The organism is Paenibacillus sp. BIHB 4019, from assembly GCF_002741035.1.
Classification (GTDB): domain Bacteria; phylum Bacillota; class Bacilli; order Paenibacillales; family Paenibacillaceae; genus Pristimantibacillus.
On the sequence record NZ_CP016808.1, the window covers coordinates 2,235,012 to 2,350,354 of the forward strand.

Genomic DNA, 115,343 nt, shown 5'->3' on the forward strand with positions numbered 1-115,343 from the left:
GTTATCACAAAAGCGTTCTTTTGTGATAACTGCTTTTTATCGTATAGCCAGTAAAGCTGGTTGACCCAATTTATGCAGACCCGTTTTCACAATCTACCTTGGCGGACTGAGCTTCCGCTATTCTAGCTCTTAATCCCATTTCAGGTCGTAAGCGGACAGGAGATTCGCTATTGCCCTCACATTCCGCTCAAAATGAAGATAGGCAGCACATTAGCGGCTCCTGTGTCCGAAACCTGTACCGAAACTAGTGATTCGGTTGAAATAGCGGATGCTGTGTCCTCCAAGTTATGCCATAAGCGGCTATTATGAGCACTATACGCAAATTTATTAAAAATACATATAAAAAAGGGCTGCTGGAAAACCTCCAGTAGCCCTCTCCTCCCGAAATCCCTCAAAACGAGCTTAAAATCATTTTAGGCTTGCTTCGCCTTGTAGCTGTTCAGCCACTTGTAAGCGGCAACGGCCAGCACCGAGCCGGCAAGCGGGGCAATAAGGAATACCCACACTTGAGATAAAGCCTGCCCGCCAAGCAGCAATGCGGGTCCCAAGCTTCTCGCAGGATTCACGGAAGTCCCCGTTAAGGCGATCCCAAGAATATGGACAAAAGCGAGTGTCAGCCCGATAACGAGGCCCGTTACATTTCCATTGCCCTCAGTTGAGGTCACACCCAATATCGTATAAATAAATACGAAGGTTAAGATGATTTCCACAATGAATGCCATCAGTGCTGAAATTCCGATCCCATAGCCAGCGCCAAAACCGTTCTGGCCGAGCCCTGTCGTAGGCAGGCCTGCGGAGACAATGATGGCGTACAAAACAGCGGAGCCTGCAATAGCGCCAGCGATTTGCGAAACCACGTATCCGATGAAATCCGCTCCCGATAGCTTCCGGCTAATGAGCATGGCGAGTGAAACTGCCGGATTGATTTGACACCCCGAAATCGGTCCGATGACGTAGGCCATCGCCACAATAGACAGCCCGAATGCCAATGCAATGCCCAAATAGCCAAGCTCAGCTCCCGCTGTAGCCGCACTGCCGCAGCCGAATAGAACAAGGACGAAGGTTCCAATAAATTCGGCTGCACATTTTTTGAATGACGCGTTCATAACTTACCTCCCAAGGATTAAAAATCTTTTTGATTATAAGGGAGGCTCATCTACAAAAACTGAACATGGTGCGGAGAAGCGCTCAACTAGAGGTTAAATACAACCAAAGACGGTGCCCTATTTCATCCATGCGATGGATTTAGAAGGATCGGCAGTGAAGTAAGATGGAGTTATCAGCTGAAATGATAGGGAATGGAAAGGAACACATGAGATGAAAATTGTTTTAAAACCAGCTTTAATGATTAGCACCATCCTGATTGCACTAATCCTGCTAGCGCTTTTCTTCCCGACATGGACGCCCCGTATAAAAGGCGAGAATAGTATAAGTGTGCTGGAACACGTGGAGCTGAACGGTACCAAACAAGAGATTATGATTCGGGGCAACGATCGGAATAATCCGGTTATTTTAAATGTGCATGGAGGGCCAGGGGCTTCGGAAATTCCCTTTGCAAAAAAAATGCAGGATCTACTGGAAACGAAGTTCACCATCGTTAACTACGATCAAAGGGCGAGCGGCAAATCCTATCATTTTTCCGAGGACTATTCTAACCTCTCCTCTGATTTGCTGGTGAAGGATTTGCTCGCGGTAACGGATTACATAACGGAACGGCTTGAAAAAGAGAAGATTATTCTGATCGGGCATTCCTACGGCACCTATCTTGCTACGCAAGCTGCTTCAAGAGCTCCTGAAAAGTACGAAGCCTATATCGGAATCGGTCAAATGGGGGATACGGTAGAAAGCGAGATCGACGCTCTGCATTACGTTTTAGAACAGGCCGGGCAAGAAGGAAATGCGGAAGATGCAGCTCAACTGCAGCAATTGCAGGAAGCTATTGAGAATGGTGGCGCCCTGACTCCTCGCGGCTATGTCAATAAATACGGCGGGGCTTCCAGACTAACCAAAATTCCAGACGCTACTTTGGTGAATCTGACGTTCACTAGCGAATACAACTTGCTCGATGCCATCCGTTACAACAAAGGAATGAATCAATCCCAAGGGATATTGATTGAGGAGGTGTTTAAGCATCCGTTGCCAACCTTGGTCAACAAGCTGGATCTGCCCGTTTATTTTGTAATGGGGGATTATGACTTTATGACTTCATCCCAAGCAGCCCGGCATTATTTTGACAGTATTGAAGCTGAACACAAGGAATTCCTGCCTTATGCGGAATCGGCGCATTACCCGCAATACGAAGAAAAGGAACGTTTTGTGAGGTGGATGTCGGATACCTTTCTAGATTAGAAAAATAACGAATAGGCTCCCCCTATAGCAGACAAGTTTGTGATAAAACCTGTGCTGTAGGGAGAGCCTATTCACCTTCTCATATTGAAAGCAAAGTATAGCTGGCTGGCCTTGTCGGCGTTGCTATAACGTTTAGCCTTTGACTGCACCAGCGGTCAAGCCTTTCATGAACGTTTTCGAACCAAGAATAAACAGAATCAGGACGGGAATCGTCGTCATCGTAAGGGCAGTCATTCGCGCTGCGTAATCTGTCCGGTGTACGATACCCAAATTCGAGATAAAGATCGGAAGCGTGTACCACTCGGACTTGTTAATCGTGACGAGCGGCAGCAAATAGTTGTTCCATGACCATAGAAACACCAGCGTTGCCAGCGTCGCCAAGCCCGGTTTCATTATCGGCAGTACAATGCGCAATAAGATGCCCGGCTCGGAGCAGCCGTCGATACGCGCGCACTCCAGTAAATCGGTTGGAATCGAATCGCGCATGAACTGGATCATAAAAAAGGCACCGAACGGAAATGCCGCCCAGACGAGAATGACCGGCCACAGCGTATTGCCGACACCGAGATGTCTCATTTCAATAATATAACCGATTAATCCGACCTGGGTCGGTACCATCATCGTAATAATAACGAAGGTCTGAAGCAGCTTGCGACCGCGGAATTCAAACTTCGCCACGGCATAGCCGATGAGCGTGCTGGTGAGTGTCGCCAGCAAGACAGAGGCAACGGATACGATCAAGCTGTTTCCGTATACTTTTAGAAAATCGGCCTGCAGGACGGTCTTCAGGTTTTCTCCCAAATAGTTGCCCGGAAGTATCGGAATTCCCTTGAATAAATCCTCGCTGTAATGCGTTCCCATCACGATCATAATATAGAACGGAAAGAGCGAGAGCAGGGAGATGACAATTAGACAAAACCACATGCTGGCTGTTTTCATCGTTTGTCCTCCTTAGGTGCTGTGAGTTTATAGCTAAGAATGGAGAATAATACGATTAGCAGGAACAGCGAGTAGGCAATGGCTGAAGCATAGCCGAAACGTGTATTGGAACCGAATGACTCATCCACAAATTTCCAAATAATAGTGAGAGCTGTGTTATCAGGACCGCCTACCTGTGCGGAGCCCGACCATCCGCCGTAAAGCAGCTTTGGCTCATCAAACAATTGCAATCCGTTAATAACGGAGGTAACGACGAGAAATACGATAATATTTCGCAGCAAGGGCATCGTAATTTTGCGGAAGGTATGAAGTCCCGTAGAGCCGTCCATCTTGGCCGCTTCGTATACGTCTTGCGGAATGACGGTCATGCCGGCCATGAAAATAATCATAAAATACCCGAGATTGCGCCAAATGACCATTAGAGCAATAATGGCCCGGGAGCCCCATGGGTCTTGAAGCCAGTAAAAACCTTCTTCCAATAGGTTGAATTTCGTAAGGAGCAGGTTCACAAGACCGGTCTGCCAGTCAAACATGTAGGAAAAAATAAAGCCGATGGCTACCGGAGTCGTAATATATGGCAGTACATTAATGGTCTGAAATAATCTCTTGCCGCGCGTTAAATGGAAAGTCCAATACGCCAGCGTGAGCCCTAAAATCAAGGTTATTGGAATAAACATCGCCATCATAATCAGGGTGTTCCACAAGGACTTAATGAACAAAGGGTCATTCGTCCAAAGCTGCACATAGTTTTTTAAGCCGATAAACGTCTTGTCGCCTATGCCGTTCCAGTCATGCAGACTGAGCACAAATGAGTAAAGGACTGGATACAATTGAAACGCCGCATACGTCAGCACGAAAGGCAGGGCGAAAAGATAGGGCCACATGCGTGGCCCCCATCTGCGTTTGCTGGATGCGGCGGAAGTCTTAATTATGCGTTCCGCATTCACGGTCATCCCTCGTTTTCCCAAAATTTACTTAATGGTCGCGTCGGACGCTTTGTTTTTCGTTTCTTGGATGAACTTTTGCAGCGCGGAGTCGGCAGTGACCGATCCATCCTTCATCCATAGCGGGTACAGCGCGTTAAACACAGAGTCTACGACGGAATCGTATTTGGACTGTGCTTCGCCCTTCATATCCGGAACGATATTTTCGACGAAGTATTTCGCAAGATTTTGGCCGCCGAAAAATTCATCATAAGGCCCCGGCGCGTCGATGAGCGCTTTTTGGGTTTCATAGAACGACTTGGAGCTGGTCATGTTGCCGAATGTCTTAAAGTTGAAGGCTGAGCCTTCATCGGACAAATAAGCGTATTGGATAAATGCCCAAGCAGCATCCTTGACTTTGCTGTCCTTGTAAATGCCGATCGCGGTTCCGCCGCGGGTAAATCCGCCTTCTGGCGCTTTGAGAAGACCCCAGCGTCCCGATCCGTCCGGATCGTTCGCGGATATATGCCATTTGGCTCCCCATGGCGCCATTGGATAGAACATGAACTCGCCTTTCGCCATGGAAGCAGACCAAGCTGGCGTCCACAGTTCATTTTTGCCGATAATGCCTGCGTCACGCATCTCAAACAAGCGGTTCAAAGGCTTTTGCAGCTTGCTCGTCAAATCGATTTCTGTGCCGTTTACGTAGGAAGCAAAATTCTGCCCTTTCAAAACGAGAAAGGCGTCGCCCAGACCAGGGAACATGAGCACCTTGTCAGCACTTTTCTCTTTAAGCTCCTTGCCGGCAGCGATGAAATCATCCCAAGTGGAAATCTTTTTCTCTAGCTCAGCTGGATCATCTGTGCCCCAGTATTGTTTCGCCAAATCTCTCCGGTAAGCGAAGCCGGCAGGCGTTAGCGTTTGATCGACGGCAATGACTTCGCCCTTGGAATTAGAGACGTAAGGCACAATGTAATCTAAAATGGTGCTTTTATCGAAGTTATAAGGTGCCGCTTCCAAATTGTCGAGCACACCAAGGTCAAACAGCTTGCCGCGGTAGGCCGACTCCCCAAGAATGACGTCCGGAACGTCAGAGCCGGAAGCGATACCGCTTTGCAGCTTCTGCAAGTAATCGTTCGGATTAACGACCGTTACTTCGACTTTGATGTTCGGATATTTTTTATTGAATTCTACGATCATGCCCTTCTGAAACGCTTCATCCCAATCCCAGACTTTAACGGTGCCGCTAATCTGTGTTGGATCAGTGCTGGCTGCAGTTGACGCCGCAGGAGCAGCCGTGCCTCCGTTGTTGCCAGTACCGTTGTCACCAGTGGTGTTGTTGCCGCCGCAGGCTGCGAGCAGCCCAGTCAGCATCAGCACAGATACGAAACCGCCCACCCATTTGGCCTTCTTTTTGATGTTCATGTTGGTGAGTCCCCCTAAAGTAATTTTGTAAGTGCTTACACTGCTATCGTAACTCAGGACCCTGTTAGGCGGTAATCAGCCAAAACGGTGATTTCGTATAAAATCCGGTGATCAAGTCGATTTCTCCGCGAAACGAAAGCTTTGCCGCCAGAGGCTGGCTTCAGCCGTTTACGCTTGAAATATAGGAAAGCATATGATTTATCCATCCTTTCTCTATATTTCTCCGCGAAACGGTAACTTTGCCGCCAGAGGCTGGCTTCAGCCGTTTACGCTTGTTCCATCCAAGGAAGCTTAATTCGTATCAGGGTGCCCTCTCCCTGTCCACTAAATACTTCCAGGCGCGCCGAAGCGCCAAAATGGGTTTGCAGCCGCTCCTGAATGTTGGACAGACCGATTCCCCTCGTACGCTCGGGCTCTGGTCCTCCCTGTCCCATTTGCATCCTCCAGCCTTCCTCGGGCACCGTCATGCCTTGCCCGTTGTCCTCCACTTCCAAAACAAGCTGTTCCCCGTCCCGGTAAGCCCGCACAATAATCGTGCCCTCTTCCAGATCCGACGGAATGATGCCGTGCACGATAGCGTTCTCCACGAGCGGCTGAAGCGCCAGCCGGGGAACCGAACGGTCAAGCAGCGTTTCATCCACCTCCCAGACGAGCCGGAATTGGCCAGGGTAACGCGTCTGCTGGATGACCGTATATTTGTCGATAATCCGCTTTTCTTCCGACAACGGCGCGCGCACAGCTCCCTCCCCCGTCTTGATCGTGTTTTGCAAAATAGAGATGAGCGCCTGCGTCACTTCGGCCGCTTCTGCTCCGCGATTGGCATGCGACAAGTAAATGACGGTGTTCAAGGAGTTGTATAGAAAATGCGGATTGATCTGGGCCATCAATAAATCAATTTGCATTTGCCGTTTCACCGTTTCGTTCTGTACGGCAGTGTCCATCAGGCTTTTCAAATCTCTAACCATTCGATTGAAGCCTGTGCCCAAAATTTCCAGCTCGTCCCCGCTGCGGATTTGGACGCTTGTCCCGAGATCGCCGACCGCTACGCGCTTCATCGCATTTGTCAGCCGAATCAATGGTCTCATCAGATTGACGATAATAGGAAGCATGACGACGAGCGTTACGATAATGGCGGTAATAATGATGATGATATAGAAAAAGAAAACACGATTAATTTTCATAAATAATTTGCTCTTGGACAGCAAAGCCGCCTGTTTCCATCCCTGGCTCATCGCATCGTCGGTCAACACGATGGTGCGGGCGTCCTCCGCGAACGGCTGGCCGGAATGCAAGGCGCTCGCCATAAACGCCCGATCTGCATCCGGCAGCTTCTCATTCGCCTCCAGCAGCAAAGCCCCTGAGCCGGTGAACAGCTCGATTTGCTCGAAATCCTGCGCGCTTTGCAAGAAGACGTTGGATAGTTCGGAATAGGCAATATCGATGACAAGATAGCTATCCGCCTCTAAGTCCTGCCCGATTGGACGGTATTTCAGCACGTAACTAAATACTTGGCGGTTCCCGCTAATAAAGAAGAAGGAGTGCGGCTCGCTATAGGCAGCGCGTGTATCTTTCATTTTCACAAACCAGTCCTGCTTCAAGTACTCGGAGAAATATTCCTCATATCCGCTATAGTTCGAATAGGTTTCCTCGTTCGGTGCAACGATCACGACATTCAAGATGAAGTTGCTGAGCGCCACGAACCGCCCGAGCTTCTCCTGTACGGCCTGCTTGCGAAAATAATTCACTTCAATATCCTCGCTAGCTGGCGCGTTAATAAGAGCGGTTATTTCCTCGTCGGATACGATGTACTCCGCTGTCTTGACGACCTGCTCTTGAATTTTCTTCAATTGGAACGAAATTTGCGCGAGCTTCGTCCGGCTGTCCTTAATCGATTGCTCGCGAATAATGTCCTTGGCGTAGTCATAGATGAAGAAGCCGCTAAGAATAAGCGAAATGGAGACGACTAGAACGGTGCTGGCGATAATTTTGGTGCGTATTCTCATGCGCATTGCAAGTTCACCTGCGTTTCTCCATATATTCGAGCGGGGTCATGCCCGTCATCTTGCGAAATACTTGGCTGAAATACTGCCCATTGCGGAAGCCGACCCGGTCAGCGATTTCATACACCTTGAGATTCCCCTCGTCCAGCAGCAGCTTGGCCTTCTCCATCCGGATTTCTGTGAGTCGGTCGAGTGCCGTCTGGCCCGTCTCCAGCTTGAACAAGTGGCGGAAGTGGTCGCGCGAAATGCCGAGCTGCCTTGCAATCGCATCTGCATCGAGCTCGGGATCGCTGTAATGCCGTTCCATCTGCTCGAGTGCTTGGCGCACTTTGCGGGACACCGCGGGCAGCCCGGATGTCGCTTCTGCAAGCGCATTCAACTCCGTTAAAAACCAATCGCGAATTCCCATAAGCGAGGTCCAGTCGGCTGTTGTGCCGGGGCCAGCTGCCCAAGCTTCTGCTAGAGAAGGCAGTCCGCAAGTGGAGCGATAGCGATTTAATACGGCGACCAGCTGCCGGCACAGATCGGCGAATCCCACCGCATCCTTTGCCGCCAATGCTCGCGCGAACAAAGCAGAAATCTCCCGTGCTGCTGCTTCATATTGGTGGCCCGGAAGCAGTTCTTTCGTCTTCGCCAGGCCTTCTTCCCAATCCAAATGTACGGAGGCGTTCTCTTCTGCACGCCGCAGCTCGTTCAGCCGGAACAGGTGGCTAGGGGCATAGAACATTGCCTGCGACAGCCATTTCAAAGCTTCAGCCAGCTTTGCGGGAACGTCTGCCCGGTTTGGCAAGCCATAGGCCATCGCCATTGCTGCCGGGCGGCCCGTCAATTGTTCTATCGTCCGGCGAGCTTCGACCGCCTTCTCCTCCAGCAGCTCTCGCATCTTGCCCTCCCCCCTGCTGCTCTTATCCCCGTAAATAAGAACAAAGCAGCTTTCTAAAAAGGGGATCGCTGCTAGCAGGCTGGAATCTCCTGCATCGGGCCAGTCCGTCGGCCATTCGGGCTTACCTATAGCCGTGCCGGGCAGCAGCGGCATAATTCGGGCAGGCTCAAGCACCAGCAGATGAAGCCGGTCGAACGCTGCGCCCACCTCAGCCGTCGCCGTCCTCCACTGTGCGTCCGACAGAGGTCTCCCGCCGAGCCAATCAATGAGCAATCGGCCGCGGTCATTTTTCCGGAGCCGCTTATCGCTCTCGATCTCTTCCCTTAAGCCGCCAAGCTCCCGCTTGACCGCTTCCGCATCCATCTCATGCTTAATCCAATAATTCGAGACGCCGAGCTTTAGCGCTTCCTTGGCGTACTCGAATTCCTTATAGGAGGTGAGCAGCACGATTTTCAGCACCAGCCCCTCCGCCAGCAGCTCCCTGCTAAGCGCGAGCCCATCCTTTCCGGGCATGACGATATCCATAATGATCAGGTCCGGGCGGTGCTCCCGCGCCAGTTTTACGACCTGCGACGGCTTGTTCGCCGTGCAGACGATTTCATATCCGAGCTGCTGCCACGATATCAGATTTTTCATATGTTCTATCGCCAGCACTTCATCATCCACGAGCATCACTTTAACCCAGTTCATGCGTTTCCCGTCCCCTATCCTCTATGCTCGAATAACTTGGGTCAAGTATACGACGAAAATCTGCAAAATTGTATCTTTAGTGTATGGCTTGGCCGTGCGCGGAGCAGGTTGAAACGGCGTATTTGATTGGGATGTGCTATCATAAAAAGGGATATTATGAAAATAAGTCATGTGCAGTCGAGCAAGCTGGCATGCAATCACTTTTAGAAGGCAGGATTCGTTTAAATGACTGTTAATCATACACAACGCTATCGTTTTAGTGAAGCGCCGATATGGCATATACAAAGGGAATATTTTGAAGAAGAAGGCATGAAGGCTTGGAACAATGATCAAGTCCCTCAATATATAACGAGTAATCCTATGATTGCGGCGGCCTATGCCGAAATGATCTTTGGGCTGCTTCAGGATCGGGCAAATAAGGGAAGCGGCTCAGAGCCTGTGTTGATTGTGGAGCTTGGAGCAGGAGCAGGCCGTCTCGCTTATCATGTGCTCCATGAGCTATGCCAGCTGAGAGACTATGCGGGGATAGCCCTGCCCCCTTTCCGCTATATTATGACCGATTTGGCTATGAAAAATGTTCTAGCCTGGCAGGAGCATCCTGCCCTGCAAGCTTTTATCGCCGAAGGCTTGCTTGATTTTGCGCGATTTGATGCGGTTCATGATACGGAAATAAGTCTCGCCGTGTCAGGCACAACTATTAGAGAACAGGACTTGGAGCAACCCTTAGTCATTGTCGCCAACTATTTTTTTGACAGCATTCCGCAAGAATTAATTTATATAGGCGATGGGCAAATTTTTGAAGCGGATGTTTTTGTCGAATATCCTGAAAATCGGGACGCCCTTAAACCAGCCGAACTATTAGATCAAATCGCTTTGCATTATGAGCACAGGCGGGCACCCGAGTATGAGCAAGCCGACTATCCTTACCGTGATGTCATTGCCGTATATCAGGAACAGCTGGAGGATTCGCATATTTTATTTCCTGCCGCGGGTTTAACCTGCTTGGAGCGCTTGAACCGGTTGTCCCAGGCAGGCTTTCTATTAATAACTGCTGACAAGGGCGACCACCTGCTCGATAACTGGAAATTTGCCGAGCCGCCGGAGCTGTTTCTGCATGGCAGCTTCTCCTTAACCGCCAACTACCATGCGATTCAGCATGTGTTTGAGCAAAGAGGAGCCCAGGCGCTATTTCCTCCGCATCATTATAAAAATATAAATGTCGGCTGCATTCTCCATATGGATCAACCGATGGCCTACTCAAATACCAGATTAGCCTACCGCCGATTTGTCGAGCGCTTTGGCCCAGACGAGTTTTTCAGCATGAAAATGTGGGTTGACCGCCATCTCGCCACCATGGAGCTGCAACCATTATTGAGCTTTTGGCGTTTGGGTGGATATGATGCGGAGTTTTTCATCCAGAGCACGAAGCAAATAGCCAGCCTGCTGCCGGATGCCAATGATGAAGAAATGCAGGACCTGCTAAGAGGCATTCAGCTGATGTGGTCGTCGTATTACGTCATGGAGCAGCGCTATGACTTGGCACTTGATGCTGGCTTGCTGCTGTTTGAGATGGAAATGTACGAGGAGTCCAAGCATTTTCTAGAAATATCGGTGCAGCAGGAACAAGATGAGGTCGTTTCAACCGTGTTTTATTGTCTGGCTATTAGCTGCTTTGAGCTGGAGTTGGACGAGCAGGCATTGAGCTATATTCAGCAATTTTTGGAGCTGGAGCCGGGCCATGAAGAGGCATTGGCATTGTTAGGCCGATTTGAGTAGAAAGCGTAGGGCTTCACTTGTTGTTCATTACTTTTAGGCATGACAGTTAGGGGTGACGGAGCTTTGAGGCGTATTACGATTTTGGTCGCAGACGATGAGGTGGAGATCGCGGATCTGGTCGCCTTGCACCTGCAAAAAGAAGGTTATTACATTATAAAAGCAGCCGACGGGAAGGCAGCCATGCAAGCTGTGCAATCGCAAACGATCGATTTGGCTATTTTGGATATTATGATGCCGGAAATGGACGGGTACGAGGTCACTCGTAAAATTCGGGAGCAGTACCATCTGCCGATTATTTTCCTAAGCGCCAAAACCTCTGACCTGGATAAAATCACCGGGCTTGTTATGGGGGCGGACGATTACATGACCAAGCCCTTCAATCCAATGGAGCTGGTGGCACGTGTCAATTCGCAGCTTCGCCGGTCGCTGCAATTCAATCAGCCAGCCGTCATGAATAAAGCGGTGCTGGAGCTAGGCGGACTTGTGATTTCACCCGATCAGCATAAAATCACCTTATACGGCGAGGACGTCGAATTAACGCCGAAGGAGTTCGACATTCTTTATTTGCTGGCGAGCCACCCGAAGCAGGTGTTTAGCGCGGAAAGTATTTTTAAACAGGTATGGGGCGAAGCCTACTATGAGAGCGGCAATACGGTGATGGTCCATATCCGTACACTGCGCAAAAAACTGGGAGAAGATACGACCAAGCGCAAATTCATCAAGACGATCTGGGGCGTGGGGTACACGTTCAATGATTAAAAGCAGACGAAGCTTTCGGACCACGATGATTATGCTGCTGGGCTTAAGCATGCTATTGTCCGGTGCGATTACGTATGGCATTTATAAAATGCTGCAGCTCTACTACGCCGACGTTCGCGAAGGCGATCGATTGGCTCTGTACCGGAGAATGATGAGGGAGGTTGGGGACATTTATGTGTTCCTCATTCTTTTTATCCCGCTGGCTATTGTGTTTTTCTTCTGGTTTACGAAGCGCTATGGGACGTATTTCAATGAAATTTCCAAGGGCATCCGCCATTTGGCTAATGGGGAATTTGACAATCGGGTACATATTTCCTCAAACGATGAGTTTAACAGCATTGCAGAGGATTTGAATTTGGCCAGCGAAAAGCTGCAAGCGGCGGTCGAAAAAGGGGATTTTGCCGAAAACAGCAAGGATCAGTTGGTTGTGAATTTGGCCCATGATCTGCGAACGCCGCTTACCTCGATATTGGGGTATTTGGATTTGATCGTGAAGGATAATCAGCTAACCGATGAGCAGATCAAGCATTACACTACGATTGCCTTCAACAAGTCGCAGCGCCTGGAGAAGCTGATTGATGGACTATTCGATATTACCCGCATGAACTACGGCAAGCTGCCGGTTCAGAAAGAGCATATTGATCTCAGCGAGCTGCTCAGGCAGCTGAACGAGGAGCTATATCCTGTTTTTGAGAAAAACCGTTTAATTTCCCGTATTGATGTCGCGCCCGAGCTTTATATTTATGGTGACGGGGAGCTGCTGGCCCGTGTATTCGAGAACTTGCTGACGAATGCGGCCAGGCATGGCAAAGAAGGCTTGTATGTAGATATAAATGGGCATATCGATACCGGGCACGTGGTCATTCAAGTTGTTAACTATGGAGGGGAGATTCCGCCAGAGGATTTGCCGCATATTTTCGAAATGTATTATACCGGAGACCGCTCACGGGCGCATCAAGAGGGCGGCACAGGCTTAGGCCTGTTCATTGCCAGAAATATAGTAGAGCAGCATGAGGGAACGCTTAAGGCCGAGAGCAATGTGGTGCGGACGGTATTTGAAGTGCGATTGCCTGTGCGCTCATAATTTAAGAAAAACTTTAAATTTGCCCCACTTTTTTTTAACTAGTTTTCTCTATCCTAGAAGTATAAGGCAAGAGGAGGACGCGTTAATGACGAGGTGGGGCATTTTTATATGCTTGGTTCTGCTGGGCTATGCAGCGACGGACAGAGAGCTTTATAAATAGAACGGCGAGATGGTGACGGTGAAGGAGGATGCCATTTGGAACAGACGGCAAATAAGACAAATAAGTGGGAACTTTTTATAGGAGCGGCGTTTATCGTATATCTGTTTTTATTATTTAAAATCATTTTGCTCAAATGGAACCTCATTAGTCTCGATGCTTTATGGCATCATTTCAAAACGTTTCTGCACCACCCGTATCTCATTTACGAGCGCCAAGCGAACTTCAAGCTATTCGATGAGATTTCAAGAGATATAGAAGATATAAATGGATTATCAATTTCAGGCTCTATTATATTTACGAATCTAATTGGCAATACGCTGGCCTTTATACCGCTTGGTATTTTTATGGCGGAGCTCCTCCCATCTAAAAGGGCATTATGGATAAAAGTAGTACTGCTTTCCTTTCTGCTAAGCTTATTTTTCGAATCCACTCAATTTTTTCTAGGCATCGGCATCTTTGATGTGGACGACTTGCTGTTAAACACGGTTGGCGGCATGATGGGGTACATTGCTTGGAAAATAGTCACGGTTGGCGTGAAAGTGCTCCAGCCCACAACGGCGAGAGGAATAAAGAGAACTTCTCATACATGAGTTTGAAGGCCGGGAACCTAGTGTGGGTTACCGGCCTTCTTCGTGTCTAATTTAGATTAAATAAGGACTGTGATTCTACGAGCTGTCTGCAATTGATTTAAACGGTGCCATAAGCAAAAGCTGCTTGGCAAGGTAGGCAGGCGTATAGGGCATATCGTTGCGCAGCCATATAACGATCGTGCCAAGAAAGGCAGAGGAGCCATACCAGGCTGCAATATCATTCGGAATTTGGGGCGTGATGGTTTTGGATGAGGCATTATGATTGCCAATTTTACTTTTAATAAAATCCATCATAAGAACAGAAAGGCGCTCCGTAAATATGGGCAGACGCCTGGAGCCAAGCATGATTTTGTAAGACGCTGAATGATCGGCAAAATGCTGAATAAGCTTGACCAGCTCAGGCCATTCATCCTTAGCCGAGCTGGAATGATCGGCCACATCTTCTAGCAGATTTCGAATGTGCGTGGTCATGTTATCCGCCATCTGATTCAACATATCCGGGATATCCCGGTAATGAAGATAGAAGGTAACCCGATTGATGGTTGCCCGCTCAGCGAGTCGATTCACTGTGATTTTCTCTAAATCATACTCCTGAATCAACTGGAGAAAGGCTTCCCGAATCAGCTGGCGTGTGCGTATAACGCGCGGATCCATTTTTGAAGATTTTGTTGTCATACGAATACCGGTCCTTTCTACTTTCAGAATAATCGTCTATACGACAGTTTGGAATGAATTTGTAGATTATTACGAAGTAAAACTACATATCGTACATATTTGTAAACTATTAAACAGTATTGAAAAAGGTGTTGCTTGTAATCATAAAACGAGACGCCTATAATCTTTTACATTAAGTAAATTATACTACAGACTGTCAATTAGTTGAAGTCGAAAGGATTGAGTAAGATTAGTACAAACACTGTTTTTGACAGCAGCTCAATTAAGAAGGGTCCCTTGTTGTTTGTTTTAATCGTAGGGGCATTTGTCGCGGTATTGAATCAGACGATTATGAGTGTCGCGCTTCCCCATCTAATGGTCGAATTTTCGATTGAGGCTGCGGTAGCTCAATGGCTCACCACCGGGTATATGCTCGTAAATGGCGTTCTCATTCCGATTACAGCCTATCTCATGCAGCGTTTTACGACACGCGAGCTGTTTCAATCGGCCATGGTTATTTTTCTCGGCGGAACCATACTGGCGGCGATGGCGAATTCATTTGAAATTTTGCTCGCTGGGCGTTTGATCCAAGCGGCTGGCGCCGGTATTATTATGCCGTTATTGATGAATGTAATTCTTACCATCTTCCCTCCAGACAAACGCGGGGTTGCCATGGGAGTCGTTGGTTTAGCAATTGTTTTTGCACCTGCTGTCGGCCCTGCTATCACGGGTTATGTCATGGAGGAATACAGCTGGCGCACGATGTTCCAGGCGATTATTCCTGTTGCGGCTTTAGTCATTATTCTTGCTCACTTTTATTTGAAAAATGTAGCTGAACGATTGTTTCCTAAGCTCGATGTATGGGGAATGATTTTCTCAACTATCGGTTTCGGGATGGTTATTTATGGATTCAGCAAGGCGGGCAGCCTGGGCTGGTCCAACACGGAAGTAGTGGTTTCACTTACAGTGGGTATCGTTTCCTTGGTGGTGTTTACGTGGCAGCAGCTGCGCGCCAAAAGTCCGCTGCTTGACCTCAGGGCGTTCAAATATAATATGTTTTCTTTAACGACTATTATTAATATCGCCGTCACGATGGTCATGTATGCTGATATGATGCTGCTTCCTCTTTATTTGCAAAATGCACGCGGATATACAGCTTTGGAATCGGGCATGCTTATGCTGCCGGGCGCTCTGCTTATGGCTCTTATGATGCCAGTATCCGGAAAGCTGTTTGACCGCTTTGGTGCAAAGTGGTTGTCGATCGTAGGCATGATTATTACAATCGGGACTACGATTGGATTTGTGAATTTGACGGATTCCACCAGCTATAACTACTTGCTGCTGATGTCTACAGGACGACGGATCGGTATGGCGCTCTTCCTAATGCCAATTACTACTGCGGGTCTGAATCAGCTTCCAGCGAGACTGAATGCGCACGGAACAGCTATCTCTAATACGATTAAGCAAGTGGCTGGCGCGATTGGTACCTCCTTGCTCGTAACCGTTATGACGTCGAGCACCAAAACCCATCTGACGGATACGATGGTCACTAGCGGCACACAGACAGCCTCCAAGGAAATGCTGGTGCACGCGAACATTCAAGGCATAAATGATGCGTATCTTGTTATTGTTGGAATTGGCGTTATTGGACTTGTGCTTTCTTTCTTTATTAAAAGTGTCAAGCAAAGTGAAGAGGAAGGCGTTCAAAAGCCTGCAAGCAATAAAGTGCCTGCTGGAATCGGGCATGCTAAAGAATTAAAAAACACCTAATAGGAGAGATGCTCTTCCCATTGGTGAGACGCATGTCATGCAAAAAAAAAGGCCGGGACCCCATTGAGGGGCTCCCGGCCTTTCTGCATACATCTTGGTTCTATTAAATCTAAACTCCTGTAGGCTGGTCAGGAGCTGGTGTTGCTGGTGTCGCTGGTGGTGCAGCTGGCGTTGGAAACTGAACAGCTGCCGAAGGATCGGACAACGCATTCGCACCGCTTTTGGCTACCGAAAGCACATACACCCGATAATTGGTGTCGTAAGCGAGTGGCTGCCCACTAGCATCCGATGTGCTTTTGTTTATTGTTAGTATGGCTTCAGCTGGCGATGCGGTATACATGTTAGATGCACTTGCCGCAGCCAGGTTAAAGCTGCCAGCATCAGCTTCTTTAACGATAAACACACGGTATTGCGAAATATTTCGCTCATCAGCCGGTTTCGTGAAGGACACTTGAATATCCTGGCCGCTCGCGAGCAGGGTTGCATTAACCGCTGCAGCTGCCGCTGCTGGAGGCAGCGGTACAGGAAGCGTAATAGGCGCAGAGGCGGAAGACAGTGCATTGGTGCCTGCCGAGCCGCCGCCGCCAACGGACAATACAAACACTTGATAGCTGACGCCGGCTTGGATGAACTCTCCGCCTGTGTCGCGTGTATTGCGAGTAAGCACTTTGCTCGGTGTATCGGTTTTATTGACTGCCGTGAAATAATCAGGCAAAGTAATCCGGTTTGCCGCATTCAGGTCAAAACCGCTAGCGTTCGCACTTTTGACGATGAAAATACGGTAATGGTCAATATTGCTCTCGTCCGTAGCTTTTGTGAAATCGACTTTGATATCTTGACCGCCATTGTATTCAGCTGCAACAACATTGGCTGCCGCAGATACACCTTTAGCTTGCAGCGTAATAGCTGCTGAACCGAGGGACAGTGCATTGGTGCCTGCCGAGCTGCCGGCGCCAACGGACAATACGAATACTTGATAGCTGATGCCATTTTGAATCAGGTCGCCGTTAACGTCCCGCGCAGTTGCAGCAAGCACTTGGCTAATATTACCGCCCGTCTTAGCCACTGTTGTGTAGTTATTGGCGTTGCTCACAGCGTTAGCTGCTGCTAGATTAAAGCTGCCCGCATTAGCAGTCTTAACGACGAAAATACGGTAGTGGTTCAGGTTGGCCTCATCGGCTGCTTTGGTAAAAGCAACGAGCAAGTCTTGACCGTTGTTAAGCTCGTTTACGTCACTGACTGCAACATTTGCTGCTGCTGTTACAGCGCTAGCTGACAGGATAATCGGAATCGAGCTGCCAGACAGAGCATTGTTGCTAGTCGAGCTTCCGTTGCCGACGGACAAGACGAATACCTGATAGCTGACTCCGTTCTGGATGAGCACGCCATTAACGTCGCGTGCTGTCGCAGGCAATACTTGATTAATATTACCGCCTGTTTTGGCGACGGTCGTATAATAGCTGGAATTTGTAATATTGTTTGCTGCAGCCAGATTGAAGCTGCTTGCATTTGCCGTCCTAACGACGAAGATGCGGTAATGGTTCAAGCTGCTCTCGTCGCCAGCTCTAGTGAAGGAAACGCGCAAATCCTGTCCATTGTTATAGTCGCTTACGTCGCTTACGCCTACATTGGTTACACTGCTGACTCCTGTGCTATAAAGCGCAATACTGGAGGAAGCGGTGGACAAGGTGCTGGAATAGGAGGAGCTGTTATTCGTAACACCCATTACAAACACACGGTAGGCAACGCCATTCATAATGGAGTTCCCCTTCACATCTCTTGCGCTGGAAGAGAGAATTTGGCTGTAGCTGCTGCTTCCCGTTCTAGAAACATCGGTATATCTTCCCGACGCTACGTTATTCGCCTCTGTTAAATTAAAGTTTCCGTAATCAGCCTCTCTTACTACGAAAATCCGGTAATAGCTAATCCGGGATTCATCCGATGCCCGATTAAAATTAACCCGCAAATCGCGGCCATCTCCATAGTTGCTGACATCGGCTACGCTCGTAATCGTCGGATTAAATCCGGAAGAAGAGCCAAGCGTCACAGACGAAGAAGCCGAGGACAAGGTATTAGCAGTAGTACCTACGCTGCTGCTCATGGAAAGGACATAAGCGGTATAGGCAACGCCATTTTTAATATATTCGCCCGAAGTGTCCCTTGCCGAGGAGCTGAAGCCTGTACTCATCGTACTGCTGCCCGTTTTGGAAACCGTCGTGTAATAGGAGCTATTCAGCGAGTTGGCTGCTGCCAAATCGAATTTGGACGCATTGGCGGTCTTCACAATGATCACCCGGTAGCTGGATATGTTGCTTTCATTGGAAGCCCGTGTAAAGCTGACCGAGAGGTCACGGCCGTCGCCGAAGTCGCTAACATCGCTAATACGTACATTCGAAGCAGCGTCTACTGTCGATTTGACGCTCAGCGTAATGGAGGCAGAAGGGCTGGATAGCGCGTAACGATCGTTATTGCCAACAGTCAAAATAAAAACTTTATAAGGCAGATTAGAGCGAAGCAACGCCCCGTCTGTATCTCTTGTTTGAGCTGTCAGTACATTGTTTTGGTACGCAGACGATGTAGGAAGCGCCGTATAATTCGTACCGCCTACAATTTGCGCCTTAGCCAAATTAAAGGAAGACGCTTTGTCCGCCGGAACGACGAGTATGCGGTAGCTGTTCACATTCGTCATATCGGTAGGAGGTGTGAAATTAACCTGCAAATCTCTTCCGTCTCCATTTTGGCTAACTGTGGACACACTCACCGAGGTGGCTGCGCCAACACTTACGGATGCAGCTGTTGTGATGCGTACACTTCTTGTTTTCGAATCCCATTTCACATCCTCGCCAAGCGATTCGCTGACGAAGCGGACAGGAACGACGGTTCTGCCTTTAATGGAACGGGCAGGGGCATCCAGTGTAACGGTTGTATTGTTAATCGTAGCCGTTCGGGCACCCAGTTTAAGAACAACGGTTGTATCGCCTTTCGTGGCGGTTACCGTTTTGGTTTTTTGACTCCATAATACTTTGGCATCTAAAGCTTCAAAAATCCCGCGCAAGGGCACAAAGGTGCTGCCTGAAATAATAATAGCGGGTTGATCAGTTTGCAGCACTTGTCCATCGATATAAATTTTAATATCGGTTGTTGCTGCCTGCGCTACAGGCTGAAGTAACACAAAAAACAGCGTTGCAAAAGCAGCTAGAGCGGAAACCATTTTTCTCATAACGTTCATATCCCCTCTGGATCGTTCTTCCATCATTTTCTGGATCGATAATAAGACGAAGCAAGAAGGGGAAAAGTTTCTACTTATTCATATTTTGTTCATAAAAATCTGGCGCCTAGCATAAAAGGGGGACGAGAGATTTGAAATGGGTCAATTAGAGGGGGTCTTTTGTCGGAGTTTGTCATTAAGCTGTCATTAGGGTGGATTATACTTAGCTGGAATAGTGGGCAGGAAGGTTGCTCATTGAAAGGCATGTCGAATACGAGAATGTACAGGGGAGTGAAAGATTCATGTTAAAAGGTTGGTTTAGAGTAAGAGCGCAAGGGAAATCCAGCTTCACCGTGTTGTCTATGATGTTGGCGCTTGTCGTGGCGCTGTCTGTTCTGCCAAGCACGGCTTTGGCTGATCCAGCTCCAGTTTCAGTTTCAGTGAGCCCAAATCTCAGTACAGTTGCCTTGGAGACAAACAGAGGAATCGTTACACAGGATAAAGTGAAGGTGACGGGCCTTATTAATTCAAATAGTACAATTGTATGGTCGAACTATGGAAAGGCAAGTGCAGAAACGATACCTGCAGTAGGAACGTCCTTCAGCACAATTTCTAATATTTATACGAAAAACCTGAACTATAATGCTTTTGTGCCTGCTGCTGATGGCGATATTCTTTCTATCGTTGAAGTAGATGCTCAAAGCGGAGAGGTTTTAGGTTATACCAATCTGCCGGTTGGAGCTATTCACATTGGAACGGTGGCCCCTATGGTTGATCGGAACTATGTATTCCCTGGGATACAAGCTGGTTATAATCAATTTTTGCAGGGTGCCAATTTTTATAATACACCCAATGGAGTAACGCTTAGCAACTTCATAAGCTCTGATACAGCTATAGCTTTCGCAAGTCCAAATGGTTGGTATTTTTATATTAATGGGGTTAGCTCGGGATCGGCTTCTATAAGCTTTGATGCTGCAGACAATCTGACAGGGGATAAAATAAGAACAACAATACCCGTTTCGGTTGTATCAAATCGCCAGCCATATTTAAATGATAATGAAGAATACTATTTTACCGGAAAAGCCTTAACGTTATCGGTTAACCCTCCAACCGCACAATGGGTACCGGACTCTATTGAAGTAAATGGAGTGGCTGTGCCAAGCGAAAGCTATACTTATACACCTGGGGTTATTGGTCAAAGTGACGGCAAAATTGTGCTGCAAGCCAGTGTTCTGTCAGAAGGTGACAATAAAATCGTTGTGAAGACCTATGATACGATAGATGGGGTGTACGAGATTACTCTTCATCAATCCCAGCATTCTTATTATATGAGCGAGCCTCTCATTGATCGGGCAAGCGGCGGATTAAATGCTACTGTTAAATTTGTGAGAAATATTGAGAACAATAGCTATCGCGACAAGTCGACCGTCATTTTTCAGCTTATGAACGGCGATGTGCCAGTGGATACCGTTTCGGTTACGACGGACAGGCTGAATGGCTATCAGACGAATCGCGTTCATTTCAATTTAGCGGATGCGGCAACAAATCCGAACTACTCGGTACGTGCTTTTCTCATTACGGGGGACAATGCCGATCCGGGCAACCTGGGCTATAATCTTGTAACAGAAGTGAATGCGACTGAATTTGAACAGCGTTACCAAGAATGGCGTGACTGGGATTGATAGCAGGGAATAGGAAAAGCAAGTACCCCTTATATTTCACCCTCGAAACGGTAGCTTAGCCGCGAGAGGACAGCTTCAGCCGTTTATGCTTAATCGAATAGAAAAGAGGTATGTCCGAAGTGAAAATACGTACATGGAGCTTAACCTTAATCATTGGTCTATGTCTATCGCTGTTTCCCAGCTCCTTATGGGCTGCTGTCTCGGTCAATCCGGTAACAGGCAGCATCCATCCTGGCAGCCAAATTAACATTACAGGCACCTCGGACCTGTCCGAGGTCATTATTAAAGTGTACCGCCCTGACCGCAGCATTCTGTACTTCAATGTAGCTAAGGTGAGCAATGGCGCGTACAGCGATTCCATTACTCTCGGTGCCAATGAAGTGGTCGGAACGTATGAGATTAACGTTGGACAAGCGGACCAAATTTCATCTGCAAATGTGGTGGTAACAGAAAGCCAAACGGCGGCTATCCCTGTGGCGAATCCGGCAAGTGGAGCGGTTGCAGCCGGCACAAGCGTGACGCTGAGCAGCTCAACAGCTGGTGCGGCTATTTACTACACGACGAATGGCAGCAACCCAACCACAAGCAGCACGTTGTACAGCGGGCCAATTGTCGTTAACAGCGCGCTGACAATTAAAGCCATTGCGGTTGCCAACGGCAAAACAAATAGCGAAGTAATGAGCGCAAGCTATACGATTGCAGCCTCAACTGGCGGCGGTGGCACTGGTGGCGGCGGTTCGACGACTGTGCCTAGCACGGACAAAGTTATCTCAACGAATGGCAATCTGACGCTTCCAGTAGGCAGAACGGGCGAGGTAAGCTTGAATAGCGAAGTCATCGTCTCGATTCCAGCTAATGCGACAGCGAAGGAATTGAAAATCACCATTACAAAATTGCAAAATGTTCAAGGCCTTCTTACGAACCAGGAAACACTGGCTAGCTCCGTCTTTGAAATTTTGAAAAATTTCACGGAAAACTTCAGCAATCCTGTTACATTGACCTTTACTTTCAACAAAGCAAGTCTGAAGAGCAACCAGAAGGCTTCTGTGTTCTATTTTGACGAAGTGAAAAAAGCATGGGTAGAAGTCGGTGGAACGGTGAGCGGCAACCAGATTACGGTAGCGGTGGATCATTTCACGAAATATGCGGTTATGGCTGTAGCTCAGCCCATCGTCGATCCCATAAATCCAGCTCAGGAATTCAATGATATTTTCGGCCACTGGGCGGAAGCAAACATCAAGAAAGCAATTGGCGCAGGCATCGTCAGCGGATATCCGGACGGCAGCTTTAAGCCGAATGCAACGGTAACGCGCGCAGAGTTTGCAGTGATGCTGATGAATACTTTGAAGCCGGAGGAAGAGGGTCCAGCACTTACCTTCACTGACACAGCGACGATTGGTGCATGGGCGCAAAAAGCAGTAGCACAAGCGGTGCAGGCTGGCATTACGAAAGGCTATGCTGATGGCGGCTTCCACCCGAATGCTAAAATTACGCGTGCCGAAATGACAGCTATGCTGGCAAATGCAGCAGGTATCCCTGCCGATGAGAATGCGGCAACGGGTTTTGCAGATGATAAAGACATTCCGGCATGGGCGAAAAGCGGCGTGGCTTATGCGAAGCAAGCCGGCATTGTACAAGGGAAAGGCGATAACCAATTCGCGCCTCAAGCTTATACAACAAGAGCGGAAGCGGTAACGGTATTGCTGAATATTTTGGCGCTGCAAAGCAAATAAGGCAATAAATAATTTATAAAAAAGAAGAAAGCAGTCCCTGCTCAAGGGGCTGCTTTTTCTGCTGAAATGGCTCTATTTTTCACGAGAAAAATATTCGCAATATTCAGTCTTTGATGGACTCATATATGTAAAATCCTATTAAAAGGATGGAAAGGCGAATAGTGTCCGATATTAACTAATCCCCGCCGCTACGCCTAGCTTTCTAAGCCACCTGCGGTAAGCGATGCTGAGGGCATCTGATTTTAAATGCATTTCTTCCTGCAAATCAAGCGGCAATAGCTCCGGCTTTTGGCTCTCAATAACATCGATATCCTGCTGCATGACGATATTTAAAAATTGAATATACGGTTCATCCGATTGATCCAGCTCATAGTTTCTTGCATGCAGCATAAAAACCTTCGTCTGCTCTTCTTTTTCCTGAACAACCGACATAAAAAATGAAAATTCTTGCTTGGAGTCCTGCGCTTTCTTCTTAAAGCGGGCAGTCATAGGCGATAAAATTTCATATACATAGTCGGAGTAACCGCCACGGGATCTGCCATCCGGGTTAGGCTGGTAAATCGGTATTTCGCTCGTAATGTAACGGCCGTCGATAAAATCGAGGTCAAACGCAGGAATTTCAGCATGCTCCGCATCGCCAAGCATCCCTTCATGCACGAACATTAAATGGGCGATATCCAAAAAGTTCTCGATCACGCGAGGCGCATTTGCTTGAATATGATAAGGCCCGGCAGTGATAGTGCGGTATTCAGCTTGAGCATACTCAGGGAACGAAACGACCGGGGTAGACTCGTCGCCGATGTTAACCCATATAAACCCTATGTGCTCCTTACAGTGGTAGACGGTAGCCTTCGCTTTGCTAGGAATCGTCTTCCCGCAGGGCAGAGCCGGAATTTTCTCGCACTCTCCCGCAGTATTGTATTCCCAAGCATGATAGGGGCAAACTAGCCGTTCATCTCGAACTTTGCCAAGCGAAAGAGCGGCGCCGCGATGAATGCATAGATCTTTAAAAGCATGGACCCCCGCACTGGTTCGATAAATAACGACCCGTTCCCCTAAAATAAAAATCTGCTTCGGCTCCTCTTGTAAATCAGCTGCCAAATACACGCAATGCCACTCATTATACAAATAATCTTCTTTCAAAAAATCCTCTCCCCATCCCATTTAATACTAGTTTTTCAAAATTAATGATAATACCTTCGAATGAAACAACTAATATCATTTATTTCGAATGTATTTTTTGAATCTTGTTTAATTATACCATATACGTGTCAAGGGTTTTCCCTGGTGCAAATGTGACGAAATTTTGACGTTTTCATAGGCTGGTACGTTCGCGGACTAGCTCTTTTTTATATTTTTTTTCCTAGTCTTCTGATAAGATATGAAGGGCATCATAAAAGAACAATCTGCTACGGGGGCACTCAGCCATGCATAACAACTTATATTTATCCGCCATGCTCTTGGCAGCCACTTGCTGTTCCCTAATTATCTGCTATCTTTGCTTCAAAAGAAGAGAGCTTCCCATTGCCATTAGCTATGGATTAGGAATGTTGACGGGGACCTTTTATACTTTCGGCTACGCCTTTGAAATCGTCAGCAATTCTTTGGAGGATATCCGGTTTTGGCTGCATATTGAATACATCGGTATTCCATTTGGCACGATATTGTGGTTCATTATGGTGCTGCAATATACCGGACGACAAGCACTTGTCACCAAAAAACTCGTCATTCTTCTTCTCTTTATTCCCTTCATTAATTTTCTGGCCCACCATACGAATGAGTGGCATCACCTCTTTTATACAAGCATGACTTTAGACCGTTCAGAAGGCTTTCCGCTGGTTGTTTTGGAAAAAGGGCCATTCTACAAGCTTCATGTCGTATACGCTTATTCTTTTTTTGTCATTGGCATGATCCTCTTGATTCAAATGTTCTTTAAATCGGCTTCGCGGATGAAAAAACAAATTGCGCTTATGTTTATTGGATCATGGGGTCCATACGGCTTCACACTCGTTTATTTAAGCGGCATTCTTAACATACCGTATGATATCTCCCCATTTGGTTTTCTAGTCTCCGGCTTATTTTACATGTGGGGCATTTACCAGTTTAATATGCTGCGATTGGCACCTCTGGCACTGCAAAAGGTATTTGCCTCCATGCAGGATGCCGTAATGATTTTCGACCTGGATAATACGCTCACGAGCTTTAATGAATCTGCCAAAAAAGTGATAACAGGCCTCCACAATAGCTGGATTGGGCAGCCGGCCGCTTACATATTCGCACAATATCCTACTCTACTTGAGAAAATAGACCGAGGGCCCGCTATTGCTCCAAAGGTCCGGCTTGCTCGGGAGGGGGAGGAACGGTTTTATAATCTCCATCTCTCCTTTATTCTGGACAACCGGCTCAGACCCGCTGGCCAGATTCTATTGTTAAGCGATGTGACTGAAAGCGTCCACAACGAGGAACGGCTGCAGGAAAACGCAAAACAGCTCCAAGAGCTCAATACGTTTAAGGATAAAATGTTCAGCGTAGTAGCCCATGATATCCGTGATCCGCTTGCGGTATCGCTGAATCTGATGGAGCTAATGGAGGATGAGCTGCTGGACTACGGGGGAAAGCACGATGAAATCGTTCAGGAGATGGGCCAGCAAATTCAGAAGACGTTTGCTCTCGTAGAAAGCCTGCTCGAATGGTTTCGCAGCCAGCGGGGCGGGATGGTGTTTAATCCGGTGGTGCGGGATCTGGCCCAGACGGTACAGCTGAATGCGCGTCTCTTGCAGGTTCGCAGTGAAAGCAAAAGCATCCGTATTATTTCCGAGATTCCACAGGAAACGTTTGTTTTTGCCGATAAGGAAATGCTTGATCTAATAATTCGCAATCTGCTGTCCAATGCGATTAAGTTTACGGATTACGGAGGCAGCATTCGTTTAAAAGCAGAGCTTGCGGAGGGCAAAATGGTCGTATCGGTCAGCGATACAGGCGCAGGAGTGCCCACGGAGCAGGTGGATTCACTATTGCAGCAGGATGCTTATCCTGTGCCTTCCATAGGAACCGCGGGCGAGCGCGGCGTAGGATTAGGCCTTACTTTATGCCGGGAATTCGTTCACTTGAACGGGGGCGAGATTTGGTTCGACACGGCGCTCCAGCAGGGGAGTACGTTTTATTTTTCATTGCCTCTGCCGCCATCAGCACCAGCTTACCTTCATAAACAGTCAGAAAGGAGAGGGACAGGATGAAGGTCATCATCATCGATGACGAACTGGCAATGCACCTGATTATGAACAGGATGCTGGGCAAAATCGACGAAGTCGAAATTATGGGCAGCTTTCAGGAGACGGCTGCAGCTTTCGCTTTTTTGCAAAAGCAGGAGATTGATATGATCTTTATGGACATTAGCATGCCGAAGGAGAACGGGCTGGAGTTTGCTCAGCGGTTACGGGAGCAGGGCAGGCAGACGAAGCTGGTGTTTGTAACCTCGCATAAGGAATATGCGCTGCCTGCGTTCGGCGTCTACGCTTACGACTATATGGTGAAGCCCGTCGTGCAGGAAAGGCTTAGACAGACCATTCATAAAGCGTTGTCCGAAGGTACTCACGCAATGCCAGCGGAGGAACAAAAGGCTGCCCCGACCAAAGTGCTGTTCAATTGTCTCGGTAGAATGGAAATCCGCAGTGCCCGTGATGAAATTATAAAATGGAAGACGAGCAAAAGCGCCGAGCTATTCGCCTATTTATCGTTGCAAAAAGGCCGCCTCGTTTCAAGGGCGCGGCTGATTGAGGATATTTTTGGCGGCATGCCCCGAAAAAATGCGGAAAGCTATTTAAACACAACCGCTTATCAGCTGCGCAAGCTTCTTGAATCTAATGGACTTAAGGGCAGCCTGCACTCCGACGGTATCCATTATGGACTGAATTTGAATGAGGCGCGCTTTGATATGTTCAGCTTTGAAGAAGGCTGCAAGCAAATGTCACTCGTTTTTGACGAGAATATCGGGCGGGCGCTTGAGCTGGAGCAGCTTTATGTCGGGGATTTGTTTGGAGATCGCGCCTATCCGTGGGCATGGAGCGAGATCGAACGTTTCTCGCAAATGTATATCGCTCTCTCCCAGAGGCTGTGCAGCGCCTTGCTGCTTAAAGGAGATACAGCGACAGCGATTCGGCTGCTCGCTAAGCAGTCTGCTATAAATGAGCTGGATGAAGAGACCATAAAGCTGCTGATGCGCGCCCACGCTCTCCAGAAAAACAAAGAAGCGTTAGTCCAGCAATACATGAAATTTGTAGACATGCTGCATCATGAGATGGGTGTCAGTCCGTCGCTTGAGATAACGGTACTCTATGAGCAGCTGCTGCGGGAGCTGAATGCTTAATGAAAGTAGAGCACAAAGAGGATACACAAAGAAATAGATGAATTTTTGTATAGATTTGGAAGACAGTGTATTCATTGTGTGATACAATAAATCACTGAGCCGCCCAAATCTAACGGATTACTTATAAGAGGAGCATAGAAAATGAAGAATTTCGCTGATGTGCTTATTGAAGAGATCCTGCATAAAAACTCTGTATTAGTCGTAGGGTTAGATCCCGATTTACAATACTTCCCGGATTTTTTAGCGGGTAACGATGAGATTAGCAACCAACAAGCCAGTGAAGCGATTTACCATTATAATCGAATTGTAATTGATGCAGTAGCCGAGCATGCAGTAGCTGTAAAGCCACAGCTGGCTTATTATGAGGTTTATGGCAGCGAGGGAATTCATGCATTAGAGAAAACGATTGCCTACGCCAAATCGAAAAATTTAATCGTCATCAATGATGCAAAACGTGGAGACATAGGCTCCACTTCAAGTGCATATGCCAAGGCATTCCTTGGGAATGGCTCTCTTGCAGGAGACATGGTTACCGTTAACCCCTTCCTGGGCAGCGATGGTTATCTCCCTTTCATCGAGGAAGCTGGAAGAAACGGTAAAGGTTTATTTTTACTAGTGAAAACCTCTAATCCCTCTTCACATGAAGTACAAGATGTAAAGCTGGAAAACGGAGAATTGCTTTATATTAAAATGGCTGATGATATCAACAAACTGGCGCAGCAAACATTAGGGGAAAATAATTATTCCTTTATTGGCGCCGTTGTTGGGGCAACCTACCCGATGGAAGCGGAGAAGGTTCGGAAAGTGTTGCCAAGCTCTATTTTTCTAGTTCCGGGTTTCGGCGCACAAGGCGGAACGGCTAATGATTTAAAGCCATTTTTTGATGCAAAAGGATTAGGCGCCTTAGTTTCCTCATCCAGAGGCATCATCTATAACGGTGCAAAGGAAGAGAAGAAAACAGAAGCTATCCTATATGAATTTATTGCGAAGGCCGCTAAAGAGTCTAAAGATAAAATCAACGAGGTACGGCTTAGCCATTAACTTTTTAGATGTTCAATAAATGTTATTATAAGAAATTATAATGAAATTCAAATAGAAGGGCTTTATCTCGAAAGTGGAGATGAAGCCCTTTATTTTTTTATCACAATACTCCATGGAACATTCTAAACAAATGACCACTAATAACCGCATGAAAAATTAACCGATTGTAAAGGTATCGATTGACATCTTTTACGTTCTATACTATTTATATCTAATTGTTGGAAATATTTAAATAGAAGGGGTGAAGTATCGTGGTCAGTAATATTGTAATCAATCATGTGGTTAAAGGTAAGATTCATACGATCTTTGGAACGATGGACTTATATCGCTTTAGTATGACCGATTTTTTGCAAGCGCCTTCAGAAGCCGTTGAGCACTTAGCAGTAGTAAAACGCAATGGAGTAGATTGGGAAGGTCCGGTATTATGTCGTTTTAATTCGGCTTGTATAACAAGCGAAGTGTTTAATTGCACTCGATGTGACTGTAAATGGCAGCTGGACAAGGCTATGGAGTTGATTAGTGCAGCGGGACAAGGGATTATTACCTATCATCCCTCCCATGAAGGACGAGGTTTTGGCCTGGCCACGAAGCTTCTTTCTTACAATATGATGGATGAAGGGCTTGATACGGTTGAGTCATATTCCCAATTGGGGACGGGGACGGAGGATGCTAGAAATTACAGAGCTTCTATCGCCATACTCAATCATTTTAACATAACTCAAGTTAGGCTTATAGGTAATAATAAAAAGAAATATGAAGCCACACGTAATACAGGTATTCATGTCGTTGATCGATTTGCTCTAGTTTATGACGGGACGGATCAGAAAGTTCTGAAGTACTTGAGCAATAAGTCGAAAGAGCCTGAGCAAGATTTATTAAGAAATAGAATGAAAATGAATGTATAAGGGTGATATATTGGACAAAATTTTAATAACGGGTTCTGGAGGGGGCATAGCTTCAGAGCTAATCAGGCAGTTGAAGGAGCGGGACGTTCAAGTCGTCGGTATTGATTTGAAGACTGGCTGTGCAGCGGTGGACATTCCTATACAGTGTGATCTAAGCGACGAGCATCAAATAAGGAAAGCAATCGGCTTATATAAGGATGATTTGAAAAATATAACGGGTATTGTTCATTTGGCTGGAATATATCCGAACCTCAGTCTATCGCAATACGATTTATCATTATGGCAGAAGGTTCACGCTGTTAATGTAACTTCTTTATTTATTATCGTGCAATTGTTGCTAGAACAAGGCTGTGATCGTTTGCGCAGCATTATTTGCACCTCAAGTACGGCTGCTAAAGTTGGAAGTCGAGACCCTGCATATGCATCATCGAAAGCGGCACTTCTTGGACTTTCAAAAAGCCTTAGTCTTTCATTGGCTCCGAAGGGAATAAGAGTTAACTCCATACTGCCGGGAATTATAGATACGGACATGTCTAAGGTGCAATCCTCAGAGCGCCGTGACTATCATCGAAAAAAAACGCTGTCAAACACCATTGGCAAACCTGAGGAGGTCGCCAATGTAATTGCTTTCCTACTCGGAGACCACTCCTCCTATATATGGGGAGCTTCAATAGATATTAATGGAGGAATGACATTTTGAGCGGACTTTTAATTGCAATGTGCGGGTTGGACGGAGCAGGGAAGACTACACAAATCGGAATGCTTACCAAATGGTTTGAGCTTAATAATGTGCAATTGTACAACACCAAGCAACCAACGGATCAATATAGAAATGATCCGAGGGTACGGTCCTATCTTGATAATGGGCATGTCCATGACATGAGAGTCATTGCGATGCTGTCTGCTGCTGACCGAATAACCCATATGCATGATTTGGAGCAGCGCTTGGAGTCGGGCATTAACATTATATCTGATCGATATATTTACAGCTCTTATGCCTATTTCAAAGTTCGGGGAATGGATATACATGATATTAAAAGTCTTTATGGTCCCATACGCAAACCAGATTTAACTGTTTTTTTAGATATTATGCCCGAAATAACCATTAAGAGAATACAGGCCCGCGATGGGCACCTAAAATATGAAGAAAAAGACCCGTCTATTTTTACAAATGTAAGGGAAGCTTTTCGAACGGTATTGCCTGAAGATGCTTTAATCATTAATGGGGAAAGAGATCCTCAAGCGATTCATTCTGAAATTGTATTACATTTAGAAACGATTATCAGCACAAAGGGAGGATATTCGTATGGTATTAAATAAATTTGTTGAAGTTATTGATCGTACATTTACGTTAGAAAGCAAAAAGGAATTAGAGCTGATGTGCGGCCTGCTAAAGGAACAGGTGGATCTACAGAAAGTGAGAGAATGGCTTTCAGAATTGCGTCAAGAATCTGAAGATCAATTAGGCAATTTAGCGTCACTCATGGAAATTCATCCTTTGGGATTTGAAAAATACGTACTGTGGAACGGCGAAAATTCGGGAATTCGTGGTCGCTTGCATTACTGGCCGCAAAATAAATGGCCTTTTGAAAGCATACATGATCATAGGTTTAATTTTGCAGTTATCCTATTATGCGGTGAATATACCCATGAAGAATATAATGTCACGGAGCTTGAGATGGATAAAGTAGAGATTGAATTAACCCGCAGCTCTAAGGTAGTAGAGGGTGACACTTATTTTTTTGAAGCGGGCAGCTTCCATCGAGTCATCCCAAGCAATAAAATGACGCTCTCTTTAATTGTTAGAAGCAAGGCCATATTGCCTTATTCAAGGGTGATAAATCCAGAGGATTTAAAGATGAGGAAGGCTTTTGGCAATGTGAAAAAGTTTAAAGATAAGCTTCTAACCCTTGAGAACGCATTAATATGATGGAGGATAAATTGACGAGAGAGCAAGCGGCATTATTGGAAGTGGCAAAAAGTGTTATAAATAATAATCCATTATCGGCTGAATGTTTTCAGGATATCGATTGGTCCATACTAATGAATTTACTGCAGCAGCATAAAATTTTCGCCTTAACCTATCAAAATATATCTCCTATCCTGCCGGATAGTTTAAAAAAATCGTGTGAAGCCCTATACCAAAACCATGTGGAAATTATTGATGAGAGAATAAATGAAATTAAATTATTATTTAATAAAGCAAAAGAAATGAATATAAATATTGTATTAAACAAGGGCATTGCTTTATCCATCATCATCTATGAGGATGCTTATAAGAGGGACTCTCGGGACATAGATTTGCTCATTAATGAACATGAGATGGATCAAATTAATGAGTTGCTGCGTGTATGCGGCTTTCATAGTGCCATAGGAAATAAAAACACGTATCACATAGACAGGAAGGATCCGAACGATTTCTTTTATTTGGATAAGCCGATATTGAAAGCTCCAGATAGCCATGAGTTTTTCGAATATTGGAAACATACCCATTCTGGAAGATACGTTGTGCTTGAGACGGGAAGGCATCTGCATCAATCCATAAAAGAGATTACTTCCTTTCTGGAATCCGCGCAATATATAAATATTCAGGGTAATGAAAACGTGAAAACCTTAGATCTCGAGCATAGCTGTATCGCCTTGCTTGAAAATGCATTTAATGATGCCGAGGGCTTCGACGAGCGGATTCCAGCGCTTAAAAACTATATGGATATAGTTATGTTTTTTAAAAAATATGAGCAAATGGCGAATTGGGATAACGTAAATAAATGGATGGCCAAGTATGACTTGTTCAGAGAGTTTGCACTGGTTATAAAGCAAATTAAAGAGATATTTTCCGGCGTCGACCTTTCATTTCTAGATTATATAAGAGCAGACGAAGCTTTAAATCATAATCAATCATTTTATGACTGGGATATTAGCATAACGGAGAGATTGTTTCTTGATGGCGAGCAGCGCAAGAAAATGATCGCTTTAATGAGTAAAAAAGCAGCGTTTAGCAATCATAATAAAAATTATTGCAGGCCTATTAAAACAAACGATCGGCAGTGGCGGCAGTTGCTAATAAACGATGATAGATTTGATCTGCGCTATAACTTTGAATATGAGGCAAGCCGCCTTGTACTCCGTTTGAACCTATCCGAACCTGCTTTAAATAACCTAACTGAAAATCAGGAAATAATGATTTTTCTGATCAATCCGAATTTGGATTGCCCAGACTATTTCACACATCAGGTCATTATTCGTAAAGAAAACAATAGGCTCCAGCCAGTTGAAAGTTCTAAATTTGCCCATGTGAGAGAAGAGGATGTCCTGCAAGGCTGTTCTCATTTTCAAAAGGATAATGGGAACTTGATTATTTATTTGCCTTATGAAAACCTTGGAAGCGGCGACTATATTGGCTATTTTATAGGGGTCATAGATAATTTGCTGGGCAGAATTCCGCATTGGCAAACGGCACCGCCGTATCATAAGGATTTTTGGGCCAGTATGCCCGTCTTAGAGGTTATGGATCATTAAGTGGAAATTGGGGGCGTAATAGTGGTATGGCTATTATTTCTGTAAATGATATCACCAAAACTTATCGTCAGTATAGAAGATTCCCCGGGCTCATTGGTTCCGTCAGGAGTTTATTTACGCGTGAGTATATAGAAGAAATGGCCGTTCGCCATCTTAGCTTTTCCATTAAAGAAGGCGAAGCGGTAGGTTATTTGGGCCCTAACGGTGCGGGGAAATCAACAATGATTAAGATGATGACCGGAATTTTGGTGCCTACCGCTGGAGAGCTGCGGGTACTTGGACACGTGCCTCATCAAGCGCGTAAAGTTAACTCCCGGCAAATTGGAGTGGTCTTCGGGCAGCGAAGCCAGCTATGGTGGGACCTTCCGGTTAAGGACTCCTTTGATCTGCATAAGTATATTTATAAGATACCTGCGGCAACTTTCGAGAACAATTTGGAATTTTGCGTTGAATTGCTATCCATCAAAGATTTTATTCAAAAGCCAGTAAGACAATTAAGTCTAGGGCAGCGGATGCGCGTTGAAATTGCAATGGCGCTCTTGCATGAACCCAAAATTCTTTTTCTTGACGAACCTACAATTGGCCTCGACGTGATCGCCAAGGACCAAATCCGGCAGTTTTTGCGTACCGTAAATCGTGATAAAAGAGTAACGATCGTTTTAACGACACACGATATGAAGGATATAGAGGAAATATGTCCGAGAATGATTGTCGTGAATAAGGGGAGCGTCGTTTACGACGGTTCTGTTGCAGAGCTCCGCAATAGACTAGGGAATGAACGCCAAGTTGTCATTGATTTTCGAGAAGAACCAGGTTTAATCGATATGCCGGGAATTACCTTGCTTCAAGAGGAAGGACTGAGACGAACCTATTCATTTGCAAAAAGTGATGCCAGCGTATTTGATCTTGTGAGCCGAATTGCAGCTAAATATCCAGTTGAGGACGCTTCAATTGAAAGTGCGGATATCGACTCCGTTATCCGGCAGCTATATCATCAACTAGCTGAAGCCGATTTAAAACGCCAAATTGGTTAAGGTGGGTTAGTAATGAGAATGTATCTTATGTTCGCAATGAAAGCTTTTTCTAACCAGTTAGCTTACCGTTCGGAAGTTTGGCTCCGTTTACTGGGCAACTTTGTTACGATCCTGATCCAGGTTGAAATTTGGCGGGCCGTTATTGGAAACGGCAATGTAGCGGGCATTAGGGCCGAACAAATGATTACATACAGCATTGTCAATACACTGCTTTTTGCCCTGTTATTAAATGGGGTAAGCAGTAAAGTGGATGGAAGCTTGAAATCGGGAGGAATCGCCTCTGAATTAATCAAGCCGCTATCGTACCCGTTATATTTGCTTTTTGACGGACTAGGCAACTCCCTCTATCAACTAGCCTTCACTGTTGCGCCGTCTCTCCTTATAGCAGGGCTGTTTTTCGGAATGCTCCCTCCTGCGACCTTAACTAACTTTCTCGCTTTTTTATTGGCATTGATGCTAGCTCTTATTATTTCTTTTCTTCTTGGTTATCTAATCTCATTACTAGCATTTTGGTTTATGAACCATTTTGCTCTTAGTTGGATGATGGGCGGCCTAATCACGATCTTCGCTGGCTCTTTTTTGCCACTTTGGTTTTTTCCCCCTTCATGGGCTTCTGTAGCAAATATGCTGCCGTTTCAATATATGGGTTATGTCCCGGCGGCCATATATTTAGGCAATATAACGGAAACTGAGCTATGGCAGGTGCTTGCTGTGGGGGCAGGGTGGATCGTGGGATTACTTGTCCTCGTTCAATGGCTTTGGACTAGAGCCGTGCGTCGCTTAGTTGTGCAGGGCGGATAAAGAGGAAGGCGAAAATTTATGACATTGCAGTTGTTTGGCAAGCTAGTTCGTTTATTATTAAAGGAAAAAATGGAGTATCGGGCTGATTTCATCCTTTCCGCTTTTGCTCAAATCATCGCTTATGCCGGGGACTATATTATAATCTGGTTGTTTATCCAAAGGTTTAACACGATAGCTGGCTGGACCTGGCCGGAAATAGCCCTTTTGTATAGCATCGGCCTCTTCACGTATGCACTAGGGGCATCATTTTCTTTTGTGCAGATGCGTGAATTGGAGAGCCAGGTTAAACAGGGCACGTTTGATATTTTGCTTATCAAGCCTGTAAATCCCTATTTATACTTAGTAAGCAGGGGCTTTAACTTAGGGTACATCGCCCATATTTTAATTTCTGGTTCTGTTTTAATATGGGCCATCTCAAAGCTGAATATGCAATGGACGTTGAGCGAGTACATCTACTTAATACTAGTCGTTGTCAGCGGTGCTATGATTTATGCCGGAATCCTCACTATCATCGGGGCTGTTTCTTTTATATGGATTAGAACTAATTTTATGTTTACCCTATTTTTTAGATTAAAAGATTTCATTTCGTACCCTTTGCCGATATTCGGAACGTTTATTCAGCTATTGCTTACCGTAGCTGTACCGCTCGCCTTTGTTAGTTTTTATCCAGCGGCATTTCTTTTATCTAATGATGCTACCCTTTTGCCTCAGTGGGCAATGTGGATGGTGCCACTTGTCGGCCCTTTTTGTTATTGGGCAGGCTATAGGTTCTGGATGTATGGAGCGAACAAGTATCAAGGTGCCGGCGGCTGAGTTATTGTTTATGATGAAATATAAGAGCAGCTTTCCTCAATCGAGGAGGCTGCTTTTTCTCTTGCCACAAAAACAGTCCGCATTTCTGCCAGAGTTTCATGCTTCTTGTCGGAGTTTGTCATTTTGCTGTCATTGAGTAGGGCTATACTTATTTAATTAGTAGGGATAAAGAACCAACTATAGAAAGCAATAAATATTAGGAGGACTATCGTGAAGAACAAACTAGTCAAAAAGCTTGTATCATCAGCCGTTGCAGCATGTCTATTGTTGTCGTCGTTTGGCATGGCATTTGGTGCCACTACAGCAACAGCTGCACCAGCTGATATTGAAGGGCATTGGGCACAAAGCCAGGTTTCAGAGTGGATCAGCAAGGGGCTGATCACGGGCTATGAGGACGGCAGCTTTAAGCCGGAAAATCAAATTACAAGAGCTGAATTTATAACGCTGGTCAATCGTGCATTCGGTTTTACCGAGCAAACGAAAATTTCGTTTAGTGATGTACCATCTACAAACTGGGCTTATGCAGATATTGCGAAAGCGGTAAAAGCAGGCTACATTTCCGGCTATGCGGATGGAACAATCGGAGCCTTTAAGCCGATTAGTCGTCAAGAGGCTGCGGTCATTGTCATCCGTCTGTTGAAAATCAATCCGGCAGCCAGCACTGCGGCAGCAGCCTTCGCAGATGCGAATCAGTTTGCCAGCTGGAGCAAGGATGCGATTGGCGCGGTTGTAGCTGAGGAAATTATGAAGGGCTACAGCGCAGACAATACGTTTAAACCGGCAGCCTTTATTACTCGCGCAGAAGCGGTAGTAACGCTGAACCGCGCAATGGAGTCGCAAGCGATCGTTTATGATGCGGCGGGAACGTATGGTCCAGCTGCTGGAGTTGAAACGGTTAATAAGGACGTCGTTGTTAGTGCAGCTGGCGTAACGCTGAAAAACATGGTCATTAATGGCGATCTGTTATTGGGCGAAGGCATCGGCAATGGCGATGCCTTCTTGAACAACGTCAAAGTAACGGGAACGGTAACCGTTCAAGGCGGCGGCGAAAACAGTATCCATTTTAACGACTCGGTGCTTATCGATATTGTGATCGACAAAAAATCAGGTACAGGAACTGTACGTATCGTATCGGAAGGCTCAACAACCGTTGCGCTAGTTATGATTAATTCCTCTGCCATTATTCAGGAAGCTGGCTCAGCAACGGGCTTTAGCAATATAAACGTAAATGCAGCACTGCCAGCAGGCTCGAAAGTAACCCTGCAAGGCTCGTTCAACACGGTCAATGTCAGCGCGCAGCAAATTCAAGTTGACCTGCCGACAGGCACGGTTCAGCAACTGAATGTCAACTCGGGCGCAACTGGCTCGACGGTTAATCTTGGCCAAGGCAGCAGGGTCAACATGCTTGTTTTGGATACGGTTGTGAAAATGTTAGGCCAAGGTACAATTGTACTGGCTACCATCAATACTGGAGGAGTGGGAACGAGTTTTGAAAATCCGCCAGCTACTCCAGCTCCAACAGCAACTGTAACAACGGGATCATCAACAACTGCGCCGTCGACAGCAACGCCGACGCCAAGCGCAACACCAACAGCAACACCAGAACCAACAGCGACGCCGGAGCCAAGCGCGACGGCAACACCAGTACCAACACCAACACCAGCACCGGAGGCTCCAACGGCATCCAATGTTTTTATTAGCGGGACAGCGACTGTTGGGGAAACGCTAACGGGCAACTACACGTACCAAGATGCAAATGGCGACTTGGAAGATGGAACAACTTACGAATGGTATCGTGCGGATGATGAGAATGGATCGAACTATACGCAAATTGACGGAGCAAATGACTCAACCTATGTGCTCAGCGAGGAAGATGCGGGGTATTACATCACCTTCGAGGTTACGCCTGTGAATGCAGCAGAGCCAACAATTGGAGATACCGTTAAAAGTGCAATTACGGGCGCAGTGAAAAACGCTCCCGTTGCTCCATATGTAGAAGGAGTCCAAGTGACAGGTGTACTTGCAGTAGGCCAAACGTTGACAGGGGATTATTACTATTGGGATGGCAATGGGGATGAAGAAGAGGGAACAACCTATCAGTGGTATCGCTCGGATGACTACGAACAGACCATTAATTATACGGCAATTGATGGAGCGACAAGCTTAACGTATGTGCTTGGCAGCGAGGATGCTGGCAAATATATGACTTTTGAAGTAACACCGAAAAATACAGCGGCTCCTACAACAGGGCAGTCAGCGAAAGCCGTAAGTCAAGCAAGCATTATGGGGCAGCCTGTCATTTCAGTAGACGGTTTGTATTCGAACCACTTGCCAATGATTACGATTGGCGAACTGACTGCTGGCAGCGCAGTGACGGTTTACGACACAGATGGAACAACAATTCTAGCCTCTGGTACGGCAACAACGAATACTCTGACGCTGGCACTGAATGCTTTAGCGCCGGGAACACATACGATAACCGCACATGCAGCAAATTTTTTGCGGGGAGCAAGTCTGTACTCTGAGGAACTGGAGTATGAAGTGAATGAAATTGCTATTTTGCCACAAAATCATTTCTCATTAGGGTCGAACCATGCTATCGTGCTGGACGGGATAGGCCAAGTGCTCACATGGGGCGCTAACTGGAATTCGCAAATTGGTGATGGAACGACAACAGCTTCTCCTAACCGATATACAGTGCCTGACTTGCCAAGCGATATCATTGCGGTACAGGCTGGATTTGGACATTCCCTCATTCTGACTGCGCAAGGCGACGTATGGCAATGGGGCAGGGGTTCAAGCAATACGCCAGTAAAAGTGAACGGGATTGATCATGCGATTGCTATTTCAGCAGAAGGCGGCACTAACTCACTTGTGTTGAAAAGTGATGGGACGGTATGGACATGGGGAGATTATTCACCGCTTGTTCAAGTGCCGGGCCTAGATCATGTGCTCGAAATCCAAGCGAGATACGCGTCCTCCTACGTTTTAAAAGCTGACGGAACCGTATGGGCTTGGGGCGACAATACCAATGGCCAGCTTGGCAACGGCACGACAACAAGCAGCAGCGTTCCGGTTCAGGTATCTGGACTGACGAATATCGTTTCCATGAAAATGGGCAATCAGCATGGTCTTGCTTTAAGCGTGACAGGAAGCGTATATGCTTGGGGCTTTAATCAAATGGGCCAAGTGGGCAACGGAACGAATGAAAATCAGTTGGTTCCAGTTGAACTCGAAAATCTGCCAAAAATCACTATGCTTGGTGCAGGGAATTATCAATCTTTTGCACAAGATGAAGCTGGTCATGTATATGCATGGGGCAGCAACCAAAGCGGCAAATTAGGCTTTGGCCATACCAATAATACAAACACTCCTGGCATTGTTGGTGGCATCTCAAATGTCATCGCGATCAACGGAGGGGGCAGCAATACAACCTATGCTCTAAAAGCTGATGGAAGCTTATGGGCTTGGGGCGACGGTAACGATGGCATGCTGGGTGAAGGCGGCAGTGGTGAGCGCTATACACCTGGAATCGTTAATAATTTGAATTTGCTGTTCACGCCATAAAAAGTAAATAGAAGATAAACATCAGGCTGCCCCGTGGCAGCCTGTTTTTTTATATCCTGTGCAGGGCTGCTCTTCTGCTTGATTTCATTTTCAGGAAACGGCTTACAGGGAGAATATGGTTCATAATCCGTTCAGAGCGATTTGGTATGATGAATTTAGTGAAAGCTTACAAGCTTTTACAAAAATAAAGTGGTTAGGAAAATGAAAGGATTCTGGTTTTTCGCTATTATATGAGGAAAATACAGGGAGGCGAAGGGAATGCCAACGAAAGAAAATATGATTGGTGAGAATAGACCTGCGCAACAAAATATGGAGCAGGAGTGGCTGGCTAGTCAATTAAAGTATTCGAATGTTCAGCGCGGCAAGAGGGGGAATACCGTTTATTTGACGGCTGCTGATTTTACGTTAACCTCCGAATATTTAAATGATACTACAAGCAATTATGTCATTCATGCGGATACCGTTTGCCTATCGGGCGAGCTTATAACTAAAGGAAAAGATATTACTATTAATGCCCGTATCATCTCCTCCGAGGGGAAGGCTGTAATCGACGCATCGGGCGAAAATCCCGCAATCAGCTTTACTGAGAAGGACCATGCTGAAGAGGGTACAGGAGCAACCAATCCGGGCCAGTCGGGAACGAATGGTTCAGATGGCAAAAATGGTTCAGATGGTTATAATGGCGGCGCTATTACTTTGGCGGCAGAACGTTTTGAGCTGAAGGGCGAATTGAAGCTGATCGCTAACGGGGGACAAGGCGGGCGCGGGGAGAATGGCGGAAAAGGAGGCACAGGTAAAGAAGGGATTAAAGGAATAGACTACAAGATTAATCTTTTCTTTGACGACGATCCAACGGATGGTACTGACGGCGGCAACGGAGGCAACGGCGGGAATGCTGGAGCATCTGGAGATGGCGGCATCGGAGGGGATATTGTGGTCGGCTACGTCATTCCCGCCAATGAGCACTACATTACGATGGAGAGCGAGGCGGGCAAGGCTGGTGAGCAGGCAGCCCCGGGCAAGGGGGAAAGTGCCGGAAAGGGCGGCCAAGGTGGCTGGTTTTATTACAAGAAGTTTGTGGCAGGAACTAGTAGAGGTCCCAGCTATTATTATGCCCGCAGTGAGCGGAGGGCAAAGGACGGGAAAGACGGAACAAACGGCAAAGATGGCGAGTACAAGGAAGCTGCAACAGACGGCAAGCCGGGACGCTGCGGAATGAATAATGATGGTAAACCTGCGTCTATTGATTATACCGATTTCTTCGGCAGCTTTGAGGTGGTTCATCGGTCAGATGCTTCCAAATTGCTCGTTTTCGATCAGCGGCTAATGGGATCTCTAGAGCAGAAAAGCCTTACGCTGCACAAAGCCAGCATTGCTTATCTGGCTTCGAGCGAGGAGCGATTAGAAGAAGCGGCAGTTCTTCTGAGTTGGCTGCTTAAAACGATGCCGAATGCAGATTGGTTTGAAGAGCTTCGCTACGCGGCGCTGCATGAGGTGCATGATGATGAGGAGCACCGATTTGAAGATTTCAAAATCCACATGCTGGAGGTTTCGCTTCAGTGGCTGGCCCTGCGCAACAAAGCTGCTATTCTAATCGCACAGCTCAGCCAAGGGCTTGATTATTTCGGACATCCTTGGAATTGGGTTCCGCTCATGCCGTTCGACCGCTATTTGGAGCTTGGCGGCAACTTAATAACAGCTGCCCAGCAAGCGGAGGATTTATATAAGGATTATTTAAACGTGCAGGGCAATCAAGACCGTCAGGTAGGGGTCATCAAGGATGCCCTAGCTCAATCCTCGGATAAAGCAGTAGATATTAAAAAACGCAGAGAAGTGCTTGTTAAAGAAAGAGACGAGCTTAAGCATAATATCGACGCGATGCTGAAGGATGTGCATAGCAAAGGTGATGAGCTGCAAAAGAAAGCGACTGATTTTGTCGAGGCACTGAAAAACGAGCTGCGTGTGGAGTCGCTGAAGATAACAGTAGATATCGTGGTTACATGCGTTTCATTGGCTACGGGTGTGGCTCCTGTAGTCGGAGCACTCAAAGTAGGCGGCGCTTTGCGATCAGCGATTAGCAACCTAGCGACTGAGGGTAAGACGATTGTCATAGACGAAGCCTTTAAAAGCGATAAGACCATTAAGAAGGAAAAGAAAGAGAAGGAGAAGGAGCTGTCCAAATCACTGGACTCGGTTAAGAAGACTGCGGCAGCCGGTCGTGCGCTGTGGGAGAACGGCGGCGGCTTGATCGACCTGACGAAGCAGATGAATAACGCACAAAAGGAATTCGGATATAATACGACCCTGATGACAATGTCACGGGAGGAATTTGAGGAAATGCTGAAGCCGGTTTACAGCAAGGTTCCCGAGAAAGCGGGAGAATACCGGAAAGTATTTTATGAATTCCTCAATGTGGTCGAGGATTATCAGAATAAAACGTCAGCCTACAGTGCGTATTTCCTGGAGGAGGAGAAGCTGTCGGCCGAACTAATTGAGCTTCATGCTAATGAGGACCGTTTGCGTCAAAATCTAGGAGACGGAATGGATGCAAGCCTGCCGCTGTTCCATAATTATATTTTCGAACGCTTCAGTCAGGCTAGACTTGCCCTGATCGACTTCCTCTATCAGGAATATCAGGCCTACCGCTATATGACTTTAGGAGATGATCGTTTCCCGAAAATCAAAGACAGCCATGTCGCAGAGCTGAGCGGAATCCATGCCGATGTGGTCGTCAAGCTGAAAAATATGCTGAATGCTGCGGATAGCGCCATTCAGCCGTTTGAAAATATTAAGTTTATTTTTAAAGAGGAAACGTTCCCAGAGCAGTTTGCAGCGCTGCGCACAGGCGACGCGGCTGTATTCTCTCTATCCCTTGACAACCCTCTCATCCGGAGCAAAATCGCTGGAAAAGCGCATATGATGGTGAGCGGCTGCCGGGTTGTATTGCCTGGAGCACGCGAGACGGATGGAGAAGTATATGTTGATTTTATGCATTCCGGTTCTTCCACCTTCCTTGACCGGGAAGCGAGGCGTCATGATTTTATTCATAAAAGCAGCCTAGGCTTGTATCAATATGAAGTGAACCTTCAGCCTCATGGAGAGAAGCTCAGCTTTATGGCAGGCGGCGTCGTAGGCGACGGCCGTACCCGAATTATGCCAGGGCTGTTATCCGTCTGGTCCATCAAGGTCCCTACTGTTGATTTGGCCGGCATGTCTATTAACGAAGGTGTCGACCTGAACAATGTTAACAGAATAGAGATGATGGTTGAAGGCAAGGCAGAGGCTTACGCCTCGCAGCGGACAAATGACCGTTTGAAGGGATTTGTAGTATCCAAGCCAAATGTGGATAATGCGGGTGATTCCGAGCTGTTTGCAGCGGCTCCTATCGAGGAGCAAGAAATTCGCTATACGGTAATCGAGCTGTAAGCGGCATTTAAAATGCTTGCATGAAATAGAAATTTATAGATTGTGAATGATTGTTGGGGCCAGCTCACGGATGAGCTGGCCTGTTTTATTTTTTTCGATGGGCATCATGATAAAGAGGGCCGCCAGTCATGCCTTCTTTACTTTGTTTGGGTTGGCCCGATTAAGGGGAATAATATTGCAGCAATGGCTCGCAGCCTGTGAGATTTACTTGCCTAGTGAAAAACCAATAGAGCTGCCTGCAAGGCTGTAACCCAAACTTGGAAGGGGTGCTTCACATGACAAAATTAACGGTTGGATCGGAAAATCATGCTCCTATTGAGCTTTTTTATGAGGATCGGGGTACAGGAAAGCCGGTGGTGCTCATTCACGGCTGGCCGCTGAGCGGCCGTTCGTGGGAGTATCAGGTGCCGGCGCTGATCGATGCTGGTTATCGTGTCATTACCTATGACCGCCGCGGATTTGGACAATCCTCTCAGCCTTGGGAAGGCTACGATTATGATACCTTTGCTGCTGATTTGCATAAGCTGCTTGAACATCTTGACCTGAGGGAGGCTGCTCTCGTCGGGTTCTCAATGGGCGGGGGCGAGGTAGCCCGCTACATTGGCACTTACGGAACGGAGCGGGTTCAAAAAGCCGTCTTGGCGGCAGCTGTCCCGCCATATCTATATAAAACCGAGGGCAATCCTGATGGCGGCGTTGATGATGCCCTGATCAAGGAGTTCGAGGACGGGGTAAAGAAGGATCGCCTGGCCTTTCTTGATGGATTTACTAAAAACTTTTTCGCCGCTGGGGAAAAGTCGGATTTGGTAAGCGAGCCGGCTCGCTTGTACAACCGCGATATTGCCGCTTTCGCCTCGCCGAAGGGGACGCTGGATTGCATCAAGGCGTTTGGGCGCACCGATTTCCGCGATGATTTAACAAAAATAAATGTGCCGACGCTCATTATCCACGGCGATTCCGATGCGATTGTGCCATTCGAAGTAAGTGGAAAACGTTCGCACAAAGCCATTGCAGGCAGCAGGCTTGCTTTAATTAAAGGCGGTCCGCATGGCGTTAATGCGACGCATCCCGAGGCATTCAATAAAGCCTTAATTGCGTTTCTAAACGGGTAGAAAACGGTCTAACAAACAAGAACCGCTGAATGACCAGCCAGCATAAGAGCTTGCTCTTGGCGGGTCGCCAGCGGTTTTTTTATGCAGGCTAGAGGAATGCGTGTATTAAAAATAAAACGGTAAAAGCCAGTCCCGAACGCAAATGCCATTTTCGGTCAAGCCGCTTGTATCTAAACAAGCCTGAGACGGGCACTGGAAGCAGCATAAGCAGAGCCAGCAATCCGGTTATATTGCTAAAATCCAGTTTGATGCCATACATAAACACAGCCACTGCATGAAGTGCAATAAAGGCAATCGCGATAATGGCAATAGGCGTATGCCATCTTCGTGCGAAGCGAAGAAGGGTTGCCATTCCTTTTTTTACCTGGCTCCATTGATCCCATATTCGAAGTTTAATGAGTATCAGCAATCCATAGTTTGCGAGAACCAAAAACAAGGCGATGCGGGCATCTGAGCCAAAGTCTTTGAACGTATGCTCGAACCTGCGATTGTGCACGGTTGCAGCAGGCAGATGAGCCAGGCCCCAAAGCTCCCATATTACAAATAACACGGATAAGATGAGGACTCCGAAAACCCATTTTCGATCTTTTGCGGGAATCCATTGCGGTTTTAATGTAGGCGCTTTCCTTGTGTCCATGGCCGGATTCCTCCTATATAAGAATTGCGATTAATATACCCTATAAGGATGAAAATAATATTAAAAAGTCCATGAGTGTGATCGCATTGGCATTTCCTGCTTCAGGTTTTCATGCAGTAGAGTAAATGGTATAATTTAGGCAGTCTTTGAAAGAGGAGGATGACGTTATAAAGATGAAAGCCTTGAAGGAGATTGGCAGTTGGGTCAGCACTTTCGGCATTGCAGTTGTACTTTCATTAATTATTGGTGTATTTATTATTCAGCCCTATAAGGTTGACGGTCATTCAATGGACCCGACTTTGCAGGATAAGGAACGAATTTACGTTTCGAAAATCTCTCATACGTTATCCGAGCTCCCGGATTATGGCGATGTGGTCGTGATCGACAGCCGGGTGAATAGAGAACGGCATTTGACAGACGATCTTTTGGAGCATCCGCTGCTGCAGCTTTTTATGAAAAATAATACGAATGACAACACCGTGTTTTATGTCAAAAGAGTGCTCGGCAAACCAGGCGATGTGCTGGAATTTAAGGATCATAAAACCTTTCGCAATGGCGTGGCGCTAGACGAGCCTTATTTGAATGAAACGATGAATTTTGTTTCGGATCAGCAATGGAACGTTCCTGAAGGGCATATTTTCGTCATGGGCGACAATCGCAATCATAGCTCGGACAGCAGGGAAATCGGATATATTCCGCTCGATCATGTGATGGGCGTTAAAAAGTTTCCTTAATTGCTCAGTAGATTCTTGTTCTGATTCTATAGCATCTCTAATATAAGCCTAAAGAGCCCTCCATAGTGAGGGTTTTTTCTGTTGTCTCAGGCTCTTGTCATTTTCCTGTCATTGGAAAGAGCTATACTAATGCTAACGGGCATTTATTAGGATGATAAGGAATGAGGGAAAGCAATGAAAAAAAGTTCAACAATGAAATTGGGTTTGGTTTTAATTTTGACTTTTGTTTTGTTAAGTGGTTGCATTACTTCGGCCAGTACTATAACGGTTTCCTATAGTAATGGGCTGCCAGACACCTCGGAGCATGTATTTATACGCTATTCCGATGGAACGGTCACACAGGTGCCGGATGTTAACGCAGGGGAAACATCGGTAACCGTAAATACCTATGCCAATAAAACGATGATGGGCGGGTATGTAACGGATGGTCAGGTCAGCTGGATTCCAGGACGTGCTTATGGCGGCCAATCCGTATCATTATCCAACATTCAAACATACAAACCGACAGAGGCTGTAGATTATGTTGCTTTGGCCGAGCTGCCACATGCGGATGTCAATCATCCGGATTATACAAGTGTCACTTTTTCTGTTTATGATGCGGATGACGAGCTCGTGACGGGACGAACAGAAATATTTGTTCATACAAGTAATCCGAATTTACTCTTTTATGATATGGATTCTGATTATATTTCAAATACTTCAATATCCGGGGGGATGTCCTCCTATACGACTAGCGGGCTCGTGACGTTTTTAATTAAAAATAATGTGGTTAATGTTCCTGTGACTTCGGCACAATTAGCCGTATACTCGGGTCCGAAATTAATTACGGACAACTTTTTTCATGTCGTAACAGATATTCAGGTCAGCGAGTCTGGGGGTATCGATTCGGTCGAAGTAGGTCAATCTTTAGCGTTAAATGCGTCAGTCCTTCCAGTCGATGCGGCTAATCCAGCGGTTGTTTGGTCTGTTGTGGACGGTACAGGCTCAGCAACGATTGATGCAAACGGGCTGTTGACGGCCGTATCGGCCGGAACAGTTACAGCGAAAGCAGCTGCCGTTGACGGCACCGGTATTGTAGGAAGCATGAGCGTAACGATAAACGTGCCTGCCACGCCGACACCAACGTCGACGCCAACACCGACACCGACACCAACACCGACACCAACACCAACACCAACACCAACACCAACACCGACACCAACACCAACTCCTGAGCCGTCAGCAACGCCTATTCTGGTCTCGTCAATAGCGTTGACGGGGGAAGCCGTTGTTCAGACTGGCGGAAGCATTCAATTGGCAGCAGAAATGGCACCTGTAGATGCCGCGGACAAATCAATGGTTTGGTCGGTTGAAAATGGTACAGGCACCGCAACCATTAATGCCAGCGGCTTATTGACGGGCGTATCCGCAGGTACGGTTACTGTGAAAGCAACGGCGGCCGATGGTTCGGCTGTATTTGCCTCGCATAGCGTTGTTGTTCAAGCGCCAGCTAGTGGTGGAAGCAGTGGAGGCGGATCTACGACTACGCCTGTAGCGACAGCTACACCTGCGGCTACGCCAGCACCGACATCGGTGCCAGCGCTCCAAATAAAGTTCAATGATAAAGTCGTTAAGACTGATCAGGTTGTCACTAGCCTTACGAAGCAAGCAGAGGAAGCTAAAGCTAATCCAACAACCGTCCCTTTTACGGATACCGGCTCCCACTGGGCGAATAAGACGGTTGACGTCTTCGTTAAGCTCGGCATCGTTAATGGGTATGAGAACAATACGTTCCGTCCGAATGCAAGCATTACCCGCGCTGAATTTTCGGCCATCATTTCTAAGGTGTTTAGCATATCCAGCCCTGCTGCAGGCGGCAGCGTGCTCAGCGATGTTTCGGGCCACTGGGCAGAAGCGGCGATTGGAAGCCTGCATGCAGCAGGCGCAATTTCAGGCTATAAGGACGGCACATTTAAACCGAATCAGGAAATTAGCCGTGCTGAAATAATCGCAATCCTTGCTAAAATTATTGATCTTGATAGTGTGAATGCAGCGAGTGTGCCTGCTTTCACCGACATTAATCAAGTGTGGAACAAGGAGCAAATTGAGAAAGCCGCGGCAGCTGGCATCGTCAGCGGTTCTGGCAACGGAACGTTCCAGCCGAATAACCAAGCGTCCCGTGCGGAGGCTTTAACGATGGTGCTGCATGTTTTGCAATTGAATCCTGAGCTTAAAGCACTTCTGGAAACATTGTAGTTCGTTCATTAAAAAAGAAAGCAAACAGCGCGTGCCGATCCCAATCAGCACGCGCTGTTTGCTTGCGTAATAAGCGGGCACAGCGATTTTCCTGTTGACCTAGCCATAGCTTCGCTATATATTTGTAATACAGAACTTTAATTCTTATTACTAATATTTTGAGGAGGGCCACTATGAACCCCGCTTATCATTATGATGTTCACCTGCCAGCGCATGCGGAGGCAGGCCAAACTTTTCCTGTTATTTTTACCCTTCATGGGAAAGGCTCGAATGAGGCAAATATGCATGGGCTTGTAGCGCCTTTAGAGGACAAGTTCATCATCATTAACATCCGAGGCGACCTTAGGCTGGGCGCTGGCTACCAATATTATGAGCTGAAGAGCCTCGGCAATCCGATTCGGGACATTTTTGACCGGGCTGTGCAGCAGCTTGAAGGTTTTATTGCTTATGCAACGGAAAAATACCCGATCGATGCCAGCCAGCGTTATTTGCTTGGCTTCAGCCAAGGCGCGATTTTATCAATGACGCTTGCCCTTAAGATGGGGGAGCAGTTGAAAGGCATTGTTGCGTTGAACGGCTATGTGCCAGAGTTCGTCAAACACGAATATGTTTTGCAATCACTGGAGAACGTATCCATGTTTGTCTCGCATGGTGAATTTGATTCCGTATTTCCAATTCGAATTGGACATGAGACAGCGGATTATTTTCAAGCGCTGACGCCGCAATTGACCTTTAAGACTTATCCGACCGACCATGGCGTATCCTTAGAAAATCAACGGGATTTTCTTGCATGGCTACTTGAGAACAAGGGGGAACAAGCACAATGATGCCAGCATACTTTTTTGCCCATGGCGCGCCATCCATTGTATTGGAGAACAATGGCTATACGTCTCTATTGAAAAGCTTTAAGGAGCAGACGCCAAAGCCGAAAGCGATTGTTCTTTTTTCTGCCCATTGGGAGCAGACGGTACAGACGGTGGGGGCTGCTTCAGCGTACAGCACGATTTATGATTTTTCCGGCTTTCAGGATGAGCTGTACCAGATGACGTACCCGGCGGAAGGCAAACGCCAGCTCAGTGAAGACATTCAAGCCTTGTTCGCTGAACATGGCATTCCAAGTGTGCTGGATGAGGAAAGAGGACTTGATCACGGCGCTTGGGCCGTACTCAAGCTGATTTATCCGGATGCGGATATTCCCGTCGTCGCGCTTTCGGTTAACCGTTATTTGGCCAATGAGCAGCAGTATGAGATCGGCAAGGCATTAGCTGCGCTTAGGGAGCAGGATGTGCTGATTATTGGAAGCGGCGGAACCGTCCATAATCTCAGAAAGCTGAATTGGCAGTCTGAAGGCATTGACGAATGGGCGGAATCATTCGATAATTGGCTGCAGAGCAAGCTTGAGGCATGGGATCTCCCGGCACTATTCAACTATAGGGAGCTGGCTCCCTTTGCGCAGGAGGCAGTGCCGACGAGCGAGCACTTTATCCCGCTCCTGCTGGCTATGGGCTCAGGTGATAAGAACCGTCAAGCAACGCTGCTTCACCGCAGCTTCCAGTACGGTAATTTAAGCTTAAGCTGTTGGAAGTTCAACTAGAGAGAAGAAGCAGAAGAGAAGGCGAAGGTCATGACAGTTGGGACAAAGGCAGTGATCGATCGAGCAGTTATTTTCGCTCTCGCTGCCGTTTTTATTTTACAGCAGCTTACGCAGTGGGGGCCGCTTGTTTATGTGCTGGGCGGACTTTCCTTTATGGCGGTGCTCCTGCTGCTGCCTAAGCTCAAAGGAATCGCGCTGTGGCTGAGCCTTTTTTTTATGGCTGGCGGAGTCGTCCTGATGCTGGCACAGCAAGCGGCTGCCGCATATTGGTTTAAAGCCGCGAGCATGAATGCGACGTTGGTTACCTTATTCGTATTCGCTCCCTTGTTCGGCATTCCGGTACGGCTGCCGGATTATGTTGCTGCTCTGAAGCGGTTTTATGAAACGCGCATGCGCAGCACGACAGCCCTGTTCATCGGTACGCAGCTTATGACGCATATAATGGGCGGGTTTATAAACGTCGGGTCTATTCCCGTCGTCTATCATTTGGTGTTCGTTAAGCCGCGTTCCGGGCACTTATCCGGGCTGCTGGCGAACGCCTTGAATCGCGGCTTTGGAGGCGCGATTTGCTGGTCGCCTTATTTTGCAGCAATGGCGCTTGTCACCTCGGCGCTCAAGCTGAACTGGTCAGCGCTGCTGCCCTATTTGATCGGGCTGTCGCTGATCAGCCTGTTGGTGAGCTTGGCCGTGGACTTTAAGCAGCTGCGTGCAAAGGATGAGGCAAGTGAGCTTGCAGCATCGCAGACAGATGAGCTGAGCCAGGAAGTCGTGGAAGTCACGACAGTCGCGCCATCCACGAAAGCCACGCAAGCGATCGAGAATCAGCGAGGCCAAAGCATGGAGAAGGAACATGAAAGAAGGGCGTCCTTTCCGATGGGACTCGCTATTTATTTGCTGTGTGCAACGGCGGCGATTTTGCTGCTGGAGCAGCTGATTGAGCTTCCGATGGTGCTGATTACTTGCATGGGGGCGGTTGTTTTTCCGCTGCTGTGGTGCCTGGCGAAGGGAGCTCTCCCGACATTCCGGCAGGGGCTGAAAAATCATTTGACCGTTACGCTGCCCGCTTTGCAAAAGGAGATTACGCTGTTTTTAGCCGCAGGCTTTTTTAGCGGATCGATCGGCGCTACAGGGTTTGGGAACGTCATTCCCTCCCTGCTCGGGCACATGCCTCTGCCTATTGCATGGTCATTCTCGATATTCACAATCGTTATGATTGCCGCTACCTCATTAATTGGCCTTCATCCGATTGTATTGGTGACGATTCTCGCCACCAGCATTGATCCGGCTGTCGTGCAGATCAGCCCGATTTATTTCGCCGTTTTGCTGCTCGGAAGCTGGGGGCTGTCCAACCCGATTTCTCCCGCCTCGGCGGTGAACAATTTGCTGGCGGGATTATTCAACAAGTCGGTTTTCGAGCTGGCAAGGCCGAATTATAGGTTTGCTGCCGTTATGGGGCTGGCGCTCTTATTGTATTTAATGATGATCTGAATGACAAAAAAAGGCACCCTTCGAGGATGCCCTTTTTGATTTTATAATGGCATTTATGATTCAAGCCATGTTCAAAATAACGCTTCAAATAGCCTAGCGAAGCTGCTGCTACTCCTTCAAAATCAACCCAAACAGCGCCACAAACACATATGCCTGCTCCCGGGAAATCACGCAATCCTTCAAATCCTCGGGGCCACGGCAATTCCATTAAATTCGCAGGTGCTCAAATCAAGGCCAGCGAGCTTCGTATTTGAAAATTGGGCTTGGTCAATTTGGCATTGGAAAAGCTCCAGTTTTTGCAGCTTTGCAAAGCTGAAATCGCTTTTGCCCATCGAGTTGTCCTGGAAGGACACCTGCTTCATATCAGACATTCTGAAATTGGCGTAATCGGCCAAATTGTCCTTCCAGACCATGTTTCGCAGCGTAGCTCCGGTCAAGTTCATCCCGATCATTTTGCAGTTTTTGAACACCGTACGGTGGATAATAGCATCGCTAAAATCGGCATTCGACAAATCGCATTTGTCGAAAATCACATCCGTCAATTCGACCTCGTTCAGCGCAGTCTCGGTAAACGTGACATTTTTGAAAATAATTTTGTCGAAAATCACCTTGCGAGCCTGCTGTCCATCCCATACGCAATCCTGGATAATGCCCATTTCAAAAAAAGCATGAGATTGCAGCTCGGTCTGCTCCAGCACAGGAAGCTCAATCGGCAGGATCGGTGCCTCAATCGCCATCGTTTTCTTCTTTTTATTCAATACGATCATCTCCTAAACTTCTTCCAGCTCATTTGCCTGTATGCAACCTTTAAATATTGAGCGGTGTCGAGTATAAAATATTGCGATAATCACTCGGCGTCATGCCCTCATAATGCTTGAAGGTTCGCAGAAACAGCTTATAATCGGAAAAGCCGCATTCGCCAGCAATTTCCTTTACGCTCAAATTCGTGTTCAGAAGCTTCAGCTTCGCCCGGCTGATCCGCTGCGTCAAAATATAAGCTTTAATGCCCATCCCTTTCTCCCGCTTCACAACCTTCGAAATATAATCCTTATTAAAGTTGAACACCTCTGCAATTTTACGGACATTAATGTCCAGATGCAAATGGGCTTCAATCCACCTGCAAATGTTGTTGACGATGGCGTGCGGGGCATGATTTTGCTGGTCAATCGTCCGCGTAAGCTCGTTCAATAATAACAATAGAGCGGCATTGGCCTCCTCCGCCGAAAAAGAAGAAACATGCAGCAGCTGCTTAAACAGCTGATTAATCGTCGATGGGCCATCAATCGGCACATGGGTCGGATAGCTCCGATATTGCTCCGCCTTCGTACCGTAATGCACCCAATAAAAACTGACGGGCGACTCGCTATTCCGATAGCCAAAATGAGTCATGCCGGGCCGCAGCAGCAGCATATCACCTGGACGGACGACATACTCCCGCTCTTCCTCAGCGATATACATCTGTCCTTCCAGCATCATAATGATTTCATAATGCAGCGCATTTCGTTTCATGTGCGACCAGTTGCCTTCGGATATGAATTTACCGCATAAGTAATGGCTCAGCTTTTCATTCATGTAGACTGATTTATCCACCTTTTCTTTGATTATGAGTCTGATTATTTCAAATTTGATTTGATAAGATACTATCATGAATGGTAGCGACTGAATAGCAAATAGCTGATTTTAGGTCTAGGGAGGACTCATAAATATGGCAAAAATAAATCAAGGCTTCGTCAGCCAAAGCGACGTTTTGCTGCTGGACGGCCTCTTTAAAACGTCACAGGAAGTTGGCGAGCGTTATCTGCACGCGCTTGATATCGACCGTTTTCTCGCTCCATGTTATGAGGCGCATGGCTTGGCGCCCAAGCAGCCGCGGTACGAAGGCTGGGAAGCCAGAACGATTAGCGGGCATTCGCTCGGGCATTATATGTCGGCACTTGCCGTCACCTATCAGGCAACGGGCCATGAGGCGCTAAAAGCGAAGCTGGATTATGCCGTATCGGAGCTTGCAGGCATTCAAGCGGCGACCGGCAGCGGATATGTTGGCGGCTTGGTCGAAACCCCTTTTATCGAAGCGATTAAAGGCACGGACATTGGCGGTTTTAGCATGAACGGGTATTGGGTTCCGTGGTACAGCGTGCATAAAATTTATCAAGGCTTAATCGATGCGTACACGCTGACGGGGAATGAGGAGGCGCTGCACGTTGTCAAAGCCTTTGCCGATTGGGCAGTAGATGGACTCTCGCAAATGTCGGAGGAGCAGACGCAGCATATGCTGGAATGCGAGCATGGCGGCATGAATGAAGTGTTTGCGCAGCTGTATGGCCTCACGGGACAAGCTGTTTATATGGAAGCAGCGGTTCAATTTACGCATAAAGCCATCATTTCGCCGCTGGAGCAGGAACGGGACGAGCTGCAGGGCAAGCATGCCAATACGCAAATTCCGAAGGTCATTGGTGTGGCCGAAATGTATGAGCAGAACAAAGATTTAACAAGCTATCGCACAGCTGCGGAATTTTTCTGGCATACGGTGGTCGGCAGACGCTCTTATGTTTTTGGCGGAAGCAGCCTCTCGGAGCATTTTGAAGCGATGGATATGGAAAGCTTGGGCATTAAATCGGCAGAGTCGTGTTTTACACATAACATGCTTGTGCTGACCCAATATTTGTTTAGCTGGGAGCAAAATAGCGCGTATATGGATTATTATGAAAACGCCTTATACAATCACATCCTCGGCACGCAGGACCCGCATACGGGAAATAAAACTTATTTTGCCTCGACGCTGCCGGGCCATTTCAAAATTTACGGCACCCACGATTCCGCTTGGTGGTGCTGTACCGGAACGGGCATGGAAAACCCGGGCAAATATGCCGAGGCGATTTATTTTGAAAAGCAGGATGATCTGTATGTGAATTTATATATGGCCTCCGAGCTCGAATGGAAAGCCAAGGGGCTGGTCATCAGGCAGGAAACAAGCTTTCCGTATTCAGACACCGTGAAGCTTGTTATTGCCGAGGGAACGGCAGAGGCTAATCTTAAGCTGCGCGTCCCATCCTGGCTGCCTTGTGAACTGGTGGCGGTCGTCAACGGCGAGCGCAAATATGTTGAAAACCAAGCCGGATACTTGACCATCAGCGGGACATGGAGCAAGGGGGATCATATTATGGTCACGCTGCCGCTGGCACTGAGAAAGTACACCGCCAAAGATAGCGCAAGCAAAATCGCCTTTCTTTATGGACCAATCGTGCTTGCGGGAAGGTTTGGCGCTGATGGCCTTCCGGAGGATACGATCGTCGATGAGACCGCATTAAGCATGAAGACGGCGGATGTGCCTGTGCTTTGGACGGAAAGTGAGAACCTGTCTGACTTCATCAGGCTGAAGGATGCCGAAACGCTGACATTTGAAATAGCGAAGGAAGTGACCTCCGATGGGAAGGGGGCAGCACTCGTGCCTTTCTACGCGCTGCATCATGAATTTTATACGCTGTATTGGAATTTGAATGACGAAGGCGATGCTTTTGAGAAGAAGCTGAATAAGGTGACTATCGATAGCGTACAGCCGGACGGGCAGCAGGATGAAATCGGTCATCAGCTTCAAGGCAACTGCTTAACGAGTTTATATAACGGGTCGTTTACGGATAATCAGAACAAGCTGCATATGTGGAGAGAAGCGTTTGGTGTCAGCGATGCATACTTCAGCTACCGGCTGGCAGTTGATGGATCGAACCCCAATAATCTTTGCGTAGCTTATTGGGGCGGCGATCATTTCCGCTTCGAGCATGAAGGTACGGCATATAACCGCGAGTTTGAGGTGCTGGTGGATGGCGAGATCGTCGGAGAGCAGACGATTCATTGCAACAAAATCGGCCATATTTTTTATGTAACCTATGAAATAGCAGAGCCGCTCACACGAGGGAAGGATAGTGTCATTGTCACCTTTAAGGCTAAGTCGCTTGCGAGCTGTGCGGGGCGTGTTGCCGGCGTTAGAACAACTAGCGCGGTAGTCAGTCCATAAGGCTGCGATAAAAAAGCGTGACACAAGAGGCGCAGTACAAAAGCAAGGGAAGCAACAGGGGCGACCGGGGCCATAAAAGGCTCCGGTTGTTTTGGCATTTTCACCGATTGAATCACAGTTGTGAACAAACCGCGAAAACAGTTCGATTAAAATCGAACATTGAAACTTCATCCCCAGTGTGTTATTTTCTTAAAATATAGGAAAGTATATGATTTCGCCAACCTTTCTCTACTTTTCTCGGACTGAAACGCGCTGTGCCGATAGAAGAAGGCGACAACCGTTTCACCTTGAAATATAGGAAAGGATATGAATATGCATCCATTCTCTATATTTCTCGGACTGAAACGTGCTGCGCCGATAGAAGAAGGCGACAGCCGTTTCACCTTGAAATATAGGAAAGGATATGAATATGCATCCATTCTCTATATTTCTCGGACTGAAACGTGCTGCGCCGATAGAAGAAGGCGACAGCCGTTTCACCTTGAATTCTAAGCATTTGCTTGAATAAAACGTTTGCTGTACTTTGCAAAATCTTTATTGTGGCTCGGGCCCCAGAATGCCGCCCGGTAAAATGGATATATTATTTTAAAACGAGGAAGAAGGTTTTTGAATCATGAACGAAACTTTAAATAATCAGATGATCGTGTTGGCAGCACGGCCTGAGGGAATGCCGACAGAGCAGCATTTCGCGATGAAGGACGCTAAGGTGGAGCAACCGGCGGAAGGGCAGGTTGTCGTCCGCAGCCTGTATTTATCGGTTGATCCCTATATGCGGGGACGGATGAATGACAGCAAGTCATATATTCCTCCATTTGCTTTAGGCGAGCCGATTGTCGGCGGTGTTGTAGGCGAAATTGTCGAATCGAAATCCGAGCAGTTTGCTGTTGGAGACAAGGTCCTCGGCATGCTGGGCTGGAAGCTGTACAATGTCGTGGATGCTGCCAGCGTTCGCAAGGTAGATGATCAAATGGCGCCATTGCCCGCTTATTTGAGCGTTTTGGGCCTTACAGGGCTGACTGCTTATTTCGGCTTGCTGGATATTGGACAGCCTAAGGCAGGAGAAACCGTCGTCGTATCTGGCGCAGCAGGCGCAGTCGGCATGATTGTCGGGCAAATTGCGAAGCTCAAGGGCGCTCGTGTCGTCGGTATTGCAGGAACGGACGAGAAAACCAGCTATTTGAAGCAGGAGCTTGGCTTCGATGAGACGATTAACTATAAGACGGTCGGCGATTTGGGCAAAGCGCTGGAAGCGGCATGTCCGAATGGAGTCGACGTTTATTTTGACAATGTCGGCGGCGACATTTCCGATCAGGTGCTGCTGCTGCTGAACACGCATGCGCGCATTCCGCTATGTGGAGCTATTTCCTCATACAATAGCAAATCGGGTGACATTGGCCCCCGGATACAGACGCAGCTGATCAAGACACGTTCGCTTATTAAAGGCTTTGTGCTGGGCGACTATGCCGACCGTACGGCTGAAGGCATTCAGGCGCTAGGACAGTGGCTCGGAGAAGGCAAGCTGAAATACGAGGAGACGATTGTCGAAGGCTTCGACAAAGTGCCTCAAGCGTTTCTGCAACTGTTTGAAGGCAAAAATATGGGGAAAATGCTGGTTAAAATTCCTTAGAATAAGCGAGGCTCTATTGGAGAGCTGTATAAGCAGGCTGATTAAGATCCCAAGAAGGCGCCGGCAAGGCATCGACGGAAATGTCGGTGCTTTTTTTCTATGTCCATAAACAATGCAGCATGAACAACATTTACAGCTTACGGATTAACATAGAGAAAGAACAGGCGCGCTGTCCTGTCCTTTCTTAACCTATAGGATAGTATATGACTTTTCGATCCATTCTCAATATTTTTACGCGAAGCAGCAGCTTTGCCGCCAGAGGACGGGTTCAGCCGTTTATGCTGAATAGATATGAGAATACACGAGCGATGAGTTTACGGTGCAATTAAGGTTAAATATCGACTCTCAATGTGCCCAGAAACTTGGCGACTTGCGGATCGTGGTACGATTGGAAAAGACTTTCCCGCGTATCGAGCATGGAAATTTGCTTGCTATCGTCCGCGCTCAGCTCAAAATCAAAAATGTCGAAGTTTTCGACGATCCGCTCTTTGCGCACCGATTTTGGAATAACAACAACTCCACGTTGAACAAGCCAGCGCAGTATAACCTGAGCGACGGACTTGTTGTATTTTTCCGCGATTAAGGTCAGCACTTCGTTGCCGAACATGTTGCCCAGTCCTTCAGCGAACGGCGCCCACGATTGGTGCTGCACTCCCTGCTCTTTCATAAAAGCGGCACTCTCGAACTGCTGGTAGAACGGGTGCGTTTCGATCTGGTTGACGGCGGGCACGATTTCGTTATGGACAATGAGGTCCATCAGACGGTCGGGCAGGAAGTTGCTGACACCGATAGCCTTAATTTTACCTTCGCGGTACAGGTCCTCCATCGCGCGCCAAGAACCGTAATAATCGCCGAACGGCTGGTGAATAAGGTATAGATCGAGATAGTCGAGCTGCAGCCTATTCAAGGATTTGGCAAACGCCAGCTTGGTGCTCTCGTGGCCGGCATCCTGAACCCAGAGCTTGGTCGTGATGAACAGCTCCTTACGCGGTACGCCGCTGCGCTTGATTGCGCGTCCAACCGCTTCCTCGTTCAAATAACCGGCGGCGGTGTCGATTAGGCGGTAACCGGCCTTCAGCGCTTCGTAGACGGCGTTCTCGCATTGTTCAGCATCGGGAACTTGGTAGACACCAAAGCCGATGATCGGCATTTGAACACCATTGTTCAATGTTACAGTTTGCATTGTAAATCCTCCCATTGTTCAAATGTGGAACGGCAAATGGCCGCGAATCCTGGAAATCGGGCACCACAGCGGGTGATTTCGCGTATAGCCGATTTGCAATATAATAAGCTTATCGCCTTCGTGTTACACGAAGTCAAGCGGTCTTATCATATTTTTTCCAAGGAGGATTACACATGCATACGGTCAAAGAAGCTGCCCTGATAACGGGGCTCACCGAGCATGCTGTGCGCTTTTATACCGATAAAGGGTTGGTGCCAAGCGTGCAGCGCAATGAGAATAATATCCGGCTGTTCGACGCAGAATCCATCAACTGGCTGTACGGCGTCAAATGCCTCAAGCAATCCGGGATGCCGATTGAGGTCATTAAAATGTACGTCGATCTATGTATTGAAGGGGATTCGACCATACCGCAACGCTGCGAAATAATGATGGAGCATAGAGAAGCGGCGCTCGTTCAGCTCGAAGAAGCCAAACGGCGTGTTGAACATTTAGAAGAGAAAGCCGCTCTGTATCAGGCTATTATGGAGCAGCGCACTCCGGACACGACCAATCCCGCCAACTGGGAAAAAATCAGGCATCAACATTGCGACGTGTTTTATTCGCCCGCTGCTTCACGAGGGGGCAAACAGTGAACGCTTAGTCATAGTATTCAAACGTGCCCCATGCTATCATTAAGAAGAAAAGAAGCAGCTTTTACAGCAATACCATACTAACGGAGGTGTTTTATGAAAGCGCTATTTATTGGAGGAACGGGCACGATTAGTTCTGCCATTACGAAGCAGTTAGTAGAGAGTGGATGCGAGCTTTATCTTTTGAACCGGGGAACTAGAAATGCAGATTTGCCGGCAGGTGTACATAGCATCAAAGCCGATATTAATAATGAGGAGCAGGTAGCTGAGCTTATTGCTGATCTGTCATTTGATGTTGTAGCGGATTTTATCGCCTTCAGACCAGAGCAGCTGGAGCGGGATTACCGCTTATTCCAGGGCAAAACGAAGCAGTTTATGTTCATTAGCTCGGCTTCAGCCTACCAGACGCCGCTGTCGGATTATCGCATCACTGAAGGAACGCCATTATCCAATCCATATTGGGAATATTCCCGCAACAAAATTGCTTGTGAAGAGTATTTGACTAAGCAGTACCGCGAGCAAGGCTTCCCCATCACGATTGTAAGGCCAAGCCATACGTATGACGAGCGCTCGATTCCGCTGGGTGTGCATGGCAATAACGGAAGCTGGCAGGTCGCTAGGCGTATGCTTGAAAATAAACCGGTCATCATCCATGGCGACGGCACGTCCCTCTGGACGATGACGCATAACAGCGATTTTGCCAAAGGCTTTATTGGCCTAATGGGGAACATCCATGCGATTGGCGAATCCGTGCATATCACGTCGGATGAGTCGGTGACCTGGAACCAGATTTATGAAACCATTGCGGATGCGCTCGGCGTAAAGCTGAATGCGGTGCATGTATCCTCTGATTTTCTCGCTGCGGGCAGCAAATATGATTTTCGGGGCGGCTTGCTGGGCGACAAGGCAAACTCCGTCGTCTTTGACAATGCGAAGCTGAAAAGGCTCGTTCCTGAATTTGTAGCTACGACGAGGCTTGATCAAGGCATCAAGCAGACGGTTGCCCACATTTTGGCCAATCCTGAGCATCAGAAGGAGGACGAGGAATTCGATCTTTGGTGCGATAAAGTAGTGAGTGCTCTGGCTGCTGCCGAAAAAGCTTTAGCCGAATAGCCCGCTTGAAGCGGCTGCTTCAGCATGATGCTTGTCTCTCATGCTGGAGCAGCCAATTTTTTCGGGATAATCCGCCTCCATAGCCGCCCAATTCGCCGTTTGAATTGATAACGCGATGGCAGGGGATGAGGATAGCCAGCTGATTGGCTCCATTGGCCTGGGCGACTGCGCGAAAGGCTGTCGGCTTTCCAAGTGCTGCCGCAATGTCGGAATAAGAACGAGTTTCGCCCGGCGGTATTTTCACCAGCTGTGCCCACACGCTTTGCTGAAACGGCGAGCCTAATAAAAATAGCGGCGTCTTGAATTCCGTCAATTTCCCGTCAAAATAAAGCGCCAGCTCCCGTTCAATGGACTGAATGGCTGCTGTTGTGCCGGGAATGATCGCGGATTTGGTCCTTTTGCGCAGACGCTCGACCTCGCGCTCAAGGCCCCTCCGATCTACAAACTCCAACAAATACAAGTGCTGCTCATCGCCAATCGCCATCATCGGCCCAAGCCGCGTATCGATCCATGACGCCTTCAGCACTTTGCCATCCTCCAATAAAGTAGGTGCCGCGCCCATAATACGGGAGAAAGCATCGCGAAACCCGCTGCTGGATTCATAGCCAGTCGTGAGCTGCGTATCCATAACCGATTGGCCAGCTCTAATGTTTTTCAAGGCGATGCCCATACGGCGGGCACGGGCATATTCGACGAAGGTCATGCCGAAGCGCTGCTTAAACTGGCGGCGAGCCGTTGATTCATCGACGGATAGATTTTTGAAATCCTGGCCCTTCCAGCGTTTTTCCGGGTTTTGCTCTACCGCTTCGACGAGCAGGCGAACGACCTCTGACACTTGATTGGGATGGGAAAGTGGCTGGCAGCGCTGGCACGGACGGAAAGACGCAAGCAAAGCCTGCTGCGCCGTCTCATAAAATTCGCAGTTTTCAAACTTAGGCTTGCGAGCGGGGCATGTTGGACGGCAAAACACGCCCGTCGTTTTGACTCCAACGTAAAAAACGCCCTCATATTCGGTATTTTTCTCTATTAAGGCCCTATAGCATTCGGGATAACGTTCGGCAGGTATCATGGCGTGCGCCCCTTACTTTTTCTGATGGATTTTATTATATCGATTCTTGCCGGCCGTTGCAGCCGAAAATCAGGCATTGATTTCACCGAGAAACGGCAGCTTTACCGCCGGATGACGGCTTCAGCCGTTTACGCTTGCTAATTTCCCGTTTATAATGAAACTTCCAAGCAAAGTCGTAACGATTATAGTAACAGGAATGGAGGGCATAAATACATGTCTAGCTTGCCAAATTGTCCACAGTGCCAGTCGCCATATACATACGAGGATGGGCTGATGCTTGTTTGCCCGGAGTGCGCGCATGAATGGAATGAAAATGCACAGGATAATGCCAATGAAGATGCGAAGGTTGTAAAGGATTCGAACGGCAATGTGCTGAGCGACGGTGATTCGGTCACGGTCATTAAAGATTTGAAGGTCAAGGGCAGCTCGCTCGTCGTCAAAATCGGTACCAAGGTCAAAAACATCCGGCTCGTCGAAGGCGATCATGATATTGATTGCAAAATTGACGGTTTTGGCGCTATGAAGCTGAAATCGGAGTTTGTTAAAAAAATATAGAGTGGAAACAGGAGGGATTGTACAGTGGAAATAGGGATTAGTACGTTTGTCGAAACCTCGCCCGATGTAGAAACAGGAGAGGTTATGAGCCATGCCCAGCGTATTCGCGAAGTCGTTGAAGAAATTGTGCTTGCGGATCAGGTTGGGCTGGACGTTTATGGAGTAGGCGAGCATCATCGTCAAGATTATGCGGCCTCCTCTCCAGTCGTTATTTTGGCGGCTGCTGCCGCACAAACGAAGCAGATTCGATTGACGAGCGCCGTCACGGTGCTGTCTTCCGCTGATCCTGTGCGCGTGTTTCAGGATTTTGCAACGCTGGATGGCATCTCAAATGGGCGTGCGGAAATTATGGCAGGGCGCGGTTCCTTCATTGAATCGTTTCCGCTGTTCGGCTATGATCTGGACCACTATAATGAGCTGTTTGATGAAAAGCTGGCGCTGCTGCTGAAAATTCGCGAATCTGAAAAAGTAACCTGGGCAGGCGGCCACCGCCCAGCCATAAACGATCTGGGCGTTTATCCACGCCCTGTTCAGAGCCCATTGCCGGTATGGATCGGCAGCGGCGGCAATCAAGAATCGGTTGTCCGCGCGGGCCTGCTCGGCCTTCCGCTTGTTCTCGCCATTATCGGGGGCAGCCCGATGAATTTTGCACCGCTGGTGCAGCTGTATAAGAGAGCAGCAGCCCATGCGGGGCATGATGCCTCGAAGCTGCCCATCGCTTCGCACTCGCACGGTTTTATTGCAGAGACGACGCAGCTTGCAGCAGACAAGTTTTTCCCTTCAACGCAGGCGGTTATGAATGTGCTCGGCAAAGAGCGGGGCTGGGGCCATTATGACCGTTCCAGCTTTGACGCTGCCCGGAGCATTGAAGGCGCGCTTTATGTCGGCGATCCCGAAACGGTTGCCCGTAAAATCATTAACCTGCGCAAACATGTCGGCATTACGAGATTTTTGCTCCATACGCCACTCGGTACGATGCCGCATGAGGACGTCATGAATGCCATCAAGCTGCTTGGCACGGAGGTTGCACCGCGAGTGCGCGAGGAAATTGCCAAGTGGGAAGCGAAAAACGAAGGAAAGACGAACTAAACACCATTGTGAATAAAAAAGCGCCTCTGGCTTGCAGGACTGCAGCTCTATTCAAGAGCTGAGCCTGCGAAGCACGAGGCGCTTTTTCGGTCGGCCCGGGGGATGGCGGTCCGATATTCAATGGTGTTACGTTAAGAGGAGGCATTAGCCAGATTATCGCCTAGCTTCTCGACACCGTCAAAGATGTGGTAGCCGTAGCCCCAGAAATCGTTAAAGTCGATAATGAACACTTTTTTGTTTTGGATAGCGGACATGCTTTGCAGAGCGGGATTTTCATAAATATTTTTCACGGATTCATTGATGTCCGGACCGCCTTTATAATCCGAGATGACAAGGAAATCAGGGTTTTTCGCAACGAGCTGCTCCGCGCTGATTTCACCGGAAACGTCGGCAAAGCTGTTGGTCACCTTCAACAGGCTAAGCGCCTCTGCTTGGAAGGTATCATTATTTGCGCTGTAGACAGCAATGGAATCCGGCGTGCTGCTTCCAATAAAAGCAAAGCTCTGCTCCTGATTGCCGGCAAACCGGGTCTCGATATCCTTGGCGCGCTGCTGCAAGCTTTGAACAAGCTCCTGCGCCTTATCCTGTACGTCGAAAATCTGTCCCATTTGCTCAATGTCTTTATAAAGATCACTGAGTACAGCACCCGGACGGGAGTTGTTTTGAATAAAAGTAGCAATATTGAGTTCGTTCAGCGAGTCAACCGTTCCGACGCCCCAATCCGCATCTGCAAATAGATCGCCACGGCCGAGGACGATATCCGGCTTCGCTCCGACGACCAGCTCCTTGCCGACATATGTCTCGGATAAGACAGGGATTTTAGCGAATGGCTCGGCAATGTCTGCCTCCACATCCCCGTAAAGGGCGGCGACGCCAACCACTTTATCCGTCAAACCAAGTCGGATCAAAATTTCCGCAGCGGACTGCGTATTCGCAACGATGCGCTCCGGTGCCTTCTCGAACGTTTGCGTCTTCGGCTGGAAGGAGCCGCTTTCTGCCGACAAATTGTAATTTTCAATGGTAAGCGGATAAGTGGTTTTGCCGCCAGGACTCGGAGAGGCTTCTACTACTGCTGCTGAAGCCGTCGCTTCGGCGGAAGGGCTCGGGGAGCTGCTCGGTGAATTGGTCGAGGCGGAAGAACAGCCAGCTGTTACTGCCAGAGCAAGGGGGAGTGCAAAAAACGTCATTTTACGCAAAAAACGAAACATATCCTACTAACCTCATTTCATATATTGTCTTTAATTGACGAAGAGAATCATTATCAATTATACTTAAAAACAGTCAGTTGTAAACTAAAATCGAAACAATGAATGAGAAGGCAGGGTAATGAGGAATGGCAGAGGTCAGTGTAAGTAGGCGCGAAGAGAAAGAAGCACTCATTCGAAAAAAGTCGCTGTTTTTAACTTTTATGCTCGTGCTCGCGGCTGTAATTGTGGTATCGATTGGCGTTGCGGTGTCAATCGGGCAGGTTAAAATTCCACTGGGGGATGCCTATCGTATTTTACTTTATAAGCTTACGGGCATTCAGCTCGGAGATGGAAGCGCTATGGAAGCAAGCTCTTATGTGGATATATTGTGGCAAATTCGCTTCCCACGCGTATTAATGGCGCTGTTTATCGGGGCTGGGCTTACGATGTGCGGTACAGTGATGCAGGCGGCAGTGCAAAATCCGCTGGCTGATCCTTATATTCTGGGCATTTCCTCAGGCGCTTCGCTGGGCGCGACCTTTGCCATTATGATCGGCTTTGGCGCGGGCGGTCTGCTCGGACAGACAGGAGTAGCCTTCTGGGCCTTCGCAGGCGCATTAGGCGCATCGCTGCTCGTTTTCATATTGGCCGGCATTGGCGGCAAAATGACGTCGGTCAAGCTGGTATTGTCCGGTATGGTCATTAATGCCCTTTGTACAGCGTTTGCCAACTTTATTATCTATATCGCGAATAATGCTGTTGGCATTAAGACGGTGACGTTCTGGACGATGGGGAGCCTCGCTGCCTCCAAATGGGACAAGCTTCCCCTCATATCGCTGGTTGTTGCAGTAGCGGCGCTGTTTTTCATTTTTCAATCCCGGATATTGAATACGATGCTGCTTGGCGATGATACGGCGGTTACGCTGGGCGTGGATTTAGCGGTTTTCCGCAAAATTTATTTGCTGCTGGCCGCGCTTATTACGGGCGTCATTGTAGCGAGCTGCGGTATGATCGGCTTCGTTGGACTGATTATTCCTCATATGGTGAGGGGAGTCGTCGGCTCCGATCATAGAAGGCTGATGCCGGCATCCATTTTGGTCGGCGGTCTTTTTCTGATTTGGACCGATGTGATTTCCCGGACAATTATTCCGAGCGTAGAGCTGCCTATCGGCATTATTACGGCGATGATTGGTGCGCCATTGTTCATGTACATGTTGGTCAAAAAAGGCTACGCCTTTGGAGGGAAATAACGATGAAGCTGACGGTGGATCATATTTCGGTATCGTTTGCGAGTACAGATATTGTGAAGGATATATCGCTCAAGGTGAACAGCCAGCAGTTTGTTGGCCTCATCGGGCCAAACGGCTGCGGCAAATCAACCCTGCTCAAAAGCATTTATAAAGTAATTAAGCCCAAGCAGGGACAGGTGTTTCTCAGCGACACGGATGTGCTGAAATCCAAGCCGAAGGTAGTATCACAGCAGCTTGGCGTTGTCGGACAATTTAATGAAATGAGCTTTGATTTCAATGTGCGGGAAATGGTCATGATGGGCCGGACGCCCCATAAGGGAATGCTGGAGACGGACAATCAGCGAGATGAGGAAATTGTGGAAGAGGCGCTGAGCAGGGTGAATCTGTCCCATTATGCGGAACGCAGCTACATGTCGCTCTCAGGCGGGGAAAAACAGCGTGTCGTTCTGGCGAGGGTGCTTGCGCAGCAGCCAAAGTTTATGATTTTGGATGAGCCGACAAATCATTTGGACATTAAATACCAGTTGCAAATTTTGAGCATCGTCAAAGGGCTGGGCATCGGCATTTTAGCCGCCCTTCATGATTTGACGCTGGCAGCAGAGTATTGCGATTATTTGTATATCATTAAGCAGGGGCAAATTTACGCGAGCGGAACGCCAGAAGAAGTATTGACGAAAGAGATGATCAGCGACGTATTCGATGTCAATTGCGAAATTTATAAAAATCCGGTAACGGGCGGGCTGGGCATTGCTTATTTAAATGCGCAGTAAGTATTTTTAGCAAGCGCCTAGACGCATAAGGCAGAGAGAAGGAATTTGGGGAAACCTGGGTTTCTTTTCTCTGCCTTATGCTTTTATCGGGTAAGGTGTCATGCTTATTAATAACTGACCACTAGTTCAGCCATGTTTTTATCCTTCTCCGGCCAGCGTAATCTGTCTTGCCGCAGCTTCGTTAGATGTTCTTCTACATTATCTGGGGCAAGAAGAACTCCGAAATAGGAGGGCACCTGATCATCATGAAGGTTCAGCATGCGTTCCAACATGAGGTTGCCTATTTTTTTTGAATAATGAGAGAGGTCATTGTAGTTTTCCCCTGTTTGCAGCGAGCTGGCCGAAATATGGTGATAGCCAGAAAAATCCCAAATGGGGGCGATTTGAACCAGCTGTCGTTTCCACTCCTCATATTGTGGCCACAGGCCATTTTGCCAATAGGTTTCTAAAACAATTGCATGAACAGGGCTGATATAAAGGAACAGCTGCAATTGATTTTGCTCGCATAGCTCGACTATTCGTTTTAAATCATTCAGGCTGTTTGCTGTCAGCTCCAGTGTAGCAGGAAGGATTTTTAATGTGCCTTCATTGATATGCTCAGGATAAACATATTCCTCATCAAAGCTGCCATCCATCAAATAGCGGGTTTCCGTATAGGTGGAGGTGTTATTATGGTTGTCTGACCATATTTTCCAACTCTCTTTAAGAGCCGGCTCGGTTAGTAAGGTAGAGAAGTAGTCCTTTAAATAAAAGGGGCTAGTCAAGCGCTCCTCGATGTAGTTGGCATGATTGGCTAGCTGAGGATCAAAGACTTCAAAATCTAAGCCAAAGTAAACGGTGTTTAGCTGTGGGTCAACCTTAAGCATAAAGTTAAGATATTGATAGCTTGTATAAGAAGTGGCAGCAGGCAGGCCTAAGTTATAGGTGCGTTCTCCAGTGAGCGATTGAATGAAAGCAGGGTCGAGCCTCATTGCTCTTGACGTTCCTAGAACAATAGCCTGAGGCTGCATTCGCTTGCCGAGATAGGTTTTAAACTGGTAGGGATCCCGATTTATGCTTTTGCGGTAATTATAGCTTTCCCCTGTAAAATGGTATAGCCCATACGGATCAATCCAATAATTGATGATAGCTGCTAGAAGCAGCAGCAGGGCGGTAGCGGTCAAAGTGGATAACGTCCATCGTCTATTATTTTTCATAGCATTCACCTTAAAATTTGAAGCATAAGAATTCAGATATTTTGGTTAGATTTAATAGAGCATACACGAGAATTAGGATGAAGAAGAGCGCATGAAAAAAATTTGGCTTAAAGGCTGCCATTTTCTCTGAACTATTTTTAAAGCAAAGCACAATTATAAATCCTATCCCAATCAAGGCGGCATATTTCCAATTCTCATTAATAGGGGTAGGAACAAATTGAATTCCGTAGGAAGCAAGAGGGGACAGCAGGTTTGACAATCCAATCGGTAACGTGAAGCCCTGGAAACCAAATAAGGCTTTGAAGAGCTGTAGGGATTGCTGAAAGCTCTCCAGTTTAAAGAAAACTAAAGTCAGATTTAAATAGCTGAAGGTAAGCAGCCAAGCGAGAATAGCGGGAAGCTTGATTTTAAATTTGCTCCATGTTCGATAGATGACGATTCCAAGACCTACAAGCAGCCCCCATACGATGAAGTTCCAACCCGCCCCATGCCAAATACCGCTCAACAAGAACAAAAGCAATAAGCTAAGATTGACTTGTGTAGTGGAGGATAGCCGAATCCCCCATCTAGGTGTTACTTTTCTAGTAAAGTAACGGTTCATTGGATAGTACACATATTCATAAAGAAAACGGGTTAAGGTAATATGCCAGCGAGAGGCCATGTCTTGAAATTGGGTCGCTTTATATGGAGAATCGAAATTGATGGGCAGCTTAATGTTGAAAAGCAGAGCCAGCCCAATTGCCATATCCGAATAGCCGCTAAAGTCAAAGTACAGCTGGAACGTGAAGGATAGAATGAATGCCCATGCATCGAAAAAGCCAATCGTATCAAGGTAACCCATGCCGCTTCCTACCGTTGTTGCAAATTGATCCGCTAAGATGACCTTTTTGAACAAGCCAATAGAAAAAATAAACAGGCCTCGGGAAATATTTTCGTAATTTATTTTGTGATTATGCTCATTTTGAAACTGGGGCATCATGATTTTATGATGGACGATGGGACCCGCAATTAGATGCGGAAAAAACGTGACGAATAAAGCGTAATTCATAATGCTGTAATTTTTCACCTTGTTTTTATAGCAATCAACAATAAAGGTGATTTGCTGAAAGGTGAAGAAGCTGATAGCCAGAGGCAAAGCAACATCAAGCAGTGTTACATTGGCAGAAAAGGCGAGATTAATATTAGAAAGCAGGAAATTGGCGTATTTGAAATAGCCTAGCAAGCCTAAATTAAAGAGAATACCAAGGATGAGGAGGGGCTTGCTTCTGTGGGTAGTTAAAAATTTGCCTAGAAAAAAATTGACCAGCATAGACAGAAATAGGATAGGCAGGTATCCAGGATTCCACCAGCCGTAGAAGAAGATCGAGCAGACTGCTAACCATGACCTTGAGATGGAGGGGGAAGCAATCGATGAGAAAAAGAAGTAGCCTCCAAATACGAGAGGCAAAAAACCGAAAATAAAAGCGGGTGAATTAAAAAGCATGAGGTGCACATCCTGTTGCTATCTTTTTGGGGTCAATAGAACGTGGAGAGACGCTATATTGTTTCCCAAATTATAAGTTAAATCAATTAAGTAAGATAGTATTAATATTGTATTATTATTTTTTAGTGAAAAAGCCCCCACGCAGGAGATGGAAATCCGGCGTGAGGGCTTGGGGGGAGTTTGGCGGTCAACCTTTGACCGCGCCAGCTGTAAGGCCGCTGACGATGTATTTCTGGGCGAACAGGTAAAGCACGAGCACCGGGAGCGAAGTCATCACGAGATCGGCAAAGATCAGGTTCCAGTCCCGGCTGTATTTGCCGTAAAAATTGTAAACGGATAGCGGCATCGTCCAGTCGGAGCTGTCGGTGAGGAAATAAAGCGGAATCGTAATATCATTCCATACCGACATAAACACCATAATCGCCACAGTCGCGTTCACCGGAACGATGAGCGGAGTAATAATGCGGAAGAATACAGCAAGCATGCTCGCGCCTTCCAGGAAAGCTACTTCATCGAGAGCTCTCGGTATCGATTTGATAAACCCGCTGTACAGGAACACGCTGAACGCGACGTTCAAAGCGGCGTAAATGAAAATAACACTCGTAATGCTGCCATAGAAGCCCAGCCATTGTACGACACGAATCGTCGTAATAATCGACATTGGAGCGATAAGCCCCATAAAGAAAAACATATACAGGAAGCTCGACAACTTCGATTCTCTTCGCACCAGAATGAAAGCGGCGGCTGAAGAGGTAATAATGTTGACGATGGAAGATACGCCAGTGATCAGTAGCCCATTGAGGAAGGCACGGCCGAGGCCGCCTTCTTTAAAAACCTGCGTATAGTTGGAAAACATCCATTTGTCCGGGAGCGCGAGCTTAAAGCGCAGCACCTCGGAACTGGTCATGAAGGAACCGAAAATCATCATGAGCAACGGCACAATAATGATGAGGGAAGCGATTAGCAGAAAAATTTCGACAATATAGTTGCGAAGCGCAAGTTTGCGTGTGTAGCTCATTATTCAGCAACCTCCTTACGACGCATGAAGATCAGCAGTGGGATGGAAATAACGGTAACTGCCGCGAACAGCAGCGTATTGATTGCTGTACCCATGCCCCAGTTGCCTTCTCCGAAGGCGCGGAGAATAATCGTTCCGACAACCTGGGAAGCGTTGCCCGGTCCGCCGCCTGTAAGGACGAAAACTTCGGAAAATACCTTCAAGCCGCCAATGAGCGTCAGCATGAGATTGATATTGATAGCGGGAAGCAATAACGGAAGCGTAATTTTGCTGAATGTGCTCCACACGCCAGCGCCGTCAATCGTCGCCGCTTCATAATATTCTTTGGAAATAGACTGGAGTCCGGCCAAATAAATCGCCATCTGGAAGCCGGTATGCTGCCAGATCGACACCAGGGCAACGGTCCAGATTACAATGGATGGATTGGTCAGCCACGATTGGCCAAAGACACCTAGGCCGATGGCTTCCAGAAATTTATTGATGGTGCCATCTGTACGCAGCATTGGCGTGAACACAATACTGATAACGAGAACGCTCAAAATCGACGGCGAATAAAAAATCGCGCGCAGCAGATTTTTGGATTTCAGTCGCATGTTCAAGCCAATGGCTAAGGCGATACCAAGCACGTTTTTTCCGATAACCGTAACAATCGCGAAAATAAAAGTATTTTTCAGGGCTAAAATAAGCGTCTTGTCAGAAAAAATCTGTTTAAAATTGTCCCAACCGATAAATTTAAGCGTTTCGCGGTCAAGCCGCCAGTCCGTAAAGGAGTAAAACAAGCCGATGAGGGCAGGCAATACGAAAAATACACAATAAACGAGCAGGGCCGGCCATATTAGATAATAAGGATATAAGCTTTTTGTCTTCATCTGTAATCACGCTCCATAACAGCTTGGGGCAGAATAAAGCCCTGAAGGACCTTATTCTGCCTAGTGTTCTATCAATTAAAATCCGGCAACGCCTTTATCTTTCATCAATTGTGCAAACTTGTCGTTCCAAGCAGACAATACTTCTTCCGGTGTTTTGCCGCCAGCGAATTCATCCTGCAGATTTCTGTACAGCTCGCTGCGGTCAACCAGCATGTGCGCATCCATAGTCAGAACGGTTTTCTTCGGTGTAATGTAGTTGTCTACGATTTCTTGCTTGTAGTCTGGCAGCTTAGGAGTCGTCACATCGTTGAAGTTGGAAACATAGCCTTGTGCATCGACAATTTTTTGGGCTTGCTCTTTGGAAGCGATGAACTCAAGGAATTTTTTAGCTTCAGCCATGTGCTTCGCTTTTTTAGGAATGAACAACTGTCCGCCAAGCGGGCTTGCGCCAAGGCTTGCATCTTTGGAAGAAGGAATCGCGAACAATCCAAGGTGGATGTTAGGATCTTTTTCCGCTACGTTCTCAATGAGCCAGTCACCCATAAACATCATAGCCACTTCTTTGTCCAAAAATTTACCAACGGCCATATCGTAGCTGTCGCTCAAAATATCAGCGTTCGTGTAGCCTTTTTTGAATACTTGGTACTGCTGGTCCAGCAAAGTTGCGAACTCAGGGATGTCTGTCCATTTTTTCTTATTGCTGTTCAGATCATCGAACAACGTTGGATCATTTTTCGCTGCATAATCCGCGAATGCGGCTGCTGGCCAAATGTTGGCTGCCCAATTATCCTTGAAAGGCATGAATACCGGAGTTACGCCGCTTGCTTTAATCGCTTCGCATACCGCAAGGAACTCCTCGAAGGTTGTCGGAATCGACAGGTTCAGCTCCTTGAACATATCCTTGTTGTACACAACGCCTTGCATGCCTGTGTCTTGGCTGACATGGAAGCTGTATACATGATCATTAGCGGATAGTACATCTTTGTTCAACAGGCGGTCAACCCATGGCTCGCTGTCCAAAATTTCAAAGTTGCGCTCCAAGTTCAGGTCGGTTACGGCGCTTGCCAGGTTGTACTGGATAATATCTGGAGTTTCATCAACCGCCAGCTTCGTTTGCAGCACGGTTGCTGTCTGCTCAGCTGGAAGCAGTTGAAGATTAACTTTAATGTTTGTCTCTTTTTCAAAAGCATCAAGAAGGTCTTGCGCTACAAAAGCGGAGTCCTGCGAGCTCTTGGAAATGGCCAGCTCCAGCGTTACTTTACCGCCGCTGCTGCCGCTTCCTCCGTTGGTTGCTGTACCTGCCGGGCTATTGCTGTTTGATCCGCACGCCGCCAGTGACAAAGCCAGTAAGCTTGCGATGACGCCCGTTGCAGCTTTTTTCATCTTGTGATTCATGTTTAAATCCCCCCGTATTGAAATGTATGTGAATCATTCTGAATGCGGTTACAGGTTCGATTATAGACTTTAGAGCCAGATAGGTACATGTTTGCCATTTACCTTTCATGTGTAATATTCTGAACCGTTCACTCTGAGCCATTCACCGCTTGTCCGCCGATATCTGCAAATGGTACAGTAGGAGCATTAAAAGGTGCAAGGAGGAATACGGCTGGCTATCATGAATCGCAAGTTCGGTAAAAACCAATTCCAAGCGAGTCTACAGACCAAGTTTTTTCTTACGTTCGTTGTGCTGCTGCTTATCGTGCTTGGCAGTTTTCTGGTCTATGCCAATCTCGTCGTCATTCAGCCGCTTAAAGAGAAGACTGAAAATGAAAAGCTGATGTCAGCAGAGAAGGTCAGCGATCAGCTCGATATTTATATCGATAGCCAAAATCAGCTATCCCAACGTATTTTGTCCAATAAAGATGTTTATATTTTGCTGGCCGATGACGCCGCCTCCCAAACGTTTGAAGGATTGTCCCGCAGCCGCAAGCTGAAGGATATAATGTTTCAGGCGATTGGGCCCAGCTTGAACATTCAGGATATGATTATTTACAACCTCGAAGGCGCTGCATTAGTCTCCTATATTGGCTACGACCGCACGCCGCCTTCTTTAAAGCCGCTGCTGGCCGACAGCGAAACTTCAGCGGTTTGGAGCAGAAGCGGCTATTTGCTCAATCGGGAGGAGGCAGGAAAAGTCTCGTTTATTCGCCCGATTATTAATCAAAATGGCGAAATTTTCGGCTATTTGTCGATCCAGCTGGATCAAGCTTATTTGCAAATGCCGGCAGAGGGGCTGGCAGACAGCGAAGTATTTGTTTTGGCGCAGGATGGTCAGCTCATCTCAAGCTCGCAAAATGCAGAGGTCGATAAACTGCTGTCTACGCTGGAGCCGCGATCGGGTGCAAGCGGCATGTATATGGATCATCAACAAAACTACATTACGTATTACAAATCCAGCAGCTCCGATTGGACGACCTATATTGTCACGCCAAAACAAGCGGTGCTCGGCCCCGTCAGCTCGATCAGCAACATTTCCATCCTGCTCATTACATCGCTGATGCTGTTTTCCTTTTTTTACATTTATTTTTCTGCAAAAAATTTATTGCTGCCGATTCGCAAGCTGCGCAATCAAATTTTGCGTGTCAATTATAGCAATATGAACGTGAAGGTGGACAGCCGCTCGCATAATAATGAGTTGATTTTGCTCAATGAGTCATTTCAGGAGCTGCTGGAGCGGCTGCAGCAATCGATTGAGCGCGAGAAGCTGGCGCTGCATGAGGAAATTAAAGCGCGCAATTCCGCGCTGCAAGCGCAAATCGCGCCTCATTTTATCCATAATGTGCTGTATTTGATTAGTATTGCTGCCCAGGAGGGCAAGGATCAGGTCGTTCAGGATATGTGCAAGCAGCTGTCGGACAGCCTGCGTTATGTCGTATCCTCTCCTTATCAGCATGTATCGCTGTCGGACGAGCTGGCATATACGCGAAATTATTTGTCGCTCGTCCAGCAGAAATATGAGGATGATTTGGAGTGGGACATTGAAGCTGATGATGATTTGACGGGCTTGATCCAGCTTCCGCGGCTCGTCATTCAGCCGTTTGTTGAAAACTGCATTGAGCATGCATTCGAAAATACAGACCCGCCTTGGCGAATATCGATTCGCTTCAAGCTGTACAACGGATTGTGGGCGATTGAGATTAGCGATAATGGCGAAGGGCTCGCCGACGATAAAATCAAAGAAATACTCGGGAACATTGATGATTCCGATTCGGGAGCGCTTGAGCTGAAAATGAACAGCACGGGCATTGGCAATATGGGCATGGTGAATACGGTCAACCGGCTCAAGCTGATGTACAAAAACCGCCTTTTTTTCAATGTTTACAACAATGCAGAAACGGGCAAAGGCGCAACGATCCAAATTATTGCATCACTGACGAAGGATTTTTATTGATGAGGAGGGATAAGCGATGTACCAGGCTTTAATTGCAGAAGACAGCAAGCCGATCCTTCGCAATATTAAAGCGCTGCTGCAAGCAACCGAGCTGCCCATTCATATTGCCGCAACAGCGGCGAATGGCGAGGAAGCGCTGGCAGCTATGCGGCAGCATCGCATCGACATATTGCTTACGGACATTCGAATGCCGAAAATGGATGGTCTGGCGCTTATCGAGCAGGCGAAGCTGCTTCATCCGCAGCTCAAGGTTGTGCTGATCAGCGGCTACAACGATTTTGAATATACGCGCAAAGCGCTGAATTTGCAGGTATTCGACTACTTGCTCAAGCCTGTTGAGCGCCATCAGCTGCAGGAGGTTATGGAGCGGATCATTGTCCAACTGAAAGAGCAGCAATCGGGGGAGGCCGGGAGCTTCAAAGACATCGTTGATCCTGATTTTCATGCAGAGCTTAGGCTTGGGCCGGAATTTCGGGAACAGACGAAAGCGCCTTTTCTCATTCATAAGCAGCCCTTCTCGCCGAATAAGGAGCAATGGAAGCTGGGCGTGCTGCAAGCCGGTTTGACGGAGGTTTTTGCTCCGCATGGCTGTTGGGTTTTTCCAACGCAGCAGCCCTATCAGTTTTTTGTCCTCGTTAATCTTTCGGTAAAGGATAAATACCCTTCCGCTTATGCATGCATGGAGGCGGCGCGCAGCGGCTTGCTGAAGGAAGGCTTATATGCCTCGCTATGCGGCCAGGTGCAAGCGGTGCCAGACGGCAGCCTGGCGGAGTTTTATCAGCAAATGTCGCGGCTTATGAAGGAACAGCTGTCTATCACGGGACCGCTGCTGCTGCTGGATAAAGGCTATTCGGCGCTGCCGCTTGGCGCTGATTCTGCGATGACGGAGCTGCTCTCGAACAGCTTCGTGGACATGATTCGCCAGCGCCAGAAGGAGCGCTTCTCCTTAAAGCTGGCAGAGCAGCTGCAAAAGTGGCAAAGCAGCAACGTTCGGCTGGCTGAGCTGGAGCGTTTTCTGGTGCTGCTGACCGAGGCTTTCGGCAGCTCCCTCTCTGAGCAGGACCCATGGAACAAGCTCAAGCTGACGGAGCAGGCGAATAAGCTGCTGGAATTGGATAGCTTTGCAGACTTTACCGAGCAGTTGCTGCTCTGGGCCGAGCAATGCTTTGAGCTGCTGCAAAATCAAAATCGCAAAAGCGGCTCCGAGCTGTTTCAGCAAATTGACGAGTACGTGCAGATGAACATGTATTCGCATGTGTCCATTGCCGATCTTGCGCAGCGATTTCATGTCAGTCCCTCCTATATCAGCCGAATTATGAAGAAATATGCGGAGAAAACCTTCGTCCACTACTACTTGAATTTGAAAATCAAGGAGGCGTGCCGGCTGCTGGAAACGAAGCCGGAGATGAAAATTAAAGAGCTGTCCGATGTGCTATCGTTCAGCGACCAGCACTATTTTTCCAAGGTGTTCAAGGAATATGCAGGATGCAGCCCGACGGAGTATAAGGAGCAGCTCAAGAGCTTGTAAACCGTGTCATCTAATATGAATATAGGAGGATCTGCGATGAGGACTAGCGATGCTATTGCGGTTAAAAGGGCTCTTTATGAATAAAACCGAGCGATTGTTAGCGATTTTACTGGAGCTCCAGCGTAAAGACATGATGCGCGCCGAGGATTTGGCTGCTGTATTTGAGACGAGCGTTCGCACGATTTATCGAGATATGCAGGCGCTCAGTGAATCCGGTGTCCCGATTATCGGAGAGCCTGGTGTCGGCTATACGCTCATGGAGGGTTATTTTTTGCCGCCTATTAGCTTTACCGTGGAGGAAGCCGTGACTTTATTGATTGGTACGGTTTTTGTCGAGCAGCAGTTCGATGAGGGATATACGTCGAAGGCGAGAGTCGCTCGCGGGAAGATCGAGGCTATATTGCCGGAGCGTGTCCGTGAGGAAGCGGATCGCACCCGTGCAGCCATCAAGCTGCTGGCACCCTATGATCCGCTTGCGGGCGGATTGGATAAACAAAAAATCAATATTTTGCGCACCGCAATATTAGAGCAGCGCAAAATACGGCTCCACTATAAGAAAACGTATGCCGATGAGGACGGAAGCCGGCATAGCACCCGGATAGTCGCGCCATATGGACTCGTGTTTTCGCAAGGCAATTGGCTGCTGCTGGCCTATTGCGAGCTGAGGGCGTCGCTTCGCCATTTCCGCTTGTCGCGCATGGAGCAGCTTGCTTTGCTGGATGAGCGCTTCCGGCGGCCCCAGGACTTTGATCTGCAAGCTTATGTACCCGAAAATGACCGCAAGCTGCCCGTGCGTATATGGGTGAATCCCTCTATCGCGGATAAAGTGAAGGAACAAAATAACTTTTATATGGAATCATTCGAGGAGAACGAGGACGGCCTGTACGTGAATTTTCTTGTTCGTGTACAGGAGGAGCTGCTGCATTGGATACTTGGCTGGGGTTCAGGCGTCGTTGTGCTGGAGCCGGAATCGCTGCGACTGCGGGTCCGCGCTGAGGCTGTTAAAATCTTGGAAAGCTACTGAAAAAGCTACTGACATACTGATGTCAGTAGCTTTTTCTTATACTTGGGCTATCTTACTTAAAGGGGCTGTGCAAATTGATAAATACGCTGCAATCTATAAAGCAATTTGAACCATTGAAGGAGCAATATGAACGGGAGCTGGAATTGTTCACGCTTGAGCAGCTCCAGCAAAAGCCAACTGAGCAAGAATGGTCGATCGGCCAAGTATATGTCCATCTAATCAACAGTGCGCTATATATGCAGCTTAGTTCTGCTGAGCAATGCTTGAGCGGGGAGTCGTCAGCTTCCGGTAGCCCTAGCGATTCAACTAGCGAAATGAAGGAAATGAAGGAAAGGAAAAACGCCATTTATGCCGAAGGCAGCTTGCCGCCAATTCGCGTTCACGTTGATCCTTTTCCAGGATATACACCCATTCAGCCTGGGAGCAAAGAAGAGCTGATCCAAGGAATGGCAGAGGTGCTGCGCCGTTTGAAGGAGCTGGAGCCAGCGGTTGCACAGGCACCTGAGCATCGGACGGTTCCGCATCCGGGTTTTGGCGAGATGAACGCTAAGGAATGGTTTTTGCTCGTAGAAATGCATTTCCGCCATCATCTGCGCCAACTGGAGCGCTTGAAGCCTTTCGTGGCTTCGATTTAGCAGCTAAAGAGTCGACTGCGACTGCGGGAGCTGGTCCATATTGTGCTTCCGCAGCTTTCGTTCGCGCTTAAGCTTGTACATCGCTTTATCTGCACTGTTCAGCAAGGAATCCCCATCTAGTCCGTCCTGCGGATAAATACTGATCCCCATACTGAGCTTCGCAAACAATTGCTCATTGCCATAACGCAGCGAGCGGCTTGCAAAACGCTCCTCTATTTCAGGAATAATCTCGTGAATGCAAGCGGCAGAAGGGAGCGGGCTTATAAATAGGACGAATTCGTCCCCGCCCAGCCTTGCTACCATGCCTCGGCCGCCGACGCTTTCTTTGATAAGTCCAGCCGTATGCCGCAGCAGAGCATCGCCTGCATCATGCCCGAAGCGGTCATTCGTTTCTTTAAATTCATCCAGGTCAATCAGCACGACAGCGAGCTGATGCTCCTTCCGCGCAGCTTCGGCAATGGCAGCCGCCAGCCTTTCATAGAAGAAGCGGCGGTTGGGCAATTCGGTCAGCGCATCATGGTAGGCGAGAAAGGCAATCTGCTCTTGATGCTCCTTGATCAGCGTAATATTGCGGAAAATAAGAATGACATGCGGTTCATTATCTACCGTTATATAATCCCCATCTATGAGCACCGTGAGTTCTCTTTCTCCATTATGAATTTTCGTCTCCAGCTCTTTAATTTCCAGCTGGTTTCTGAGCCGTTTTTTCAGCTCGGCACTAGCTAGCGCATCGAGTCCAGCATGCTCCAGCTGCAAATGGTCAAACAGCTGCTTTGCGCTTGGATTGGCTTCCTTAATGGTGCCGGAGCTCTCGACGAGCAAAATCGCGGCTGGATTTAAATTGAATAGCCGCTCATATCGCTGTTTATTGGAATTGAGAAACTCGAATCTTTGCATCGCGAGCCGCAGCATAAAGCACCAGACAAGACCGCCGTATAAATAAGAGTAAGGGGGCAGTGTATTTTCGAATTGAAAATAGCCAAAAAAACCAACCCAAAGCATCGTAATAATGGTGCCGGCAATCATTAGCCGATAAATAGGCTCCCGTTCGTGATCCTGAGAAGCTCTAACCCGGGCTTGACCAAGCAGTAGAAAAACCAGATAGACTATGGCAATCAGAATGCTGCCCGTCATGGCGGCGAAATAAGGGAAATTGTATACGGGATATTTCCAAATGCCAACTTGAACGAACTCTTGGGAGGAAATGTATTTTTGGTTGCTTAAAATGTTGAAGGGAATAATCAGCAGTGGGATGTAGAAAATATAGGGATAAATCCAACGCGGAAGCCGCTTGTCCATGCCGGAAAATTTGGAGATGAAATGTACGCCAATTCCAGGTATGGCGATGCCAACGTTAGAAAACCACAACGCTGTAAGAGCTGGGCTGTATTCAATGGGAAGCAGGAACCGGACATACTCCTCCATAAACATAATAAAATAACAAGCGATAATAAGACTGACGAGCTGATGCTCAATCTTCTTCGGATTGCGGTACAGCACATCCAGACCCATATAGAAAAATAAAAGCATCGGGAGCAAGTAAGCGCCCAGTGAAACTAATACTTCCGACAGACTCAAGGCCTCTCTGCCCCTTCCAGATTCATCTGATCTGCATGCGCTGCAAACATCTAACCTCATTTTAGACAGTTCGTCGCTATTTGTCGATTTGAAATATATTTTCGTTCCCATTTGAAAATAGGGGCAGCAAAAAAGGAGGGGATTATTCCCCTCCTTAACGGCCCAAAGGCAGCTCGCACTGCCTCGCGCGGTCATCTATGCCATTTTTTAAGTAGATTAGAAATTGAAGTTGTCCGGATCTGAACCTACGCGCACATTTTGATTCAAGCCGTCGATTTGTGCCATTTCTTCTGTGGAAAGCTCGAAGTCGAAGATGGCGGCATTTTCAATAATCCGATTTTCTTTAATCGATTTAGGGATGGTGATGATGCCATTTTGCAAATCCCAACGCAAAATGACTTGAGCCGTCGATTTGCCATGCTTGTCGGCAAGGGCTTTCAGCACAGGCTCATCGAGCAATTTTCCCTGCATGAGCGGTGACCAAGCTTCAATAACGATACCATGCTCGCTTGCGAAACTTCTGATCTCCTGCTGCGTCAGGCGGGGGTGAAGCTCGATTTGATTGACCATCGGCACAATTTCTGCGTCCGCCAGCACATCTTGCAGATGATGGACATGGAAGTTGCTGACGCCGATTGCTTTCACGCGGCCTTCTTTATACAAGGTTTCGAGCGCACGCCAAGCTTCTTTATATCTGCCCGGCTTAGGCCAGTGGATTAAATAAAGGTCCAAATACTCCAATCCTAGCTTTGCAAGGCTAGTCTCATATGCGGCAATTGCCGACTCATAGCCAAGATCGGAATTCCATACTTTGGAAGTAATAAACAAATCTTCACGGGAAACCCCATACTGTTCAATCGCTTCTTTGATTGCTTGGCCCACGCCTTCTTCGTTCTGATATACGGCAGCGGTATCGATGCTGCGGTAGCCATTTTTGATCGCGGCTTTTACCGAGCTGACGACTTCCTCGCCGTCTTCTACTTTAAATACGCCAAGTCCGAACCAAGGCATTTTGATGCCGTTATGAAGCGTGACCGTATCCTGCAAATGTTGTGCTGTCATGAATGAACTCTCCTCCTGAAAAATAAAATGTATACTTGAGCCGCAATGTCATTTGCAGCGTTTAGCTCTTTGCTGGCTGACAACTGTAATTATGCACCCTTACGCCCGAAAAAAACAGTACGTACTTTAAAGTACCCATATTACTAAAAAGTAATCTTTACCTATGGCCGCCACGCAGCCATTTTCTTCACGCCCCTTGTGTTCGGGTAGTATTTTTGGGACAATAATGATAAAGAAGAACGGATCGGTCGTTCAATGCAGTGGAAAGAGGAACAATCATGATGAAACCATCCATTTATGGATTAACCTTTGAGCAGCTAACCGCCTGGCTGCTGGAGTTTGGACATAAGAAGTTCCGCACGACGCAGGTGTGGGAGTATTTATACCGGAAACGGGTCACGTCCTTCGAGGAAATGACGGACGTGAATCCGGAATGCTTGAAGGTGCTCGAAGAGCATTTTGCTATTCAGACGCTCGCAGAGCACACGCTTCAGGAATCAGCTGATGGAACGCGCAAATTTCTGTTCAAGCTCAGCGACGGCAATCTGATCGAGACGGTGCTGATGCGGCATAAGTTTGGCTTATCCGTCTGTGTGACGACGCAGGTAGGCTGCAACATCGGCTGCAGCTTCTGTGCGAGCGGACTGCTGGCGAAGAGCCGCGACCTGACGAGCGGAGAAATTGTTGAGCAGGTGATGAAGGCGCAGCTGTATCTGGATAAGGAGCAGCAGGGCGACCGCGTCAGCCATCTGGTCGTAATGGGCATTGGCGAACCGTTCGACAACTATACGAATTTGGTCGATTTTCTGCAAGTGATCAAGGATCATAAGGGGCTGGCGATTGGCCCGCGGCATATTACCGTGTCAACAAGCGGTTTGACGAAGAAGATTATGGATTTCGCCGACAACGATCTTGGCGTCAATCTGGCGATTTCGCTGCATGCGCCGAATAATGAGCTGCGCACGCGCATTATGAAGATCAATCGCGCATTGCCGATTGAGAAGCTGATGGAAGCGATCGATTATTATTTGGCGAAGACGAAGCGGAGAATTACGCTCGAATATATTTTGCTCAAGGATATGAATGATCAGGTGGAGCATGCGCTTGAGCTAGTAGAGCTTGTTGCGGATAGAGGGTCGCTCGTGAATGTGAACCTCATTCCTTATAATCCGGTCGATGAGCATAGCCAATATCAGCGCAGCGAGCCGGAGTCGATCCGGGCGTTCTACGATACGATTAAGAAAAATGGCCTTAGCTGCAGCGTGCGTCTGGAGCATGGCACGGATATTGACGCAGCCTGCGGACAGCTTCGCAGCAAGCAGATCAAGGCGTCCAAGGATCAAGTGCCGCAGGAAAGCGCGGCGAGATAGAGCATAGCAGGCATACAGCAGCAAGGCATACGGGCATTTCCGACTGCTTTTTTACAGGCGGCAGGGAATGCTTTTTCTAAAATATAAGCATGTACAAATTTCACACTTATTCTAGGCTTATATTTCTCGGACTGAAACGCGCCGCGCCGCCAAAGGCTGGCGACAGCCGGAACCAGCGACAAATGAAAGGCAGTCTTCGCAACTTGACGCAAATTAGGTTAGAATGAACAATAGAATGCTGGACAGGAGCTGTTATGATGTCGAAAGATAGAGAAGAAATTATATTAACGCAAGAGGGGCTTGCCCAGTTGGAAGCGGAGCTTGACGATCTCAAATATGTGAAGCGCAAGGAGCTCGCAGCCCGGATCAAGCTGGCAATCAGCTACGGCGATTTGAAGGAAAACAGCGAATACCATTCAGCTAAAAACGACCAGTCTTTCATGGAAACCCGAATTATTATTTTGGAAAAAATGCTCAAGAAGGCACGCGTCATTGACGTGGAAGCGCTAGATACGAGCCGGGTCAACATTGGCTTTACCGTTATTTTGAACGATGTGGAGTTCGCGGAGAAGCTGGAATACAAAATCGTCGGCACAGAAGAGGCTGACGTTGCAAGCAATAAAATATCCTACGAAAGCCCGCTCGGCAAAGAGCTGATGGGCAAAGTAGTAGGAAGCATTATTAGCGTGAACGCGCCAATGGGCATCATTAAATACGAGCTGCTCGAAATTAAGGCGTAACGCACCAACTTATTCGTGGTCAAATAGAGGAGAAATGGACAATGGCTAGAAAAAAAATCGTTCATACGACGGTAGAAGACAAGCTGAATCATAAACTAACGGTGCTGCTCAAGGAATGGGCAGGACAGAGCGGCTTTTTTGGCTACAAGGATATGGATTTCGAGCAGGTGCTGGCTTTGGTGAACACAGCTGGCTGGAAGACGGAGCTGGATCATTCCGATCCGGCGGTTCGTTCCGTACGCATGGTCAAAGAGGATACGGTCAGAAAAGCGAAGTTTATTGTGGATGACAAGGGTCGCGTTATTAAAATCGACTAAGGCGCAAAGCGGCCGGACTGGAATCGACTGCCTAGCCATCCGTTACCATATACCGAGTTGCCGTGGCGAAAGCCCGGCGCGCAGAAAGCCTTCCCTTGTGGGGAAAGCAGCCTGTGCGTCGGGCTTTTTCCTATTTCACAGCCGATATTGAATCCAAGCTCCATATTTTCTAAAAAAACGGCAATGCTAATGTAACGAAGTTTACAAAGCATTTACCGTACTCTAATACAGCTATAAACTTTCAAACGTATACTAAGGACAAATAATGAAATGAGGCGTTCTATGACAGCCGATCCGATTGCTCAATTTGAGAAGAAGATGATCATCCGCAATATAGAAACGGCAGATATCGACCAGATTATTGCTCTGCAGCTCATTTGCTTTCCTAATATGTCCCCGTGGAAAAAAGTTCAGCTTGAAAGCCATCTTCGCATTTTTCCAGAAGGGCAAATTTGCGTGGAGCTGGATGGCGAAATTATTGGCTCCTGCTCCAGCCTCATCGTCAACTTTGATGACTATTTGGAGCAGCATACGTATTCGGAAATTACGGATAAAGGCTTTATCCGCAACCATAACGCGCGTGGCGAGAGCCTGTACGGGATGGAGGTTATGGTGCACCCCGATTACCGGAGGATGAAAATCGGCAGACGGCTGTATGAAGCGCGCAAGCGGCTGGCCGAGAAGCTTAATTTAAAAAGCATTATCGTCGGGGGACGCATTCCCGGCTATCACAAATACAGCGACAAGCTGACGCCGCGGGAATATGCGGAGGAAGTGCTGCAGCAGAACATTTATGATTCGGTGCTGACATTCCAAATGATGAACGGCTTTACGCTTAAGCGGATTTTGACGAACTATTTGCCTGATGATGACGATTCGATGAGCTATGCCTCCTTGCTGGAATGGAACAATATCGACTATAAGCCGAGCAGCAGCAAAATCCATTATAAGCTCTCGTTTCCGGTGCGCATTTGCGTCGTGCAATATATGATGAAAAAAATCGACTCCTTCGAGGAGTTTGCGACGCAGTGCGAGCATTACGTCGATGTCGCGGCCGATTATAAATCAGATTTTGTCGTGTTTCCGGAAAATGTGACGATGCAGCTGCTCTCCTTCCTCGATGATGACCGATCGCCCAGCCTTGCGGTGCGCAAGCTGACGACATTCACAGCGGAATACGTGGAGCTGTTTACGGAGCTTGCCGTTAAATACAATGTAAATATTATCGGAGGCTCGCATTTTGTAGAGCGGAATAACCGCATTTACAATGTAGGGCATTTATTCCGCCGTGATGGAACGATCGAGCAGCAGTACAAGCTGCATATTTCGCCAAATGAACGCAAATGGTGGGGCATTAACGGCGGAGACCGGCTGGAGGTATTCGATACCGACTGCGGCAAAATTTCCATTCAGCTGAGCAGCGACATTGAATATCCCGAGCTGTCGCGCGCAGTGGCGGAAGCTGGTGCGCAGCTGATTTTCGTTCCTTTTTGCGCAGAGGATCGCCAGACTTTTCTGCGGGTTAAATATTGCGCGCAGGCGCGGGCGATCGAAAACCAGGTGTTTACGGTCACCTCGGGAACGGTCGGAAATTTGACGCATGTGGACAATGTCGATATTCAATATGCGCAGTCTGGTGTATATACGCCAGCTGATTCCACATTCCCGCGTGACGGCATTGCCGGAGAGTGCAGCGAAAATACAGAGACGATTATCATGGTCGAAGTCGACATGGAAATTTTGCAGCGCTACCGCAAGTCCAAGGATGTGCTGACGTTCCGCGATCGCAGAACGGATATCTATTCCTTGCAAATTCATTCGTAGCATAGGAGGCGCTTATGAGGCCATTTTTGGTTGCAGCTGTGCAATATAGCTTGACGGGCATTACGGCCGAGGAAGCATTTTGGCAAAAAATCACGGCTACCATCCAAGAGGCCGCAGGACGGGGGGCGGATCTTATCGTGTTTCCCGAATACATGACTGCACATTTGCTGGGCTTTACGGAGGAAATGGATCATGAGGCAGCCTGCCGTTACTTAGACAGCTACACCGAGGATTATATGGCCTTGATGCAAAAAAACAGCCGCGAGCTGGGCTTGATGATTTTGGGAGGCACCCATATTTGCAAGGAAGATGGGAAGTTTTACAACAAAGCCTTCCTGTTCTTCCCGGATGGGCGGATAGAGACGCAAAGCAAGCTGCATCTCACGCCTGAAGAGCAGACACGCTGGCCGCTGGCGGCAGGGGACAGCCTCAATATTGTGGAAACAAGCTGGGGCAAGCTGGCGATGCTGACCTGCTACGATATCGAGTTTCCCGAGCTGGCTAGGCTTGCTGCCGATCAAGGCGCCGAGCTGCTGTTATGTCCGTCTTATACGGACACCTCCTTCGGCTATTACAGGGTGCGCCTTTGCGCGCAGGCGCGGGCGATTGAAAACCAGCTGTTCGTTGTGCTCAGCGGTATCGTTGGGGAGCTGGGCGAGGATCGTCCGCAGGTCGACCGCGGCTATTGCCAGGCGGGGCTGTTCACGCCCTGCGATGTTCCTTTTGCCGAGGATGGCATATTGGAGACGGGCGAGTTGAACCAGGACATGTTCGTCATGGCCGAGCTGGATTTTTCCATGCTGCGCACAAATCGGGAGCAGGGTCTGGTCGCTCCTTTTTATGACCGACGTCCTGACCTTTATAAACAACAAGAAAATAGGCTGCTGAGGGAGTGCTGAAGATGGAATATTCAACGTATGGCCGCCATGTGGCAATGGACGCTTGGGGCATTGCATTCGAGCATTTGAACGCCGCTGATCTTTTGAGTCAGCAGATGGTACAAGCAGCAGAGGCGAGCGGCGCGACGATTTTATCCGTACAAGCGGAGCAGTTCGAGCCACAGGGGGCGACAGTGCTCGTCATGCTGTCGGAAAGCCATATGTCGATCCATACGTATCCCGAGAAGGGCTTTGCTGCGCTTGACTGCTACACCTGTGGCGATACCGTCGATCCTCATGTCGCGATTCAGGCGATGCTCGTGTTTCTTCAACCCGAGGAAACAGCTGAGGTGAAAATAACGAGGGGCATGGGCGAGCTCGTTATTAACCGTTTCCCGCTTGCGAATCGCGCGGTGTTTGACGAAGCAATTCCAGCATCGGTCCTTGGGAGCGAGCAAGAGGAAGGGAAAATGAAGCCGTAGCCGAGCCGCGGTACTAGCGTGCCACGAATCGGAATCCGAATGCGAGTCCGCTCAATTAGATTTTGCTCCGCTTATCTTCAAATAGCGGATCTTGTGTCCGATAGATTGAACAAGCGCCGGGTGTTCCGCTCTGTCTCCAGATAACCACGATCGCGTGGCAAATAAACCAATAGCGCCAAGCCTGCAGGCTTGGCGCTATTGGTGATGCGTATGGGCATGGAATACAACTGCTTGCTGGAATTGCTAGCTGATGCGGCTATGATCAGCCAGTGTAGCTATCACTAAACCGGGAGTCGGAAATAGTAGCGGCGGCAACCGCATCGTTGGCCGGAGCGGCAAGAGCTGTCGCATGGTTATTGGCGCTAGGTATCCGCTCGTTGGCAGCTGTCTCATAGCTGATAAAACCTAGCTGCAGCAGCACGACAATGGCGATGAGCCAAACCTTTTTTCCAATGAAAAAGCCAGGTTTATCGCTTCCCTCATAGTGGCCCCCACTCTTCAATAGGCGGCTTGCGAACCAATAGGACAGCCCGAGTGCGACAATGCCAAGCAGCGCAAGCGTGACCGATTTGTTCAGCAGCGTCCACAAATAATCGTAATATTTGATTGTGAGAAAGAGGAGCCAGAAGAAGAAGCTTCCCGCTGTTTCCAGCGTTTGCTCACGCTTGATGAACAGGAATACCGCAACCGTCAGCAGAACGAAGGCTAGCACATTAAACAGCGCTACTGAATAAGCAAATACCGGGTCCAGCGATGTCATCCATAAGAGAAAAATATAGCTGAACAGCAGGCTGCCCTCCCTCATATGGGCCCGCCGCTCGCCGCTCAAACCAGCGAATGAGCTGCCGTATACCGCTGCATTTAGCGCGGTCAAGGAAATGATGATGATGGAATAAGCATCGTGCATGTTTTGTAATAGCTGATAAAGCACAATCGCAGCGGCAATATTCATCAGCATATAGGTGATCAAATGCTGTATCCGTCCTTGGAGGCGAAGCCAGCTGATGACGGCAATAGCCAAGAAAATGACGCTCAGCGGCGCTTTCCCGATCCAGGCGATGGACACGAGCCCCATGGCGAAGCCAACTGTAAACACCGTGTAGCGAACGACCGCATTAACGCGTGGCAGCAAAAGCATCGGCACGATGAACAGCAGCGATAAGGCATAAAGGGCATATTGCGTCTTCAGCGGCCCGTTCTCATCCGTTAGCAGCACGACAAGGCCAATAACAGAAATGCTGCCGATAATGATGCCCACAATCGTAATAACTGTTGAGACGATGCTGCCCAGCAGATGGTGGTCAGCGGTCTTTTGTGCTGTAGTATTCACGGGCTGCTGGGCAGCTTTCAAAGCAGACTCTTTAACCCCCTCCGTCGTTCTCTCGGCAGCAGTGGTTTTATTGCCTAACTTGTTCATGTAGCGGAAAAACAGCACGTTTGCCGTAAGCAGTGCGATAACGAACAAGATGCCTAGCACGAAACGGAAGACGGACTCGGTCTCCAGCGAGAAACGGATGAATTTTGCCACCGTATAAGCGGATGCAGCAAGTGCGGTAAGAGTCAGCATCGTTTTATCAAGCCGAATGCGCATGAAGTAATAGAAGCAGGCCGCAATGACGGCGATATCCAAAACATTCATGAAGAGCGATAGGCCGGCATGGCCAAAGGCGCCAGCGAGGTTGAGCAGCGAAATATGCAGCATCACAAAGCTTGCCAGACGAACGATTTCAGAAGCAAGCCGCTTAGTCTGTGCCAGCAGGAACAGAGCTAGATTGAACGCCACAAAAGCGGAATCGGCCAGCAGGGTATTCATCTCCACATTAGGCGTAAACAAACGATAATCAAATAAAAAATACAGCGTGAAATGCGCCAGTATATAAGTCAGCACATATAGCGGCTTGTATCGCGTTATCCAAGCGAGCAGCAGGCTCGGCAGAGTTGAAAGGAGACAAATGACGTAAGGAGGCTGATGCAGATTATATATTTGGTCAGCAAGCGCTGCAGCTGCTCCAAAGGCGATGCAGCCTGCGAGGAGGAGGATGCCGCTCAGATAAGCGGACAAGCCAAGCGGAAGCCTGCACCGGGAGAAGCCGAAAGACAGCACATAGAAAAATAAAACGAATCCGCCGGAGGTCAGCATTTTGTGAGAGCTGCTGAGTCCGCTCCAATTCGCAGCGAATAAATAGAAAATAGCCGCAAGCAGCAATGCAATGCCCATCAGGAAGCCCATTCTTATCATGTTTATACGCAGCATAGCGTTCACTTGCCTTTCTCTGGGAGTATACGCCTCATTATATTCTCCTATTTGCCAGCGAACTAGTACTCACTTTTTATAGTACCGAATCGCCTAACTCAGCCCGAAACTATTTTCCTGATTTTGGCGTTTAGATCATAGGAGTAGAAGGAATGAGAGAAGGGGGCAGTTTCTAATGGTTCTGAAAATCGTGCAGGCAGCAGCTGTTTGCATTCTGCTGCTCACAGGCTGCTCCGCAGCCGAAAATGCGCCGCAGTCCGGTACAGCGGCATTACCTGAAGCTGAAGCGGCGCAAGTGCCGGAAGCTGGTTCGGCGCTGGAGCCAGAGTCTTCCGCAGCTTCCAGCCCGAGTGAAACGGCTGATGCATCCGCCAACATGCCCGCCGATTTTGAACCGGGAATGGACATTGATTGGGAAGCGGCTCAATCCGAGCTGAAGGAGCAAGGGATGGCGGAAGTGCTGCACGCGAATTTGGCGGCGCTGCTGAAGTTGGATCAGAAGGCATTTAACAGCACCTTTCTTGATCAGGCGCATGCGGAGCCGTTTCAGTTTTATTTGAGCTATTACCAATATTATTTTACGGGAATCGGAGATGTCACTTACTTTGACTCTGGCAATATCAATATAGTGGTAATGGTCGATTTATGGTCGGAGGCAGGTTTCGAAGAGAACAGCGCAATGACCTACACCTTCCAGAAAAACAAAGCAGGCGACTACAAAATTGCCGTTATCGATTAAGCGGTCTATTTCTCCAGCTTGCTTTTTTAGCGTAAAACGCAACTTCATCTTAGTAAGAAGCGTCTATATTTTCAGCATATCAGAGGAAAAAATGACTAAAAATCTGGAGGTTTTAAGGAAATGAGATTCAAACGGGCGCTTCTGCTCCTCTTATTATTCATATTGATGATTCCGGCAGGCGTAGCGCCAGCTTCTGTACAAGCTGCGGCGGCGCCGACGATTCAAATTGTGCTGGATGGCGAAGTGGTAAACAGCGATGTCCCGCCGTATTTGCGGGAGGACTTGAACGTAACGATGGTGCCGCTGCGCGTCATTAGCGAAAGTTTGGGCGCACAGGTGAGATGGTCGCAGGCGGCTAAGCAAGTAACCATTAGCCAGGACGACACGATTATTACGATGGTTTCGGGGCAAAACAGCGCTTTTGTCAACGGCAGCGTCATTACGCTCGATGCGACGGTTCAGACCGTGAGCGGCCGTGTCATGGTACCGCTTCGTTTTGTCAGCAATCAGCTGGGCGTTGCCGTGAGATGGGATAATGAAGCCAAGGTCGTTCATTTGTACAAGGATACCGTTAGTCCGGCGCCAAGCACGCCAGCGAGTCCGGCTGCAACGCCTGCTCCAACACCGGCGGCTACCGTGACACCGGTGCCAACTTCTATCCCGACCCCAACGCCTGCTGCTCCAACAGAGTCGCTGCCGCCGGTAGTCGTACCGACTCCCGCTGCGGGCACCGAGCTAAGAGGAGTTTGGGTATCGACGATCTACAATTTGGACTTTCCTTCAACGGCATCCTATGGAAAACAGGCTGTACAAGAGAAGGAATTTAAAGCATTGCTCGACGATGTGCAGGCGATGGGGATGAATGCCGTATTCGTGCAGGTTCGTCCATCGGCCGATGCGCTTTACCCATCGTCGCTCGTTCCTTGGTCGAAGGTGCTTACGGGCAAGCAAGGGGTGGCGCCTGCCTACGATCCGCTGCAATTTATGCTGGATGAGACGCATCGCCGCGGCATGAAGTTCCATGCCTGGTTCAATCCATTCCGGGCAAATACGGATACAGATACGAGCAAGCTTGCTTCCAATCATGTAGCGGTGGAGCATCCCGACTGGGTGCTGACCTCCGGCTCGCAGCTGCTCATTAATCCGGGCGTTCCGGCCGCACGCCAGCATGTGATTGATGTCATTATGGAAGTTGTGAACAATTATGATATCGATGGCGTGCATTTGGACGATTATTTTTATCCGTCCAACATTACGCTGAGCGATGATGCCACATTCAAAGCCTATAACAGCAAGAAGCTGGCGACTAAGGCGGAATGGAGACGCAGCAACATTGATGAATTCGTAAGGCAGCTCGACGAGTCGATTCATAGCGTCAGGCCGACGGTTGCTTTTGGCATCAGCCCATTCGGTGTTTGGCGCAACAAATCGCAGGATGCGAACGGCTCCGATACGAATGCTGGAGTGACTGCCTACGACAGCATGTCAGCTGATGTGCGCAAATGGGTCAAGCAGGGCTGGATCGATTATGTCGCTCCTCAAGTGTATTGGAGCATGTCGCTCTCCGTAGCGCGTTACGATAAAGTGGTAGATTGGTGGGCAGCCCAAGTGGCGAATACGGGTGTCGATCTTTATATCGGCCATGCCGCCTATAAGCTGGGAACGAAAGAAACAGGGTGGCAAACCTCGGAGGAATTGATCAAGCAGCTGAAATATAATACGAAGCATCCTGAGGTGAAGGGCGATATTTATTTCAGTGCCAAAGACCTGCGCAAAAACCCGCTCGGCATAATTGAAGCCTTGAAAAGCTACTACGGGAAGTAAGATCGAACAGCATCCAAACGCACTTCTATATTTATAAAATAAAGCCAAAACAGCCGCTGTCCCCTTTTGAAGGAAGGGAGCAGCGGCTGTTTTTTATTTGCCTCCAAGCAGCAGCGTGCCTGAGCCGTTTGATTTACAAAAGGTCCTGGCGTGCCTGCTTCAACGCATCCTCAAGCCCGCCTTCAACAATCGTAAGCGGGACGGACAGCATGAGGTTGGTCGGCAGCTCGAAGTTTTCTACCTGCATGCCATCCTGATACAGTCCGGTTTGCGAATCGATGCCGGGCAGCAGCTTCTCGGCCTGCGTGCGCTTATCGCTGACGAAGCCGTACAGCTTCTTGTTCATCGCGTAGCCAAGCCCGCACTCAAATACAGTGCCGGAATCCGGCTCATGCCCGCGAAAAGGGTTCAAGTTGGCGATGATGACATCGGCCTTTTGCACAAGCTTGACGTTGCCAGCGAAAATCGCCTGCGCCGTCTCCCATTTTGTCGGCGAAGGCTTAATATCTTTATCCAGTGGGAAAATGCCTTCAAAGCCGTATGCTTCGCACAGCTCCTTCATTTGCTTGCCTAGCTCCACAGCATCGGTGCGGAACACCTCAAAGCCCGCCATGTATACTTTTAGTTTCCCAGTTGTCGTCTCGTCCATTCCCATTCTCCTTCGTGCTTAAGGCACGTTTTTATGCTTTATTCTACTACGCCTCTAATTAAAGTAGCAATAAAAAGGCAGCTGCCCGGCTTGACTGGCTGGTCATCCAAGTCTATACTGGAACTAATTTGAAGAAGGAGGCTGATGTTATATGAGCACAATGAGCAGAGGATTGGTTGTTATGGCGTCGGTCTCTACGGACTTAAGCTAAGAAGACGGATAGAGCATTAGGCTGATGCTGGGCGAAGGCGCAGCAGGGCTGCTTTTGAAGCTTTTTTGTGTCCGCAGGAGACCAAGATGGTGTCTTGCGGACTTTTTTTCATGCGAAAGGGGCTCTGGCCGCCGAAAGGTGGAGACAGCCCTTTGCGCTTATGCATACGGATGCTGCTCCCCGGCATCGCTGTGCGAGAAAAAGACCGCAGGATCATGCTGTGGTCTTTTTTTGTTGTACCTAAATAAATAATCATCCAACAAACGGAGGAATACGATTTGACATTGAAACCAGAAAATCAAGAAATTAAGCAACAACCGGATACGCAGAAACAAAAAACGCTGCTGCAAGCCTATGGCTGGAATGAGCATTGGGAAGCGGAGCTGCAGCGTGCAAGAGCAGGAGCAGGAGGTGTACCGCTGGTGGCGGCGCGTGTAGCAGCGCAGTTTTCGCATCAGTACCGAATTGTGACGGAGGCAGGCGAGCAGGCGGCCGTTGTCACCGGCAAGTACGAGTTTGAAGCGGTTAATCGCGGGGATTTTCCGGCGGTAGGCGATTGGGTGCTGGTGCAGCCGCTCCCCGGTGAAGCGAGGGCCGTTATTCATGCGCTGCTGCCCCGCCGCTCGGCGATGGTGCGCAAGGAGGCGGGGCAGCGGGTCGATGTGCAGGTGATCAGCGCCAATCTGGATTATGTGTTTATAACGAACGCCTTGAATCAGGATTTTAATTTGCGGAAAATAGAGCGTTATTTGCTCGCTGTCTGGGAAAGCGGGGCGAAGCCGGTTGTGCTGTTGACCAAGGCCGATCTTTGTGAGGCTCCTGATCATTATACTGCTCTGGTGGAGGGGATAGCTCCCGGCGTTCACGTCCATGCCGTGAGTGCTTTTGAAAATCAGGGGCGGGAGGCGTTAGCCGAATACTTGCTCCCCGGGCAGACGATTGCGATAACCGGCTCCTCCGGTGTTGGCAAATCAACGCTGCTTAACTGGCTGGCAGATGCCGAGAAGCAGCGCGTCCAGGACATTCGCGAAAGCGACGCCAGAGGGCGGCATACGACGACGCATCGCGAAATGTTTGTGACGCCGAGCGGCGCGATTATCGTTGACACGCCAGGTATGCGGGAGCTGCAATTATGGGAGTCGGATGAGGGGATGGATACTACCTTTTCCGATATTGGGGAGCTGGCTGCGAGCTGCCGTTTTCACGATTGCCGCCATGAGCGGGAGGAGGGCTGTGCGGTCAAGCAGGCGATTGCGGATGGAACGCTGGAGCAGCGCCGCTTCGCCAACTTCAAGAAGATGGAGAAGGAGCTCGCCCATATGGCACGTAAAGAAGAATCGGTGAACAGGCGCACGAAAAAACAGGCTGAGAAGCGCGTGTCCGCCAAATCGCGAGCAGGCAGACGGGCGGCTTCGTCCTATGCGGGCGATATAGGCGATGATGAATAAATGAAAAACCGCCTGTCCCCCGGAATTCCGGAGGCAGGCGGTTTTTCGCGTCCAGCATACGCTGGATCTGCGATTTAAAAATCCCGCTCAGCGTCAAAAATGTCGATCAGCTTGTCCAAATCCGCCTCGATGCCGGATTCGGCGAGGCTCAGCTTCGCATTTTTCAACAGCTCGTGCAGCACCTCGTATATTTCCTCGCGTTCTATCGTTTCAATGAAGCCGCTGCGGCTGTCCATTTTATTGAGCGTAACTGTAAAATCCGTCACGAGCGCCGCCAGAGCAGCGTGTACTTCCGCGGCATTCATGCCGGAAGCGGCTTGTTTCTCCAGCATCCCAAGCTCGCCCAGCATTTTTTTATAGAGATTTTTCGCTTTTTTGGCGTTGGTGCTCGTAATATGCTCGCGGCCGTCCCAGTCGCGGAACGGATTGGTCAAATTTTCGGCCATCCATTCCGGCTTGCGGGGCTTGGTGACGGATAGATCAAGGCCACTTGCGACCGCTTTTTTGTATCGGGCCTTGATCGTCTTGGCGGCATCAGCCGGAAGACTGTCCAGCCATAGCATGCTGAGCTGCGGCAGCGTATCTGGCAGCGGAAACTCCTCGCCGGAGAAACCGAATAGATCATAGGTTGTAAAGGTGTGCAGGCCTATCAGCTTGACGATTTTGCCCATGTTGGCAGCGTACCCCGGCGCTCCCCAAATCCGCAGCTCGTGCAAATGAGGAAACTGCCCGGCGAGCTCGGCCAAATCGATGTCCGCCACTCCGCGAATATGAAGTGCCCCTAACTGGCTCAGTCCGTAATGGCTTGCCGCTTGTTTATCCACCATGAGCAGAAGCTCCTTGCCATCATGCTCCGCGTAAATGCGCAGCTTCTCGGAAACGGTGCCGACCAAGGAAAGCTGGCTCAGCCCTTTAGGAAGCGTTAGCGATTCTACATCATCCGCCTTTAAAATAAGGCGGTTTAAGCTCGTGCCTGTGAAATCCAGCTCTGTAGCGCGGGGATCGTCCAAGCTCAGCTCAGTTATAAACGGTGTGTCTCGTAGATAGGCCAACAGCTCTGGCTTATACGGGTGCGAGGTATGAATCGCAGTTAAGCAGGGCAGCTTGTGCAGCTCCGACCAGTCATCAAGCTGCTCCAGCGCTCCTTGGCGTATCGTGCTTGTTGACAGCTTTGCCGGGAATCCGGCAATGTCCACCTGTTCGCTAGAGCCTGCTGCGGCTTTAAAGCGGGCGCGAAGCTCAGCGGGAATCGCCTCCCACTGGAGCTGGCGATATAAGCTGCCTCCCGTCCTCCAGCCGGCATAGCTGTTGCATTCCGCTTCAATAATCGGAGGAATATTGCCGACCAAGCGATAATGCTTGGGCACATTGGCGTCCACAAAGCTGTAATCCCAGCGGTCGTTCCAAAAATAATAATTGCATACGAGTGGCTTTATATGCTGAAGCTCGTCCTCGGTCGGCAGCTGGTCGCTGTGCCAATCCAGTTCCAGGACGGCGGCCAAATCCTTGTGACGGCTCGAAGCTTGCTCTTTTATCCTAATAACCTGGCAGGCGGCATATTGCTGAAGCCGCTCTTCAAATACAACATAAATATCTCCAACCTTGGCGATCATCTTATCATCCTTTCGGTACGAAGCACAGCTATAAGAAAATTATACCAAAAAGGATGAGGGCAGCCGTCCGCCGAAGGGGCTGTTCTTGGTCAAGGCGGTTAGGGCTGTGGGCTTAAATCCAGCTCATACAGCGGTCATATGGTCATTATGTGGCAGCTTAAGCGCTGACTAATACGCCATTTTTCAAATGTAAAATGCGGTCGCATAAATGAAGTACACGCTCATCATGCGTAACCATAACGGCGGCTTTTCCCTCTGTTTTTACCTCGCGGGCGAGCATTGCTACAACATCCTGTCCACGGCTCGCATCCAGGCTCGCCGTCGGCTCATCGGCAAACAAAATAGCGGGGTCATTCATCCAGGCGCGCGCAATGGCAACCCGCTGTTTTTCTCCGCCGGAGAGCTGATTCGGATAGGCCGACCGCCGATGCAGCAGGCCCAAACGCTCCAGCAGCATGGCAGCACGTGCCTTGGCGGCTCGCTTATCGCTATCAGCCAGCTTGGCGACGAGCATCAGCTGCTCCTCCACCTTCAAATACGGAAGCAGATTAGCGCTTTGAAAAATAAAACCGATGTTATGCAGCCGCAGCTTGCTGAGCTGCTGCCCGTTTTTGCCGGCAAGCGATTCGCCGTCGATGAGCACCTCGCCGCTTGTCGGCGTCAGAAGCGCCCCTGCGATCGAGAGAAAGGTGCTTTTGCCAGATCCGGAAGGCCCCATAACCGCGACGAGCTCTCCCGCCTTTACTTCAAGCGATAGCTTATCCAGCACGGTAAGCTCGGTATCGCCATCATGATAAACCCGTGTAATTTCATTCAGCATAAGCTTGGTCGTTGTCATCCTGCAGCCCTCCCTATCGCATCCAGCGCATCAGTTCGCGCCACTTGAAGGACTGACACAAGCGAGCCAAGCAGCGACATGGCGATAAACAGCAGGCAAGTATAGCCGATAGTCACTGGCGATAGCTGAAATGGCATTGAAGCAGGCAGCACTGCCTGCATGGCTGCAACCAGCATGCAGCTTACAGCTAAGCTTGCGGCAGCGAGGACAAGTGCTTGAGCCACAACGCTGCGGGCTAAATAGATGGTTTTGGTGCCAATTGCTTTAAGGATGCCGAATTGGCCTGCCTTCTGAATGGTAATGACATAGAAGAAGACGGCAAGCACGAAAGCGGAAATGACGAACAGGAAGCCGATCATCATCATCAGCGAGCCTTGCTCTTCCTTGTAGCCGGGTATGCTGGCTACCGCTTGCTTTTGCGTAATAACGACCGTACCTTCAAGCTGCTGTGAAAGCAGCTCTGCTTCTGCATCTGTTGCTTGTATGGCAATGGCGTTGAAAGGAGCGGCAAATGAGGGGTCAGCCGCAGCCCGGCCAGCCATCTGCTGCTTTAACTGCTGCCAGTCGCTTAGGTTCATAAATACGGCAGGCGTATGGCTGAACGACTGGTTTTCCGTAAAGCCGCTAACGGTCCACGTGAGTCCCGTCGTTTGGTCATGCAGCAAGCTGCCGACGGTAATGCCTTCCTCCGCCAGCTTGCGGTCTACGACGACTTCCCCCGCTCCCGTGTTTGAGACGGCTAAGCCGGAGACGACCGTCGGAGCGAGCCAGCTGCCCATGTCCACACCAAATAACGTAATGTCTGTTTTCATTCCGTCTGTTCCGCCGGTTACCGTCGTCATCTGGACGCCAAGCCGCTGGGCATTCGCGTCGCCAACGACCGAACGGGCGGTGTTAAGCTCCTTCTCCCCAACGATGGAGCGGGCGAAGCGCTGGCTTGCATCCTGCTGCATAAGGAAATGGGTAGCAGGCATATTTTCAACCGCAGAGGCATTTGCATAAGCGAGCCCGCCCGCAAGTCCGGTTACGAACAGGACCAGAAAGGAAACGAGCAGCATAATCGCCATAATGAGCAAATAACGGGTTTTGGCAAAACGCATTTCTCTAAGAGCCAAATACATTCTCATCCCTCCTACTTGTGATGCCACAAGTGTAGAAAGTGAAAATGAACGGCGTATGAACGGCAAATTACAAATGAGGATCACCATAAAACGATAAGTTAGGGTTGGGGAAGTGTCACGGTGAAGGTCGTGCCTTGACCGGGCTCGCTTGCTGCCTCAATCGTCCCGTTATGCAGGTGGACGATCTTTTGGGTAATGGCAAGCCCTAGCCCCGAACCGCCCGAGCCGACTAAGTCATCAGGACGGTCGTTTGGGCCATAGTCTCCACCGATGCCTCGTTCTCTGGCCCGATCAGCGCGGTAGAAGCGATCGAACAGAAACGGCAGCTGCTCCTTGCTGATGCCATCTCCCGTATCGGCGACCCGAATGACACAGCGCCCTCGCTCAAGCTTGGCTTCTATCTCAATCGCCCTTCCTGCCGGGGTGTATTTTACAGCATTGGACAGCAGATTCATCCATACCTGATTAAGCAGCATGTCATCGCCATCGAGCATGAGAGAGCTGGGGACAGCGATTTTGAGCGCAAGCTCCTTCTCCGTCAGCTGCCATTCCATCACTTGCGCAACCTGTCGCAGCTGAGTGCGCAGATTAAAGGGCTTGCGCTGAAGCACATCCGCTGCTTGGTCCAGCGAGGAGAGCAGCAGCAGCTCCTTGGTAAGTGCCGCAAGGCGGCGGCTTTCCTCGCCAATGATAGCGGCGTAATGGGTACGTTCCTCGGCTGCAAGCTCCTTCTCCGCCAAAGCTTGGGCAAAGCCTTGAATAGAGGTGAGTGGCGACTGGATTTCGTGCGAGACGTTGGCGACGAACTCCTGCCGCGCTTGCTCTACCCGCTCCAGCTCCTGGCTCATGGTCGTAAAATGGGCGGCGAGCTGCCCGATTTCATCCCGCCGATTCGTATTTAGCGACAGGGCATAGTGTCCTTGGGCAATTCGCTTCGTTGCTTCCGTCAGTCTCGTGACGGGCTTGACCAAATAACGGGTGCTGAGCAGGAAGCAGAGCAGGCTGAAGGCGACGGTCAGCAGTCCGATCATTGCGAAGAAGCTGCGCAGCTCGCCAAATTGCAAAATGACATCCGGGCGTATGAACAGGGCATACCGCTTGCCGTCCAATTGCAGCGGAACGCCAACCGTATTGCTGAGCGTGTTATCGAAAAAGCCCGTAATAAACGGCTGATTGGGAAACTCCGCGATGCCGTGGTATTGCCCGCCAGCCAGTACGCTGCGCAGCACGCCATTCGCCAGCTCTTTTTCACGAAAGGCACGCCCGAAAAAAAGCTCCTCTTCTTGACCATCTGCCAGCAATATCTCATAGCCGAGCTCGGCCGCATTGGCAAAGTAAGCGGTGGCCAGCTCCGGCTGGGCTTCAGCGAACTGCTGCATTTGCAGGGCGATGCTCGTCAGCTTGGCATCGTTATAGGGCTTGAGCTTGTTATGATAATAAAGATTGGAGACCAGAAACCCGAGCAGGCTGCTGCCGATAATCGCCGCCATTGCCACTAGAAAAACTCTGGAGTATAGCGACTTCATGGCGCTGCCGCCTCGATCTTATAACCGATGCCCCGCACGGTCGTAATGCGAAAATCTTGATCATGAGCGGAGAAACGCTGCCGCAGCCGTTTAATATGCACATCCACCGTCCGTTCATCCCCTTCATAATCTGCCGCCCATACGAGCCGTATTAGCTCCTCGCGGGAAAACAGCCGCCCTGGGTATTCGGCAAGCTGCGCAAGCAGCTCAAACTCCTTAAGCGGCAGCAGCAGCATCGCATCGCCATCGGCTATCTCATAGTTTTTACGGTCAATGGTGAGGCGGCCGAGCTGGATTTTGTCGCTGGAGGAAATGGAGTAACGGCGAAACAGCGCCTTGATGCGAAACAGCAGCTCCTCTGGTTCAAACGGCTTTGTGACATAATCGTCAGTGCCGCTCAAATAACCCTGCTCCTTATCGGTCAGCTGCTCCCGCGCCGTCAGCAAAATAATAGGAATATCGTAATTCGTCCGAATGTACCCGCAAAGCTCCAGTCCATCCATCCGCGGCATCATGACATCTAGTATCGCAAGATCCACCGAATGCCCCTTCAGCTTATGCAGAGCATCCTCTCCCTCTTTTGCCTCAACGACGCGATAGCCTTCTTTCGTCATAAAGTGCCTCAGCAGCGTGCGAATATGGGGATCGTCGTCGACTACAAGCAGCGTTTTCATCGTAACCTCCTGAATATAGCGAATGAATTAGAATTTCCTTATATTTCTAACTGTAGCATTTGCGATAATGTTACAATACAGGAACTATACAAAAATTCAAAGCGTGGAGGTACGGATGGTGAAGGTATTGATTCTGGGAGGAACGCAGTTTTTCGGAAAAAAGCTTGTGCAGCGGCTTATTGATCAGCAGGCGGAAGTGACGATCGTTACTCGCGGCATTAAGCCTGACCCTTTTGGCGACACGGTAAAACGCATAGGTGTCGACCGAAATGACGCGGTCGCATTAGCTGAAGCTGTTGGCGGGTCAAGCTTCGACGTCATCTACGACAATATTTGCTTCTCGCCTAAGGAAGCGCGGGAGGCCGTTCGCCTATTTAGTGGTCGCACGGGCAAATATATCGTCACTTCTTCGATGAGCGTATATCCATTCGGTGAGGAACCGCTCACGGAGCAGGTTTTTGATCCTTTTACTTGCAAGCTGCCCGAGCCGGATACGTTTTCCTCCCTCAGTTATGCCGACGGAAAACGGCTTGTTGAGGCGGTTTTTATGCAGGAGGCACCGTTTCCGGTAGCAGCGGTTCGCATTCCGTTCGTCCTCGGGCCGGATGATTACACCCGCCGACTGCACTTTCATATTGAGCATGTGCAAAAAGAAATAGCAATTGCTATGCCTGCTCCCGAGGCAAAGCTTTCATTTATTCACTCAAATGAAGCGGCTGAATTCCTTGATTGGCTTGGGAAATCTGATCTTACAGGGCCAGTTAACGCCTGCTCTCAAGGAAAAATCGGCTTGGATCAGATCATGTCGCTTATTGAAAATATTGTGGGTAAACGTGCAAAAATTGTTGAAGAGGCATCCGAGCAGCATCAGTCGCCATTTGGAGTGCCGACTTCGTGGTATATGGATACAAGCAAGGCGAAATCGGCAGGTTTTGCATTTACACACATAGAGGATTGGCTTCCGGAATTGATCGATGAGCTGGCAAATACGGAGCAATAAAGTGATTTTAAAAAGAGGGGAAGAGGCTGATGCTGGAAAGGTTTGAAGGCGGTGATTCGGTGCTGGAGCAGGCTTCATTCCTCGCCGATGAAGTCGCCTATAATATCATTTACCGAGTATGTGATTCGGAGACGAAGCTCTGCTGGAAGACGGCGGATGATACGTTGATTTTTGCAAAAACACCCGGCAATAGCGGCTGGCTGTGGATGGCGCCCGGGCTGCCGGACGCGGTTCGTGAGAAAATGGCTCGAAATTTGGCGGGACAGCTGTATAGAGAAGGCATCGAGGTGACGGGGATATCGGGCAGCCCAGAGCTGGCCGGACTTTTCGCCAGAGTGTATCCGCCGTTAACAGGGCAGAGCCAGCGTCTGCATATAAAGCTGGAGGCCTACCGGTGCCCAGTCGTACGGCAGCCTTCAGGCATCGCGGGTGCCATAAGGAAAGCGAGCGCGGAAGATATTAAGACGGTAGCGGGCTTCATCGCTGCGTTCACACAGGAGGCATACGGCCAGCAGGTGGAGGTAGCTAGCCAAATTCCGGCTGCTGCGGAAATGGTAGAATCGGGTGAATTATATGTGTGGGTGGAGGCGGAGAAGCTTGTATCCATGGCAGCAATAGCCCATCGGACGGCAAGGCATGCTAGAATTAATGCGGTTTATACGGAGCCGGATGCGAGAAATCACGGATTTGCCAGTGCATTGGTTGCAGAGGTGAGCGCCATTATTGTGGCAGGGGGGCTAGAGCCGATGCTGTATGCGGAAGTGCAAAATCCTGCCGCAAATAAAGCGTATCGCAATATTGGGTTTCGCCCCAGCGGACAAATTTTTGAATACCGCTTCACCTAGTACGTCCTGTACAATCGCCGCTTGCTGCTCGCAAGTATGTTAACCTTCGTGATATAATTTGGTTAACAGTGAAAGCGAGAAGCGGGAGGAAGTGTCATGAACATTCGTTTGCGGGGCCATCATTTATTTTGTCTGCTCGGTTATCGAGGCAAGGGCTACTCGGAGGGGTTCTGCGTCAATATGACAGCCGTTTATGAGCAGCTGCGTCAGCAGCCGGATACGGTCATCGAAATTATTGACGGGCCTGACGATATTTGCAAGGCGTTCCCGACGGATAAGCCGTCCCATTGCCAGAATACGAGCGTCTACCAGAAGGACCAAGCCATTTTGAAGGAAGTTGGTTTAACGATAGGCAGTGTGGCAAAATGGTCCGATGTGTGCGAGTCAGTCGCAAGCCGCATTGTGCCTGGCGATATTAACCGCCTATGCTCGGACTGCCCATGGCAGCCGTACGGCATGTGCCAGGAGGGCATCGGCCATATCCGCGAATCTCGAGAGCTAAGGGTACTGCCGGGCTGAATGATTGCAAATTAAAAGCCTCATCCTGTTAAGGGGAGAGGGATAAATAAGAAGAGGCTGTTCCCAAGGTCTGTTAGACCCTAGGAACAGCCTCGTTTCATAACGGGCCTGCCAACTATAATTAAAGCGGTTCACCGCTAATTTCCATGCCCCGAACGCCATCCATGGAGGCCATGACGAGCGTTAGATCGCTGAAAAGGCTTGTTCCTTTGAATTTCACCTGAATAATGACATTCATTGTCTTCGAACCGCCCATTTGCTCAGAGGAGTCATCGTCATCATCCAATATGGTCAGCTTATGAATTTTCATGCCGTGCTCATGGAAAGTGGCGACTATGTCTTGCAAGCCGGAAGAGTGCTTCGCCAGCTTAAATCTAATTTCATGAATGCGTTTTGCCCGTGAAAATGTTTTTTCCAGTTTGTTGAACACAAACAAAGATATCACCGCCAATGTAGTAGAGATAGCTGCTGCAACATAAAATCCAGCTCCAACCGATAGACCGATGGCTGCTACAACCCACAAAGAAGCTGCCGTTGTCAGGCCTGAAATGCCATTGCCTTTGCGGAGAATGGTGCCGGCTCCCAGGAAGCCGATGCCGCTGATGACCTGCGCCGCGAGCCTTGCCGGATCGAGACTAACACGAGGCTCGTTCGCGAATGCAGCGAATCCGTACATGGATAGCAATACGACGGTAGAAGAGCCTAGAGATACGAGAATATGCGTACGGAAGCCTGCGGAATGGCCCCCGAATTCGCGCTCCAGGCCAACAAGCCCGCCAAGCACGACTGCGAGCAGCAGGCGAATGGTCAGCTCATAATAGCTGATTTCCCATACGGAAGAAACGGCGTTCGTCATGTTAATCTCCTTTCCTGAAGAGTGGAGCCAGCGGCTGCAGCCGGGTAAACGAATCAGGTTTATTTTTCAAGAAAAAATGAAAATCTACACGCAAGTACGCTTCCTCCCCATCTTATGCAAATAATGATGCCGTCAACACTGCTGCGGTTTATCAACGATAATACGATCGAATGACCGCTTAGTCAATAGCTGGAAATTCCGGAAAGCGAGTGAAATGAAAGCGCTATACCTAATATCAGTTTAGCAGAAAGCACGCACCCATGCAGTACAATGGCGCAAAAACGCTGAAATAAAAAGACGAAAAAATGAAATATAATAACTTTATAATGATTTATTCAATCAAAAAATGCTGTAAAAGCCGCTCCTTTACAAGCCTAGCCTATTAATGAACCCGCCCGGTGATTAATTCGATCGAAACATATAAATACTAATTGGTGAAAAGGGGGAGTACATATGGGTGCTGGCGTTGTGGTGAAGCAGGTATTACTAGCGGAGGAGAAGGGGAACTTCGTAACACGCGAGGTGCCAAGCATTGAAGTGCAGCTAGGCGGGATTCCGGGCGACCGTCATTATGGGCTGCTTCGCCCAGCGGACTCACGGCAAAAAATTTATTCTCGCGGCACGATGATTGCAAATCGCAGGCAGATCAGCATTGTGTCGGCAGAAGAGTGTGCGATTATTGCGGAAAATATGGGCTTGCCGCTTATTAAACCGCAGTGGCTTGGGGCCAACCTGTTAATTAGCGGCATCGAGAAGCTGACGGAGCTTCCAGTGGGGACGAGGCTGCTGTTTCCGGATGGTACCGGCTTAATTTGTGAAGGGGAAAATCTGCCGTGCATCGCCCCCGGCAAGGTCATTGAGGAGGCGATTGGACATGCGGGACTGCGCAGCAAATTCGTTCCTGCCGCCCGCAAGCGCAGGGGAATTGTCTGTTCCGTTGAATGCGAAGGCAGCATTAAAACGGGCGACAGCGTACGCGTCATGAAGGTTAAGGCTGAAGGATAGAAACGTGCAAAGAAAGGTTTCCAGTGAAGGAGCTTTTTGCACAGCCGCGGCGTAAAATAGAAGGTGTAAAGCATATTTTGCGGCTGAAAAGGGTACGCTGGCTCGTATAGGGTGGTGGTCGCAAGTGGTAACCCCGTTTCATCAGCGAATGGCGGAGCTGTGGCTGCAAAGCAAAAAAAGGCCGCTTTCGCCAAGCGAAGCTGCAGAGCTGGAGCAATGCCAGCAGCTCAACGTGAATTTTGTCAGCGAAGCTGCTTATTTGGCGAATATGTCGCTGCTTGCTTCAATGAGCAAGGATGTAGATTGGCAGCATGAAATATGCAAGGAAATCGAGCAATTCCAGCTGACGGGCAAACGGAAAAAATCCGGCACGGCAGGTGCGGAATAAATGCTAAATCCAATAAGCAGCGCAAAGTACCGTTTCTCTCGGCGATAGTGGGGAGAAGCGGTACTTTTTCTATTTCGGATGTTTCGGCTTCATAACAGGTTCATTGCTGCCGAAAGAAGGCAGCTCCATATACACTTACAGGGGCAGTCAAGGGTAAAATAGAGGGAGGAGTAATGAAATTGTTTAAAATAGAGGAAAGGATATGATTTTTTATCCATTCTCTATATTTCATCGCGAAACGGTAGCTTTGCCGCCAGAGGACGGCTTTCGGCCGTTTACGCTTGGGAAAGCGGGGGAGTTTGAATGGCAACAGAATGGGACGAGCGTATGATGCAAGCTAGCAAGAGCGGGAATATAGCAGCGATCAAAACGCTTATTTCCGAAGGCATGGATTTGAATGATTCAAACAATCCAGCTATCGTTACAGCTTCGAAGCAGGGCAAGCGCCCCGTATTCGAGTTTTTGCTCGAGCAGGGCGCGGATATTAATGCGGTGAATCATGTGGGCAGCTCGGCCTTGTCTCATGCCGTCAGTTGGGGAAATGCGAAGGCGGCAGAAGCGCTGCTGGCACTTGGCATTAATGTCGCCTTGCATGGCGGCCTTGCTTTGCGTGGTGCGGCGGGAGGGCGTCTGGATTTGGTCAAGATGCTCGTAGAGGCAGGCGCGCCTGTTAATTTTAATGAGCCGGACATGGTGCGCCCGTATGGCGGAACACCGCTGCAAGCAGCTGCCGGCATCGGGCATTTGCCAATCGTTCGTTATTTGCTGGAGGCAGGTGCTGATCCGGCGATTAAGGACAGCTATGGAGAGCGGGCTTACACTGATGCGAAGCGCTATAAGCATAAAGAAGTAATGGAGCTCATCTATTCATACGAGCCGAAGGAGCTGCATGATTTCGATAACCGAGCGGCTCAATTGAAAAAAGCAGGCCTTCCCGCCGCCATTATACGCGACCTGGGAGAGACAAGCAGCCGGGTTGAAATGCCGGATTGTGAGCAGGTATCCTATATTGAATTTGGTTCGGTATTGGACGTCTCGGAACTGGAATATGGAGGGCTCAAGCTGCTTAATTTACTTGCAGATATGGACAATTATTCGTCGCTTGGCATGTTCGTCTGGGTGCCGGCACATAAGAAATTCGCCAGCTACGATGTGGAGCATCAGGAGCTGATGCTGCTGCCGGACGCGACATGGGCGAAGCTGCGGAAAAAGCCGGGCGTGTTCATCGACCGCATATTAAACGGCGAGTATGAGCCGGAGGCGCGGGCGGACTGACTCGGGAACACAGTCGGTCCGGTAGCATGCAAATCAATAAAGAGACTTCTGTTCAAGCAGCTGCTGCTAACGGAAGTCTCTTTATTTTTTAAGCTCATGGAGAGATCTGGCTTTATCAAAAGGTGCTGCGTTAAGCCATTGCTTTCCCTTTTCTGAGGCTCATGCCTACCCATATGCAGTGCGCCGCGAGAATTGCAATAATGAGCAGATCCGGACCGATGGCGCTGCGATCGTTGCCCAGAAACTGAATCAGGTTGTGGACAAAGTGGAATAGAATCAGCGGCACAATGTTGCGATTTTTCACCATTAATAACGCAAGGGATAGTCCGACCGCCAAGGAGTAAACGATTTGAATCGTCGTATCTACCGCATTTTGCCCCGATAAAGCGTTCAAAATATGAGTGACACCAAACAGCAGGCTGGACACGATGACCGCGGTTGAAGCCGATTTGCGCAGCAGGATGTTCAGAATAAGGCCGCGGTAAACCGTCTCCTCTACAAAGCCGACAAGCAAGGTGAAAAAGATGAAAAAATAAATTTCGCCCGGCGTAAGCGCCTTGAGCCCATTCGTGCCAATTACGGCCAGCACAGCTACGAGTGGAAGGTAATACTTCCAGCCGCCTTGCGGAATGGCGGACAGCGGGCGAAAGCCGGCAAAGCCCCATTTTTTCCGCAAAGTTAAGTAGATGATCAAGGCAAGCGCAATAGGGATGAAAGAGAGCAGCACAGGTGCTGTATAATCCAGTTCTTTAATGGTGGCATAGGCTCCGGCAGCGGAGACGGCAAACAGCAGCAGCAGCTGGATGATAAGGATTGCGAGCACAGGCCTCTTCTCAGAAAAAGCTGGTTTATTTAGGGGGCTCTTATTCGTTTCGGTCATCATTTAAATCCTTCCTCTCTTTAATCGCTTGAATCCACTTCTGCTCCATTAGAAAATAGTCGAGCCCGTAGGACAACACGGACACTCGGTAGTAGTAGTTCTCCGGATTAGGCACTTCCTTCAGCTCTCCAGCAACAATGCCTTCAACGGCCTTCAGCCTGCCGATTTCCTGACCTAAACGCATCTGGTATTCACTAAGGCGCTGCTGGCGGGTGTCCTCATCCAAATAGTCGAAAAAGAAAACCTTGAGCAGCAGCTCGCTTCGCGACAGCTGAATCGGTTCCGCCAGCCAGGCGAGAAAAGTCGCTTTGCCTTCTGGCAGCAGCGTGTAGAGCTTTTTATTTTTACTATGATCAAGCTCCGCCGATACGCTTACCCAGCGCTTAGTTTCCAGACGCTTTAAGGCGGGATACAGGCTTCCGAAGCTCGCCCGGTAGAAAATGCCGACGGAATGGTTAATCGTCTTCTTCATGTCATAGCCGCTCATCGGCTGCTCCATTAACAGTCCTAATATTATGTATTCAAGCATTGTGATTCCCCTTCCATCTAGGTATATGAATTTGTTTATAATGTATCTACTCGATATATCCATTTGATATATATGAGTATACCTGGTTTTGGAAATTCGTCAACCCCTTTTTTGGAGAAAAGGCAAGGCTGCTTATTTTTATAATATAGGGCTTGTAAGTTTTATTTATTATTTTGACAACTTTAGTTTACATTATGTCATGAATCCTGTATATTAAATGCATGGAGGTGGCCGTATGAAGCTCGATAATCGGGTTCGCGAATTACGGGCTCGTTTTCGAATGAGCCAGACGGAGCTGGCTGAAGCCATCGATGTCTCTCGGCAAACGATCAGCTTAATTGAACGGGGCGACTATTCCCCGTCAGTGGTTCTAGCGTTAAAGATGGCGAAGCTGTTTAAGGAGCCTGTGGAATTTATTTTCATATTGAATGATGATGAGGAGGAACTTCAATGAGCAAGGGGAAATCACGGAAGCTGCAGTGGGTGCTTATTTTTGTCCTTAGTGGACTATTTGGATTTGGAGTTAGCTATTTTAGCATGTCGAATGCAGGGAAATTGAATTTCGAAGGGATATCGGTGGGATTTTTTCGCCTTGATATCATCCATATGCTGTTTCTGCTCGCTTCTGTAGGAACTTGGGCTGCGAGCGTTAGGTACTGCCTGAAGTTTAACCAGGAGGAGGATAAGGAAGCGGGAGAGAAGCTGCTCAGTTCCAGCATGATGCTGAACACGTTTGGTACATATACGGCAATCGTTGGCAGCATGACGCTGCTTTCACAGATGATCATTGAGGACTTGCATGGCAAGCCGGTGCTTGCGCTTTTGATTATTTCGTTATTGCTGGTGCTTGCGCACATTCGGCTGCAATCGCTGTTGTTTAAAGTGTTTAACCGCAATTTCCCGAAGCGGGTTTTTGATACCGGGCGCCCTTTTGGAGCAAAGCAGGCCTATATGGACAAGCTGGATGAGGCGGAGAAGTTCATTGTGTATAAAGCGTCGTATCGCGCTTTCAACATGATCAACAATACGCTGTATGCGCTCGTATTTGTAACCTTTGCCTACTCCGCGTTAAGCAGCTTTCAATTGTTTCCGTTCCTCATCCTGTTAGTTTTGTTTATCGTGAACAATTTGGCGTATTACCAGGAGACGAAGAAGTACCAGTAATAAGCTGGCGCTTAGTGGCTGAACGGGCTTTAACTAGTAAAACCGCGCCTATTAACATTTGAATACAGCCAATAAGGACGAAAAACCAAGGAAGCACATATCCAAGAATGTTAGCGGTGGCGGGAACGACGGCTAATTTATAACCTATTTCATAGTAACCGCTTCGTTTGACCAGGGCGATATCCAGATAATCATCTGTATGCTTGCCTGTATCAACCGAACTAGCGGTTACTTGCTGGTCGGGAGAGATATAGCTCCGTTACACTCCTAATCCCAACAAATAATATTTATGAATTAATTTTGTAAATTAAGTTGTAAAATTCAATTCTGAATTGCCTTATTTATTGAAGAGGGATGATTCAACATATCATAAAGCTGGGACGGTCTTTATGTTATGCGTCCTATCCTCCTTCTTACAATTAAAATAAGGAGTTGTTTGTAAGATGGCTGATCAAGTGGCAGTACGAGTAACGGCGTTTATTCCAGAGGCGTGGATTGAGTTTATGCGTACAAGTGCGGTTAAGATTTTATACAAAGGCAATAACCGGGGGTTTAAGTACGATACTCTGAATGACCTAGAGGCGTTTAAATTATGCTCCCATATTAATGTGAATTTCTCTAATAAGACGATTACGCATTACCCGGGTGTGGGGCCGACTGTAGAAAGAACGGTTGATATTAAAACAGGAGAAGTTCTTAGGCCTGATATTAGCGGACAGGCTTCTAACGATGGTGTTAAATGTATTTCCAAATCATTTATTAGCAATTATGCAGAAATAAAACTGCGCGCGGCGGTAAATATTCCAACTTTTAACCCTTCGCCAGATATTGATTGGGAATATACAATCCGTGTTTATTCGGATGGAAAGGTATCCGTTACAGGAACACATGATTCTTATCCTGCCCATGAAATTTGGAAGAAAGTAGATTCGTCGGCTCCTGTTTCACTTCATCAATATGATCCGAGAACGGCTGGCGAAACTGTATATACAGGACTCATTAAATTTAATAAGAAAGTAGATGTTGTCAATAAGTAAAAGAGAGCAAACCCAGGGATGATTCAATCACTCCTGGGTTTATTCTTATGTTAATAACTCATTTTAGTAATGCAGGGTAATGCCTTAATATTTTTACTCCTAAGGAAAAGGAGACGGCTGTCCCCGTGAAAAAGGCATAGAGCAGCATAGCCATCTCAGAAATATAGTAGCTGGGTGTTAGAAAAATAAAGCCGAAACCGCCCATGAAAGGGACGAGCGTGGAAGGAATGAACCCGAAAATGGTCAATAATAAGGCGTAAACCGCAGTAGACTGTATATTCACAGACTTCAGGATGAGAACGATTAAAAAATAAGCAGGAACGACACAGAAAATAAAAAATAAGTTGATTCCCGTATAAAGTAGATCATATTCGCTTCGTTCAGAAATAGAAAGCACAGAATAAGCCACTTTATAAAAAAGCACCCCAATTAGATAACTGAATATAACTACTAAAGAGTACATGCCTGCACGCTTCATATTTTTATTCCTCCTTGTTAATCATTTGCCTTCAAATTGCTTTCTTATCTTTAATGTAACCTTATTTTAAACATTTCCACAGTTCTAACTTTAATAGTACCTATATTCATGTCTCGTGCTGGTCCGCTTTCAGTCCGCCTTGAGTCCGTTAAATGTCCTCTAATAAACTTCTAAAATTGTTATAATTATCCTAACACACGAGACGACTATAACAATAGAGGAGGTTTTAGCAGATGGATGAAGCGAGGACGGTTATTGATTTTTATAAAAAAGAGCTCTACCGCATCGGCTGGCGCATCCAGTATCAGGCGAAAAAGCAGCGCAAGCATGAATGCTCGCTCACCTATGATCCCGTCCAGCCATATAGCGCTTCCGACCAGACGGAGCAGAAAATACTTGTGAAGCAGCTGCTTGCTGCGCTCCCCTCGCCGCTGGGCCGAACGGTTATTCATGAGCTGTATTTGCAGGACAAGACGGAAGCCCAGGTAGCCATGGCGCTGAACATGAGCCAGCAGGCGGTGAATAAATGGAAGCGAAAGACGCTAAAGCAGCTATGTCAGATGATGAGTTCCTGAGGCTGCTCGACTTGGTTCGGCAAAATGACGAGCAGGCTACGCTTGCGCTGATCCGATTTTTCGAGCCTGAAATGAAGCGGATCAGCCGTTTTATCCGCATGCCCCAAGAGGATGCTGTGCAGAGCATGACTGCGGAGCTGCTTGCTTTTTTCAAGGAAGAACAAGAAGCCCCCTAGCCCAAATCGGACAGGGGGTTATAGGCAGTTAGGCATGCGGATAATTAGATTTACCGCCTTATCCAAGTAAATGCATAAAGCACCACATAAAAAAATAAAGTGAAAGCAAAGATCAACGACGTGAAGGGGATAAGCAGCGCCTCTGCCTTCGCATTCGTTACAATCTCATAAAGCTGGCCGAATATGACATGCGGTCTTGTCCATACATCCCAAGTATTCCAGCGGACAAACCGGCCGATGTAGATGCCGAAGCTGCTGAGCAGCAAAATGCCCACAGTGAACAGCCAGCCAGCAACAGCGCCAAAGGCTTGCCGGACAAGCTGATGCAGCGAATATAACGAGACTACGCTTAGCAGTACGCCAACCGAAGCCGCTGTCAGAAAAATAAAAAGATGCTTCCAAAATTCCATCGTCTGGACAAAATGCCCGCCCCCATCAGCCTGAACCCGCATAAAGGGGTGCAGCATGTCCGTAATCAAATAAGCGGAATTTGGATAGAAGAGCAGCCATGCCAGTCCAAGAGGCAGTAGGATTAGCGTCTTCAATGCTGTATGCTTCTTTTTCAAATAAAAAGCTGCCAGCTCAATAATTAAGGAGAGCCCCAGTGGAACCCACGCCAGAAAAACATCCCAATCCAAAAATAAATAAATTTCGCGGCCCGTTACCGCCCTTAAGTGATCCGCCAATGTGAGGCTTGCTATAGTAGCCGCCAATAAGACGGCAATAATAACGGCTTTGCTGCGCAGCTGCGTATTTTCCCAAAAATTCAGTGTTAGCCCTCCCTAATCCTTTTCCTATATATGTATAACGTTTGTTTTGAGATTTTGTTGCTGGGATGCAGCTGCAAATATGGGCGAGCCAGTTCTTGATTGGGGCTAGCATCGCACGCAGTTCCTCTCCTGCTGGCGATGACACTCCTCCAGAATATGAACATACGTGAATGTGAACGTACTTACTGAAAAGCAGCCAGCCTCCTGTGCCTCGCTTCATGGGCCTGCTCCCAGCGAAGAAAGCCAGGTTTGGCGGACACAGCAGCAGCTATTTCAACCGAATCAAGGGCTAAGGCATAGGTCGCGGACTCAGGAGCTGCTAATGCGCTGCAATTAGCCATTTTGCCGGGATAATGTGGGCAATAACGGATTTCCTGTCCGCCTACGGCCCGAAATCGGTTCAAAAGCCAAAATAGCGGAATCTCAGTCCTTGAAAAAAGGAGCGGGTATCCCGAACTGTGGGCAAATGCTGCTGGAGCTAAGCGACCGTGTTCTCAGCAAGAAAATAGGGTCAGCCTATCATTTAGTGAAATGATAGACTGACCCTGGATCAGGCATGCAGGCCTTAACGCAAATGATGTTTGTCATATTTCATAGAAAAAGCTTGATCCGAAGAAAGCAGATAAATAATTCCTTCGATTAACCCTACTATGGCAGGGATATAAGTCCAGCAAAATAGGATGTAGATAATACCCCATATCGGTCTGCCAAGATAAAATTTATGAATGCCTAAACCACCTAAGAGGATGGCGAGCAATCCAGCAGCTACTTTGCTTTTTGAAGAGATAGGCTGTATGTAGCCGCCGCTGCTTGCAGCACTAGAGGATGAACTTCCCCCGCCTCCGCCTCCAGCATTCATAAAAACCATTGGTTTTTGACTGTTGTTGTCTTCAAGCTTCTCTATTTTTCTTTTATTCTCTGCAAATATTTCGTTTATACAATTTTTGCAGTAATTTTTGTTCTGTACTTCAGTATTGCATTCGCTACAAATAAATTTTCCGCAGCCAACGCAAGTTCCTATAGATAAATTATGGCTATGAATATGGCATGTAATACTCATAAAATCTCCCCCGATTGTAGTGATCCATGACTAGTATGTTGCATCTAAAGTACCATATTTAGCAGCATTAAACAATCGAAATGTCGAAATTATACTTTTAAGAACGAAAGGTAAAATAATGGATTTTGCCTCTATTAAAATATTGTTTTATACAACCTAACTGCAGAACGGCAGCATTATTTGTTAAAGACAGTTGACAGCGGCACATCGATGCGTTAATATTGGTTTTATCAAATTAAATTTTATACAATTTATTGGCGAGCCCATCTCGTATCCACTTGCATTTCCAATTTATTGGGATAGCAATCAGCAATTTGGGTAATAAGAAAGTAGGGTGTCGCAGCACACAGCATGGAGGTAGGCGCAGATGATTATTGTACAAGCATTTTTGAAGGTACAAGCAGATGCACGTGAGGCTTTTATCGAGCAGGCGAAGATTCTGATCGCCGCGACGCAGCAGGAGCCGGGCAATATAAGCTACAAGCTGTATGAGGATGCGGAGCAGCGGAGTCATTTTGTGATGCTGGAGGAATGGCGGGATCAGCAGGCGATTGACGAGCATAATGAATCGGCGCATTACACAGCATTTGCTGGCTTTGCCCGCGGCGTATTGGCGGCACCGCCAGAACTTAAGCTTTCTACACCAAAACAATAACGGAGGCGATTGATATGCAAAATTTATACACAGCAACAGTAACAGCAGTAGGCGGAAGAGACGGTCAGCTTAAATCCGAGGACGGCATTTTGGAATTGGCGATTCGCGCACCTAAGGAGCTGGGCGGCCCAGGCGGCGCAACGAATCCAGAGCAGCTTTTTGCTGGCGGCTATGCGGCTTGCTTTGAAAGCGCGTTGAACGTTGTAGCTAGAATGAAGAAGATCAAGGTTGAGAAGACGCAGGTTACAGCGCATGTCACGCTCGGCAAAGAAGACGATGGCGGCTACGGTTTGGAAGCGAAGCTGGACATTTCCGTAGTCGGCGTAGATGCGGATGTGGCGAAGGAGCTTGTTGAAGCGGCTCATCAGGTTTGCCCGTATTCGAGAGCAACAAGAGGCAACATTAAAGTGGAGCTGAACATCGTTTAATCGCAAATCGAGCCATCCTAAGCGGGATGGCTTTTTTTCGTAAACAGGCTTGTAGAATACTTATCGAATAGCCAATAGCCAGCAGCAAGCGTTAAAGCAAAACTCTGTTTTCAATTATATTTTTCATACTAATATGGGATTTGGATGCTCCAAGCTGGACCAGTGTGTCTTGAAATGCAGCAACCTCTCCGATAGAGGCAGTCTGTATTTTAATTAAATAATTATATTCGCCGCTAATGCGAAATAAATCCGTTACTTCGCCGGCGTTGTGGCAAAAATCGACCAGCTCTTGGCATTGCTCTGTTTTCACCAGAATAAAGGTGGTCATTCCGCGATTCAGCTCCTGCAAGCGAAACACGGTTGTGTACGAAGCGATAATATTTTTCTCTTCCAGCTTCATTATTCTTTCTTTAACCGAGGGAGAGGACATGGCGATTTGTTTGCTGATCTGAGAGATGGGCATTCTGGCATTTTGCTGAAGCAGCTGCATAATTTTTTTGTCAATATCATCAAGGTAATGATCCATGATAAGTACCTCCCAAGCTATACTTTAAAAAATAAGCCTATTTCGTTTAATAAACTGCGATACATAAACCATTTTACCTGAAAGTCCTCATCTATCCTATGTATTTATCGTTATATTCCCCGTAAAATAAACGGCATATTCGAAACGGGAGCGATTGCAGATGAGTATAAAAGGACTTGCCCATGTAGCGATTCAAGCGAAAAATTATCAAGAAACGATTGCGTTTTACACGCTCGCTTTAGGCTTTAAGGTGGGGCATCATTGGAGCTTGCCGTCCTTTCAGATTGAAGAAGCTTCGATGCTGATTTCGCCTGATGGACGGACTTGCCTGGAAATTTTCGATAATGAGGCCGTCATACCAGCACAAGGGAAAAAAGCAGCTTCTGACGAGGAAATCGCTCATGGGGCGCTGCTGCATCTGGCCTTTTATGTTGAGCAAGTCGATGCCATCTATCAGAAATCGCTTGCCCACGGCGCCACGGCGTATGTCGAGCCGAGCGAGCTTGCCCTTGGGGAACCGCCGCTGCTCGTACGAAATGCGATAGTCTATAGCCCAAACGGCGAAGTTATTGAGTTTATTGAGGATGTGGATTTTGATCGTTCGGGGCTTTCGCACAATGAGCAGGTACTGAAAGAAATGAAGTAGGCATAGGCAATTGTAAATGGTAGCGGCTTTATATTCAGAGTGCTTATAAAATAACGAAGAAATGCGGCCCATGAGGCCGCATTTTTGATGTGTACGGAAAACAGCATGACAACTTCAGGTACTGGTTCTAGCATAAGTATCTGCGTTTACGCTTGAGAAGTCCCAACAGCTCCCCTAGCACCCACCCATAAACAGCATGGCCAACGAGCCACCAGCTCCAAGCAGCACCGCTTTCGATGGACGGAGTACGATCCGACAAAAGCGTAGTTGGAAAAAGCGCCAGTCCGATCAGCAGACTGACTGCAATTGCAGCATAGGTTTGCTGTACCACGGGCCAGCGAACGATCCTGAAGGCGAGAGCTAGTCCAATCCCGACAAGCGCAGATACAACCAAGTGCAAGGCGAACTCCCCAAGCTCGGATAGCGCCAGCTCGTTCAGCAGCGTAATATAATCGATATTGAGCAGCAGCGTATAGACGGTCTCTCCAGTTAACTGCTGAACCGCCTTCATATACAATCCAAGCAGCACGCCAGCCCCTGCGCCAACGGCAGCAGCGAGGGCAAGCGCCCGGGCTAAGCCGCCATTGTCCGGTTTGCGTTTAATTCGCAAACCATTGCTCCGCCATCTCGCTATGCGCGTCTGTCACATGCATGCTGATGCTGCGGTAAGCCGCCCAGAAAGCAGCTGCATCATCGGTGTAGCCAATGCCTAGCACGAAATCAGGGATCAAATCAATCGGCATCAAAATATAAGCGAGCGCGCCAACGGCAATGACTTTAGCCGAAGTGGGCGTATTGGCGTCAATGGCGCAGTAGTACATGGCGACGGCATGCTTCGCAAATGGGATCTTTTTGGCATGCTTTTTAATTTTCCGCAGAAAGCCTTGCTTCACATACTTTTCCTGTTTGGCGGAATCGCCAATTTTGGACGTCCATTCATTGACATTCGGCGTATCTTCGGGTGCTGTCTGCTGCTCCTGTTCATCCTTAAAGCGGTAAGGCTGGCCTGTAATCAAGTTATCCATTATCATTTGCCCCTTTCATCGATAAAATCCATCTATTGCTTAACAGCTTCATAGCCTCAACCATCCAGATTCTAATCCTGCAAACTGCAGGCTGTAATGCTTATACGTAGTTATACCCAAGTTTGATTCGTTTTGAAAATAAACCAAAAAAACCGCCCCCCGCGAATCGGCGCGGGAGGTGGTTTAATGAAAATATAAGAAAGTATAAGATTCTCCCTTATACTCCGCTTATATTTCTCGGACTGAAACGCGCTGAGCCGCCAAAGGGCGGCGACAGCCGTTTCACCTTGAGCGCAGCTAAGCGCGCGGCTTGAAAATGCCGAACGGCTTGCCAATCGGCAGGAAGCTTCGGCCGAAATGAGCGTTCAGCACGGAAGCGCCGCAGCCGTAAAGCGATACGATGCCAATGGCGAGCTCGGAGTAGGCAGCCAGCGTATGGAAAATTTCAGGTGCAACGCTGAAAGCATCGAGCGTAAGTCCTAGGAACAATAGATCAATCAAGCAGAAAATGATCAGCAGAACACGATTCGTTTCCACCGCGCCAATCGTCATAAACAGCGTAAATACGAGATACCCGGCGAATGCGAAGCCGAGCTGCTTGCCGTCGACATCGCCTGCGAGTGCGGTGCCGAAAACACCCATTTTAAACATCCAGCTCGTGGCGACTGCGAACCAGAAAAAGGCATAAGCGCCGAAAGCGGTCGTACCAAATGTATTGTTCCGCTTGGAATCTTGAATGCAAGCGAATAACTGGGCGAATGCGCCCAGGAAGATGGCCCATGGGATGACGAAGCTGTAGCCCGTCGTAATTCCAAGCTTTTGAGATGATGCGACCAAGGTGACAATGGCTAGTCCGAATAAGCCTAGGGCACTCGGATCAGCATTCATAATTTTGACGTTCGATGATTCCTTTTGCATATAAGCCTCCAATAATCCTGCGATTTCCTTTGTTTCATGCGTATTCGCCGACTTCTAACGCACATTGAAATATTCTAACTGAATTCGAATCAAGAAGAAAGGGTATAATTCGTGTCCAAAAGTCGAATTTTGTTGAATTTAGGTGTTTCGTCATGTATTAAGTGGTTTAATAGGTAAAGAGAACTAATACATATGATAAAAGGGAGCGCTTTCTTGTGAACATTCGAAAAAAGCTAATTACAGGTTTTGCAGCAGTATTATTGCTTACTTTGGCAGTCGGAATGATTAGCTGGTTTCAGTTTACGGCCCTGGATAAGGCTTACCAGAATTTGCTGAGTGATCGTGTGCAGAAAATATTGTGGGTCAACGAGCTCAAGCAGCATTCAACGGATCAATCCAATCGTGTAGGGGGTTATATCATTACTAGAAACTCCTTGCAATTAGATAAATATGAAGAAGATCGAATGCTGTTTGCTAAAACGATGAAGTTATTGGAAGCTTCCATCGAAAATCCCGTCTCGATAGAGCTGGCAGCGAAGCTCAAGCAGCTGGAGGCGGAATACAAGACGGTATCGCAGGAAATGATTGCGGCCAAGGAACAGGATAATATGGATGAGGTCGTAACGCTGGTAGAGACGAAGGGCTCGCCCATTGCGGAGCAATTGATAGAGACAGCGGATCAACTGGTGGATTTCCAGCAATCGCAGCTGAGTGAGGGCCAAGCAACATTGACGAAGGAAGTAGGGGAAGTGCAATCGATTATTATGACGACTATCGTCGTTGCTATGGTCCTAGGTATCGCTTTGGCGGTGCTCATTGGACAAATCATTGCCCGTCCCGTTCAGAAGGTAGCTCTAGCAGCGCGGCAAATTGCGGATGGCGACCTGACGGGAGCGGATATTGTGCTGCGCCAGAAGGATGAAATCGGGGCGATGGCACTGGACTTCAATAAAATGAAGCATCATTTGCGGCAGCTGATGCAAACCATCAATCATAATGCGATGGAGGTAGAAGCGGCCTCGAAAGAGCTGTCCGGTGGAGCGGAGCAGGCGGTAATGGCTTCCAACCATATTGCAGAGTCTGTGCAGCAGGTATCGGAAGCATCCGATCAGCAGTCTGCGAGCATTACGGAGAACAAGCAGGCGATTGAAGAGAGTGCCATCAGCATTCAGCGTATTGCTGATTCGGCTGCGGTCACTTCGGAATCGTCTGAGCTCGCCTTGCAGCAGGCGGAACGCGGCAGTGCGCTGCTCGGCGAGACGATTGGCCAACTGAAGCAGCTCCACTTGACGATTGATCAATCGGCTGCTGTCATTTACGAGCTTGGCGAGCAATCGCGGGCGATTGAGGGAATTACACAGTTTATTCGCGAAATTGCCAATCAGACAAACCTGCTGTCGCTGAATGCTTCCATTGAGGCGGCGCGGGCAGGAGAAGGCGGCAGAGGCTTTGCCGTCGTTGCTGGCGAGGTGAAGAAGCTGGCTGAGCAGACAGGCGAAGCATCCGATAAAATCGCCGTTTTCATTCGTGCTATGGTGGACAAGGTGAACGGCGCAGTCGTATCCATGCAGAAGGGCTCAGGCGAAGTGGAGTCCAGCACGGCTTATATGAATCAGACAGGTGAAGCTTTTGAGCAGGTGTATGCGGCTATTCGGACCGTAACCAGCCAAGTACAGGAAGTTTCGGCCTCTGCGGAGCAGCTGGCGGCTTCGACAGAGCAGCAGCTTGCAACCGAGGAGCAACTGGTCGTGCTTGCGAATAACATATCGGACAACTCCCAAAGCGTGGCGGCCGTCTGCGAGGAGCAGTTGGCATCGATGGAGGAAATATCAGCTTCGGCCGAAGCGCTCAGCCAGATGGCGAATGTGCTGAGGGGCGAGATTCAGAAGTTTACTTTTGAGAAGGAGCAGGCTTA

At 48.3% G+C, this 115,343-nt stretch carries 102 protein-coding genes (1 of these 102 only partly in view); 63 read left to right on the forward strand and 39 right to left on the reverse strand.

The window, feature by feature from the left end; all coding sequences use genetic code 11:
* Positions 1-413 precede the first annotated feature (413 nt).
* Positions 414-1,106, reverse strand: a complete 693-nt coding sequence (locus BBD42_RS09510; protein WP_099517938.1) for an MIP/aquaporin family protein — start codon at positions 1,104-1,106, stop codon at positions 414-416.
* Between the two features lie 211 nt (positions 1,107-1,317).
* On the opposite strand from BBD42_RS09510, the gene BBD42_RS09515 reads away from it, so the two are divergent.
* Positions 1,318-2,349, forward strand: coding sequence for an alpha/beta fold hydrolase (locus BBD42_RS09515; protein WP_099517939.1), 1,032 nt, complete (start codon positions 1,318-1,320; stop codon positions 2,347-2,349).
* A gap of 132 nt (positions 2,350-2,481) precedes the next feature.
* Here the strand turns inward: BBD42_RS09515 and BBD42_RS09520 are convergent, their stop codons facing one another.
* The 5 genes from BBD42_RS09520 to BBD42_RS09540 all read right to left on the reverse strand — a co-directional run bounded on the left by BBD42_RS09520 (position 2,482) and on the right by BBD42_RS09540 (position 9,209).
* Positions 2,482-3,288 (reverse strand): carbohydrate ABC transporter permease, encoded by an 807-nt coding sequence (locus BBD42_RS09520; RefSeq protein WP_172455435.1) that lies wholly within the window; start codon positions 3,286-3,288, stop codon positions 2,482-2,484.
* Positions 3,285-4,172 (reverse strand): carbohydrate ABC transporter permease, encoded by an 888-nt coding sequence (locus BBD42_RS09525; protein ID WP_237163431.1) that lies wholly within the window; start codon positions 4,170-4,172, stop codon positions 3,285-3,287. The genes BBD42_RS09520 and BBD42_RS09525 overlap by 4 nt, the downstream gene beginning before the upstream one ends.
* An 87-nt stretch (positions 4,173-4,259) precedes the next feature.
* Positions 4,260-5,636 carry an ABC transporter substrate-binding protein gene (locus BBD42_RS09530; protein WP_099517941.1) on the reverse strand — a complete coding sequence of 459 codons (1,377 nt, stop codon included), beginning with the start codon at positions 5,634-5,636 and terminating at the stop codon, positions 4,260-4,262.
* A gap of 266 nt (positions 5,637-5,902) precedes the next feature.
* Complete coding sequence (locus BBD42_RS09535; protein ID WP_099517942.1) at positions 5,903-7,645, reverse strand: sensor histidine kinase; 1,743 nt, start codon at positions 7,643-7,645, stop codon at positions 5,903-5,905.
* 7 nt (positions 7,646-7,652) lie between these two features.
* Entirely contained in the window at positions 7,653-9,209 is a 1,557-nt protein-coding gene (locus BBD42_RS09540) for a response regulator transcription factor (protein ID WP_099517943.1), read from the reverse strand.
* Positions 9,210-9,434: 225 nt separating this feature from the next.
* On the opposite strand from BBD42_RS09540, the gene BBD42_RS09545 reads away from it, so the two are divergent.
* From BBD42_RS09545 to BBD42_RS09560, 4 genes are all read left to right on the forward strand, one after another.
* A complete protein-coding gene (locus BBD42_RS09545; RefSeq protein ID WP_099517944.1) occupies positions 9,435-10,985 on the forward strand; it encodes an SAM-dependent methyltransferase in 1,551 nt (516 codons plus the stop codon).
* Between the two features lie 63 nt (positions 10,986-11,048).
* On the forward strand, positions 11,049-11,744 hold the full coding sequence (locus BBD42_RS09550) for a response regulator transcription factor (RefSeq protein ID WP_056036296.1): 696 nt from the start codon (positions 11,049-11,051) through the stop codon (positions 11,742-11,744).
* The gene (locus BBD42_RS09555; RefSeq protein ID WP_099517945.1) at positions 11,737-12,828 is read left to right on the forward strand and encodes a HAMP domain-containing sensor histidine kinase; all 1,092 of its coding nucleotides are present in this window, start codon (positions 11,737-11,739) and stop codon (positions 12,826-12,828) included. Before BBD42_RS09550 ends, BBD42_RS09555 begins: the two co-directional genes overlap by 8 nt.
* A gap of 195 nt (positions 12,829-13,023) precedes the next feature.
* Positions 13,024-13,578, forward strand: coding sequence for a VanZ family protein (locus BBD42_RS09560; protein ID WP_172455436.1), 555 nt, complete (start codon positions 13,024-13,026; stop codon positions 13,576-13,578).
* Positions 13,579-13,653: 75 nt separating this feature from the next.
* Here BBD42_RS09560 and BBD42_RS09565 read toward each other — a convergent pair whose 3' ends face one another.
* The gene (locus BBD42_RS09565) at positions 13,654-14,253 is read right to left on the reverse strand and encodes a TetR/AcrR family transcriptional regulator (protein ID WP_099517947.1); all 600 of its coding nucleotides are present in this window, start codon (positions 14,251-14,253) and stop codon (positions 13,654-13,656) included.
* A 228-nt stretch (positions 14,254-14,481) separates the two neighbouring features.
* Between BBD42_RS09565 and BBD42_RS09570 the strand changes: the two genes are divergently transcribed.
* Positions 14,482-16,002, forward strand: coding sequence for a DHA2 family efflux MFS transporter permease subunit (locus tag BBD42_RS09570; protein ID WP_099521539.1), 1,521 nt, complete (start codon positions 14,482-14,484; stop codon positions 16,000-16,002).
* 109 nt (positions 16,003-16,111) lie between these two features.
* On the opposite strand, the gene BBD42_RS09575 is transcribed toward BBD42_RS09570, so the two are convergent.
* Positions 16,112-19,222 carry a copper amine oxidase N-terminal domain-containing protein gene (locus BBD42_RS09575; protein WP_172455437.1) on the reverse strand — a complete coding sequence of 1,037 codons (3,111 nt, stop codon included), beginning with the start codon at positions 19,220-19,222 and terminating at the stop codon, positions 16,112-16,114.
* Positions 19,223-19,512: 290 nt separating this feature from the next.
* On the opposite strand from BBD42_RS09575, the gene BBD42_RS09580 reads away from it, so the two are divergent.
* Positions 19,513-20,892 carry a hemoblobin-interacting domain-containing protein gene (locus BBD42_RS09580; protein WP_099517949.1) on the forward strand — a complete coding sequence of 460 codons (1,380 nt, stop codon included), beginning with the start codon at positions 19,513-19,515 and terminating at the stop codon, positions 20,890-20,892.
* Between the two features lie 119 nt (positions 20,893-21,011).
* Positions 21,012-22,625 carry an S-layer homology domain-containing protein gene (locus BBD42_RS09585; RefSeq protein ID WP_172455438.1) on the forward strand — a complete coding sequence of 538 codons (1,614 nt, stop codon included), beginning with the start codon at positions 21,012-21,014 and terminating at the stop codon, positions 22,623-22,625.
* Positions 22,626-22,796: 171 nt separating this feature from the next.
* Here the strand turns inward: BBD42_RS09585 and BBD42_RS09590 are convergent, their stop codons facing one another.
* Positions 22,797-23,768 carry an aromatic ring-hydroxylating oxygenase subunit alpha gene (locus BBD42_RS09590; protein ID WP_099517951.1) on the reverse strand — a complete coding sequence of 324 codons (972 nt, stop codon included), beginning with the start codon at positions 23,766-23,768 and terminating at the stop codon, positions 22,797-22,799.
* Between the two features lie 284 nt (positions 23,769-24,052).
* On the opposite strand from BBD42_RS09590, the gene BBD42_RS09595 reads away from it, so the two are divergent.
* The 14 genes from BBD42_RS09595 (at position 24,053) to BBD42_RS09665 (ending at position 43,209) form a co-directional block, all read left to right on the forward strand.
* Positions 24,053-25,861 (forward strand): sensor histidine kinase, encoded by a 1,809-nt coding sequence (locus BBD42_RS09595; protein WP_099517952.1) that lies wholly within the window; start codon positions 24,053-24,055, stop codon positions 25,859-25,861.
* The gene (locus BBD42_RS09600; RefSeq protein WP_099517953.1) at positions 25,858-26,991 is read left to right on the forward strand and encodes a response regulator; all 1,134 of its coding nucleotides are present in this window, start codon (positions 25,858-25,860) and stop codon (positions 26,989-26,991) included. Before BBD42_RS09595 ends, BBD42_RS09600 begins: the two co-directional genes overlap by 4 nt.
* A 141-nt stretch (positions 26,992-27,132) precedes the next feature.
* Positions 27,133-28,032, forward strand: coding sequence for an orotidine-5'-phosphate decarboxylase (pyrF, locus tag BBD42_RS09605; protein ID WP_099517954.1), 900 nt, complete (start codon positions 27,133-27,135; stop codon positions 28,030-28,032).
* Between the two features lie 251 nt (positions 28,033-28,283).
* The gene (locus BBD42_RS09610) at positions 28,284-28,937 is read left to right on the forward strand and encodes a GTP cyclohydrolase II (protein ID WP_099517955.1); all 654 of its coding nucleotides are present in this window, start codon (positions 28,284-28,286) and stop codon (positions 28,935-28,937) included.
* Between the two features lie 10 nt (positions 28,938-28,947).
* The gene (locus tag BBD42_RS09615; protein WP_172455439.1) at positions 28,948-29,637 is read left to right on the forward strand and encodes an SDR family NAD(P)-dependent oxidoreductase; all 690 of its coding nucleotides are present in this window, start codon (positions 28,948-28,950) and stop codon (positions 29,635-29,637) included.
* Positions 29,634-30,257 carry a dTMP kinase gene (tmk, locus tag BBD42_RS09620; RefSeq protein ID WP_099517957.1) on the forward strand — a complete coding sequence of 208 codons (624 nt, stop codon included), beginning with the start codon at positions 29,634-29,636 and terminating at the stop codon, positions 30,255-30,257. Before BBD42_RS09615 ends, tmk begins: the two co-directional genes overlap by 4 nt.
* The gene (locus BBD42_RS09625; protein ID WP_099517958.1) at positions 30,244-30,867 is read left to right on the forward strand and encodes a hypothetical protein; all 624 of its coding nucleotides are present in this window, start codon (positions 30,244-30,246) and stop codon (positions 30,865-30,867) included. Before tmk ends, BBD42_RS09625 begins: the two co-directional genes overlap by 14 nt.
* An 11-nt stretch (positions 30,868-30,878) precedes the next feature.
* The gene (locus BBD42_RS09630) at positions 30,879-32,456 is read left to right on the forward strand and encodes a nucleotidyltransferase family protein (RefSeq protein WP_172455440.1); all 1,578 of its coding nucleotides are present in this window, start codon (positions 30,879-30,881) and stop codon (positions 32,454-32,456) included.
* A gap of 26 nt (positions 32,457-32,482) precedes the next feature.
* Entirely contained in the window at positions 32,483-33,490 is a 1,008-nt protein-coding gene (locus BBD42_RS09635) for an ABC transporter ATP-binding protein (protein ID WP_099517960.1), read from the forward strand.
* Positions 33,491-33,502: 12 nt separating this feature from the next.
* Positions 33,503-34,291: an ABC transporter permease gene (locus BBD42_RS09640; RefSeq protein WP_099517961.1), complete on the forward strand. Its 789-nt coding sequence runs from the start codon at positions 33,503-33,505 to the stop codon at positions 34,289-34,291.
* An 18-nt stretch (positions 34,292-34,309) separates the two neighbouring features.
* Entirely contained in the window at positions 34,310-35,104 is a 795-nt protein-coding gene (locus BBD42_RS09645) for an ABC transporter permease (protein WP_099517962.1), read from the forward strand.
* A 210-nt stretch (positions 35,105-35,314) separates the two neighbouring features.
* Positions 35,315-38,671, forward strand: a complete 3,357-nt coding sequence (locus BBD42_RS09650; protein WP_099517963.1) for an RCC1 domain-containing protein — start codon at positions 35,315-35,317, stop codon at positions 38,669-38,671.
* Between the two features lie 258 nt (positions 38,672-38,929).
* Positions 38,930-42,097: a hypothetical protein gene (locus BBD42_RS09655; protein WP_099517964.1), complete on the forward strand. Its 3,168-nt coding sequence runs from the start codon at positions 38,930-38,932 to the stop codon at positions 42,095-42,097.
* Between the two features lie 275 nt (positions 42,098-42,372).
* The gene (locus BBD42_RS09665; RefSeq protein ID WP_099517966.1) at positions 42,373-43,209 is read left to right on the forward strand and encodes an alpha/beta fold hydrolase; all 837 of its coding nucleotides are present in this window, start codon (positions 42,373-42,375) and stop codon (positions 43,207-43,209) included.
* A gap of 88 nt (positions 43,210-43,297) precedes the next feature.
* On the opposite strand, the gene BBD42_RS09670 is transcribed toward BBD42_RS09665, so the two are convergent.
* Complete coding sequence (locus BBD42_RS09670) at positions 43,298-43,846, reverse strand: hypothetical protein (RefSeq protein WP_099517967.1); 549 nt, start codon at positions 43,844-43,846, stop codon at positions 43,298-43,300.
* 173 nt (positions 43,847-44,019) lie between these two features.
* Between BBD42_RS09670 and lepB the strand changes: the two genes are divergently transcribed.
* The 5 genes from lepB (at position 44,020) to BBD42_RS09695 (ending at position 49,897) form a co-directional block, all read left to right on the forward strand.
* Positions 44,020-44,580, forward strand: coding sequence for a signal peptidase I (lepB, locus tag BBD42_RS09675; protein WP_099517968.1), 561 nt, complete (start codon positions 44,020-44,022; stop codon positions 44,578-44,580).
* A gap of 174 nt (positions 44,581-44,754) precedes the next feature.
* Entirely contained in the window at positions 44,755-46,815 is a 2,061-nt protein-coding gene (locus BBD42_RS09680) for an S-layer homology domain-containing protein (RefSeq protein WP_099517969.1), read from the forward strand.
* A 173-nt stretch (positions 46,816-46,988) separates the two neighbouring features.
* Entirely contained in the window at positions 46,989-47,642 is a 654-nt protein-coding gene (locus BBD42_RS09685; protein ID WP_099517970.1) for an alpha/beta hydrolase, read from the forward strand.
* Positions 47,639-48,409, forward strand: coding sequence for a DODA-type extradiol aromatic ring-opening family dioxygenase (locus tag BBD42_RS09690; protein ID WP_099517971.1), 771 nt, complete (start codon positions 47,639-47,641; stop codon positions 48,407-48,409). Before BBD42_RS09685 ends, BBD42_RS09690 begins: the two co-directional genes overlap by 4 nt.
* 30 nt (positions 48,410-48,439) lie before the next feature.
* Positions 48,440-49,897 (forward strand): hypothetical protein, encoded by a 1,458-nt coding sequence (locus BBD42_RS09695; protein WP_099517972.1) that lies wholly within the window; start codon positions 48,440-48,442, stop codon positions 49,895-49,897.
* Positions 49,898-50,076: 179 nt separating this feature from the next.
* Here the strand turns inward: BBD42_RS09695 and BBD42_RS09700 are convergent, their stop codons facing one another.
* Together BBD42_RS09700 and BBD42_RS09705 are read right to left on the reverse strand one after the other, a co-directional pair.
* Entirely contained in the window at positions 50,077-50,655 is a 579-nt protein-coding gene (locus BBD42_RS09700; RefSeq protein WP_172455441.1) for a pentapeptide repeat-containing protein, read from the reverse strand.
* Positions 50,656-50,704: 49 nt separating this feature from the next.
* A complete protein-coding gene (locus tag BBD42_RS09705; RefSeq protein WP_099517974.1) occupies positions 50,705-51,469 on the reverse strand; it encodes a helix-turn-helix transcriptional regulator in 765 nt (254 codons plus the stop codon).
* Positions 51,470-51,602: 133 nt separating this feature from the next.
* Between BBD42_RS09705 and BBD42_RS09710 the strand changes: the two genes are divergently transcribed.
* A complete protein-coding gene (locus tag BBD42_RS09710) occupies positions 51,603-53,909 on the forward strand; it encodes a beta-L-arabinofuranosidase domain-containing protein (protein WP_099517975.1) in 2,307 nt (768 codons plus the stop codon).
* Between the two features lie 613 nt (positions 53,910-54,522).
* Positions 54,523-55,536 carry an NADP-dependent oxidoreductase gene (locus tag BBD42_RS09715; protein ID WP_099517976.1) on the forward strand — a complete coding sequence of 338 codons (1,014 nt, stop codon included), beginning with the start codon at positions 54,523-54,525 and terminating at the stop codon, positions 55,534-55,536.
* A gap of 331 nt (positions 55,537-55,867) precedes the next feature.
* Here the strand turns inward: BBD42_RS09715 and BBD42_RS09720 are convergent, their stop codons facing one another.
* Positions 55,868-56,719 (reverse strand): aldo/keto reductase, encoded by an 852-nt coding sequence (locus BBD42_RS09720; protein WP_099517977.1) that lies wholly within the window; start codon positions 56,717-56,719, stop codon positions 55,868-55,870.
* Between the two features lie 173 nt (positions 56,720-56,892).
* Here BBD42_RS09720 and BBD42_RS09725 point away from each other — a divergent pair, with 173 nt between their 5' ends.
* Both BBD42_RS09725 and BBD42_RS09730 read left to right on the forward strand, forming a co-directional pair.
* On the forward strand, positions 56,893-57,351 hold the full coding sequence (locus BBD42_RS09725) for a MerR family transcriptional regulator (protein WP_099517978.1): 459 nt from the start codon (positions 56,893-56,895) through the stop codon (positions 57,349-57,351).
* 93 nt (positions 57,352-57,444) lie between these two features.
* Positions 57,445-58,461, forward strand: a complete 1,017-nt coding sequence (locus BBD42_RS09730) for an SDR family oxidoreductase (protein WP_099517979.1) — start codon at positions 57,445-57,447, stop codon at positions 58,459-58,461.
* A gap of 19 nt (positions 58,462-58,480) precedes the next feature.
* Here BBD42_RS09730 and BBD42_RS09735 read toward each other — a convergent pair whose 3' ends face one another.
* Positions 58,481-59,530 carry a bifunctional transcriptional activator/DNA repair enzyme AdaA gene (locus BBD42_RS09735; protein WP_099517980.1) on the reverse strand — a complete coding sequence of 350 codons (1,050 nt, stop codon included), beginning with the start codon at positions 59,528-59,530 and terminating at the stop codon, positions 58,481-58,483.
* A gap of 213 nt (positions 59,531-59,743) precedes the next feature.
* Between BBD42_RS09735 and BBD42_RS09740 the strand changes: the two genes are divergently transcribed.
* Positions 59,744-60,085, forward strand: coding sequence for a zinc ribbon domain-containing protein YjdM (locus tag BBD42_RS09740; RefSeq protein WP_099517981.1), 342 nt, complete (start codon positions 59,744-59,746; stop codon positions 60,083-60,085).
* A 24-nt stretch (positions 60,086-60,109) separates the two neighbouring features.
* Positions 60,110-61,174 carry an LLM class flavin-dependent oxidoreductase gene (locus BBD42_RS09745; RefSeq protein ID WP_099517982.1) on the forward strand — a complete coding sequence of 355 codons (1,065 nt, stop codon included), beginning with the start codon at positions 60,110-60,112 and terminating at the stop codon, positions 61,172-61,174.
* Positions 61,175-61,305: 131 nt separating this feature from the next.
* Here BBD42_RS09745 and BBD42_RS09750 read toward each other — a convergent pair whose 3' ends face one another.
* On the reverse strand, positions 61,306-62,382 hold the full coding sequence (locus BBD42_RS09750; protein WP_099517983.1) for an ABC transporter substrate-binding protein: 1,077 nt from the start codon (positions 62,380-62,382) through the stop codon (positions 61,306-61,308).
* A 125-nt stretch (positions 62,383-62,507) separates the two neighbouring features.
* Here BBD42_RS09750 and BBD42_RS09755 point away from each other — a divergent pair, with 125 nt between their 5' ends.
* Entirely contained in the window at positions 62,508-63,611 is a 1,104-nt protein-coding gene (locus BBD42_RS09755; RefSeq protein ID WP_099517984.1) for a FecCD family ABC transporter permease, read from the forward strand.
* Between the two features lie 2 nt (positions 63,612-63,613).
* Positions 63,614-64,381: an ABC transporter ATP-binding protein gene (locus BBD42_RS09760; protein ID WP_099517985.1), complete on the forward strand. Its 768-nt coding sequence runs from the start codon at positions 63,614-63,616 to the stop codon at positions 64,379-64,381.
* Between the two features lie 107 nt (positions 64,382-64,488).
* Here BBD42_RS09760 and BBD42_RS09765 read toward each other — a convergent pair whose 3' ends face one another.
* From BBD42_RS09765 to BBD42_RS09785, 5 genes are all read right to left on the reverse strand, one after another.
* Positions 64,489-65,352, reverse strand: a complete 864-nt coding sequence (locus BBD42_RS09765; protein WP_150131533.1) for a hypothetical protein — start codon at positions 65,350-65,352, stop codon at positions 64,489-64,491.
* 235 nt (positions 65,353-65,587) lie between these two features.
* Positions 65,588-67,060, reverse strand: a complete 1,473-nt coding sequence (locus BBD42_RS09770; RefSeq protein WP_099517987.1) for an MBOAT family O-acyltransferase — start codon at positions 67,058-67,060, stop codon at positions 65,588-65,590.
* Between the two features lie 187 nt (positions 67,061-67,247).
* Positions 67,248-68,078, reverse strand: a complete 831-nt coding sequence (locus tag BBD42_RS09775; RefSeq protein WP_099517988.1) for a carbohydrate ABC transporter permease — start codon at positions 68,076-68,078, stop codon at positions 67,248-67,250.
* On the reverse strand, positions 68,078-68,947 hold the full coding sequence (locus BBD42_RS09780) for a carbohydrate ABC transporter permease (protein ID WP_056036369.1): 870 nt from the start codon (positions 68,945-68,947) through the stop codon (positions 68,078-68,080). The genes BBD42_RS09775 and BBD42_RS09780 overlap by 1 nt, the downstream gene beginning before the upstream one ends.
* 75 nt (positions 68,948-69,022) lie before the next feature.
* Positions 69,023-70,342, reverse strand: a complete 1,320-nt coding sequence (locus BBD42_RS09785; protein WP_099517989.1) for an ABC transporter substrate-binding protein — start codon at positions 70,340-70,342, stop codon at positions 69,023-69,025.
* A gap of 193 nt (positions 70,343-70,535) precedes the next feature.
* Between BBD42_RS09785 and BBD42_RS09790 the strand changes: the two genes are divergently transcribed.
* The 4 genes from BBD42_RS09790 to BBD42_RS09805 all read left to right on the forward strand — a co-directional run bounded on the left by BBD42_RS09790 (position 70,536) and on the right by BBD42_RS09805 (position 75,525).
* Positions 70,536-72,338, forward strand: a complete 1,803-nt coding sequence (locus BBD42_RS09790) for a sensor histidine kinase (protein WP_348272597.1) — start codon at positions 70,536-70,538, stop codon at positions 72,336-72,338.
* Positions 72,339-72,354: 16 nt separating this feature from the next.
* Positions 72,355-73,866: a response regulator gene (locus tag BBD42_RS09795; RefSeq protein WP_099517991.1), complete on the forward strand. Its 1,512-nt coding sequence runs from the start codon at positions 72,355-72,357 to the stop codon at positions 73,864-73,866.
* Positions 73,867-73,942: 76 nt separating this feature from the next.
* The gene (locus BBD42_RS09800) at positions 73,943-74,890 is read left to right on the forward strand and encodes a helix-turn-helix transcriptional regulator (protein ID WP_099521540.1); all 948 of its coding nucleotides are present in this window, start codon (positions 73,943-73,945) and stop codon (positions 74,888-74,890) included.
* A gap of 77 nt (positions 74,891-74,967) precedes the next feature.
* Positions 74,968-75,525, forward strand: coding sequence for a DinB family protein (locus BBD42_RS09805; RefSeq protein ID WP_099521541.1), 558 nt, complete (start codon positions 74,968-74,970; stop codon positions 75,523-75,525).
* 3 nt (positions 75,526-75,528) lie between these two features.
* Here BBD42_RS09805 and BBD42_RS09810 read toward each other — a convergent pair whose 3' ends face one another.
* On the reverse strand, positions 75,529-77,103 hold the full coding sequence (locus tag BBD42_RS09810; protein ID WP_172455442.1) for a diguanylate cyclase domain-containing protein: 1,575 nt from the start codon (positions 77,101-77,103) through the stop codon (positions 75,529-75,531).
* Positions 77,104-77,319: 216 nt separating this feature from the next.
* Positions 77,320-78,165 carry an aldo/keto reductase gene (locus BBD42_RS09815; RefSeq protein WP_099517993.1) on the reverse strand — a complete coding sequence of 282 codons (846 nt, stop codon included), beginning with the start codon at positions 78,163-78,165 and terminating at the stop codon, positions 77,320-77,322.
* Positions 78,166-78,443: 278 nt separating this feature from the next.
* On the opposite strand from BBD42_RS09815, the gene rlmN reads away from it, so the two are divergent.
* The 6 genes from rlmN to speD all read left to right on the forward strand — a co-directional run bounded on the left by rlmN (position 78,444) and on the right by speD (position 83,776).
* On the forward strand, positions 78,444-79,535 hold the full coding sequence (gene rlmN, locus BBD42_RS09820) for a dual-specificity RNA methyltransferase RlmN (protein WP_056036383.1): 1,092 nt from the start codon (positions 78,444-78,446) through the stop codon (positions 79,533-79,535).
* A 254-nt stretch (positions 79,536-79,789) separates the two neighbouring features.
* Complete coding sequence (greA, locus tag BBD42_RS09825; RefSeq protein WP_481855927.1) at positions 79,790-80,275, forward strand: transcription elongation factor GreA; 486 nt, start codon at positions 79,790-79,792, stop codon at positions 80,273-80,275.
* A gap of 41 nt (positions 80,276-80,316) precedes the next feature.
* Positions 80,317-80,592, forward strand: a complete 276-nt coding sequence (locus tag BBD42_RS09830) for a hypothetical protein (RefSeq protein WP_099517995.1) — start codon at positions 80,317-80,319, stop codon at positions 80,590-80,592.
* Positions 80,593-80,874: 282 nt separating this feature from the next.
* A complete protein-coding gene (locus BBD42_RS09840) occupies positions 80,875-82,416 on the forward strand; it encodes a bifunctional GNAT family N-acetyltransferase/carbon-nitrogen hydrolase family protein (RefSeq protein WP_099517997.1) in 1,542 nt (513 codons plus the stop codon).
* Between the two features lie 14 nt (positions 82,417-82,430).
* On the forward strand, positions 82,431-83,315 hold the full coding sequence (locus BBD42_RS09845) for a carbon-nitrogen hydrolase family protein (RefSeq protein ID WP_099517998.1): 885 nt from the start codon (positions 82,431-82,433) through the stop codon (positions 83,313-83,315).
* 2 nt (positions 83,316-83,317) lie between these two features.
* Positions 83,318-83,776 carry an adenosylmethionine decarboxylase gene (gene speD / locus BBD42_RS09850; protein ID WP_099517999.1) on the forward strand — a complete coding sequence of 153 codons (459 nt, stop codon included), beginning with the start codon at positions 83,318-83,320 and terminating at the stop codon, positions 83,774-83,776.
* A 262-nt stretch (positions 83,777-84,038) separates the two neighbouring features.
* Here speD and BBD42_RS09855 read toward each other — a convergent pair whose 3' ends face one another.
* Positions 84,039-86,030 carry a DUF2157 domain-containing protein gene (locus BBD42_RS09855; protein ID WP_150131534.1) on the reverse strand — a complete coding sequence of 664 codons (1,992 nt, stop codon included), beginning with the start codon at positions 86,028-86,030 and terminating at the stop codon, positions 84,039-84,041.
* 175 nt (positions 86,031-86,205) lie between these two features.
* Between BBD42_RS09855 and BBD42_RS09860 the strand changes: the two genes are divergently transcribed.
* Positions 86,206-86,769 (forward strand): hypothetical protein, encoded by a 564-nt coding sequence (locus BBD42_RS09860; protein WP_099518001.1) that lies wholly within the window; start codon positions 86,206-86,208, stop codon positions 86,767-86,769.
* 120 nt (positions 86,770-86,889) lie between these two features.
* Entirely contained in the window at positions 86,890-88,593 is a 1,704-nt protein-coding gene (locus BBD42_RS09865; protein WP_099518002.1) for a family 10 glycosylhydrolase, read from the forward strand.
* A 133-nt stretch (positions 88,594-88,726) separates the two neighbouring features.
* Here BBD42_RS09865 and BBD42_RS09870 read toward each other — a convergent pair whose 3' ends face one another.
* Positions 88,727-89,242 carry a nucleoside 2-deoxyribosyltransferase gene (locus BBD42_RS09870; protein WP_172455443.1) on the reverse strand — a complete coding sequence of 172 codons (516 nt, stop codon included), beginning with the start codon at positions 89,240-89,242 and terminating at the stop codon, positions 88,727-88,729.
* A gap of 489 nt (positions 89,243-89,731) precedes the next feature.
* On the opposite strand from BBD42_RS09870, the gene rsgA reads away from it, so the two are divergent.
* Positions 89,732-90,901 (forward strand): ribosome small subunit-dependent GTPase A, encoded by a 1,170-nt coding sequence (gene rsgA, locus BBD42_RS09875; protein WP_237163433.1) that lies wholly within the window; start codon positions 89,732-89,734, stop codon positions 90,899-90,901.
* Positions 90,902-90,975: 74 nt separating this feature from the next.
* On the opposite strand, the gene BBD42_RS09880 is transcribed toward rsgA, so the two are convergent.
* From BBD42_RS09880 to BBD42_RS09900, 5 genes are all read right to left on the reverse strand, one after another.
* Entirely contained in the window at positions 90,976-92,514 is a 1,539-nt protein-coding gene (locus tag BBD42_RS09880) for a hypothetical protein (RefSeq protein ID WP_099518004.1), read from the reverse strand.
* Between the two features lie 157 nt (positions 92,515-92,671).
* Positions 92,672-93,352: an ABC transporter ATP-binding protein gene (locus tag BBD42_RS09885; RefSeq protein WP_099518005.1), complete on the reverse strand. Its 681-nt coding sequence runs from the start codon at positions 93,350-93,352 to the stop codon at positions 92,672-92,674.
* Positions 93,349-94,473 (reverse strand): ABC transporter permease, encoded by a 1,125-nt coding sequence (locus BBD42_RS09890; RefSeq protein ID WP_099518006.1) that lies wholly within the window; start codon positions 94,471-94,473, stop codon positions 93,349-93,351. The genes BBD42_RS09885 and BBD42_RS09890 overlap by 4 nt, the downstream gene beginning before the upstream one ends.
* 98 nt (positions 94,474-94,571) lie before the next feature.
* Positions 94,572-95,999 (reverse strand): sensor histidine kinase, encoded by a 1,428-nt coding sequence (locus tag BBD42_RS09895; RefSeq protein ID WP_099518007.1) that lies wholly within the window; start codon positions 95,997-95,999, stop codon positions 94,572-94,574.
* Complete coding sequence (locus BBD42_RS09900) at positions 95,996-96,673, reverse strand: response regulator transcription factor (protein WP_099518008.1); 678 nt, start codon at positions 96,671-96,673, stop codon at positions 95,996-95,998. Before BBD42_RS09900 ends, BBD42_RS09895 begins: the two co-directional genes overlap by 4 nt.
* A gap of 115 nt (positions 96,674-96,788) precedes the next feature.
* On the opposite strand from BBD42_RS09900, the gene BBD42_RS09905 reads away from it, so the two are divergent.
* The 3 genes from BBD42_RS09905 (at position 96,789) to BBD42_RS09915 (ending at position 99,037) form a co-directional block, all read left to right on the forward strand.
* Positions 96,789-97,673: an NAD-dependent epimerase/dehydratase family protein gene (locus BBD42_RS09905; RefSeq protein WP_099518009.1), complete on the forward strand. Its 885-nt coding sequence runs from the start codon at positions 96,789-96,791 to the stop codon at positions 97,671-97,673.
* Positions 97,674-97,702: 29 nt separating this feature from the next.
* Entirely contained in the window at positions 97,703-98,518 is an 816-nt protein-coding gene (locus BBD42_RS09910) for a GNAT family N-acetyltransferase (RefSeq protein ID WP_099518010.1), read from the forward strand.
* Between the two features lie 96 nt (positions 98,519-98,614).
* The gene (locus BBD42_RS09915) at positions 98,615-99,037 is read left to right on the forward strand and encodes a DUF1284 domain-containing protein (protein ID WP_099518011.1); all 423 of its coding nucleotides are present in this window, start codon (positions 98,615-98,617) and stop codon (positions 99,035-99,037) included.
* Between the two features lie 121 nt (positions 99,038-99,158).
* Here the strand turns inward: BBD42_RS09915 and BBD42_RS09920 are convergent, their stop codons facing one another.
* Positions 99,159-99,893, reverse strand: coding sequence for an MgtC/SapB family protein (locus BBD42_RS09920; RefSeq protein ID WP_056036414.1), 735 nt, complete (start codon positions 99,891-99,893; stop codon positions 99,159-99,161).
* Between the two features lie 453 nt (positions 99,894-100,346).
* On the opposite strand from BBD42_RS09920, the gene BBD42_RS09925 reads away from it, so the two are divergent.
* The 3 genes from BBD42_RS09925 to BBD42_RS09935 all read left to right on the forward strand — a co-directional run bounded on the left by BBD42_RS09925 (position 100,347) and on the right by BBD42_RS09935 (position 102,561).
* The gene (locus tag BBD42_RS09925; protein ID WP_099518012.1) at positions 100,347-100,898 is read left to right on the forward strand and encodes an MOSC domain-containing protein; all 552 of its coding nucleotides are present in this window, start codon (positions 100,347-100,349) and stop codon (positions 100,896-100,898) included.
* Between the two features lie 124 nt (positions 100,899-101,022).
* Positions 101,023-101,286, forward strand: a complete 264-nt coding sequence (locus BBD42_RS09930; protein ID WP_237163434.1) for a DUF7667 family protein — start codon at positions 101,023-101,025, stop codon at positions 101,284-101,286.
* 303 nt (positions 101,287-101,589) lie between these two features.
* Complete coding sequence (locus BBD42_RS09935; RefSeq protein ID WP_099518014.1) at positions 101,590-102,561, forward strand: ankyrin repeat domain-containing protein; 972 nt, start codon at positions 101,590-101,592, stop codon at positions 102,559-102,561.
* A gap of 130 nt (positions 102,562-102,691) precedes the next feature.
* Here the strand turns inward: BBD42_RS09935 and BBD42_RS09940 are convergent, their stop codons facing one another.
* Both BBD42_RS09940 and BBD42_RS09945 read right to left on the reverse strand, forming a co-directional pair.
* Positions 102,692-103,444, reverse strand: coding sequence for a CPBP family intramembrane glutamic endopeptidase (locus BBD42_RS09940; RefSeq protein ID WP_237163435.1), 753 nt, complete (start codon positions 103,442-103,444; stop codon positions 102,692-102,694).
* The gene (locus BBD42_RS09945; RefSeq protein ID WP_099518015.1) at positions 103,425-103,970 is read right to left on the reverse strand and encodes a helix-turn-helix transcriptional regulator; all 546 of its coding nucleotides are present in this window, start codon (positions 103,968-103,970) and stop codon (positions 103,425-103,427) included. The genes BBD42_RS09940 and BBD42_RS09945 overlap by 20 nt, the downstream gene beginning before the upstream one ends.
* Before the next feature lie 235 nt (positions 103,971-104,205).
* On the opposite strand from BBD42_RS09945, the gene BBD42_RS09950 reads away from it, so the two are divergent.
* The 3 genes from BBD42_RS09950 (at position 104,206) to BBD42_RS09960 (ending at position 106,171) form a co-directional block, all read left to right on the forward strand.
* The gene (locus tag BBD42_RS09950; RefSeq protein ID WP_099518016.1) at positions 104,206-104,424 is read left to right on the forward strand and encodes a helix-turn-helix transcriptional regulator; all 219 of its coding nucleotides are present in this window, start codon (positions 104,206-104,208) and stop codon (positions 104,422-104,424) included.
* Positions 104,421-105,134, forward strand: a complete 714-nt coding sequence (locus BBD42_RS09955) for a DUF3169 family protein (RefSeq protein WP_099518017.1) — start codon at positions 104,421-104,423, stop codon at positions 105,132-105,134. Before BBD42_RS09950 ends, BBD42_RS09955 begins: the two co-directional genes overlap by 4 nt.
* Positions 105,135-105,577: 443 nt before the next feature.
* Complete coding sequence (locus tag BBD42_RS09960; protein ID WP_099518018.1) at positions 105,578-106,171, forward strand: DUF3238 domain-containing protein; 594 nt, start codon at positions 105,578-105,580, stop codon at positions 106,169-106,171.
* 58 nt (positions 106,172-106,229) lie between these two features.
* Here BBD42_RS09960 and BBD42_RS09965 read toward each other — a convergent pair whose 3' ends face one another.
* The gene (locus BBD42_RS09965) at positions 106,230-106,649 is read right to left on the reverse strand and encodes a hypothetical protein (protein WP_099518019.1); all 420 of its coding nucleotides are present in this window, start codon (positions 106,647-106,649) and stop codon (positions 106,230-106,232) included.
* A gap of 233 nt (positions 106,650-106,882) precedes the next feature.
* Here BBD42_RS09965 and BBD42_RS09970 point away from each other — a divergent pair, with 233 nt between their 5' ends.
* A complete protein-coding gene (locus tag BBD42_RS09970; protein WP_099518020.1) occupies positions 106,883-107,224 on the forward strand; it encodes a sigma-70 RNA polymerase sigma factor region 4 domain-containing protein in 342 nt (113 codons plus the stop codon).
* A complete protein-coding gene (locus tag BBD42_RS09975; RefSeq protein ID WP_099518021.1) occupies positions 107,176-107,400 on the forward strand; it encodes a hypothetical protein in 225 nt (74 codons plus the stop codon). The genes BBD42_RS09970 and BBD42_RS09975 overlap by 49 nt, the downstream gene beginning before the upstream one ends.
* 50 nt (positions 107,401-107,450) lie before the next feature.
* On the opposite strand, the gene BBD42_RS09980 is transcribed toward BBD42_RS09975, so the two are convergent.
* Positions 107,451-108,086 (reverse strand): DUF1361 domain-containing protein, encoded by a 636-nt coding sequence (locus tag BBD42_RS09980; protein WP_172455444.1) that lies wholly within the window; start codon positions 108,084-108,086, stop codon positions 107,451-107,453.
* A 649-nt stretch (positions 108,087-108,735) separates the two neighbouring features.
* Positions 108,736-108,957 carry a TM2 domain-containing protein gene (locus BBD42_RS09985; protein ID WP_099521544.1) on the reverse strand — a complete coding sequence of 74 codons (222 nt, stop codon included), beginning with the start codon at positions 108,955-108,957 and terminating at the stop codon, positions 108,736-108,738.
* A gap of 640 nt (positions 108,958-109,597) precedes the next feature.
* Here BBD42_RS09985 and BBD42_RS09990 point away from each other — a divergent pair.
* Together BBD42_RS09990 and BBD42_RS09995 are read left to right on the forward strand one after the other, a co-directional pair.
* Positions 109,598-109,885, forward strand: coding sequence for a putative quinol monooxygenase (locus BBD42_RS09990; RefSeq protein WP_056036435.1), 288 nt, complete (start codon positions 109,598-109,600; stop codon positions 109,883-109,885).
* A 14-nt stretch (positions 109,886-109,899) separates the two neighbouring features.
* Positions 109,900-110,313: an organic hydroperoxide resistance protein gene (locus tag BBD42_RS09995; protein WP_099518023.1), complete on the forward strand. Its 414-nt coding sequence runs from the start codon at positions 109,900-109,902 to the stop codon at positions 110,311-110,313.
* A 91-nt stretch (positions 110,314-110,404) separates the two neighbouring features.
* On the opposite strand, the gene BBD42_RS10000 is transcribed toward BBD42_RS09995, so the two are convergent.
* The gene (locus BBD42_RS10000) at positions 110,405-110,839 is read right to left on the reverse strand and encodes an Lrp/AsnC family transcriptional regulator (protein ID WP_099518024.1); all 435 of its coding nucleotides are present in this window, start codon (positions 110,837-110,839) and stop codon (positions 110,405-110,407) included.
* 160 nt (positions 110,840-110,999) lie between these two features.
* Here BBD42_RS10000 and BBD42_RS10005 point away from each other — a divergent pair, with 160 nt between their 5' ends.
* Positions 111,000-111,485 (forward strand): VOC family protein, encoded by a 486-nt coding sequence (locus BBD42_RS10005; RefSeq protein ID WP_099518025.1) that lies wholly within the window; start codon positions 111,000-111,002, stop codon positions 111,483-111,485.
* 127 nt (positions 111,486-111,612) lie between these two features.
* Here BBD42_RS10005 and BBD42_RS10010 read toward each other — a convergent pair whose 3' ends face one another.
* From BBD42_RS10010 to BBD42_RS10020, 3 genes are all read right to left on the reverse strand, one after another.
* Positions 111,613-112,095: a hypothetical protein gene (locus BBD42_RS10010; RefSeq protein WP_237163436.1), complete on the reverse strand. Its 483-nt coding sequence runs from the start codon at positions 112,093-112,095 to the stop codon at positions 111,613-111,615.
* Positions 112,085-112,510 carry a YkvA family protein gene (locus tag BBD42_RS10015; RefSeq protein ID WP_099518026.1) on the reverse strand — a complete coding sequence of 142 codons (426 nt, stop codon included), beginning with the start codon at positions 112,508-112,510 and terminating at the stop codon, positions 112,085-112,087. Before BBD42_RS10015 ends, BBD42_RS10010 begins: the two co-directional genes overlap by 11 nt.
* Before the next feature lie 297 nt (positions 112,511-112,807).
* Entirely contained in the window at positions 112,808-113,428 is a 621-nt protein-coding gene (locus BBD42_RS10020) for an acetate uptake transporter (protein ID WP_099518027.1), read from the reverse strand.
* Between the two features lie 215 nt (positions 113,429-113,643).
* On the opposite strand from BBD42_RS10020, the gene BBD42_RS10025 reads away from it, so the two are divergent.
* Positions 113,644-115,343 carry the 5' portion of a methyl-accepting chemotaxis protein gene (locus BBD42_RS10025; protein WP_099518028.1) on the forward strand. The gene runs 1 nt beyond the window's last position, so the window shows 1,700 of its 1,701 coding nt (coding positions 1-1,700); the start codon lies at positions 113,644-113,646; the stop codon is cut by the window's right edge — 2 of its three bases fall inside, at positions 115,342-115,343.

Coding starts and splice junctions, on each gene's coding strand:
- BBD42_RS09510 (WP_099517938.1), bottom strand. CDS start 1,106: ATGAACGCGTCATTCAAAAAATGTGCAGCCGAATTTATTGGAACCTTC.
- BBD42_RS09515 (WP_099517939.1), top strand. CDS start 1,318: ATGAAAATTGTTTTAAAACCAGCTTTAATGATTAGCACCATCCTGATT.
- BBD42_RS09520 (WP_172455435.1), bottom strand. CDS start 3,288: ATGAAAACAGCCAGCATGTGGTTTTGTCTAATTGTCATCTCCCTGCTC.
- BBD42_RS09525 (WP_237163431.1), bottom strand. CDS start 4,172: ATGTGGCCCTATCTTTTCGCCCTGCCTTTCGTGCTGACGTATGCGGCG.
- BBD42_RS09530 (WP_099517941.1), bottom strand. CDS start 5,636: ATGAACATCAAAAAGAAGGCCAAATGGGTGGGCGGTTTCGTATCTGTG.
- BBD42_RS09535 (WP_099517942.1), bottom strand. CDS start 7,645: ATGCGCATGAGAATACGCACCAAAATTATCGCCAGCACCGTTCTAGTC.
- BBD42_RS09540 (WP_099517943.1), bottom strand. CDS start 9,209: ATGAACTGGGTTAAAGTGATGCTCGTGGATGATGAAGTGCTGGCGATA.
- BBD42_RS09545 (WP_099517944.1), top strand. CDS start 9,435: ATGACTGTTAATCATACACAACGCTATCGTTTTAGTGAAGCGCCGATA.
- BBD42_RS09555 (WP_099517945.1), top strand. CDS start 11,737: ATGATTAAAAGCAGACGAAGCTTTCGGACCACGATGATTATGCTGCTG.
- BBD42_RS09565 (WP_099517947.1), bottom strand. CDS start 14,253: ATGACAACAAAATCTTCAAAAATGGATCCGCGCGTTATACGCACACGC.
- BBD42_RS09575 (WP_172455437.1), bottom strand. CDS start 19,222: ATGAGAAAAATGGTTTCCGCTCTAGCTGCTTTTGCAACGCTGTTTTTT.
- BBD42_RS09580 (WP_099517949.1), top strand. CDS start 19,513: ATGTTAAAAGGTTGGTTTAGAGTAAGAGCGCAAGGGAAATCCAGCTTC.
- BBD42_RS09595 (WP_099517952.1), top strand. CDS start 24,053: ATGCATAACAACTTATATTTATCCGCCATGCTCTTGGCAGCCACTTGC.
- BBD42_RS09600 (WP_099517953.1), top strand. CDS start 25,858: ATGAAGGTCATCATCATCGATGACGAACTGGCAATGCACCTGATTATG.
- pyrF (WP_099517954.1), top strand. CDS start 27,133: ATGAAGAATTTCGCTGATGTGCTTATTGAAGAGATCCTGCATAAAAAC.
- BBD42_RS09625 (WP_099517958.1), top strand. CDS start 30,244: ATGGTATTAAATAAATTTGTTGAAGTTATTGATCGTACATTTACGTTA.
- BBD42_RS09635 (WP_099517960.1), top strand. CDS start 32,483: ATGGCTATTATTTCTGTAAATGATATCACCAAAACTTATCGTCAGTAT.
- BBD42_RS09640 (WP_099517961.1), top strand. CDS start 33,503: ATGAGAATGTATCTTATGTTCGCAATGAAAGCTTTTTCTAACCAGTTA.
- BBD42_RS09645 (WP_099517962.1), top strand. CDS start 34,310: ATGACATTGCAGTTGTTTGGCAAGCTAGTTCGTTTATTATTAAAGGAA.
- BBD42_RS09655 (WP_099517964.1), top strand. CDS start 38,930: ATGCCAACGAAAGAAAATATGATTGGTGAGAATAGACCTGCGCAACAA.
- BBD42_RS09665 (WP_099517966.1), top strand. CDS start 42,373: ATGACAAAATTAACGGTTGGATCGGAAAATCATGCTCCTATTGAGCTT.
- BBD42_RS09670 (WP_099517967.1), bottom strand. CDS start 43,846: ATGGACACAAGGAAAGCGCCTACATTAAAACCGCAATGGATTCCCGCA.
- lepB (WP_099517968.1), top strand. CDS start 44,020: ATGAAAGCCTTGAAGGAGATTGGCAGTTGGGTCAGCACTTTCGGCATT.
- BBD42_RS09680 (WP_099517969.1), top strand. CDS start 44,755: ATGAAAAAAAGTTCAACAATGAAATTGGGTTTGGTTTTAATTTTGACT.
- BBD42_RS09685 (WP_099517970.1), top strand. CDS start 46,989: ATGAACCCCGCTTATCATTATGATGTTCACCTGCCAGCGCATGCGGAG.
- BBD42_RS09690 (WP_099517971.1), top strand. CDS start 47,639: ATGATGCCAGCATACTTTTTTGCCCATGGCGCGCCATCCATTGTATTG.
- BBD42_RS09695 (WP_099517972.1), top strand. CDS start 48,440: ATGACAGTTGGGACAAAGGCAGTGATCGATCGAGCAGTTATTTTCGCT.
- BBD42_RS09705 (WP_099517974.1), bottom strand. CDS start 51,469: ATGAATGAAAAGCTGAGCCATTACTTATGCGGTAAATTCATATCCGAA.
- BBD42_RS09710 (WP_099517975.1), top strand. CDS start 51,603: ATGGCAAAAATAAATCAAGGCTTCGTCAGCCAAAGCGACGTTTTGCTG.
- BBD42_RS09715 (WP_099517976.1), top strand. CDS start 54,523: ATGAACGAAACTTTAAATAATCAGATGATCGTGTTGGCAGCACGGCCT.
- BBD42_RS09720 (WP_099517977.1), bottom strand. CDS start 56,719: ATGCAAACTGTAACATTGAACAATGGTGTTCAAATGCCGATCATCGGC.
- BBD42_RS09725 (WP_099517978.1), top strand. CDS start 56,893: ATGCATACGGTCAAAGAAGCTGCCCTGATAACGGGGCTCACCGAGCAT.
- BBD42_RS09730 (WP_099517979.1), top strand. CDS start 57,445: ATGAAAGCGCTATTTATTGGAGGAACGGGCACGATTAGTTCTGCCATT.
- BBD42_RS09735 (WP_099517980.1), bottom strand. CDS start 59,530: ATGATACCTGCCGAACGTTATCCCGAATGCTATAGGGCCTTAATAGAG.
- BBD42_RS09740 (WP_099517981.1), top strand. CDS start 59,744: ATGTCTAGCTTGCCAAATTGTCCACAGTGCCAGTCGCCATATACATAC.
- BBD42_RS09750 (WP_099517983.1), bottom strand. CDS start 62,382: ATGTTTCGTTTTTTGCGTAAAATGACGTTTTTTGCACTCCCCCTTGCT.
- BBD42_RS09755 (WP_099517984.1), top strand. CDS start 62,508: ATGGCAGAGGTCAGTGTAAGTAGGCGCGAAGAGAAAGAAGCACTCATT.
- BBD42_RS09760 (WP_099517985.1), top strand. CDS start 63,614: ATGAAGCTGACGGTGGATCATATTTCGGTATCGTTTGCGAGTACAGAT.
- BBD42_RS09765 (WP_150131533.1), bottom strand. CDS start 65,352: ATGAGGCTCGACCCTGCTTTCATTCAATCGCTCACTGGAGAACGCACC.
- BBD42_RS09770 (WP_099517987.1), bottom strand. CDS start 67,060: ATGCTTTTTAATTCACCCGCTTTTATTTTCGGTTTTTTGCCTCTCGTA.
- BBD42_RS09775 (WP_099517988.1), bottom strand. CDS start 68,078: ATGAGCTACACACGCAAACTTGCGCTTCGCAACTATATTGTCGAAATT.
- BBD42_RS09780 (WP_056036369.1), bottom strand. CDS start 68,947: ATGAAGACAAAAAGCTTATATCCTTATTATCTAATATGGCCGGCCCTG.
- BBD42_RS09785 (WP_099517989.1), bottom strand. CDS start 70,342: ATGAATCACAAGATGAAAAAAGCTGCAACGGGCGTCATCGCAAGCTTA.
- BBD42_RS09795 (WP_099517991.1), top strand. CDS start 72,355: ATGTACCAGGCTTTAATTGCAGAAGACAGCAAGCCGATCCTTCGCAAT.
- BBD42_RS09800 (WP_099521540.1), top strand. CDS start 73,943: ATGAATAAAACCGAGCGATTGTTAGCGATTTTACTGGAGCTCCAGCGT.
- BBD42_RS09815 (WP_099517993.1), bottom strand. CDS start 78,165: ATGACAGCACAACATTTGCAGGATACGGTCACGCTTCATAACGGCATC.
- rlmN (WP_056036383.1), top strand. CDS start 78,444: ATGATGAAACCATCCATTTATGGATTAACCTTTGAGCAGCTAACCGCC.
- greA (WP_481855927.1), top strand. CDS start 79,790: ATGATGTCGAAAGATAGAGAAGAAATTATATTAACGCAAGAGGGGCTT.
- BBD42_RS09830 (WP_099517995.1), top strand. CDS start 80,317: ATGGCTAGAAAAAAAATCGTTCATACGACGGTAGAAGACAAGCTGAAT.
- BBD42_RS09840 (WP_099517997.1), top strand. CDS start 80,875: ATGACAGCCGATCCGATTGCTCAATTTGAGAAGAAGATGATCATCCGC.
- BBD42_RS09845 (WP_099517998.1), top strand. CDS start 82,431: ATGAGGCCATTTTTGGTTGCAGCTGTGCAATATAGCTTGACGGGCATT.
- speD (WP_099517999.1), top strand. CDS start 83,318: ATGGAATATTCAACGTATGGCCGCCATGTGGCAATGGACGCTTGGGGC.
- BBD42_RS09855 (WP_150131534.1), bottom strand. CDS start 86,030: ATGCTGCGTATAAACATGATAAGAATGGGCTTCCTGATGGGCATTGCA.
- BBD42_RS09860 (WP_099518001.1), top strand. CDS start 86,206: ATGGTTCTGAAAATCGTGCAGGCAGCAGCTGTTTGCATTCTGCTGCTC.
- BBD42_RS09865 (WP_099518002.1), top strand. CDS start 86,890: ATGAGATTCAAACGGGCGCTTCTGCTCCTCTTATTATTCATATTGATG.
- BBD42_RS09870 (WP_172455443.1), bottom strand. CDS start 89,242: ATGGACGAGACGACAACTGGGAAACTAAAAGTATACATGGCGGGCTTT.
- BBD42_RS09880 (WP_099518004.1), bottom strand. CDS start 92,514: ATGATCGCCAAGGTTGGAGATATTTATGTTGTATTTGAAGAGCGGCTT.
- BBD42_RS09885 (WP_099518005.1), bottom strand. CDS start 93,352: ATGACAACGACCAAGCTTATGCTGAATGAAATTACACGGGTTTATCAT.
- BBD42_RS09890 (WP_099518006.1), bottom strand. CDS start 94,473: ATGTATTTGGCTCTTAGAGAAATGCGTTTTGCCAAAACCCGTTATTTG.
- BBD42_RS09895 (WP_099518007.1), bottom strand. CDS start 95,999: ATGAAGTCGCTATACTCCAGAGTTTTTCTAGTGGCAATGGCGGCGATT.
- BBD42_RS09900 (WP_099518008.1), bottom strand. CDS start 96,673: ATGAAAACGCTGCTTGTAGTCGACGACGATCCCCATATTCGCACGCTG.
- BBD42_RS09905 (WP_099518009.1), top strand. CDS start 96,789: ATGGTGAAGGTATTGATTCTGGGAGGAACGCAGTTTTTCGGAAAAAAG.
- BBD42_RS09910 (WP_099518010.1), top strand. CDS start 97,703: ATGCTGGAAAGGTTTGAAGGCGGTGATTCGGTGCTGGAGCAGGCTTCA.
- BBD42_RS09915 (WP_099518011.1), top strand. CDS start 98,615: ATGAACATTCGTTTGCGGGGCCATCATTTATTTTGTCTGCTCGGTTAT.
- BBD42_RS09920 (WP_056036414.1), bottom strand. CDS start 99,893: ATGACGAACGCCGTTTCTTCCGTATGGGAAATCAGCTATTATGAGCTG.
- BBD42_RS09925 (WP_099518012.1), top strand. CDS start 100,347: ATGGGTGCTGGCGTTGTGGTGAAGCAGGTATTACTAGCGGAGGAGAAG.
- BBD42_RS09935 (WP_099518014.1), top strand. CDS start 101,590: ATGGCAACAGAATGGGACGAGCGTATGATGCAAGCTAGCAAGAGCGGG.
- BBD42_RS09940 (WP_237163435.1), bottom strand. CDS start 103,444: ATGATGACCGAAACGAATAAGAGCCCCCTAAATAAACCAGCTTTTTCT.
- BBD42_RS09945 (WP_099518015.1), bottom strand. CDS start 103,970: ATGCTTGAATACATAATATTAGGACTGTTAATGGAGCAGCCGATGAGC.
- BBD42_RS09950 (WP_099518016.1), top strand. CDS start 104,206: ATGAAGCTCGATAATCGGGTTCGCGAATTACGGGCTCGTTTTCGAATG.
- BBD42_RS09955 (WP_099518017.1), top strand. CDS start 104,421: ATGAGCAAGGGGAAATCACGGAAGCTGCAGTGGGTGCTTATTTTTGTC.
- BBD42_RS09960 (WP_099518018.1), top strand. CDS start 105,578: ATGGCTGATCAAGTGGCAGTACGAGTAACGGCGTTTATTCCAGAGGCG.
- BBD42_RS09965 (WP_099518019.1), bottom strand. CDS start 106,649: ATGAAGCGTGCAGGCATGTACTCTTTAGTAGTTATATTCAGTTATCTA.
- BBD42_RS09970 (WP_099518020.1), top strand. CDS start 106,883: ATGGATGAAGCGAGGACGGTTATTGATTTTTATAAAAAAGAGCTCTAC.
- BBD42_RS09975 (WP_099518021.1), top strand. CDS start 107,176: ATGGAAGCGAAAGACGCTAAAGCAGCTATGTCAGATGATGAGTTCCTG.
- BBD42_RS09990 (WP_056036435.1), top strand. CDS start 109,598: ATGATTATTGTACAAGCATTTTTGAAGGTACAAGCAGATGCACGTGAG.
- BBD42_RS09995 (WP_099518023.1), top strand. CDS start 109,900: ATGCAAAATTTATACACAGCAACAGTAACAGCAGTAGGCGGAAGAGAC.
- BBD42_RS10000 (WP_099518024.1), bottom strand. CDS start 110,839: ATGGATCATTACCTTGATGATATTGACAAAAAAATTATGCAGCTGCTT.
- BBD42_RS10005 (WP_099518025.1), top strand. CDS start 111,000: ATGAGTATAAAAGGACTTGCCCATGTAGCGATTCAAGCGAAAAATTAT.
- BBD42_RS10015 (WP_099518026.1), bottom strand. CDS start 112,510: ATGGATAACTTGATTACAGGCCAGCCTTACCGCTTTAAGGATGAACAG.
- BBD42_RS10020 (WP_099518027.1), bottom strand. CDS start 113,428: ATGCAAAAGGAATCATCGAACGTCAAAATTATGAATGCTGATCCGAGT.